Raw genomic sequence first — 114675 nt, forward strand, 5'->3', positions numbered from 1 at the left:
ATCCTTCATGGACACCTCCAACGTGGTTTCGGTGTCCACAGGATTACGCGATGGCTATTCGATTGTCAGAGAACTTTGTCTACGATGTGGTGGCACTTATTTGTGTCCACGATGTCGTGGCACTCAACAGCTACCGCCTAGCCCTGCTTCTGTCTTTGGTACTCCAAAATGATGGGGAGGTCGGCGTCGGCCCACTCCAGTTCCAGCATCCGCTCGGGGGGGAGCCAGGTCATGGCCGAGTGCTCGTGCAGGGTGATCTCTCCGGAGACGATGCTGCAGACGTACGGATACAGGGTCACGTCGAAGCTCGGATACCGGTGGGTGGTCGGCGTGAGCGGGCACCCGACGGCGATCTCCACCCCCATCTCCTCCACCAGTTCACGCTTCAGGCACTCCTCGCGCCCCTCTCCGGGCTCGATCTTCCCGCCGGGAAATTCCCACCTCAATGGCAGGTTCATGGACGCGCTGCGCCGGGCCGACAGCACCAGCCCGTCACGCTCAATAATGGCGCAGGCTACGTGGACGTGTTTTCGCTCTTGTTGTTCCATGACGCAGCACTATAGCATTTATGGCCGGCCGGCATAGAGCTAATTTGAGGTCGGCAACACGCCGTCGGGGTCCGGCAGCACCAGCGGGATCTGCAACTGGAACACGGAGCCGCCGTTGGGGGCGTTCTCGGCCCAGATGCTGCCGTCCATCAACTCGGTCATGCGCCGCGCCAGGGTGAGCCCGAGCCCGAGGCCGGGATAGGAACGGGTAATGGACCCGTCGGACTGCGTAAAATCGCTGAAGATGCGCTCGAGATCTGCCTCGTCGATCCCGACGCCGGTGTCCGAAATGGAGAACTGCAGCATCTGCTCGCCGGCGATTTCCTGCCGGCACACCTCCAGCCCGACCGCGCCGGCGGGGGTGAACTTGACCGCGTTGCCCAGGAGCATGGTGAGCACCTTGTGCAGCATTGCCTGGTCGGTGACCACCACTTCGGGCAGCGCTGCATCGAGGTGGACGTTGAAGGTAAGCCCCTTGGCATCGGCCATGGCCCGGGCCTCCATGACCACCATGTCCAGGAACGACTTCAGGTGGAATGGTGCGTTCTCCGGAGCTCCCCCTTCCCCTTCCAGGCGGCTGGTTTCGATGAGGTCTTCCACGATCCCGAGCAGCCTGGTGGCCGACTTCTGCACCATGCCCAGGTACTTGCGCTTGTTGTCATCCTCTTCCTGGGTGAGCACGAGGTCGGTCATGCCGATGATCGGGGTGAGCGGCGTGCGCAGTTCGTGGCTGACGCTGCGCAGGAACTCCTTCTTGGCGCGGTCGGCGGCGCTGGCCAGCGTCTCGAGCAGGTCGCGGTAACGCTTCAGCTCCAGGTGGTTCTTGACCCGGGCCCGGACGATGTGCGGGCTGATCGGCTTGGTAAGGTAATCTATGGCGCCCAGTTCGAGCCCCTTGATTTCCTGCTCCTCCTCGATCATGGCGGTCACGAATATGATGGGGATATCGCGGGTGGAAGGTTCGCCCTTCAGGATGCGGCACAGCTCGAACCCGTCCATACCCGGCATCATGATGTCCAGAAGGATCAGGTCCGGCTTGTCGGCGCGGATCAGTTCCAGCGCGTCAAAGCCGCTGGTGGCAAAGAACAGTTCGTAGTCGTCCCCCAGGCTCTCGCTCAGGATCTCGATGTTGGCGGGGGTGTCGTCGACTATCATCACCGTCTGGCGTTTCATGGCTACTCCCTCTCGGTATGGAAATCTTGCACTGCCGGGAAGATGGACAACAGCTGGCGTGCCTTCCTGAAATCGAGTTTTTCCAGGCAGGCCTGCAGCGCCTGCAGTTCCTTGACAAAGCTGCCGCGCGGCACCTCGCCGCAGAATTTCTCGAACTGGCGCTTGGCGTCCAGGCTGTTCCTGGCCAGCAGGCGCTCGAGCTTGGTCTTCTCGGCGGCGAACCGGTCCGGCGCGAAGGTGCCTTCGCTTGCCGCCCGCACCGGCCGCACAGCCGGGGCTGGGGCGGACACGGGCTCCGCCTGGTGTGCAGCGGCCCGGGCCAGGGCCCGGATCATGCCGTCCACCAGCAGCGAGGGGCGTACCGAAGTCGGATACACCGCGCTCACCCCCCACTCATCCCCCAACTGCCGCACCGCCTCCAACTGCTCCGGAGGCACCGTGGCCAGGACCGGCACCTCTTTGTGGTACCGGGTCGATATGCTGCGGGAGAGTTCTTCCAGCCCGTCTTCACCGGCGGTGTCGGCGTCGATCACCACCATGTCGAACGGCAACTGTCCCGCCGGTCCGTCCTTGAGCGCCTCGCTGGCCGCGGCAAAGCTCGGCACCGCTTCCAGGTCGATCGGCATCCCCTGCAACATCTCCGCGATCCCTTCGACGGATGCGGGGTTGCCGTCCAACACCAGGAGCCGCAGGTTGCGCAGTTCCTCCTTGCGGGGCTCCGGGATGGTCTTCCCCGCAACCGGTACGGCAAAGCCGACCGTGAAGGAAAAGCTGCTCCCCGCGTCAGCAACGCTCTGCACCTTCAGTTCGCCTCCCATCAGTTCGACCAGCTGCCGGCTGATGGAAAGCCCCAACCCGGTGCCGCCGTAGCGGCGCGTGGTGGAGCTGTCGGCCTGGGTGAAAGGGGTGAAGATTCTTTCCATCTGTTCGGGGGTAATGCCGATGCCGGTGTCCTGGACACAGAAGTTGACCCGCACCATCCCGTCTTCCTGCTCGACCGGCTTCACCGCCACCACGATTTCGCCCCGGTTGGTGAACTTGACCGCGTTGCCGATCAGGTTGTTCAGCACCTGGGTGAGGCGCAGCGGGTCGCCCAGAAGTTTCCTGGGGAGTTCCGGCGCGAGCCGCATCTTGAAATCGAGCCCCTTCTCCTGCGCCTTCAGGTGGTGCATGTCCGAGATGTTGCCCAGCACCTCCTGCAGGCTCAGTTCGGTCTTTTCCAGCTCCAGCTTGCCCGCCTCCATCTTGGAGAAGTCCAGGATGTCGTTGATGATGTTCAACAGCGTCCTGCTGGCGGAGCAGATCTTTTCGAGGTACTCGCGCTGCTTGGGCATGAGCTCGGTTTTCAGGGCGAGGCGGCTCAGCCCCATCACCGCGTTCATCGGGGTCCTGATCTCGTGCCCCATGTTGGCCAGGAATTCGGTCTTGGCTTGGCTGGCAGCCTGCACAAGGTCGCGCTCCCGGCGCAGTTCCTGGGCCTCGCGCTTGGCGGTGACGTCCTCGATGACCCCGATCAGGTATTTGGGCTCCCCCTTGGGGCCGCACACCAGGGACTTGGTGAGGTTCACCCACACTACCGACCCGTCTTTCCTGAGCTGGCGCACTTCGATGCTGTAGTTGTCGATCTCGCGGTTGATCAGCCGGGACAATTGCCCCTGTTCTGCGGCACGGTCATCGGGATGGATGGTCTGCTCCAGGGTCCACCCCAGCAGCTCCTCCTGGGTGTAGCCCAGGATGTTGCAGAAGCGCCGGTTGATACGGATCAGGATGTCGCTCAAAGCGATGTGGCAGATCCCGACCGCCGCCTGCTCGAAGGTGTTGCGGAAGCGCTCCTCGCTCTCCTTCAACTGCTCTTCGGCCTTCTTGCGGAAGGTGATGTCGGTCAGGACGCCGAGCAGGGCGTAGACCCGGGCATGATCGTCCTTGAGCGGGATCAGGGCCTTGCTGACCCAGTGGCCGTCCCGTTCGCGCTGCTCGTCCCGCTCGACGGCCGTCCCCGCCGCGATCACCCGCTGGTCCTCCTCCTGCCGTTTGCGGGCCAGGGGCGGTTCGAACAGGTCGTAGTCGTTCTTGCCGAAAACGTCCGCCGGCTCGAGTCCCAGTTCCCGCGCGAAGCTCGAGTTGCAGGAGAGATAGACCAGGTTGCAGTCCTTGAGGAAGATGCGCTGGGGCAGGTTCTCGATCAGCCCCCGGTAGCGCTTCTCGAAGAAGAGGGCGCTCTCCGCCTCCTTGCGCTCGGTGATGTCGTGCACCACGCAGACCACCCGGAGCACCGTCCCGGAATAGTCGCGGAACACCTCGCCCACTTCGGACAGGTAGCGCTCGCTGCCGTCGGGGCGGATGAGGGGAAACTCCACGGCAAAGGAATCATCGCCGGCAAGCGCCTTTTCCACCGCGGTCGCCAGCGCCTCCCGCGCCTCTGCCGGCAGCAGTGCCAGGAAGCCGGCATAGCTCTGCGGCGCCTCCTCGAAGTGGATCCCGAAGATGCGGCACAGCTCCTCGGAGCAGTCCAGGCGGCCGCTGACCACGTCCCAGTCCCAGCTCCCGATATGTGCGATGCGTTGCGAGATGCGCAACTGCTCCTCGCTGCGCCTGAGCTCGTCCTCCGACTGCCGGCGCCACTTCAGGCGCAGGGCGTGCAGCCCTCCCACGAAGACCATGGCGAGAGCTCCCACCGGCCCGGCCTGCGGACGGCAGAGCGCCGCGACCAGCACCAGCAGGAAGCAGGCGCAGATCGCCAGGGCCAGGGTGCTTCGGCTATGGATGGCTGCGGATCGGGAGATGAACAACGTGGGCTCCTTTGGCTACCGGAGGGGTGCCTGGTCCCGCTGCGGAACGTGGCACAGTCGCAGCGGTCGCCCGACGGTTTGCACGGGCATAGCCACATTATCGGCTCTCGGGGCCAAAACATTAATGAAATTGGCGAAAATGGGAGGGAATTATGAACCGTCCCTCTCCCCCCGGGAGAGGGTGCCCGAAGGGCGGGTGAGGGCTGTGCCGGCTGCAGTCATTTCGCCCTTGGCAAAGGCCCTCACCCTGGCCCTCTCCCGGAGGGAGAGGGGACATGGACACATGTGGCAGAAGATCATGCCTCACCGTGACGTTTTTGGAACGCTCTATGCTCTTTAACCGGGTAACCTGTCCGTCGGGGCAGTTCCAATCGTCGTAAGGGGGTGAAAATCATGGGAAAAGCGGTCCTGTACATTCGCGACGAGGAGCTCCTGGAGAGCCTAAAAAACAGGCTGAGGGAGCGGGGTTTTGCTGAAATAATAGCGTCCGGCAGTGCGAGCGAACTGTTGAGCGAGGCCCTGGCCAGCCATCCGGAGGTGGCGGTGGTCGAATTCAGCGCCGGCGACCAGGAGATGGTGGTCGCGGTGAAAAAGCTCTGGGACAAGCTGAGCCTCCCGATCGTGATGATCGCGGAGAGCTGCGACTTGGAAAATGTGCAGACCTGGGGCGAGTCGGCGGTTTCCACCGTCCTGGCCAAGCCGGTCCGGGAGGAGGAACTGGTGGCGGCGCTGGTCCTGTCCATCGCCGCGGCGCGACGGGTGGAGCGGCTCAAGGAAGAGGTCTCTTCCCTGAAGGAGAGCATCGAAAGCCGCAAGGTGATCGAGAAGGCCAAGGGCCGGCTCATGGAGCGCGACAAGCTTTCCGAGGCCGAGGCCTTCCGCAGGATGCAGCGGCTCGCCATGGACCGCAGGATCTCCATGCGCCAACTGGCCGACGCGATCCTGCTCACCGAGAGCATCGCCGGGTGAGACCGGCTTCCCCCGGCGTGGGGAGGGAAAAGAAACGGTTGACACTCAGACTTCCCTTACCTATATTTCATGATGGTAAAGGGGAGTAGCCAACGGTTGACACCGCAACCGACCCGTGTTCGTCAAGACGGCCGCCCAGGCCCGGACATGGGGCATGACATCCTGTCAGAGCAGGCAAGACCTTTATCCAGTGCAAGCGCGCCTGGGTAAAGGTCTTTTTATTTGACCACGCGACCCGGCAAGGAGGTACGTCATGAACAGATTCAAGACAGCGGTCCTGCTCACTACGCTCACGCTGATCATGGTGGCACTGGGAAGCGCCATCGGCGGCCGGGGCGGCATGTACTTCGCCTTCATCATGGCCTGCGCCATGAACCTCTTCTCCTACTGGTTCTCGGACAAGATCGTGCTGCGCATGTACGGGGCCCAGGAGATCACCGAGGCGGAGAACCCGGCCTTTTACGGCATGATCAGGAGGCTCGCCGTGCAGGGGGGGCTCCCCATGCCCCGGGTCTACATCATCCCCTCGGAGAGCCCCAACGCCTTCGCCACCGGCAGGAACCCGGACCACGCCGCGGTCGCCGCGACCGAGGGGATCCTGCGCATCCTCACCCCCGAAGAGATGGAAGGGGTGATGGCGCATGAACTGAGCCACGTCGCCAACCGCGACATCCTCATTTCCACCATCGCCGCCACCATCGCGGGCGCCATTTCCATGCTGGCCAACATGGTGCAGTGGGCGGCCATTTTCGGCAGCCGTAGCGACGACGAGGAAGGGGGTGGCTGGGGCGGCCTTGCGCTTGCCATCATCGCACCCATCGCCGCCATGCTGATCCAGCTCGCCGTCTCCAGGAGCCGCGAGTACCTGGCCGACGAAAGCGGCGCCAGGCTTTGCGGCAAGCCGCGCTCCCTCGCCAACGCGCTCAGGAAGCTGGACCAGGCGTCAAGGGTCCTGCCCATGGAAGAGGCACGGCCGGCGACCGCACACATGTTCATCGTCAACCCGCTCACCGCGGGGATGCTGATGAAACTTTTTTCCACGCACCCCCCCATGGAGGAGCGTATCGCCCGACTCGAGCAGATGGGGCATTAACCGGAGGGAGTTTTGACCAACAGAGAGATGATGTGGATCGCCTTCGCGGGGATCATTACCGTGATGTTCATCCTGGACCTCTTCGTCTTCAACAGGAAGAGTCACGAGATAGGGTTCCGCGAGGCGCTGGCCTGGACCGGGGTCTGGGTCGGCCTCGCCATGGCCTTCAACGTCGGCGTGTGGTACGTGCTGGGGTCGGCGAAGGCCTTGGAATTCCTCACCGGTTATATCATCGAAGAGTCCCTCTCCGTCGACAACCTCTTCGTCTTCATCATGATCTTCACGTATTTCAAGGTGGCGAAGGCGCACCAGCCCAAGATACTGAAGTGGGGGATCATCGGTGCGCTGGTGATGCGCGGCATCTTCATCGTGGTGGGCATACAGCTCATCGAGCGTTTCCACTGGATGATCTACGTGTTCGGGGCGGTGCTGATCTACACCGGTTTCAAGATGGCGTTCGGCGGCGACGAGGAGGTCCACCCGGAGCACAACCCGCTGGTAAAGCTGGTGCGGCGCTTCATCCCCATCACCAAGCGGGCGCGCGGCGACCACTTCTTCATCAGGAGGCGCGGCATCTGGGCCGCCACCCCGCTGTTCCTGACCCTGGTCGTGGTCGAGTCGACCGACGTCATCTTTGCCGTCGATTCCATTCCTGCGGTGCTCGCGGTGACCCACGATCCCTTCATCGTGTACAGCTCCAACGTCTTCGCCATCATGGGGCTGCGCTCGCTGTACTACCTGCTGGCCAACGTCATGGAGATGTTCGCCCACCTGAAACTCGGCGTCTCCGTGATCCTCGCTTTCGTCGGCTCCAAGATGCTCCTGTCGAACCTGGTCGAGGTCCCGCTGCAGCTCTCCCTGGGCGTGATCATCGGCGCCCTGACTATCTCCATCCTGACGTCCGTCGTGGCGGCGAAAAAAACACATCGAGGTTAAGACTAAGGCTGAGACTGAGATTAAGACTGAGATTAAGACTGAGGTCTCTTCTTAGTCTTAGTCTTTGTTTTAGTCTTTGTCTAAGACTGAGATTAAGACTGAGATTAAGACTGAGGTCTCTTCTTAGTCTTAGTCTTAGTCTTTGTCTTTATCTTAATCTGCCTTTTCCTTTTCCTGCCTCTTCACAATCCGCACCTGGGTGATGCCGGTGCGCGTCACTTCTTCGCAGGTCAACAGGTACTCACCTAACTCGACCTTCTCACCCTGCTCCGGGAAGCGCCCGATCCGGTCCAGGATCAGCCCCGCCAGCGTGTCGTAGGGAAGATCCTCGCCCAGGTCCACCTCCAGGAGGTCCTCGAGATCGGAAATGGATATCAGGGCGTCGACGAGGAAGCTGCCGTCCGCGAGTATTTGCACCCGGCTCGGCTCCCCGACGTCATGCTCGTCCTCGATCTCGCCCACCAACTCCTCGAGCAGATCCTCGGTGGTCACGATACCGCTGATGCTGCCGTACTCGTCCACCACAAAGGCCATGTGCACCCGCGTTTTCTGCATCTCCTTCAGCAGCTCGCTCACCTTCTTCCCCTCGGGGACGAAGACCGGCGGGCGGACGATGGAGCGGATGTCGAAGCCGGGCTCGCGCACCATGCGCCCCAAAAGGTCCTTGCCGTGGATGAAACCCACCGTCTCCTCGATACTGCCGAGATAAACGGGGTAGCGCGAATACATGTTGTCCAGCACCCCGTTCAGGATCTCCTCGTTGGAGAGGTTGAGGTCGAAGGCGACCACGCGGGTGCGCGGCACCATCACCTCGCGCACCGCGGTGTGGGTGAAGTCGAAGAGGTTGTCGATGAAGGTGTGCTCGGTCTCGCTGAAGATGCCGCTCTCGTGTCCCTCGGCCACGATGTGCTGCACCTCCTCGCGGGTCATGAACGCCTTTCCCTCCCCCTTCAGTCCGAACAGGGCCAGTGTCGCCTTGGTAGAAAAGCTCAGCACGGAAACGAGCACCGACGCTACCCGCGCCAGGAAGTTGATGGTGTTTACCACCCGCAGGGCGACCGGCTCGGCGTATTGCAGGCCGATGGTCTTGGGGACCAGTTCCCCCAGGATCAGTTGCAGATAGGAAATGGCGCTGACCACGATGCCGATGGCAAGCGGCTCGGCGGCGTTGCGGACCATGGTGATGGACGAGACCTGCAGCACGGGGCGGATGTAGTCCACGGCGATGACGCCGCCCACCGCCGAAGCGGTCGAACCGACCACGGTGACCCCGATCTGGACGATGGCCAGCAGGCGGTGCGGGTCCCTTTGCAGCGACTCCACCAGCGCGGCCCGCTGGTTACCCAGGGTGACCAGTTGCGCGACCCTGCTTTTGCGAATGGAGATGATGGCGAATTCGGCGCAGGCGAAAAACCCGTTCAGCAGGATGAGGACGGCGATGACCAGCAGTTCGACAAAGACGGTGTCCAATGACCCTCCAGGTTAGTTCATGGCCCGCCCGCGATTGTTCCACGGGCGTACCAAAATTCAACAGTTGCTCATTTTCAACGCTAACCGCCACCTTGTCAACCTTTTGATGGAGTAAACGGTACAAGCGCGCGGGCAGGAGGTCGACGGCAAGGTCTCCAAGAGCTTCGCCCCCTCCCTCGACGGGCCTGCGCGCCGTAGCGCTTCGTCCCGCGAAGGGGGGCGGGGGGAGGGGGGCGGGGGGTGGGTGAAGCCGCAAGACCTGGAAATGATGACAGCAGGGGTGAGGACCCTATCCTACCCAAAAAAACAGCGACCACTGTTGTGGCCGCTGCCGGTAGACACGCATGAAGAGAAACGCTACTTGCCGATCTTGAACGAGAGCAGGAAACGCTCCTCGCCGCAGACAAAGGGCATGACCAGCGATTCGGCACTGGAGATGCTCTCCAGGGCGTAGTCGTTGCCGTAGATCACGGTCGGTATGGAGAGGTTGATGTCGGCGCCCTTGGGGGAGAAGATGTGCTTCACGTCCCCCCCCACCATGTTGGCGATCTCGCCCATGGCATCGTTGACATCCTCGTCGACCTCGGTGACGTCCATCCCCAGCATATTGGAAGTGACCTGCAGGGCCAGCTTCTTGGGGCAGTGGATGGCCAGGATGCCGGAGTGGCTGCCGGCCAGGCCCACCATGCTGGTCACCGTCTCGTGAAAGGTCAAGACCGGTTCAGCCAGGGGAGGCTCGTCGACCACCTCCAGCATCACCATGGTGGAGAAGACCCCCTTGGTTATATCCGCAATCGTTTTCCTGACTTCGTCCTCGGTGGTGTTGGCCTCGCTGAGTACCGCTGCATCAAGCCCCATGTTCCATCCTCCTCACCGCATCGATTAGGTAGCGTAGTCCAGCACCTGACAAAAGAAGACCAGGTAGATAAAGATGCGTATAAATGCATTCGGCAGGAAAGCGCCCGTCTTTAGCGAATTTTTAACAGACCGGGAAATCACCGCGGGCCAGGGCTTGGCAGAACTCCGTGATGCCCGCTAGTTGGCGCTGCATGACCTCCCGCACCTCCCCCTCGACCTCGGTGACGCTGCGTCCGGGTTCCATGACCAGTTGGGCACTGGCCATCTGCGGGCGGTCCACCGGCTCGCCGATCCGGCTCAGCAGCATGATGTAGGCCCCTTGCACGCCGGCCACCGACTTGCAGATCTCACGGGCCATCCGGTGCGACAGCACGTTGTAGATCTTGCCGACGTGGCTCATGGGATTTTTACCCGCGGCGGCCTCGGTGCCGATGGCGCGCGCAATGGGGATCAGGCCGTTGACGCGGTTGCCCCGCCCGACCTGCCCGGAATCGGCGTCCTCGGCGGAGGTGCCCAAGAGCGAGAGGTAGACGCCGGCCAGGCCGCGCCCGGCCTGGTCCAGCGTGTTGTAGTGCACCCGGACCCGCCCGAAGCCGCGGCACCCTTGCTCCAGGAACTCCCGCATCGCAGTGTCGACGGCCTGCTTTCTTTCGAAGTACTCCCGCTCAGACCGGATCCGCTCGGCAAGAAGCGGCATGGCGACGGTGAGATCGAGTTCGTCCCCGTTTCGGAGCCCCATCACCTTGACATCCTCGCCGGTCTCGGGAAAGAGCGTCTTGAACCGCGCGCTGTTCAATTCACGCTCCAGGGTGAGCACGGCGTGCTCGGTCGGGCTCAGGGGGTAGTAGCCGACGGCGGCCGAGGTATCGTTGGCTCCCCTGACCTCTCCGGGACGCGCGAAGATGTCGGTCAACTCCAGCGAACCCGGGGCCAGCTTCAGGCGGTAGCGGACATGGCGCTCGGGGTCAACGTGCCGCAGGTTGCGGGAGATCCAGGTCTTCGCGGCTGCGACCGCGATGTCGTGCACCGGGATCTCCCTGCCTGCCATGCTGAAGGTGGCCCGGTCGCCGATGGTCAGTTCCATCGGCTCGATCACCTCGCCGCCGCCGAAGCGCATTTGCACGCGGCCGGCGGCCAGGAGCCCCTTGTCGATGTTGTGATGCAGGATGGTGCCGAACTCGGAGAGATAAGCCTGGGACAGCGCGACCGAGATGGAGTCCATGATGCAGTCGCAGATCTGGTCGGGGTGGCCGGTCCCCTTGCGCTCCACCATCTCGACCCGCTGCTGCGTCACCTGCGTGCCGTGAAATTCTTCCACCACCAGCATGGTCTTCCCCTTTCCTCCCGGCGGGCACGGGTTGCGGCCGCGCGGGCAACCCGAAAATAGTAGCCGAAAAAGGTGAGGGCGCAATTGGAGGCGGAAAGGCGGTGTTCACATCACGATCCCCTCTCCCCCCGGGAGAGGGGTAGGGGTGAGGGCGCAGCAACTGCCACCGGTCTCACTATGTGGCAGCGCCCTCACCCGCCCTGCGGGCACCCTCTCCCGGAGGGCGAGGGGGAGAACTTGGCAAAGGTTCTGTTTTCAGCGGGATTGGAGCGGGTGTTGGGGAAAGGGTCAGAAGTGGCGGCGCATCACGAAGCCGCCGCGGGAGATTTTGTTCTGCAGCCACAGGCCGAGCCATAGCTTGATCAAGCGCCTGGTGGCCGGGACGAGGAAGAAGATGCCGAGAAAATCGGTGAAGAAGCCGGGCGTGGTAAGGAGGACTCCCCCGATGAAGATGAGGGCGCCGTCGAGAAGCTGCGCGGCGGGGAGCCGCCCCTGGGAGAGCTCGTCGCGGATCTGCGTAAGCACCCTACCCCCCTGGTGCCGGATCAGCCAAGCGCCGGTCAGGCTCATGAGGAGCAGGATGGCGACCGTGGCCACGCCGCCGATCACCTGGCCCACCTTGATGATCAGGTAGATCTCGACCACCGGCACGATGAGGAGAATGAGGAACAGTCTGAAGAACATGGCGCCCCGCTACTTCTTCATGTCGATGCCGTAGCTCTTGATCTTACGGTGCAGGTTGCTCCGCTCCAGTTCGATCGCCTCGGCGGTCTTGGAGACGTTCCAGTCGTTCTCCTCGAGCTTTTGCATGATGAACTCGCGCTCGAACTCCTCGCGCGCCTCCCTGAGGCTGGAGAGCTCCAGCACGCTGTCCAGCTTCCCCCCCGCCTCTTCCCGGCCGCCGGGCGAGACGAAGTCGTCGGGGAGATGGTTCATGGTGATGGTGCCGCCGGGGGTCATGATCACCAGGCGCTCCACGATGTTCTTCAACTCGCGCACGTTGCCGGGCCAGTCGTAGCGCTTGAGCGACTCCATCGCCTCCGGGACGATCCGCTTGCGCTCGCGTCCCTCCTGGTCGCAGAAGGCGTCCAGGAAGTAGCCGGCCAGAAGCGGGATGTCCTCGCGGCGGTCGCGCAACGGCGGGACCTTGAAGGGGACCACGTTGAGCCGGTAGTAGAGGTCCTCGCGGAAGGTGCCGTTCTTGATCTCCTCCTCGAGGAGCTTGTTGGTGGCGGCGACGATGCGCACGTCCACCTCCAGGGTCCGGGTTCCCCCCACCCTTTCGAACTTCTTCTCCTGCAGGATGCGCAGCACCTTGGCCTGGGTCTTGAGCGACATGTCGCCGATCTCGTCCAGGAACAGGGTGCCGCCGTCGGCCAGGTCGAACTTCCCCTTCTTCTGCGCCACGGCGCCGGTGAAGGCCCCCCGCTCGTGGCCGAACAGTTCGCTCTCGATCAGCTCCTCCGGGATGGCGGCGCAGTTGATCTCGATGAAGGGCTTGTCGCGGCGCTGGCTGTGGTAGTGGACCGAGCGGGCCACCAGTTCCTTGCCGGTGCCGTTCTCGCCGGTGATGAGGACCGAGGCGTTGGTGGGGGCGACCAGCCGGATCTGCTCGGCCAGTTGCTGCATGGCGGCCGATTGGCCGATCATCTCGTGCCCCTGCTGCACCTGCCCCCTGAGGGCCGCGTTCTCCTCCTTCAGGCGGTTCATGGAGAGCGCGTTCTCCACGGTCACCACCACCTTCTCCAGGGAAAGCGGCTTCTCGATGAAGTCGTAGGCGCCCAGCTTGGTGGACTTGACCGCGGTCTCGATGGTGCCGTGCCCGCTCATCATGATCACGTTGAGGGTCGGGTGCTGCTCCTTCAGGCGCTTGAGCGTCTCGATGCCGTCCATCCGGGGCATCCAGATGTCCAGGAGCACGAGTCCGGGAAGCTCCTTCTGGCACAGGGCGAGCGCCTCGGTCCCGTCCGCCGCGCACACGGTGCGGTACCCCTCGTCCTCGAGGATGCCGGCCAGGGAGGAGCGGATCCCCTCCTCGTCATCGACTATCAGAATGGTCTCGGTCATGGTGGTCCCTTCTATCCCGGGAGGCCCGCCTCTTTGGCCAGCTCGCGCCAGGCGGGGATGCTGCGCTCGATCATCCCCTGGTCAACGCAGTAGGCGATGCGGAAGAAGCCGGGGGCTCCGAAACCGGCGCCGGGCACCAGCAGGATGCGGTGCTTCTGCGCCATCTTGACGAACTCGACGTCGTCGGCCAGCGGCGACTTCGGGAACAGGTAGAAGGCGCCGTCGGGCTTGACCATGGAGAAGCCCATGCCGGTGAGAGCGTTGTAGAGCAGGTCGCGCTTGACCCGGTAGGCCTCGATGTCTACCGAGACGTGCTGCAGCCCGGCCACCAGGCGCTGCATCAGGGCCGGCGCGTTCACAAAGCCGAGCACGCGGTTGGAGAACACCGCCCCTTCCATGAACTGGTCCACGTTGTTCATGTTCGGGCTGGCGGCCAGGTAGCCGATGCGCTCGCCGGGGAGCGCCAGGTCTTTCGAGTGCGAGGTGACGATGACCGAGTTCTGGACGTAGCGGAAGATGTTGGGAACGCTCTTGCCGTCGTAGGCGATGCGCGCGTAGGGCTCGTCGGAGATGACCAGGATCTGCCTCCCCAGTTCCGCTTCCTTGGCAGCCACCATCTCGCCCAAGGCCTTGAGGCTCTCGGCGGGGTAGATGACGCCGGTCGGGTTGTTCGGCGAGCAGATGATGATGGCGCGGGTCCTGTCGGTCACCGCCGCGGCGATGGCCGGGATGTCGAGCTGGAAGGTCTCGCGGTCGGTCCAGACTTCGACCGGCACGCCGCCGTGGTTGTCGATGTAGAAGCGGTACTCCACGAAGAACGGGGTCAAGAGGATCACCTCGTCGCCGGGGTTGAGGATGGTCTTCAGCACCACGTTGAGGGCGCCGCCGGCGCCGCAGGTCATCACCACCTGGCTCCCCTGCACCGGGAGATCGGAGGCGGCGGCGAGCATGCGCGCCACGGCGTTTCTCGTCTCCGGGTAGCCGGCGTTGTTCATGTAGCGGTGCATGCCCGGGACCGGCTGCTTGGCGAGCTTCAGGAACTCGTCCTGGAACGCCGCGGGGGGCTCGACGTCGGGGTTCCCCAGGGTGAAGTCGTAGACCTTGTCGGCGCCGTACTCCTTCCTGAGCTTCTCACCCTCCTCGAACATCTTCCTGATCCACGACGATTTCGCAATAAATCCGGCGATCTTATCAGCGACGGGCATGCATCCCCTCCTTGGTTTTGGTGTCCAGTTTTATTAACACATTACGGAAAACGGGGCAAGGCGTATTCCCCCCTCGGATCAGGCCACCAAAGCACCATTCTAATATTTCCCTGCAACGGCCGTGACAATCATGCTATAGTGCGGCCCTTGTCTTGCTATATGACTCACGAAGGAGGAACCATGAAGAAGAATTGGCGCATCGAGACCCAGGCGATCCAGGAGGGCTTCACCCCGAAGGACGGCGACCCGCGCATCCTGCCCATCTACCAGAGCACGACCTTCAAGTTTTCCAGCGCCGAGCACGTGGCCAAGCTGTTCGACCTCGAGGTGGGCGGGCATTTCTACACCCGGCTTTCCAACCCCACCGCCGAAGGATTCGAGACGAAGATCGCCGCCATGGAGGGGGGAGTCGCGGCCATGGCGACCTCCAGCGGCCAGGCGGCCTCTACCCTGGCGGTCATGAACATCTGCCAGGCGGGCCAGCACGTGGTCGCCGCCAGCACCCTGTACGGCGGCACCTACTCGCTCTTTGCCAACACCTTCCCGAAAATGGGGATCGAGGTCACCTTCGTCGATCCCGAGGCCGACGAGGCGACCATCGTTGCCGCATTCCGCCCCGAGACCCGCTGCCTGTTCGGTGAGACCATCGGCAACCCCGGCCTCAACATCCTCGACTTCGACAAGTTCTCCCGCATCGCGAAGAAGATGCAGGTGCCCCTCATCATCGACAACACCTTCCCGACCCCGTACCTGTGCCGGCCGCTCGAGCACGGCGCCGACATCGTGATCCACTCGGCCACCAAGTACATCGACGGGCACGCGACCAGCGTGGGCGGCGTCATCGTGGACAGCGGCAACTTCGACTGGGGCAACGGCAAGTACCCCGAAATGACCGAGCCGGATGAGAGCTACCACGGCCTGCAGTACCTGAAGACCTTCGGCAAGCTCGCCTACATCGTGAAGGCGCGCGTGCAGCTCATGCGCGACATCGGTCCCTGCCCGGCCCCGATGAACGCCTTCCTGTTCAACCTGGGGCTTGAGACGCTGCCGCTGCGCATGCAGCGCCACTCCGAGAACGCCCTCGCGCTCGCCAGGTTCCTGGAGAAGCACGAGGCGGTGTCCTGGGTGAGCTACCCGGGACTGGAGAGCCACAAGAGCTACGCCCGGGCGCAGAAGTACCTCCCCAAGGGGGCGAGCGGCGTGCTCACCTTCGGCATCAAGGGTGGCGCCGCGGCGGGCAAGAAGTTCATGGAGAGCTGCCAGCTGGTCGCACTCGTGGTGCACGTGGGCGATGCGAGGAGCTGCGTGCTGCACCCGGCCAGCACGACGCACCGCCAGCTTTCCGAAGAGCAGCAGATCGCTTCAGGGGTTACTCCCGACCTGATCCGGCTCTCGGTGGGGATCGAGCACATCGACGACCTGATCGAGGATGTGGACCAGGCGCTGGCGGCGAGCCAGAAGTAACCGGGAACGCAGAAGTAAGGGGCAGCGCGGCCGAGGGAAAAGCCCTCACCCGGCCTGCGGCCACCCTCTCCCGGAGGGCGAGGGGGTGGGATGCCTTCTCCCCCCGGGAGAAGGTGCCCCGAAGGGGCGGATGAGGGCGTCGGCAGCGCCGGCGTTAACGGCCTAACGGCAGACGCAAAATAGAAGGGGCGAGTGATTTCCACTCGCCCCTTTACTATTCCAGCCTCAGCAGTTCTTAGGGTCCAGCCTCAGCCTTTCGTCCGGCCTGAGCCGTCTCATCGCGGCTCGATTACTTGCCGCAGCACTTCTTGTACTTGATGCCGCTGCCGCAACTGCAGGGATCGTTGCGCCCGATCTTGGGCGAGGTCCTCACGATCGGCTGCGGGGTCACCGCCTTGCCGTCGGTGAAGAGCCACCCGCCCTTCTCCTTCTTGAACAGGGCGCGCTCGTGGTGCACCCGGTCCTGCCCCTGCTCTTTCCAGCGCGCGATGAACTCCACCTCGCCGGTGGTGTCATCCTTGCCGCCGTCCTTGGTGGAGATGATCTCCAGCCCCTGCCAGTCGGACTTCTCCGCCCACTCGCGGGTCCCCTCGGCATCATACCCCTCGCGGTGCTTGGGGTGGGTGCTCTCCAGTATGAAATCGGTCTCGACGTTGGCATACGCGGCGTAACGCGCACGCATCAGCGCCTCTGCCGTCTCAGCGCGGCGCTCCCCCTTGATAATGGGGCGACAGCACTCGGCGTAAGCTACGCCGCTGCCACAGGCACACAACTCCATCAGTTACTCCTCCTCATTGCTCTTTATGTCGTGCTCGGATCAGACTTCGTAATCGGCGGCAACCACCGAAGAGCAGACGCTCCTCATGTAGGCGGCCACTTCGTTGGCATGGTACGGATGCACCTGGTAGGCCTGCAGGTCTTCCAAGGAGTCGAACTTGGTGTACAGGGCGATGTCCGCGGAACGCTCGGAACGGATCAGGTCCACCCCTACCTCGAGGTGACGCAGCAACTCAACCTTGCCGTCCATGCTCAGAAGACGCTGCCGGGCAGCCTCGACGTTCTCAGCGGTGGCCTCTTTCAGCTTGAAAAGCACTATATGCACGATCATGTGTAGCCCCCAGAATCAGTAATGACGTTCTCCGGATACCTGTAATACATCGGCGCCCGCCCCGCTGTCAACGATGGCAGTCCCGTAGACACAAAAAAGTTGTTGCGTGGCCGAAACAATGCTGCTATAAGGACCAACAGGATCAAAAAGGTCTTTTTTAAATTTTGATGCAATGGAGGATTAAATGACTGGCGCTTTGAGATTCATGAGTATAATTGTACTGGCGTTCTTAATGATGACCGCTCCCGTCATGGCGGCCGACAGGGTCCTCTTCGACAACGGGCACGGCGAACGCTTCCAGGTGAAGGAGCAGGGACCGTTGCAGCTTTCCGGCCTGGCCGGGGTGATCCAAGGCGCGGGCATGGAGATCGCCACGGTGGACCAGCCACTCTCCGAGGCGACGCTTGCCGGCGCACGCGCCCTGGTCATCAGCGGCGCCTTCACGCCGCTGCACCCCAACGAGATCGAGGCGGTGGCAAAGTTCATCGAAAACGGCGGCCGCGTCGCCATCATGCTGCACATCGCGCCCCCCATGGCCCTCCTTTTGGACCGGCTGGAGGTACGCCACACCAACGGCGTCATCCAGGAGCGCGAGAACGTGATCGACGGCGACCTGCTCAATTTCCGGGTCGCCCGCCTGAAGGAGCACCCGCTGTTCCAAGGGGTCAATGATTTCACCGTGCACGGCGCCTGGGGGCTGATCAACCGGGCCGACACCGCGCAGGTCATCGCCGCCACCGGCTTCCAGGCCTGGATCGACCTCGACCTGGACCAGAAGCAGTCCAAGGAGGAAACCGCTTCCTTCGGCGTAGTGGTGGCCGGCACCATCGGCAAAGGCTCCTACCTTGTTTTCGGCGACGACGCCATCTTCCAGAACAAGTTCCTGGAAGGGAACAACAGGATTCTCGCGGCTAACCTTGCCGCTTGGCTCAAATAGCGGCACCAAATTCCAACCACGAACAGCGGCACAAATACCAACCAACAAAAACAGGAGGGATTCAATGGCTCAGGCTCTGGAAATCTACAAGTGTGAAATGTGCGGCAATATAGTCGAAGTGTTCCATGCCGGCGGCGGCCAACTGGTCTGCTGCGGCGAGGAGATGAAACTGCAGAAGGAAAACACGGTGGACGCTTCCAAGGAGAAGCACGTACCGGTCATCGAGCGCGGCGCTGGGACCGTCACCGTCAAGGTCGGCAGCGTACCGCACCCGATGGAAAGCGCCCACTACATCGAGTGGATCGAAGTGATCGCCGACGGCAAGGTCTACCGCGCGCAGCTGCAGCCGGGTCAGGCGCCGGAGGCGACCTTCCCGATCACTGCCGCCGACATCAAGGTGCGCGAGTACTGCAACCTGCACGGCCAGTGGTCCGCCTAGACACGCACGGCACGCTTTAGATGCAGAAAGGGGGGACGGCCAAAGCCGTCCCCCCTTTTTATGTCTATCCCCTCGTCAGGGGGACTGGCTCCGCCAGGTGCCTGTCCCCTTTAGTACACCTTTAGTGCTTGGCGAAGGTAGCTGCTGAGCTGAAGAATCGTTCCGCCAGAGGGACAGGCACCTCACGGAGCCAGTCCCTTCCGCTAAGCCAGCAGATGACTGGCGACGTCGATGTTCTTCAAAAGCGGGTCCACCGGTGCGACGATCGAGGCGTAGCGCGTCCCGCCCGCTCCGGCCAGCGTCACCAGCCTCGGCGTCTCCAGCGCCTGCCCCTGCGCGTCCATCAGGATCTTCACCGACGGCTCCGCACACTCCATCGGGTGCGGCTTGAGCACCAGCGCGATCTCGTTGGTGTCCAGACGCACCAGGCTCCCCACCGGGTATTCCCCCATCATCGCCTCGAACTGCTCCACCAGCTCGCCGTTGAGCGAGGAGCCGGCCAGCCGGTGCATGATCTCCATGGCCTCCTTGGGGAGGGTCGGCCGCTGGTAGGTGCGCAGCGTGGTGATGGCGTCGTAGCAGTCGGCCACGGAGACGATCTCGGTGTAAAGGCCGAAGTGCATGTCGCGCGCCCACTCGGGGTAGCCGGTGCGGTCGTGCCGGATGTGGTGACCGAGCACGGCCTCCGCCACGGCGGGGGGGATGTTCTTCATCTTCTTGACGATCTCGGACCCTTCCTCGGCGTGGCGCTTCATCTCCTTGAACTCGGTATCGGAGAGCTTGCCGGGGCTGTTCAGGATGGTCTTGTCGATCCTGGTCTTGCCGATGTCGTGCAGCAGCCCCGCCGTGTTGATCTCGTGCAGCGCCTCTTTTTCCAGCCCGAGAAAGGCAGCCAGGGTGAGGGCCAGGATGCCGACGTTGACGGAATGGCTGAAGGTGTAGTTGTCGTAGTCCTTGATCATGGCCAGGCCGAGCAGGGTGGTCGGCTCTTCCATGGTGACCGACACCATGTTCTCGACCACGCCGTTGATCCACTCGCCGCTGGGGATGCGGCCGTTGTCGATCTCGCGCATGGTGTCGCGCACGGCCTTGAGCGCGTCCCGGTAGATGGCAGCGGGGATGAGGGCTTCCCCCTTCCCCTCTTCCCCTTCGCCGGCGACCATCTCGTCGATGCCGAGCCGGACGTTGCTGATCCCCTTGCGCTCCAGTTCGACGGCGAAGGTCTCGGCGCTCACCTGCCGGTTCGCCAGAAGCGCCGCGAAGCCGAACAGGTCGTCGGGGGTGACTCCGGCGAAGATGGTGACGGCGTCGATCCCCTTCTGCAGCAGGCGCTCGACCAGTTCCGCGACGGCGGCATTGGGGGCGACCAGCAGGCACCCTTCGATGAAGAAGGTTCCCTCCACCACTCCCAGGTGCAGCTCATGCCGCTCCTCCATCATCTCGCCCATCAGCCCTACCAGTTCCTGCAGGGGCTGACGTACCGCCGGATGCGCCAGGGGATAGAGCAGCACCGACTTGATGGAGGCGGTGAAGAGCATCGCCGCGCGCTGCACGTCCTGCTTGGTGATCTCACTCATGTTCTGCGTCCCTTTGCGCCATGGCCTGCAGCGCCGCCGCAGCGGCTTCGGCCAGCTCCCCGCTGCCCGAGGCATACCCCTGCAGGAAGGCGCGCGCCTGATCCCCGCCCAGGGCGGCGATGGCGTCGACGGCGACCAGCTTCTGCTCCATGCGCCGGGTCGTGCCGATCAGACTGCGCCGGCGCACCAGTTTGAACAGCGCCCCCAGGACACGCCGGTCGCCGATGCGTCCGATGGCGCGCAGCGCCTCCAACTGGAGTGCGTGCAGCTTCCCCCTCAGATCGCGTTTCCCCGCCAGCCGAAGCAGCGGATCGAGCGCCGCCTGGTTCCGGCAGCTCCCCAGGCAGGAGATCGCCTGCAGCGCGGTTGCCTCGTCCCCCTCCTGCATCAGGGACAGGAGCACGCCGGTAGCCTCCATACCGCCGATACGCGCCAGCGCCCGGATGCTCTCCATGCGCACCCGGCCCTCCGGGTGATACGCGGTCAGCGTAAGTCCCTTCACGGCGTCGCGGTTGCCGATCTCGGCCAGGATGGCCACCGCCATCTGCACCACCTGCACCCTGGCGTCCTTGAGCAGCACCAGCAACTGCGGCTGTGCCTGCACGCCGATGCGGACCAGGGCGGTGCCCAGGGCCTTGCGCGCGGCCCTGCTGCCGGTGGCGGTCAGGCGCCGGACCACGGCGTCCACCACCTCCGGGCCCGACAACCGCAGGATGCGGCAGATGGCCTCCTTGGCCGGGAAGTCGACGTCCTCCAGGTGATTCAGCAGGTGTTCGGCCATCTCCCCCAGGATAAGCTGCTGCAGTACCGTGTGCGCCGCGTCGCGGCAGACCGTGCTCTTGTCCGGGTCCGCCTGCTGGTCCACCAGGCGCGTCAGCACCACGTAGAGCCGGTCGTAGTTCCCGTCCAGCTTCAGCGGCAGGGCCTTTTTCAGCAGCAGGCGCGCCAGCTGCCGGTAGCGCTCCTCGTCGGTCTCGGCCACCAGCGCGGCCAGGATCTCGTCGATACCCGGCTCGGACGCCTGCGCGGGCGCGCTCCCCTGTGCCGGCGCGGCCTCGGGTGTGCGCTCCTCGACGACCTCGGCACCCCCCTCGCCGGACTCTTCCTCGGCCTGCCCCACGTTTTTCTTGGTGTAGACGGCGGTGACGTCGATCTGGTTCACCATGACGGCGGAGACGCCGTTGCGGGCCAGCATGCCGGCCACGCCCCCTTCTTCGGCAATCTTCTGCGGCGACACCGCCAGCGCGGTAAGAAGGGCGGAGAGGTCCGCCTGGGACAGTTCGGGGAGGAAGGTGAGTCGTTGCAGTTCGCGGGCGAAGAGTTCCTGCGCCAGCGCCTTGGTCATCGGGTTGCTTTCGATGGTTTCCTGGCGACCGGCGATGGCGAAGCCGCCGCGCTGCACGATCAGGGTGATCGGCGCATGCCGCACCAGGTTGGTAATAGCCTCATAGGCGGAAGAAAGTATTTGCGAACGCAGGGGATGGTTGTCGGGATAGAAGGAAACGGCCTTCAATGCCTTGGAGGTTTCGGCGAGTGCTTTCTGGCAGGCCGCGCCGAGATCTTCGCTGTCTTCGAGTAGATTTCTTTGGTCTTCCGGCATTTTCCATTCCCGTTGATAGGACGCCAGATATTAGCCGAGATAATGATAATTATCAAACAATTTTGCAGCGGCCGCCGTGACCGCCCCGGCTATACTACTTCATCGTTGCTTTTACCATGCTCGCAGGTCCGCTGCCAACTCATTTCGCAGCAGTGACGGCTGCGCATCTTTTTCAAAGCATGCAGTTGCTCTTGATGCTATCGCAGATAGAATTAGGTGACATTTTCGCACAACACCGACCGCCGAGGTAACATTGCCCAAAAACAGCAGCAGCAACCTTGACTCGAGGACCGTCCAGTCCGCCCTGGAGGCCCTGTCGCGCGAAACGAAGCAATCAAGACTCGCCCGCGTCTTCCCCTTCCTCGGCCCCGCCTTCATCGCCAGCGTCGCCTACGTCGATCCCGGCAACTTCGCCACCAACATCCAGGGAGGCGCCCAGTTCGGCTACCTGCTCCTTTGGGTGATCATCACCAGCAACCTGATCGCCATGCTGATCCAGACCCTGTCGGCCAAGCTTGGGCTCGCCACCGGCCAGAACCTGGCCGAGCACTGCCGCAACCAGTTCCCAAGGCCGGTGTCGCTCGCCATGTGGGTCATCATGGAGGCGGTGGCCATAGCCACCGACCTGGCGGAATTCATGGGCGCGGCCCTCGGATTCCAGCTCCTGTTCGGCATCCCGCTTCTGGCCGGCGCCCTCCTCACCGCCGTGGCCACCATCGGCATCCTCGGTATGGAGCGCTTCGGGTTCAGGCCGCTGGAGGCGGTCATCTCCGCCATGGTCGCCGTCATCGCACTGTGCTACGTGGCGGAGATCTTCATCGCGAGCCCCGACTGGGGCCAGATCGCCGCGCACGTGGTGCGCCCGAGGTTCGCGGGGAGCGAAAGCGTCCTCTTGGCAACGGGCATCATCGGCGCCACGGTCATGCCGCACGCCATCTTCCTGCACTCCTCGCTCATGCAGGGGAGGATCGTGGTCAAGGACAGGAAAAAGCTGCGCACCCTGTTCCGCTACGAGATCATGGACGTGGTGATCGCCATGGGGATTGCGAGCTTCGTGAACATGTCCATGCTCATCATGGCGGCCGCCACCTTCTACGCCACCGGCAAGACATCGGTAGCCACCATCGAGGAGGCGTACCGGACCCTGGAGCCGCTTCTGGGATCGGCGGCGAAGTTCATCTTCGGCGTCTCCCTGCTCTTCTCCGGCCTCTCCTCCAGCAGCGTCGGCACCAGCGCCGGGCAGGTGATCATGCAGGGCTTCATCCAGCGCCACATCCCACTCTGGATCCGGCGCCTGGTCACCATGGCGCCGTCGCTGTTCGTCATCGCCATGGGGTATGACCCGACCCGCACCCTGGTCATCAGCCAGGTGGTGCTTTCCTTCGGGCTCCCCTTCGCCATCATCCCGCTGGTGCTCTTCACCCGCCGCAGTGACCTGATGGGGGACCTGGTCAACAAATCGGCGACCACGGCCTTTGCCGCAGTGGCGGCGGGGCTCATCGTCGCCCTCAACATCTACCTGCTCTACGCAACCTTTTTCCTAGGATGATCACCATGTTCAAGCACATCCTCGTCCCGATGGACGGATCCAAACTCGCCGAGGCCGCCCTCCCCGCCGCCCGGTTCATGGCCGAAAAGCTGCAGGCCCAGGTGACCCTTTTCCACGTGGTGGAGAAGGACGCCCCGAGCCAGGTGCACGGCCAGAAGCACCTGACCGGCCCCGAAGAGGCACAGGCGTACCTGCAGGAGGTCGCGCACACGTGGTTCCAAGGCATCCCCAAGGTCGAATGCCACGTGCACGAGACCGAGACGGAACTGGTCTCCGACAGCATCGTCGCCCACGCCGCCGAACTCGGCCACGACCTGGTGGTGATGTGCTCGCATGGGCGCGGCAAGGCCTTTCACCTCCTCTTTGGCTCCATCGCCCAGAAGGTGATCGCCGGAGGCACCCTGCCGGTCCTGATCACCCATCCCGACGAGCACGGCGAGCCGCCGCCGTTTTGCTGCTGCCAGATACTTTTGCCGCTCGATACCGACCCGGAGCACGAGAAGGGGCTGCCGGTGGTGAAGTCGGTGGCGCGCATCTGCAACGCCGACCTGCACATCACCACCGTGATCCCCACCTACGAATCGCTCCCCCCCGACGAGAAAGTGTCCGCACGCACCCTGCCGGCGACCGCCGCGCGCATGCTGGACCTGGAGGCGCGCGACGCCTCCGAGCACCTGGACGGGGTGGTGCGGGATCTGGTCGCAGAGGGGATCCACGCCTCCGCGCACGTGTTGAGGGGGGCTCCGGCGGAGACCATCGCCCGGGCCGCGGAGGAGGCGAAGATCGACCTCATGGTGCTTCCCACCCACGGCAAGACCGGCATGGCCGCCTTCTGGACCGGCAGCGTAGCCCACGGCATCTGCAGCCGCAGCAAGTGCCCGTTGTTGCTGGTGCCGATTTCCGACCCCACCGTCTCGTAAGCGGCGGAGGGGACTGGCTCCGCCAGGTGCCTGTCCCCTTACTACAGGGGAAGCTGGCTGAACTGAAAGAGCGCTCCCGGCGTCGTCCCTCCGCCGACTGAACCCGTCGTCCCGCCGTTATTCCCCATCCCCTTGCGGGCTTCACCCACCCCCCGCCCCCCTCCCGTCAAGGGAGGGGGAGACATCAAGCGGCGGTCTCCCCGGGATCTCCAATGAACCATGAAAGAGGGGGAGGCCGTAACCGGCCTCCCCCTCTTTCATTGCCCGTCACGCCGGGCGTCCAACCTGCTGTCTATTTTTGCTGCGCTTTTCTATTTCCTTCCCGACCCTTTGCACATGGTGCAGGGCACTTCCTCGACGTCGTATCCGGACTGCCGGGAAGCCATCAGGATTTTTCCTCTGCCGTTGCATTTAGGGCATCTCGATCCAAGCATGGCTTACCTCCTCTGACAGTAGCTATCTCCTTCTGTGACAACAATTTTATCAAAAAAGCGTAGAATAGAGTAGTGACATCTCTACCGAGACAGTGCTGCCCATCGGGCAACGCGGCTATGACATAGCTGACAAGGAGGTGATCATCATGGCATGCAACAAAGAGGGGCACAGCGAGCACATCTGCGCCCTGACCGCTAAGGGTGAGATAGACAAGGTTCACCAGCTCACGCTGCACCCCACCGTCGAATGCGGCAACTGCGGCGCCAAGGCCAAGGAGATCGACGCGGTCTGCGATCCGATACAGCTCCCAGAGGCGGGGTGGCTGGGGGATTGAAGCTGGCAGTGGCGTGCGGGATTGTCGACTTCACTGCACGAGGAGGGGACTGGCTCCGCCAGGTGCCTGTCCCCTTTGGGGTTGGGGCTTGGGTAAGGTGGCTGGGCGGAAGGGAGCGTTCCGCTAGAGGGACAGGCACCGAAACGGAGCCAGTCCCTTCTGCTATCGCCCGCTAATAGAGCAACATAAAAGGGGAAAGTCGTTAGACTTTCCCCCTTTTCTTTTTCCGCTGCAGCCTACCTGCCGCTGCGCCGGGCGGCGTGGTTGCCGGGACGCTGCGCACCGGCGCGCTGCCCTTCACCCGCGCCCTGGCCGGCCGGGCGGTTGCCGCCCTGGCGCTGCCCGGCTTGGTGACGGTTGCCGCCGGGGCCGCGGGATGCGCCGGGACCACGGCTGTTGCCGGGCTGGGAAGGCCTGAGGGAGAGGGGTCAGCCCTTGACACGAGACAACTTCGCCTCTAATTCCTCGATCTCCTCGCGCAGTCTTGAGTTTGTAATGACATCTCTGACAAAACGTTGATACGCCTTGGCGACTGCCACGCCGCTCATCCCGACAATCTCGCCTATCTCATGGTTTGTTGCAGACGTACGTCTTTTCAAGATGTATAGAATCTTCTTTTTGAATTCATTTTGCCCCTTCTCTTTTAGCGCATCCGGTGACATCTGAAACATCAAGCCTACGGCTGATAAAACATCACTTGCGAGTTCCGATGCGGATAAGGCCTTGCGATAAGAAGTCTCTTCTCTCTCTAGCCGATGAACTTCAATTCTCGACAGCGCGTCCTTTATAAAGTTGGTCCTGCCAAGTATGATGCCACCGTAGAGGTTCGTTAGCGGACTCGCCTGCTCTACTTCCGTCACTGAGTCAACAAAAGTTCCATACTTCTTACGTGCCTCCCTTGGTACAGAAGAAAGCATCCCAAGAATAGTGGAGGTAGTAACGAACGTGGCCTTCTCAGAACCTATGTAAGTCCTATAACTGCTATGAGCGTAATCAGATGGTTTCGCCACCAAATGTGCACGCACCGGATTCAAGTGCACGTACCGACTCAGCTCAAGCAGGTACGTGTCAGTATCCACAACTATTGACTTAAACCGTCCTTGAAAAAGATGTCCGCAACGCTTTCTCTTGATGTTTGTGTACGTGCTGTAAGAGCTGTTCAGGTAGTGCATTATCTTGCTCAGATTCGACTCCGGCGTCTCAACGATCAAGTGGTAATGATTCGTCATCAGAGCGAAGGCATGCAGGTTGAAACCAAACTTGTCGACTGCCTCAGACAAGTACTCCTTGAACTTGAAGTAGTCCCTTTGGTCGAAAAAGATATTGTGGCGCTCATTTCCTCTGGACGTCACATGGTAGAATGCTCCTTCGTATTCCAGCCGTAGTGGTCGGGCCATCAGTCACCTCCCCTTTGAACTGGGAAGAGCATACCCCTTACCGCCGATTTGTCCCGTGTCCAGGGCTGACCCCCCTGCCGGATACAGCTCCCAGAGGCGGGGTGGCTGGGGGACTGAGGCTGACAGCGGCAATTAAAAAGGTCCTATGAGCCATCCGTGTTCATTCTCCACCCAGCCTTCACCGAAGGAGGGGACTGGCTCCGCAAGGTGCCTGTCCCCTTAGGCTTGGGTAAGGTGGCTGGGCGGAAGAGAGCGTTCCGCTAGAGGGACAGGCACCGAAACGGAGCCAGTCCCTTCTGCTATCACCCCCCTAATAGAGCAATAAAAAAAGGGGAAAGTCGCGAGACTTTCCCCTTTTCTATTTTGCTGCGATGACCGCTGCAGCCTACCTGCCGCTGCGGCGGGCGGCGTGGTTGCCGGGACGCTGCGCACCGGCGCGCTGCCCTTCACCGGCGCCCTGGCCGGCGGGACGGTTGCCGCCCTGGCGCTGCCCGGCTTGGTGACGGTTGCCGCCGGGGCCGCGGGATGCGCCGGGACCACGGCTGTTGCCGGGCTGGGAAGGCCTTCCCCCGGCGGGAGCGCTCTTGGCCTCGGCGGGCTTGCCCGCAGCCGGAGCGGCCTGCTTCCTTCTCTGCGGCTCGCGGGGCGGACGGGCGAACTCCTCGTCCTTCTTGGGCGCCGGCACGGTGTAGTCGAATCCTTCCACGCGGCGCCGCTCGATCTTCGCGCCCAGCACGCGCTCGATGCTGCGCACCATCTGCTCGTCTTCGCCGGTCACCATGGTGAAGGCGTCGCCGGTCTTGGCGGCGCGGCCGGTGCGGCCGATCCGGTGCGTGTACGCCTCGGGGGTGTCGGGGATGTCGTAGTTGATGACGTGCGAGATCAGCGAGACGTCGATGCCGCGGGCGGCGATATCGGTGGCCACCATGATCTGGTAGGTGCCGTCCCTAAAGCCGTCCAGGGCCGCCTGCCTGCGGTTTTGCGACAGGTTCCCCTGCAGGCTGGTCGCCTTGTAGCCGCTCTTCTCCAACTGCTCGCCGAGCCTCTTGGCGCGGTACTTGGTCTTGGTGAAGATGAGCACGCTCTCGGTGTCGGTGTGCTTCAAGAGCTCGAAGAGAAGCGGGGTCTTCAGGTGCTGCCCCACCGGGTAGAGCGCGTGGGAGACGGTGGCGGCAGGGGCGGTGCGGCTCACCTGCACCGTCACCGGGCGGCACAGGATCTCGTGCGCCAGCCGGCGGATGTCGTCGGGCATGGTGGCGGAGAACATGAGGTTCTGCCGCTTGCCGGGAAGCGCGCGCAGGATCTTCCTCACGTCGGGGAGAAAGCCCATGTCGAACATCTGGTCCGCCTCGTCCAGCACCAGCACCTCGACGCCGGAGAGATCCACGGTCCCCTGGGAGATGTGATCGAGAAGGCGCCCCGGGCAGGCGACCACGATGTCGGTCCCTTCCTTGAGCTTCTTGATCTGGGTGTTGATGTTGACGCCGCCGTAGACGGTGATGCTTTTCAGGCGGGTCTGCTGCGCCAGCGCGTTGAGCGATTCGTTGATCTGCTCGGCGAGCTCGCGGGTGGGGGCGAGCACGAGGCCGCGCACCTTGCCGCGGTGTCCCTCCACCAGTCGGTGCAGCATGGGAAGCCCGAAGGCGGCGGTCTTGCCGGTGCCGGTCTGGGCCAGCCCGAGCACGTCCTGACCGGCGATCACCGCCGGAATGGCCTGCAACTGGATGGGGGTGGGGGTCTGGTACCCCACGGCCTCTACGCCTGCCTGGACCTTGGGGTGCAAGTTAAACTGTTTGAATTCCACTGATACTCCTGTTTCTTGGTGTGACGCCACAAAAAACCCCAGAAGCCTGAAAGGCCCATGGGGTCCGTGACTCATTAGAAATGGGACTATACCACGAAACGGGAGAAAAGAGGGCTCAAATTTATCTAATACTGCGCTTTTCCGTCAGAAAGGCTTCCCCCCCCGCCCTGCCCCCCCGGGAGAAGGAGGAGAGCCCGGAGTCGGCAGGTGCGGGAGGAGGTTGCCAACCATGGGATCAGTGGCGATCCCGGTAGTCGCGACGGTCGTCCCTATGGTCATCGCGGCGGTCGTCGCGGCGATCATCCCGGTGCCCGTCACGATATCCGTTGCGGTAGCCGTCGCGGTAGTAATCCTTGCGCTCGCCCCAGCGCCCGTCGCGGCGCTCGGCCACCGGACGGTACCAGTTACCGCGGTAGCGCTCGCGGTCGCTCAGGTAGGTGCGGTACTCGTGGTCGCGGTAGTAACGGATCTGCTCGTGGCGGTGCCGGTGCAGCCCGTAGGGGAGGTAGCGCGGCGCCACGTAGGTCCACGGTCCGCGGTAGCTGCCGGCCGTGTACCAGTAACCACCCCGGTACTGGTAGTAGCTGTTGTCCATGTAGACCACGTCGTAGGGAAGCCCCACCGAGACGTAGAAGCCCAGGGCCGGCGAGTAGATGAAGCTGGGGGGCTCGGCATAGGCCACCGGGCCCGCAGGGGGCGGGTAGGCGACCGGTGCGGGGTACACCACCGGTGCCGGCGGAGCGACGGCGACCGGAAGACCTATGTTGACGCTGAAATCCACCCTTGCCTGGGCCGTGGCGGCTCCGGCAAGTACGATGACGAATGCAAGTGCGATGAGCTTTTTCATGATCTTCTCCTTGCGGCCTCAGGCCGTCTTCCTTTCAGATGATCCTTGGCGTACTTCGTTTGCGGCCGCCATGACTTGGCGACCGGGTCCATTCATTCTTTGATTATCAAGCTAACAGCACAATAAGGAACAATTGTGGAGCAAATGTGGAATTTGTATCTGACTCAAAGATGCCATTGGCACATTCACGGCAACTATGTTAATAACTAAGCTGTACGCACACTTAAACGGTGGATCACATGAAGTTAAGGATCAAATACAGGCTTTTGTTCACCATGCTGGCGGCAACCGGGGTTGTTGTCGTGTGCATGTTCCTCATCATGCAGTGGAGCGTCGGACACGGCTTTCTCGCCTACGTGAACACCATGGAGAAGGATCGGCTGCAACGCCTGGCCCATGTGCTGGAGCAGTCCTACGGCCGTAGCGGCAACTGGGGCTTCCTGCAGCAGGAGCCCTCCACCTGGTTTGACGTCGTTGCCGCCACCCGGGAGGGGCGCGAAGGTGGCGACAGCGACAACGCCCAGCGCAGGATGGGGCGGCGCGGCTTTGCCAACCTGAGCGGCCAGGGGCAGCACAATCCGCAGCGCTTCGCCTACCGCTTCGAAGGGCGCGTGGTGCTGCTCGATCGGGACAAGCACCTCATCCAGGGGACCCAAGGCAGCCTCGATACCGCGCAGGTCAAGAAGCTCACCAGCGACGGCGAGGTGATCGGGTACCTGGCGCTGCGCCCGCGACAGCGGCTCACCGACACCTACCAGCTCCTCTTCGTGAAGCAGCAAAAGCTGACCATGGGGCTTGTCGCGATCGTGATGCTGCTCGTGTCGGCGGCGCTCTCGCTCCCCTTGGCGCACCGCCTGGTCGAACCGATCAAGAGGCTTGCCGCCTCCATGCACCGGCTCGCCTCCGGCGAGTACGACACCAGGGTGCCGGTGGCATCGAGCGACGAACTGGGGCAGTTGGCGCGCGACTTCAACACCCTGGCCCTCTCCCTGGAGAACAACGAACGGGCGCGGCGGCGCTACCTGGCCGACATCTCGCACGAACTGCGCACGCCGCTCTCCATCCTGCGCGGTGAAATCGAGGCGCTGCAGGACGGGGTGCGGCCCCTGGGGCCGGATTCCATGCGCTCCCTGCACGCCGAGGTGATGCATCTCAGCCGGCTGGTGGAAGACCTGTACCAGATCTCCATGTCCGACATAGGTGCGCTCAACTACCGCAAGGAACTGGTCGACCTGACCGAGCTCCTGGAAGACGCACTGGAACCGTTTTCCGCCAAGTTCCGCGGGAAGAACATCGCCCTGCGGCAGCAGCTTCCCGACGACGACCTGATCGTCTTCGCGGACGGGGTGCGCCTGAACCAGCTTTTCAGCAACCTTTTGGACAATTCGCTCAAGTACACCGACCAGGGGGGCGAGCTCTCGGTACGGCTCAGGCGTGACGGCGGCCGGGCCGTGGTGGAGTTCGCCGATTCGGCACCGGGTGTGCAGCCCGAGGAACTGCCCCGGCTCTTCGACCGGCTGTTCCGGGTGGAGAACTCGCGCAACCGGGCCCTGGGCGGCGCGGGGCTCGGGCTCGCCATCTGCAAGAACATCGTCGAGGCGCACGAGGGGACCATCGCGGCGCTCCCCTCCCCCAGGGGGGGGGTGCTGATCAGGATCGAACTGCCGCTTACCGGGAGCAGGACATGACACAGACCATCATGATCGTGGAAGACGAGGAAAAACTGGCCAGCCTGTTGGGTGACTATCTCAAGCAATCCGGCTTCGACACCGTCTGGATCGCCAACGGCACCGAGGTGGTGCCGCGGGTGCGCGAGCGGCAGCCCGACCTCGTGCTGCTCGACCTGATGCTCCCCGGGCGCGACGGGCTGGATATCTGCAAGGAGATACGCACCTTCTCGCAACTCCCCATCATCATGATCACGGCGCGGGTCGAGGAGATCGACCGGCTGCTCGGCCTGGAGCTTGGCGCCGACGACTACATCTGCAAACCCTTCAGCCCCCGCGAGGTGGTGGCGCGGGTGAAAACCGTGCTGCGCCGCAGCGTCGAGCAGCCGACGCCCTCCGCCGGGGGGCTCACGCTGGACCCGGACCGCTACTCGGCCCAGTGGCAGGGGCACGACCTCGACCTGACCGTGGTCGAGTTCAAACTGCTGCACTTTCTCTACCTGAACCCGGGGCGCATCTACTCCCGCACTCAGCTGATGGACCGCATCTATTCGGACCAGCGCATCGTGAGCGACCGGACCATCGACAGCCACATCAAGAAGCTGCGCAAGAAGATCTCCGCCGTCGCTCCGGACCAGGAGCTGATTCATTCCATCTACGGCGCCGGCTACAAGTACGAACCGCCGGGGGGCTAGCTAGCTCCCGCTCCGCCCCCGCATCACGCCTCCGCCCGCTCCGAAATTGCCCACCAGCCGGTCACCACCCACGTTTAAATCTCTATCAGGTCCTCCGTCACTGCCTGTGTCGAGCCATCCCCTCATTGGCACCACGGTTTGCGCCAAGCAATGCGACGAACCAAACACAGGCAGTGAGACAAAACGAACTCCTACCTTCCAAAAGTACCATTCATTAAAAGATGAGACAGTCGATACCTTCACTATGGCAAACAACGGCCTTTAGGAGGGCAAAATGCTTAAGAACATGAAGATCGGAACAAGATTGATGCTAAGCTTCGGCGCCATCCTGCTTCTGCTGATAGCTGTAGCAGTCACAGGCTACTGGGGGATAAAGGCGAACGAGAAGGTGGTGGACGGCTTGTTTGCCACCGAGGGAAAGCTAGCGGAGCATGCTTCCAGGGCGAGGGCGAACATCGTTGGCATGAGACGGTTCGAGAAGGACATCTTGCTGAACATCGCGGAGCAGGCCAAGGTCGCGGAATACAGCGCGAAATGGACGGAAGAGGCTAACAAAGCGACAGATCGTATCGCGGATCTGGAAAAAGCTGCCGTTGACGCAGACGACAAGGAAGACATAAAGACGATTAAAGACAATTTCGCCGGTTACAAAGCTGGCTTCGGCAAGGTCATCGGCGCCATTCAAAGCGGAAAGATCAAGACGGCAGTCGAAGGGAATAACGCCCTTGCTGAATTCAAAGGCGAGACCTATAAGATGGAGGAAACCGCCGTCAAGCTGGCGCAGGCGGCAACGAAGTCCCTGGCCGCGGCTTCCGAGATTATCGACAAGGCTGTCATGAAGGTCGAGAAAATGCTGGTCGGCGCCACCCTGCTGGCCGTGTTGCTCTGTATCCTGCTGAGTGTCTTGGTTACTCGCAGCATCAAGGTTCCTCTTCAAAAAGGAGTCGAGACCGCTGACAGGCTCGCCGCAGGGGACCTGACCTTCGAGATCGGCGCTACCACCAAGGACGAGACGGGCCAGCTTCTCGCGGCGATGGGCACGATGCTGAACAAGTTAAAGGATGTGGTGACGGAGGTGAAGGCCGCCACCGACTACGTGGCCCAGGGGAGCCAGGAGCTCTCCTCCAGTTCGGAAGAGATGTCACAGGGTGCGAGCGAGCAGGCGGCCGCAGCGGAGGAAGCGTCCTCAAGCATGGAGCAGATGACCTCCAACATCCGCCAGAACGCGGACAACGCGATCCAGACCGAAAAGATCGCGGTCAAGTCGGCGGAAGACGCCAAAGACGGCGGCAAGGCGGTGCAGGAAACCGTCTACGCCATGAAGGAGATCGCCAGCAAGATCAACATCATCGAGGAGATCGCGCGCCAGACCAACCTGCTGGCCCTGAATGCCGCCATCGAGGCGGCCCGTGCCGGCGAGCACGGCAAAGGTTTCGCGGTGGTGGCCAGCGAGGTGAGGAAACTCGCGGAGCGCAGCCAAAAAGCTGCCGGTGAAATTTCCGAGCTTTCCGCCAACAGCGTGAACATAGCGGAAAGGGCCGGCGAACTGCTGGCCAAGATGGTCCCGGACATTCAGAAGACCGCCGAACTGGTCCAGGAGATCAGCGCCGCCAGCCGCGAACAGGACACCGGCGCGGAGCAGATCAACAAGGCGATTCAGCAGCTCGACACGGTTATCCAGCAAAACGCCAGCGCCTCCGAGGAGATGTCCTCCACCGCCGAGGAGCTCGCCTCGCAGGCCGAGCAGCTGCAGAGCACCATCGCCTTCTTCAAGATCGGGGACGACGGCAGGGGCAGGACCAGGGCCGTGAAGACGCCGAAGGCAACCGGGAAGCCGGTCACCAAGCAGATGACCACGGCCAAAGCGGCTGTCCATACCGGCACGGCACAAAGTGGCGCGGGCCAAATGGGCAAGGCCGTCGGGGCCGACCTGGAGATGGACGAGGAGTTCGAACGCTTCTAGCTTCCATTGCCGTTTGACAAAAAAGCCGGGTGCCCGGTGACCGTCTTGGTCGCCTGCGGCACCCGGCTTTTTCGTTGTCCGTGAGTGCTCTCTACAGCAGTTCCACCTTGCTCGCCCTGACGATGAGCAGCGCCTGGCGGAAGTCGGCCGTCAACTGCTGCCGGTACTTCCTCCACCAGGCGCGGTCCAGTTCCGGGGTCATCACCTCGTAGATGACGATGTCATCCTGTACCGTGGTCTCCTTGGTCTCCTTCCACAGCCCCCGCGCCGGAGAGCGCATGTAGGTGGTGATGCCTCCGAAGCGCTCGGAGAGCCCGTCGCGCACCTTGAGGAACTCATCCTGGGTGAACTGGTTCCCCTCGTTGTCGTAGAGTGGCAGCAGGATCTGGATCAGGTGCATGGCGCCCCCGGGGTTACGAAGTCTCGCGCACGTCCATGATCTCGCGCACGTGCGGCCGGATCGCCTCGACCAGCTTTTCCTTGGGCACCCCCTGCACCTTGAAGGTGTTCACCCAGGTGTCGGCCTGGTTGCCGTCGACCTCGCTGAAGCCCAGCCCCACGATGTTGCCGCCGGCCTCGTAGATGGTCTTGGTGACGTCGGCGAGGGTCCCCTTGGCGCCGGTGGTGGCGACGGTGAGGCGCACCCCTTTCCGGCGCCCGCCCAAAAGTTCGAGCAGGATGTTGAACAGGTCGGACTCGGTGATGATGCCGACCAGTTTGCCCGCGTTCACTACCGGCAGTCCGCCGATCCTGCGATCGACCATGATGCGAGCCGCTTCCTCGAGCGGCGTGTCCTCGGAGACGGTGATGACGTCCTTCGCCATGCACTTCTCCACGGTGAGCTTGGCCAGGAGGTCGTGGATCTCCCAGACGGCCAGCGAGGTCGCCGGCGACGGAGATGCCTGGAACAGGTCACGGTCGGAGACGATACCCACCAACTGCCCGGAGCGGTCTACGACGGGGAGGCGCCGGATCTTCTTCTCTCCCATCAAACGCAGCGCCTCGGTCACCGAGATGTCGGGAATGATGGTAATCGGGTTTTGAGTCATCCTGTCTCGTACAAGCATTGTGGCACCCTCCTAGGTTTGTTGTGCTGCAACCGGCGTCACTGCCGGTTCATTGATTCAGAAGCTGGCGTCGGTATCGCCCGGGGCTCACCGGGGGCTCCGGCGGCCGGGTCGGGGAGTTCGCGGTTGGAGGATTTCTTCATCATGGTAACCGCGCGCTCCTTGATCTTCATGCTGCTCTCGACCATGTAGTCGACGTAGGTCTTGTAGAGAAAGACCATGACGCCGACAAAGAAGGAGATGTAGATCACCCTGGAGAGCATGGGCGAAGTGAGCATGGAGGCGACCTTGCAGACCGCGACGAAGAGGGCGACGATGGCGGCAACCACCAGCAGCGGCTTGAGCCAGGCATGGCGCGCGGCCAGCTGTGCGAAGCCTCCCGGCTGGGGCGCCGGCGCCTCCTGCTGCACCGCTTGGGTTCCCGGCGCCTGCCCGGTCGCCTCCTGCGCCTGGGCGGCAGGCTGCTTCTTCGGCTCTTCGCGGGTCACCTTCATGGTGGCGCGGTACTTGGCCGGGACCGCCTGCAACTTGTTGGTCATGTGGACGACGCCGCGGTTGTCGGTGTAGTTGTAATAGTCGGCAAGGAGCCGGGAGGGAAGCGCGCCGGCGATGAGCGCGAGGAACAGCAGGAAAAGCAGTGATTTGTTCACCATGCCCCCTTGCAGGGCGGGAATCCGCCGCCCCTTTCAACGTAATTGCATAGCAGGTCCTACGGCAGCAGCCCTTGCACCAGGTCGAGCACCGCCTGGTCCCGGTTCAACGTGTAGATGTGGACTCCGGGAACGCCGGCTGCCAAAAGCTCCTTGGCCTGCCTGCGCGCGTGGGCCACCCCGACCTCCTGCACGGCGGCCGCGCCCCCTTTGCGGTCTGCCTCCTCCAGCTCGGCCAGGTAGCCCGCCGGGAGGGTTGCCCCGCACAGGGAGATGATGCGCTGTATCACCTTGAGGCTCACCACGGGGATGATACCGGGAATGATAGGCTTGTCAATGCCGATGGAACGGGCCTTCGCGACGAAATCGAAGTAGAGCGCGTTGTCGAAAAAGAGTTGGGTGATGGCGAAGTCGCCCCCTTGGTCCAGCTTCAGCTTCAGGTAGCGGAGGTCGTGTTCGGCGTCGACCGCCTCGGGGTGCACCTCGGGATACCCCGCCACGCCGATCCCCATGCCGGGGTGCGACTCCCTGATGAACGCGGCGAGGTCGGAGGCGTGCAGGAGCGTGCGGCAGGCGGAGAATTCGGGGGGCACGTCCTTGGGAAGGTCGCCGCGCAGGGCCAGGACATCGTTCACCCCGGCCTCGGCCAGACTGTCCAGGAACAGCTGCAGATCGCCGCGGTAGGCGCCGATGCAGGTCAGGTGCGCCATGGCGTCCAGGCCATGCTCATTTTTCAGCCGGTTCACGATTTCGAGGGTGTCCCCCCTGGTGCTGCCGCCGGCGCCATAGGTGACCGAGGCGAAGAGCGGCTTGAGCTGGGCCAGGCGGTCGACCACCTGGAAAAACCCGGGCCACTCGTTCTTGTCTTTGGGCGGAAAGAACTCCAGAGAGATGAACTGCCCGTTGCGGTTCATCTTGTCGATTATCTTCATGCATGCTCCATGGGCTGCACGGTCTCCAGGCGCCGCTTTGACAACGGCCGGAGTACCGGGACAGGCATCTTTGTCTCCTCGACAGCGGTGGGCGTGACTTTAGCATTTTTTTATAAGAAAAGCGACAGCGCCGTGCTGCACCGGCGACACCGTTAAAATCGTGTCAGAACAGAAAAAAGACGTTGCTCAGCCAGTTGCAGGAATGGTATAAGTACGAGATTCACGACCACAGGCTATCCTGTGGTCTTTTCATTTTGCACAGAAGGAGCAAGCATGATCAGCGCATCAAACGTCACCCTTTCCTACGGCAAGAGGGTGCTGTTCAAGGACGTAAACATAAAGTTCACCCCCGGCAACTGCTACGGCCTCATCGGCGCCAACGGCGCCGGCAAGTCCACCTTCCTGAAGATCCTCTCCGGAGAGATCGATGCCGACAAGGGGGATATCTCGGTCGGCAAGGGGAGGATCGCCGTCCTCAAGCAGGACCAGTTCGCCTACGACGAGCACACCGTCTTCAACACGGTGATCATGGGGCACAAGAAGCTGTACGAGGTGATGGCGGAGCGTGAGGCCATCTACTCCAAGGCGGAGTTCACCGAGGAGGACGGCATCCGTTCCGCCGAGCTCGAGGGTGACTTCGCCGAGATGAACGGCTACGAGGCGGAGAGCGAGGCGGCGGTGCTCTTGAACGGACTGGGCATCCCCGAGGAGCTGCGCGGCAAGCTGATGAAGGAACTGGAAGCAGGCGAGAAGGTGCGCGTGCTCCTGGCGCAGGCGCTCTTCGGCAACCCGGACGTGCTCCTTCTGGACGAGCCGACCAACCACCTGGACCTGAAGTCGATCGCATGGCTCGAGGACTTCCTGTACCGCTTCAACAACACCGTGATCGTGGTTTCCCACGACCGTCACTTCCTGAACCAGGTCTGCACCCACATAGCCGACATCGATTTCGGGCGCATCCAGGTCTACGTCGGCAACTACGACTTCTGGTACCAGGCCAGCCAGCTGAACCTGAAGCAGCGCCAGGACGAGGCCCGCAAGGTCCAGGACAAGGCCGCCGAGCTGAAGGAGTTCATCCAGCGCTTCTCCTCCAACGCCTCCAAGGCCAAGCAGGCGACCTCCAGGAAGAAGCTCCTCGAGAAGCTGACCATCGAGGACATGCCCATCTCTTCGCGCAAGTACCCGTGGGTCGTGTTCAAGCCGGAGCGCCCCTGCGGCGACATCATCCTCGAGGTGAAAGGGCTCTCCAAGACCGTGGACGGCGTGCAGCTCTTCAAGGACCTGGACCTCATCGTGAGGAAGGGTGACAAGATCGCCTTCGTCGGGAGCAACTCCCTGGCCAAGACCACCCTGTTCCAGATCCTGGCAGGCGAGCTGGAGCCGGACGAGGGGACCTTCCGCTGGGGCGTCACCATCACCAACGCCTACTTCCCGAAGGAGAACGGCGACTACTTCAAGGGCGATATGAACCTGATCGAGTGGCTGCTGCAGTACTCCCCGCCGACGGAAGGGGAAAGCTTCGCGCGCGGCTTCCTGGGCAGGATGCTCTTCTCCGGCGACGAGGCGACCAAGAAGACCAGCGTCCTCTCCGGCGGCGAGCGGGTGCGCTGCATGCTCTCCAGGATGATGCTGACCGGCGCCAACGCGCTCATCCTGGACGAGCCGACCAACCACCTGGACCTGGAGTCGATCACCGCCCTCAACAACGGGCTCATCTCCTACACCGAGGTGGTGCTGTTCGCCTCCCACGACCACGAGTTCGTCTCCACCGTGGCCAACAGGATCATCGAGATCACCCCGGCCGGCATCATCGACCGCGACATGAACTTCGACGACTACCTGGAGGACGCCGACGTCATTGCCGAGCGCGAGAGGCTCTGCAACGGGCACGCGGAGTTGAGCCTGTAACAGGGATGAAGGGATAAAGAGATGAAGGAAAAGGGGGCTCCGGTAAACGGGCCCCCTTTTTACGTGGTGAAAATGGCTGGGTTCACATCCCCTCGCCCTCCGGGAGAGGGGCAGGGGTGAGGGCGTTGCAGTATGCGTGATCTCCCTTCGTGGCATCGCCCTCACCCGCCCTGCGGGCACCCTCCCCCGGAGGGGGAGGGCCAGGGAGGGGGAAGCAGCAGACGCTACGCGCCGAGGGTGCTCAGTGCACCCCCGCCACGTCCCGCAGCCGTGCTATGGTGGCTATCAGGTCGGCCCGGGGAGAGAGGGCATACGCGGTTTCAAATTCTGCCAGCGCCTCGGCATGCCTGCGCTCCCGAAGGTGAAGCAGCGCCAGGAAAAGGTGCGCGTACTGGGCGGATGGTTCGAGGGCGATGGCTTCCTGGTACTTACGGCGCGCGCCCGCCAGATCCCCCTGTGCCTCCAGGACCTGCCCCATGAACGCGTGGGGACGGCCGTCGTTGGGTTCCAGGCGGGCGGCGGTGGTAAGCGCGTCGGCCGCCTCCCGGTACCTTTTCTGAACCAGGAGCGCTCCCCCCAGGAAGGTGTGGGCAGCCCCCGACTGTGGGTCGAGCTTGATGGCGGTCTGGAACTCGCGCACCACCTCACCAAGCACCTCGTTTTGCCTGGCGTCCATGGGCTGCAGCATGACATTGACGTCGTCGGTGTGCCAGGGGGGCAGGGTATCGGCCAGGGCCACTCCCAGCGAGAAGTGGGGGCGGTGCTTGGCCGGACTCTTGCTCACCGCATCGCGCCAGAGGGAAACCGGCGTCTCCCACACCGTGTTCCTCGCGTAGGCGGCCGCCGCACTTGCCGTGACCAACAGGGCCAGGATGGCGACGGCTGGTCGCGAGGTCGCCACCGGCGCACCGGCACGCCGCGGCAAAAGGAAGAAAACGCCGGTGACCGCGGCCACCAAGAAACCGACCGACGGGAGGTAGGCCCGGTGCTCGAAAATCAGGTCGTCGATCGGCACCACGCTCGATTCGACGCTCAGGGTGATGAAGAACCACCAGATACCGAAACCGACCAGGGCGAGCGGGGCGCACCGGGGATCGCGGCGCGACCGGAACAAAAGCCACCCCCCCAACCCTGCCAGAGCGAGGAGAAGGGCCAGCGGGAGCAGGACCGCCGGGGCGAGAAACACCTTCTGCAGCGGGTAGTCGTAGTCGAAGTTCTGTCCCACCGGCAGCAGCAGAAGCCTCAGATAGGTGGCGACGACGCCGAACTGGGTCATCAGGTACTCCCAGGAGGAGACCTGCTTGAAGTTGACCAGGTTGACCGCGCCCGCAACCTTACCCCCCTGGGCCGTGGCGGCCATCGAGGAGAGCTGCATCAGCTTGACCGGGATGATGGCCATGGTCAGCGCGAAGGGAACCAGCCTGAGCAGGCGGGCGGCGGTGAACGCGCCGCGGAAAAAGACCCATTCGTAGAGCAGTATCAGCACCGGCAGGGTGAAGGCGTTCTCCTTGGTCTTCATGGCCAGCACGCTGGCGAGCAGGGATGCCAGGTACAAACCGTTGCGGGATGCCTTGCCCGCCGCGAGCCGCCCGGCGACATAAAGGACCAGCGCACCGATGTAAAACAGGGCGACCAGAGGAACGAAGCGCTGGATCACGTAGGTGACCGCCTGGGTCTGCAGCGGGTGACAGACGAACAGCAGCGTGCCGGCAAGGGGGAGATAGTAGAAACGCTCCGCAGGCTGGTCGGCCTCCTCACCCCCTTCCATCCGGAGCAGCGGCGTCCGCAGGGTGAGCCATACGAGCAGGTACACGAGCAGAGCGTTGACCAGGTGCAACAACAGGTTGACCACGTGATACCCCCCGACATTGAGGCCGTGCAGGGCGTAGTTGAGGGCAAAGGTGAAATAGGCGACCGGGCGCAGCATGAAATTGTTCTTGAGGTCGGGGTTGACCGGGAGCGCTAACACCCGTTGCGGGTCCGTGAAGAAGCCGAAATCCTTGATCAGCGGGTTGCCGGCCAGAAACGGCTGGTCGTCGAACACGAAAGGGGCCCAGATGATGTTGGAGTAGACGGCGAAACCTACCGCCAGAACCAGCAGGATATGAACCAGCGGGTCGCGCCGCAGGTTCAGCTCCTCTGCCTGCTCCGGAGCCGCCGGACCGTGGGGCGCCTCCCCTATTATTGTTTTTTTTCGCTTCTTCATAGTGTCTCCTGTACCGCCTCACCCTTTCGGGCGATAGCAAAAAGCGATGAACCGATGGGGAGCTTCACCCTGCGCAGCACGGCGTTCTCCGCGCGCATGACCCGCACGAGGAGCGCGTTCACGCAAGGCGAAGGAAGCGCCACGTCCGACTCGCCCCCCTTGCGGCGCCCCCACCACCCCCGCAGCAGCCGGTACGACGCGATCAAGGGAAACAACAGGCCGACACGGAAGGTGAGGAGTTCGACGGTGAAGCCCGCGGCGGCGAGCCTCGTGCGCAGAGTCCGCTCGTCATAGCGTTCGCGGGTGTGGACCGCGACGTCGTGGGAGCTGCGCAGCCATTCCAGGGCGACCAGGTTGAGCACCAGCATCCCCCCCGGCCGCAGCGCCGTGCAAAAAGCCTTCATGACCTCCACGTCGCTGCGCACCCCCGCGTGGTAGAGGACGTCGATGCAGGTGATCACGTCGTACGACGCCGGCTCCAGTTCCAGGGCGTTCAGGTCGCCCAGTTGCGCCGCGACGCCGCGACGGCGGCTGTAGCGGATCGCCTCCGGCGACGCATCCACCCCCTGCGCCTGCCCCACGGCCGCCAGAAGCTGGCACAGCCTGCCGGTGCCGCAGCCGGCATCGAGGATGCGCAAAGGCCGCCCCAGGCGCTCCGCTTCCCGCGTCACGTGGGCAAGGACCAGTTCATGCAGTCCCACGTACCACCAGTGCGTATCCTCCGCCTCGAACATGACCCGGTACTCGGAAGGGTTCATCGCCCCCCCGAAAAGAAGCGCCGCACCGCCTCGACCACCCTTTCGGCGTGGCGCCTGGGGAGTTCCGGGTAGATGGGAAGGGAGAGGATGGTTCGGGCCAGGCGCTCGGTGACCGGCAGGTCGCCGTCCCGGTACCCCAGCGTGCGGTATCCCCGCATCAGGTGCACCGGGTGCGGGTAGTTGATCTTGGTCTCGATCCCCTCTTTGGCGAGGAACTCCATCAGCCGATCCCGGCGCCGGGTGCGCACCGTGTACAGGTAGTACTGGTGCCGACAGTCGCGGCCGACGACGGGAAGGCCCACGTCTCCCACTCCGGCCAGCCCCTCATCGTATATGCGGGCGATGTCGCGCCGCGCCGACGCGGCCGCCTCGATCCCGGGAAGCTTCAGGTTCAGGATCGCCGCCTGCACCTCGTCCAGCCGCGAGTTGAAACCCTCCTCCTCGGCGTGGTACCCCAGCTCTATGCCGTAAAAGCGCAGCCGCCTGAGCCGCGCGGCGAGCTCCGGGTCGGAGGTGGTCACGGCGCCCGCGTCGCCGAACGCCCCCAGGATCTTGGTGGGATAGAACGAGAAGGCGCCCGCGTCACCGATACTGCCGGCCCGCTCCTCGCCGTAGGCGGCGCCACAGGCCTGGGCGCAGTCCTCGACCAGCCGCACTCCCCGGCGCCTCGCGATCTCCTGCAGCGGCGCCATGTCCACCATCTGCCCGCACAGGTGCACCGGCAGCAGGCAACGGGTGCGCGTGGTGACGGCGGCCTCGACGAGGGAGACATCCATGAGGTAGGTGTCCTCCTCGACGTCGACGAAGACCGGGGTCGCACCGCTGGCGCGGATCGCGGCCACGGTCGGAACGGCGGTATTGGAGACGGTGATCACCTCGTCCCCCGCCCCTACTCCCAAAGCCTTCAAGGCCAGGACAATGGCATCGGTCCCGGAATTGACCCCGACGGCGAAGGCGGCCCCACTGTAGGCCGCCAGCCCCTTTTCAAACTCCGCCACCTCCTGCCCCAGCACCAGCCGGCCGGAGGAAAAGACGCGGTCCACCGCGCCCAGGTACTCCTCGCGGCGCGGCGTGTACTCTCCAAGATAGTCCCAGTAGCGGACGGTATCATTCATGCCCGGCATCGCGTCTCCCCTCCCCCGCCATCTCACGCTCCGGCACCGGTTCGCTCTTCACAAAAGGCACGAGATGATGCTCCGCGCGCAGGAATTGACCTGCTCACCCAGGTGCACCAGCACCAGCACCTGCTGCATGGTCAGCCAGCGGTAGTCGGGGGGGAGCGCCAGTTCGGTCTTCTCGGGAAGCATCAGGATGCGGTGCAGGTTGTATTCCCGGTAAAAACGCGCCCCTTCCTCGGCCTGACGGCTCTCGTGAACCAGCGGGAAGGGGCCGGGCGCGGCGAACTCCTCGAACAGGAACGGCTTTTCCAGCTTCGCGTTCCCTTCGTAGTTGCCCTGGGTGAACTGCGCCGTGGGGCCGAGCTGGACCGTGGAGCGGTTGCCTGCCTCGGCCTTGGCCTGCATCAGCAGCTCCGGCCCGTCGGGTCCCTCGCGAAGCAGCAGCCCGATGATCCCTGGGGCGGGGTTCTCGATGATCGGCTGTCCCCATGCCCCCACCTCCCTGGTTTGCGAGGAGACCTTCAGTCCCACGATGCGGAAGAAAGAGCTGGAAACATGGGAGAAGTAGCCCTTCTCGTCCAGGCGCCATTCCCGGAGATCGTTCAACCCGATGCGCCTGGTCAGCATGTGCGTCATGGCCCGGCGGTCGTCCAGCCACTGCAGCGCGTCGCGCAGCCCCTCCCGGCCGGCTGCGGCGTCCCGTTGCCCCGTGTTCCCGGCGCCGACGAGGCAGGCCAGGATGCTGCGCGTGCAGGCGTTGACCAGGTTGTCCCGGCGGATGAGGGAGGCGATCTGGCGCAGTGTCAGCCAGATGAACCCCTCAGGGAGCTCCACCGGCACCTCATCCCCGGCCAGGATGATCATGTTGCGGTTGGACTTGTACAGGAACCGGCCGCCATCCTCGGTCTGCAGGCGTGCAAACAGGCGCCGGGCCGGGTCCGGCTCGATGAACAGTTCGATGAAGAGGGGTTTGGCTCCGCCGTGGGCCCTGGTGTAGTTGCTGTAGGTGGCCTGGACCGTCGGGGAAAGCTGGACACCTCCCACGTTGCCCGGTTCCTCCTTGGCCTGCAGGCAGAAGTGGAGCGTGCCTTCGATGTACTTGGCCAGAATGCCCAGGATCCCCACCTCCGGCTGCTCGATGATGGGCTGGTCCCATTCCAGCTGGTGATGCCCCACCCGGTGCCGGACGTGCACCCCCATCACGCTGAAGAAGCGACCGCTATCGTGGTGGATGTTACCGGTGGCAGCTTCCCTATGCCACCCCTGCACCGCCTCCAGCGGCACCTGCATGTTGCTGAGGGAGCACTTCTCCCGCGCCGCGGTGATCCACCGGTCGACGAAGCCGTCGCTGTGCAGTGCGAAGGCGCTGCTTCGGGAGGCGGCCACCCCTGCGGCGTGATCGTCGGGTACGCTGCCCCCTGCCGCGAGCATCGCGGCGCTCATGTTAGCGGCCATTGTGCTCCCTCCCCGCGGCCCAGGTTTCCCTGACGATGAATTGCGGCTCCTGGTTCAGCTTGAGGTAGATGCGCCCCACGTACTCGCCGACGACCCCGGTGGCCAGCAACTGGACGCCGCGGAAGAACATGGTGATGGAGTTCACCGATTCGATATCGCTTGGGTCGCTCAGCATGGGAAGCCAGCCCCGGATCAGCATGGCGCAGACGGAGTAGATTCCGGAAAGGGTCAGCACCGCTCCCCCCACCGCCAGCAGGCGCAGCGGTATCAGCGAATAGCTAACGAACACGTTGCCCCACAAGTCGATCAGTTTCTTGAGCGTGTAACCGGACCTCCCTTCGCGGCGCGGGTCATGACGCACCTGGACGGTGCCGATGTTGCGCGTGCTGCGCAGGATGAGAGCATCGAGGTAGACGTTGGGGCTCTTGTGCGCGACGAGTTGGTCCACCAGGAAGCGGTTCATCACCTTGAAGCTGGAAAGGTAGAGGCTGGCCGGCTTGTCGAGGGTGACGCGGGCGAGAGTGCCGTTCAGATAGCTCCCCACGTTGCGGAACCAGTGGTCGCTTTTTTCCGGATACTGACAGTAGACGACGTCGTACCCCTTGGCGATCGCGGCCAGCAGCTTGGGCACCTCCGCGGGCGGGTTCTGGAAGTCGTCATCCATGATGACGACGTAATCACCGCGGGCCTGGTTCAGCCCGGCCATCACCGCGTTGTGTTCGCCGAAATTGCGCGACAGGGAGAGGTAGGTCACCGTCTCCGGGTACTCCTCGTGGAGCCGCCGGCAGACGACAGCGGAGCCGTCGCGGCTGTAGTCGTTCACGAGGACGATCTCGAGCCGGTATTGGTCCTTTAGTTGAGAGACCAGGGCCTTACACAGTGGGGCTATGGTCTTCTCGGCATTGTATACAGGTATGACGATGGATATGAGAGGCATGGCACTCTTCCGCGCTGGTGTCCCCAGGGGGACGTGTCAAGGCTGCCGGCCGCGCGACAAGGCACGATGGCTCCACTGCAGCTCAAGCAGGCGGGCACGACGCACCGTGGCACAGGTATGACGCGACCCGGCCTTGTCGCGGATGCGACAGGCAAAGGTGCGGCTACACCGGCCGGTTCGAAGCAAGTCAGGGGATCAGCTGGAGGGTGGGGAACGCCCGGGAAGGGTTGGCGGGTAGGGGGGGACGGTATCAGCAGCCGCGAGCCGGTTGAAAGTGACGAGGTGACCGGCTGGCAGGTTGAGGCAGTGGTGCTGGAACTCGCCGTCGATGGCGTGGACGGGGCAGGCATTGCTGCAGTCGGCTTTGGAGGCGGAGGCTTCTTTCTGGACGCACTGGTTGAGGACGGCACGCGGCTTGGGCTTAGGCCCCGGGGAACGGTCGAGGAGCGCAATCCTCATACCTGCGAAGACCAGGAAGAAGATCACGGCGAACGCCGCCGCAACTTGTACCTTTCTGCTGTTCACCATTGTTCTCGGCCCGGCTCCAGGGAAGATCACGCCGCACCCGAATTGGCTGACAGTCAGACTGCAGAACAGGTGAGGCAACGTGAAACATAGCGTGAAACTGGTCGACAAGTCAACCCATTAGACTGAACACATCCAGGAAGATAGAAACTACTGCGTTTAAACCTTGTCTGATCAGGCATGATCTTCCGCCAAATGCGTCCACATCCCCTCTCCCTCCGGGAGAGGGCCAGGGTGAGGGCGTTGCCCAAGGCAAATTATCGCAGCAGGCAGAGGCCCTCACCCGCCCGTTGGGCACCCTCTCCCAGAGGGAGAGGGACTACGATTGGTCCTCCGTGTCCTCTGTGGCAATGCTTGTAGGGTTTTAAGCGCCGATCTTCAGGAAGTTCCTGACGCCGGTGAAGACGATCTGGGCGGCGAGCGCGGCGACGAAGAGACCGGTCAGCTTGCTCAGGATGGTGATCCCCTTCTTGCCGACGATATGCTCGATGAAGGAGGCGCAGACCAGGAGGATGCCGACGCAGAGCACGGCCATGGCGAGGGCGGCAAGCCCCACGAAGACCTGCCAGTTGTGCTGCACCTCGGCGCCCATGACCAGGAGGGCGCCGGTGGTCCCGGGGCCGACCGTGACCGGTATCGCCAGGGGGACGACGGAGATGGCGCCGCGCTTTTCGCTCGCGGGCGCGCTGTCGTCGCCGTGCACCATGTGCACCGCCGAGAGGAAGAGGAGGCTCCCCGCGCCGATCCTGAAGGAATCGAGCGTGATCCCGAACAGGGAGAACAGGGTGTTGCCGAAGGAGTACAGGACGAAGCAGGCGACCAGGACGGCGAGGGTCACCCGCAGCGCTGTGGCGCGCCGCTCACCGGCGGTGAGCTCGGGAGTCATGGCCAGGAAGGTGGAGAGTACGAAGAAGGGGGTGAGCAGGAAGAAGAACCTGATCCACACGGTGAAGAAAAAATCCGAATAAGCTTCCATCCTGTAACAAACTCTCCTTTATTCGGACCTCCACCGCGGCAGCCGGGGTAACCGGCACGGTCAAAGTTGTAGGGGCGAATAATTATTCGCCCCTACAGACACCCGCACGCTTACCCCCACCAAGGGGAAGGTCCAGCTATTGTGCAATCTTGAGTACGATCTTGCCGAAGTGCTTGTCTTCTTCCATCATCCGGTGCGCCTCGACCACCTGGTCGATGGGGAACACCTTCTCGATGATGGGGACGATGGTGCGGTCGGCGAACTTGGGCATGGCGCGACGCACGAACTCGGCGGCGATCTCACCCTTCTCGGAAACCGGGCGGGAGCGGAGCACGCTGCCGATGATCTGCTGACGCTTCACCATCATGAGCGCCAGGTTGAGCTCGGCCTTGATGCCGGAGATGACGCCGATGATGACCAGCCTTCCCTTGTAACCCAGGGAGTTCATGTTGGGGGCCAAGTACTTGGCGCCGACGTGGTCCAGGATCACGTCCACACCTTTCTTGTTGGTGAACTCCTTCACGGCCTCGCTGAAGTCCGGGGTCTCGCGGAAGTTGATCACCAGGTCCGCGCCCAGCTCCTTGACCCGCTCGAGCTTCTCGGGGGACGCGGTGACGATCAGCTTGGCGTTGGGCACCAGGGCCTTGCAGAGCTGGATGGCCGCGGTATTGACGCCCCCGCCGCCGCCATGCAGGATCGCGGTCTGGCCGTCCTCGAGCCCGCCGATCATGAACACGTTGAGGAACGCGGTGATGTAGGACTCGCAGATGCAGGCGGCCTCCTCGAAGCTGACGCTTTCCGGGATCGGCATCAGGTGGTTGGCGTAGGCCACGGCGTACTCGGCGTAACCGCCGCCGCCCACCAGCGACACCACGCGGTCACCCACCTTCCACCCGGTAACGCCTGCGCCCAGTTCCTCGACGACGCCGGCCACCTCCAGTCCCAGGATCTCGGAATCGCCGGGCGGGGGGGGATATTTCCCCTCGCGCTGCACCAGGTCGGGGCGGTTGATCGAGGTGGCGTACACCTTGATCAGTACCTCGTTTTCCTTGGGGGTGGGCTTGTCCACCTCGCCCACCTTGAGCACCTCGACGCCGCCGAAACCTTCCATCAGTACCGCTTTCATGGCCTTCCTCCTGTATCGATTGAATTCATGGCAGCCGAGTGACCCGGCCACGATAGTGTATACGCGCGACACTATCTCAAAAATGTGCGCCCTTTATCAACGGAATTCTCTCAGGAGGAGGAAAAAGTCAGCGGAATTTTATGGCAGTCCCGCGCGCGGTAATCTCGCTCTTGGGGAAGAAGATGTAGGTGTCCATCTCCACTTTGACTTCGGGGAGGATCACGGCGTCGGCTCCGATCTTGGCCGCCTCGGCGCGCAGGGCGTCGTTGGCCCAGCTGTAATCGGCAGGGGTGAGGTCTTCCTTGTCGCCGTAGCGCACGCGGTGCACCTCGATGGTCCCCACCTTCTTATAGGGACGCAGCACTTCGTCCTGTGCCAGTACCGGCGGGGCATCCCTTCTCAGGACCACCTTGGTGCAGCCGACGGCGGACAGCATGAGGCACAGCAGCAAAAGCAGAGGCGGGAAGTGTTTCAGTGTCCGGTAGAACTGTTCCATGATCTCTCCCAGGCGGAGTCGAATCCCCGCTCGATGCGGGTGCAGCCACATAGTTTAACTGCCATTTTCCCACTTTACAACACTCTTTTGGGCGTGCTAGTATTTCGCGTTTCATTCACAAACTGATCGGAAAGGAAGCGGATCATGTCAGGCCATAATAAATGGAGTACCATCAAGCACAAGAAAGGCGCCGCGGATGCCAAGCGCGGCAAGATATTCACCAAGCTGATCAAGGAAATCACCGTTGCCGCTAAGCTCGGCGGTGGCGACCCGGATGGGAACCCGCGCCTGAGGACTGCTATCGATAAGGCAAAGGGCGAGAACATGCCCAAGGACAACGTCGAGCGCGCCATCAAGAAGGGCGTGGGCGGGATGGAAGGCGTGAACTACGAGGAGACCACCTACGAAGGGTACGGTCCGGGCGGCACCGCGGTGCTGGTGGAGGTCATGACCGACAACCGCAACCGCACCGTTTCCGACGTCAGGAGCACCTTCTCCAAGTGCAACGGCAACATGGGCGAGACCGGCTGCGTCTCCTGGCTCTTCGACAAGAAGGGGCTCCTGGTGTACCCGAAGAGCACCGATTTCGACAAGCTCTTCGAAGCCGCCATCGAGGCCGGTGCCGACGACGTCGCCGATGAAGACGAGCAGTACGAGGTACTGACCGACCCGACCGCGTTCCACCAGGTGAAGACCGCGCTCGAGGCGGCAGGCTTCAAACCGGAGTCCGCCGAGATCACCATGATCCCGCAGACCATGGTCAAGCTGGAAGGCAAGAACGCCGAGAACATGCTGAAGCTGATGGACCGTCTCGAGGACAACGACGACGTCCAGAACGTCTACGCCAACTTCGACATCTCCGCCGAGGACATGGAAAAGATGATGTAGCAAAAGCGTGTTGTTTTGTGGTACTAAGAGCGCGGGCATTCCCCGCGCTTTTTTATTTGAAGCAAAGACAAACCTTTCACAAGGAGAACATCTGAGGAAATCTGAGAAAGGCAAAGGCTTTGAGAAATACTGAAGTCGGGTTTTCTCAGAGTTTTTTCTCAGATGTCCTCAGATTTCCTCCTTGTTAACGGTTTTCAGGATTTCTCATGGTTATTCTCGGCATCGACCCCGGCTCCCGCAAGACGGGCTACGGCCTCATCTCCAAACAGGGCAACCGCCTGGTCCACATCGACAACGGCGCCATCTTCACCCAGAGCGCCAAGGACTTCCCGCAGCGCCTGGAGAAGATCTTCACCGGCCTCTCCGCGATCATCGCCGAGTACCAGCCGGAAGTGGTCGCGGTGGAAAACGTGTTCCTGGCCAAGAACGCCATGAGCGCTTTGAAGCTGGGGCAGGCACGCGGCGCCGCAATCGTCGCCGCGGTCAACGTGGGACTGCCGGTGCACGAGTACACCGCCATGCAGGTGAAGCAGGCGGTGGTCGGCACCGGCCGCGCCGAGAAGACCCAGGTGCAGCAGATGATCAAGGCCCTTTTGAACCTCCCCGAGGTGGCCCAGGAGGACGCCTCCGACGCCCTCGCCGTCGCCATCTGCCACGCCCACTCCGCCGGCATCAGCACCTTGCTGAAAAGCATCAGGTAGCGAGCCAAATTTCAGTATCGTCCCTACTGGCCATGTTCTTCCGCTAGTCCCCTCTCCCCCCGGGAGAGGGTGCCCGAAGGGCGGGTGAGGGAGGACTCGCTCGCTCCCCCCCTCACCCCGGCCCTCTCCCAAAGGGAGAGGGGATGCTATCAATTGTCCATCGAGGTTTAAATGATCGCCCTTCTCACCGGCAAGATCGCGCACAAGGCCCCCGACTACGTCATCCTGGACGTGAACGGCGTGGGCTACCAGGTCTTCATCCCCTTCTCCACCTACTACGCGCTCCCCGCCGAAGGGGGCACGACCACGCTGCAGGTGCACACCTCCGTCAAGGAGGACGCCATCAACCTGTACGGCTTCCGCACCCAGCAGGAAAAGGAACTGTTCCAACTGCTGATCGGGGTCTCCGGTGTGGGACCCAAACTCGCCAACAGCATCCTCTCCAACAGCGAGCCGTCCGAGCTCTCCGAGTCGCTGGTCAGCGGCAACATCGCCAGGCTTTCCGCCATACCGGGCATCGGCAAAAAAACCGCCGAGCGGCTGGTGCTGGAACTCAAGGAAAAGATGAAGAAGCTGGGCATGACGGCCGCGGCGCCGGGGACGGCAGCCGCACCGCCCAAGGCAGAGATCCGCGATGACGTCCTGTCTGCGTTGATCAACCTGGGCTACAAGGAGAACGTAGTACAAAAGGCATTGGCTGAACTGAAATTTCCCGAAGATGCCACAGTGGAGTCACTTCTTAAGCAGGCACTGAAGAAACTGATGAAATAAGGACAATCTGTCATAAACGCTACAGTGCCACCTTCCTTCCATCGGCCCGTTTCTTACAGTAATATTGAACCTGATACATAACGGGATATACTCTCTGAGGCTACAGCCAATACTTTGCATGACCTGATCCTGAAAGGGGAAACACTATGCGCACAACATTCATGTCGGCGATGGTTTTCTTGATGGCTCTCACGGTCCCTGTAATTGCAATGTGTGCCTCACCCAAAGAGAGAAAAGGCTCGGTCACTTTTGCCATAACCCTCAACTCCCCCCAGCAGGTGCAGGACGTCAAGATGTGGTTCCCCTACCCCACCTCGGACCTGAACCAGAAGATCGAGAACCTCCATTTCGACGGCAACTACTCAACCTTTACCCTCTCCCGCGAGCCGCAAAGCGGTGCGCTCTACCTGTACACCGAATGGCACGGACCGCAGAAGGAGCGCCACCTGACCGTGACCTTCGACGCCACGGCGCAGGAGCGCAAGGTAGCCAAACTGGTGGAGCAGCCAGCCCCTTTCCCGCCTGAAGTCGTGAAATACGTAAAAGCGGAGTTCTGGATCCCGTCGGACGAAAAGAAGGTTAAGGCGCTGGCGCACCAGATCACCGCGGGCAAGAAAGGGACGCTCGGGAAGGCGCGCGCGGTCTACGACTGGGTGGTCGACAACACCAAGCGGGACCCCAACGTGCCGGGATGCGGCGTCGGCAACGTACAGGCCACCCTGGCGGCCCGCAGCGGCAAATGCGCCGACATCAGCACGCTCTACGTGGCGCTGGCCCGCGCCGCCGGCGTCCCGGCCCGCGAGGTCTTCGGCCTGAGGCTTGGGCGCCCCGGCCAGACCGACATATCAAACGGGCACCACTGCTGGGCCGAGTTCTACCTCCCCGGTACCGGCTGGGTGCCGGTGGACCCGGCCGACGTCACCAAGGCGGTGTACGAGAAGAAGCTCACGCGCGCGGCCGCCAAGCCCTACCGCGAGTACTACTTCGGCGCCGTCGACGAATTCCGGATCGTGCTGCAAAAGGGGGGACGCGGCATCGTGTTCACCGAGGGAAACAAGGAGAAGGTCAACTACTTCATGTACCCGTACGCCGAGGCCGACGGCAAGAGCCTCGATTACTGCCGCCCCGAGACCTTCGCCTACACCGTCAAGTTCCGGGAGCGCTGAGCCGCCGTGCCGGGTACCTGCTCGCGCCCAAGCTACCGGGTCCCCCCCACCCCTCCCGCAAGAGGGCACCAGGAGTCCTCATGCGCCTGAGTCTCAACATCTCCATCAACCTGATCCTCCTGGTGGTCATCGTCGCCACGGCCAGCAGCGTCGGCTCCTTTTTCCTCACCCAGCAAAGGGCGACGCTGCGCCGCGACCTGGAGCATCGGGTGGAGATGATCGGGAACCAGGTGACCAGCGAGGTCTACTCGCCGCTGGTGAACGGGGAACTGGGCCATGTCGCCCGTGTGCTGGAAGCCGCCACCATGGACCGGGAAGTCGCCTTCGTGATGGTGAAATCCCTGGACGGCGAGGTGCTGGCTGCTCGCTGGATGAAGGAGGTCACCGGGGGCGTGAAGGAATACGACTTCCCGGTGCGCGCACAATCCAAGGAGAGCATGGCCCGCAGCGAGATGGCGTTCGGCACCATAACCTCCCTCCCCGCCGGGGGGGAGATCGCCGTGGTCGCCGTGGGTATCGACCTGGAACCTTTGACCACGACGGAGCGGGCGCTGGTGATGCGAACCGCGCTCGTCGTCGTCCTGGGATCGCTGATCGCCCTGTTCCTGGGCCTCGCCATCGTGCGCAGGCTGCTCAACCGCTCCATCACTCCGCTTCTCGACGGCATCCGCAAGATCACCTCGGGTGATTTCTCCAGCAGGGTGCAGCCCGACCCGCACCGGGAGATCGCGGAGATAGGCGCCGCCTTCAACGAGATGGCGGAACGCTTCTCCACCACGCTCATCTTCAAGCACGAACTGGAGGAGACCGTCACCAGGCGCACCGCCCAGTTGCAGCAGGCCCTGGAGGACCAAATCAGGGTACGCGAGGCACTGGCCGAACGGGAAGAACACATCCGGCTGCTCTTCAACTCCACCGCGGAGGCGATCTTCGCCATCGACCGCGACGGGACCTGCACCTTCTGCAACCCCGCCTGTGCCACGGTGCTGGGCTACGGCACCCCCGAGGAAGTGATCGGCAACGGGATGCACAGCTTCCTCGGGCACACCGCCCCGGACGGCACCGTCCTGCGGGAAAGCGAATGCCCCATCTGCCAGACGCTCTCCGCCGGCCACGGCAGCCACAACGTCAACGACACCTTCCGCAAGAAGGACGGCACCGCGATTCCCGTGGAGTACTGGTCCCACCCGATCCTGCGTGACGATGAAGTGGTCGGCTGCGTGGTCACCTTCCTCGATATCTCGCAGCGCAACATGCTGGAGAGGCAACTGCTCCAGGCCCAGAAGCTGGAGGGGATCGGCGTCCTGGCGGGAGGGATCGCGCACGACTTCAACAACCTGCTCACCGCCATCATCGGCGGGGCCGAAATTGCGCTCTACGACATCCCCCCCGACACCAAGGGGGCCAAGGCGATCCACGGCGTCCTCGACGCGGCCACCCGGGCCGCCGACCTCACCCGCCAGATCCTCGCCTTCAGCCGCAAACAGGTCATGACCATGAAGGAACTGAACCTGAACGACGAGGTGCTGTCGCAATCGAAGATGCTGCGCCGCCTGATCAGCGAGGACATCAAGTTCCAGGTGAACCTGGCTCCGGAGGAACTGTGCATCAGGGCCGACGCGGCGCAGTTGCAGCAGGTCCTTTTGAATCTCGCGGTCAACGCGCGCGATGCCATGGCGCCGGGAGGATCCATCACCATCGAGACCGCCGCGGTGGTGCTGCAGCGGTCGGACCGCTGGCTGGAGGAGGGGATGGCGCCAGGGCGGTATGCCGTGATCTCGGTAAGCGACACCGGGGCCGGAATGGACGAGCAGACCAGGTCCCGCATCTTCGAGCCCTTCTTCACCACCAAGGGGCCCGGCGAGGGGACCGGCCTCGGCCTCTCCACCGTCCACGGCGTAGTCAAGCAGCACCAGGGGAGCATCTCGGTGTACAGCGAGCCGGGCAAGGGCACCACCTTCCGCATCTATCTCCCCCGCATAGAGAGGACGGCGGCGCCCGACTCTCTGCCCGAAGCGGCGCCCGTTCCGCGCGGAACAGGAAAAGTCCTGGTGGTGGAGGACGAAAAGGCGGTGCGCGATTTCCTGGAAAGCGCCCTGCAGGACAACGGCTTCAGCGTGACCAGCGTGGGGAGCGCCCCCGAGGCGATGGAGGCGTGTGCAGTAACGACCTACGACCTGATGGTCTCCGACGTGGTCATGCCGGGGATGAGCGGTCCGGAGCTGTACCAGGCGATCAGGGAGAGTCAGCCCCAGCTCAAGGTCATGTTCATCTCGGGTTACCCGGCGAAGTCGGTCTCGTTGCAGGACATACTCCAGTGGGATGCCCCCTTCCTGGCCAAACCCTTCTCCGCCAAGGTGTTTCTCGCCAAGACCCACGAGCTGATGCAGTCCTCCCCGCCGGCCGGGCATGCCCCTTGACCTTTACCTTCAACTGTTATAATTTGGCTCCCTGCATTCAGGCGGCACCAGCCGCCGGCAAGGAGAGGTATGACCCGCTTTATCAGCGCCGAAAGATCCGAAGACGACCTCCTTGAAGCATCGCTGCGCCCCCGGGCGCTGGCGGACTACGTGGGACAGGAAAAGGCCAAGGGGAACCTCGGCCTCTTTATCGACGCCGCGCGCGGCAGGGGCGAGGCGCTCGACCACGTGCTGCTGTACGGCCCCCCCGGCCTGGGCAAGACCACCCTGGCCAACATCATCGCCTGCGAGATGGGAGTGAACATCAAGTCCACCTCCGGCCCGGTGATCGAGCGCCCGGGCGACCTGGCCGCCATCCTCACCAACCTCGAGCCGCACGACGTCCTCTTCATCGACGAGATCCACCGTCTCTCCCACGTGGTCGAGGAGATCCTCTACCCCGCCATGGAGGACTTCCAGCTCGACATCATCATCGGGCAGGGGCCGAGTGCGCGCACCATCAAGCTCGACCTCCCCAAGTTCACCCTGGTCGGCGCCACCACCCGCGCCGGCCTGCTCTCTTCGCCGCTTCGGGACCGCTTCGGCGTCATCTCGCGCCTCGAGTTCTACACCCACGACGAGCTCGCCTTCATCATCACCCGCTCCGCGCGCATCTTCGGTATGGAAATAGCGCCCGACGGCGCCCTGGAACTGGCGCGCAGAAGCCGCGGCACACCGAGGATCGCCAACCGCCTGCTGCGCCGCGTGCGCGACTTCGCCCAGGTACGCGCCGACGGCGTGATCACCCGGGAGGTGGCGGACCAGGCGCTGGCGCTTTTGGAGATCGACGACATGGGTTTCGACACCATGGACCGCGCCATCCTGCTGACCATCATCGACAAGTTCGGGGGGGGACCGGTGGGGCTGGACACCATCGCGGCTGCCATCAGCGAGGAGAGCGACACCATCGAGGACGTCTACGAGCCCTTCCTGATCCAGAACGGTTTCCTGAACCGCACCCCCCGGGGGCGCGTCGCCACCGCCGCCGCCTACAGCCATTTCGGCAGGATCGCGCCGGAGCCGCCGCAGGGAAGGTTGTTCTAGATGCAGATGATCTTCGACTTCCCGGTGGTGCCCCGCTTCTGCTTCGAGAACTTCGTGGTCTGCGGCGGCAACAAGACCGCCTACCAGTTCGCGCAGCGGCTTGCCAGCGGCAGCGACGCCGAAAACCTCCTCTACATCTACGGCCCCGAAGGGTCCGGCAAGACCCACCTCTTGACCGCCCTCTCCAGCGCCATCGACGGCAGATACTTTTCCTTCCGCGATGCCGACGCCCTCTACGGTAAAAGCTACTCCAGCGAAGGTCCCTCGCGTCTGGCCGAGCACTTCGCCGGGGCCAAGGCCCTGATCCTCGACGACCTGAACCTTTTGCCGGACAACCAGGAGGTCCGCGTGGAGTTGTGGGAGCTCTTCAACGCCTTCTACAGCGCGGGCAGGAAGATCGCCATCTCGGGGCTCATGCCGCCCAAGGAGTTGCCCCACCTGGACGGCCACCTCACCAGCCGGCTGCTGTGGGGGCTGGTGGCGCGCATGGACGTCTCCGACGACGAGTCCCGGCGCATGATCCTGAAGAAGCTGGCCGAAGACCGGCAGATGCTTCTTCCCTACGAGGTGATCGACGAGATGCTCCTCAAGGTGCGGCGCGACATCCCCTCGCTGGTCTATGCGCTGGAGACCATCAACCGCACCGCCATCGCCACCAAGAGGAAGGTGAGCCTCAGGCTGGCCAAGGAGATATTCAAAGGCAATTAGGGGACTGGCTCCGCCAGGTGCCTGTCCCCCTTGCCTTTCAGGGCGAGGGAATTGCTGAAGGCAACATTCCGGCAGACGGCCAGAGCCCTCACCCGCCCTTCGGGCACCCTCTCCCGGAGGGAGAGGGGAACTACGGAAGAAAGTGCATTTCACCATAGCAAAAGGCTTCTGCAGGGGCGTGCCCGCAGAAGCCTTTTTTGATGCAAAAACCGGCAGATTGTCAGCTTTCCACTGTCAATTCCCCTTCTTCGTCTCCAACTCCTCCCACCGCCCGTACGCCGCGGCCAACTCCGCCTCGAGCCTGCCGTAGTCGGCGGTGATGGCGGCGATGCCGCCTTGCACCGTGTCGTAGCGGGAAGGGTCCCCCAGAAGTTCCTGCACCGTGGCGAACTCCTGCTCCAGCGCCTCGATGCTCCCCTCCAGCTTTTCCAGCTCGATCCGTTCCGCGTAGGTGAGCCCCTTTTTGGGCTTCTCCGCCTTGGCCGCCTGGGCCTCCTTCTTCTCGACCCGCTGCGCGGCTGCCGCCACGCGGGCCGCCTCCTTGCGCTCGCGGTAGTTGGTGTAGTTCCCCTCGTAGAAGACCACGCCGCCGTCACCTTCGAAGGCCAATACGCCGGTGGCCACCTTGTCCAGGAAGAAGCGGTCGTGGGTCACCATGAGCACGCAGCCGGGAAAGGCGGAGATCGAGGCATCCAAAAGCTGCAGGGTCGGGATGTCCAGGTCGTTGGTCGGCTCGTCCAACACCAGCAGGTTGGAATCCTGCAGCATGAGCCTGGCCAGGATCAGCCGGCTCTTTTCGCCGCCGGAGAGGCTCCCCACTGGCCGCCTGCGGTCCTCGCCCGAGAACAGGAAGTCCTCCAGGTAGCCGATCTTGTGCCGCTTTTCGCCGGTGGCGGTGGTGACGTAGTCCCCCTCGCCGAAGAAGTCGTAGATGGTCTGGTTGGGATCGAGCACCTCGCGCAGCTGGTCGAAGTAGGAGATCTTGGTCTTCTTGCCCACCACGACCTTCCCCTGGTCGGGCTCCTCCTCCCCCATGATCATCCGGATCAGGGTGGTCTTGCCGCAGCCGTTGGGGCCGATGACGCCGATGCGGTCGCCGCGTTTCATGCCGAAGCTGAGCCGGTTGATGAGCCTTCTCTCGCCGTACCCCTTGCTGACGCCGTCCATCTCCAGGATGGTCCCGCCCAGCCCCTCTTCGGTATTGAAGCCGATCTTGAGGTCACGGCGCGCCGGGCCGGAAAGGCTCTCCTCCAGGGCATGGTAGCGGTCGATCCTGGCCTTCTGCTTGGTGGAGCGCGCCGGCGGTCCGCGCCGGATCCAGTCGGTCTCGATGCGCAGCAGGTTCAAAAGGCGCGAGCGGCGGCTCGCCTCGCCCATGAGCCGTTCTTCGCGCAGGGTGAGGTAGGTGGAGTATCCCCCCTGGTAGGAGATGAGGGCGCCGCGCTCGAGCTCCAGCATCCGGGTCACCACCTGGTCCAGGAAATAGCGATCGTGGGTGATCAGCATGACCGCGCCCGGGTACGCCTTCAGGTGCTCCTGGAGCCACTGGGTGGTGTCCGCGTCCAGATGGTTGGTCGGCTCGTCCAGAAGCAGCAGTTCGGGCGCCTGCAGCAGGAGCTTCGCCAGCGCCACGCGGCGCTTGGTGCCGCCGGAAAGGGTGCCGATGACCTGGTGCGGGTCGGGAAGCTGCAGGTGGGTCATCATCTCCAGCACGCGGTGGTCGGTGTTCCAGCCGCCGTGGTGCTCGATCCAGACCGAGAGCTCCCCCTGTCGGGCGAGCAGCCGGTCCATGTCGGGCGGGTTGCCCGCCATCTTCTCCGAGAGCTCGTTGAAGCTCGCCATGGCGGCCCGGATGGCGGTGAGGCCGCTCTCGATCTCGGCGGCGACGGTGGCGCTCTCGTCGAGCACCGGCTCCTGGCTCAGGTAGCCGACCGAGGCGCCCCGTTTCATGGCGATGGAGCCGCCATCACGGTCCTCCGCCCCGGCGAGGATGGTAAGGAGGGTCGACTTGCCGGCGCCGTTGGCGCCGATCAGCCCCACCCGCTCGTCCTCCCCCACGGCGAAGGTGACGCCGTCCATGAGGACACGCGGGCCGAAGCTCTTGGAAAGCCCCGTGATATCAACAACGTTCATAGAATCTCCATTGGCCTACACAAACCCCTATCCCTTCGGGAGAGGGTCGGGTGAGGGGATCGACTCGCCCCCCCTCCCTCACCCGCCCTTCGGGCACCCTCTCCCACAGGGAGAGGGGACGAGCGGAAGAATGGTCTACTTAGAATTTGAGGAAGTCGGCGATCTTGCCGAAGATGGCGGCCGGGCGGTACTTCTTTGGGATGGCGTAGGTGCCGCTCTTCTTCACCGGAACGGTCATCTGTCCCACCGGGGTCTCCAGGTCCAGTCCCGCCGCCACCTGGTACGGGATCTTGTCCGGGTCCGGCTTGCGCTTGAGGATCTCCAGCAGATCGGCATAGGTGATGCGGATCGGGATGCGGACATCGGTCTCCTCGTGGGCGGGGAAATTGATCTCTTCCCGCGCGCCCCCCTTGGCCAGCGGCAGCGTCATGATCTTGATGTCATAGCTGTACCCCTGCAGCTTGACGTCGAAGCTGTTGGTGTTCTGCACCCGCAGGTAGAGCTCCATCCCGGCGCCGGTCGGATCGACGGAAACCACGTTCAGGTCCTGAACGGTAACCTGCGGCGCGTTGACCAGCCTGTTGCACCCGGCAAGAAGAACGACCACCAACAAAATGCCAACAATTTTTCTCACAACCAGACTCCTGGATAGGCGGTAGCCCGAAAACAAAGAGGGCGGGTCCCCGAAAGAACCCGCCCACTATAGCACAACCAAACCTCAAACAGCAAAAGGACTATCCGTTGACTGCCACCTGCTGCATCAGCATGCCCCTTTGCATCTCCCGCAGTATCTCCGTCCTGAAGCGCTTGCGGATCTTGTCGTAGGCCCTCGCCGCCGGCCCGGTGCCGCAGTAGAGCCGCTTGGCGCGGGCCATGTTCCCCTTGGCCATGTCCAGCTTCTCGTACAGCTCCTTCACGGCCGCTTCCGCGCACTTCTCGTCGTCCCACATGTCCTGGGGGGTGTAGCCGTGGCTTTCCGCCCGCTCCGGCATCAACTGCCAGACCCCCAGGGCGCCCTTGGGGGATACCGCTCTCGATGAGAGCTTGTGTCCGCCTGTTTCCGCCAGGGCTATCTCAGCCAGGTCCAGCGGTGTGAATTTCGTCCCCTCCGTCTTCTCGTAGCAGATTTCGGCAAGCCACTTGGCCCGGGCCGGAGTGGTCCGGCGGGCGAACGTGGCGTAGATGGCGGGAACCAGTTTCTTCCTCCCGTCGAGTTCTGCCGCCTTGGGCAGATCCATCTGCACGGCCGGGGCCGAGGCGGGGGATTTCTCACCCTGCTTCTCGCTCCCCTCCGCCCAGGTGAGCAGCGCCCGGTCCGACTCCGACACCGAGGGAGTCACCGGGACCTGCGCCTGCTGCAGGTGGGACTGGTCGCACGATGCCGTCATCATGAGCACCGCGACCAGCAATACAATTTTTCGTTTCATAAATCGCTGTTGAATGGCTTTTGCCGGCTTTAGGTAGAGATACTAAATGTCGGTAGTGAAGCCCGCGCCAATCATCTCCTTTCATTGGAATCACATTGGCTCGTCGCCAATCTGAGGTTATTAGTGTAATCAAATCCGACGCACATTGCAAGCCGCACATTAGATTTGTGCAATCTTGTCGAATAAAAAGGGAGCCCCGCTCAGCGGACCTCCCCCACTAAAGCCTCGATTTTTCTATATTAAAGCTGCACCCCCATAACATCGGCTACGGTGTGGATGTCCTTATCGCCCCTGCCCGACAGACAGACGACGATGCTCTCATTGGTGGAAAGTGTCGGAGCCAGACGCAGTGCATGGGCGACTGCGTGGGAAGACTCCAGTGCGGGAATGATTCCCTCCTCGCGGGTCAGCACCTGGAACGCGTCCAGCGCCTCGTCATCGGTGACGGAAACGTAGCTGGCCCGTCCGATCTCCTTGAGGTACGAGTGCTCCGGCCCGACGCCCGGGTAGTCCAGTCCGGCCGAAATGGAATGGGCATGGGCGATCTGACCGAACTCGTCCTGCAGGAGGTACGTTTTGTTGCCGTGCAGCACCCCGACACTGCCGGCGGAAAGCGGTGCGGCGTGCTTGCCGCTGTCTATGCCGTAACCGGCGGCCTCGACGCCGATCATCTGCACCGACCCGTCGTTGACGAAGGGGTGGAACAGCCCGATGGCGTTGCTCCCCCCGCCTACGGCGGCGATCAGGTAGTCGGGCAGCCTCCCCTCGGCTTCCAGGTGCTGCGCCCTCGCCTCCTGGCCGATGATGGCCTGGAAGTCGCGCACCATGACCGGGTAGGGGTGGGGGCCGGCGACGGTGCCGATGATGTAGAAGGTGTCCTCAACATTGGTCACCCACTGGCGCATCGCCTCGTTCATGGCGTCCTTCAGGGTCGCGGTGCCGGAACTGACCGGGTTGACCTTGGCGCCCAGAAGCTTCATGCGGAACACGTTCAGGGACTGGCGCCGGATGTCCTCCTCGCCCATGAACACCTCACACTCCATGCCGAACAGCGCCGCGACGGTCGCGGTCGCCACGCCGTGCTGGCCCGCGCCGGTCTCGGCGATCACCTTGTTCTTGCCCATCCGCTTGGCAAGCAGCGCCTGGCCGATGGTGTTGTTCACCTTGTGAGCGCCGGTGTGGTTCAGGTCCTCGCGCTTCAGATAGATCTTCGCGCCCCCCATTTTCCGGCTCAGTTTCTCGGCGAAATAGAGCGGGTTGGGGCGGCCGACGTACTGGCGCAGGTAGTAGGCGAACTCCTCCTGGAACCCCTTTTCGTTGCGAAAATGGTTGTACGCTTGCTCGAGTTCGAGCAGCGCCGGCATGAGCGTTTCCGAGACGTATCTGCCGCCGAAACGGCCGAAGTGACCACTGTTGTCAGGCGTATCCAAAGTTGCCTCCGGTAGGTGTGTGAGGGGGGCATCATAGACTATCTGTCGATAAATTGCAAGCTTACAGAGCCTACCCCCCAGACAACCCCCCGCCGTTACAGGCTTTTAGCCGTTTATCTTTGCCTTATTTTTTGCTTTGAGCTACAAATATCACCCGTGTGGGAAGCTCATTTTCGGGGTCAAAATTCCACTCATCCTGTGGAACTTTTTTCTATGACTGAGCCCTTTTTTGCTTCCACAAAAGCACCCTTTTCGAGGTCACCGATGTCATCGCAACAACCATTTCACATAGTCCTGGTGGAGCCGGAGATTCCGCCCAACACGGGCAACATTGCCAGGCTGTGCGGCGCCACCGGCACCATCCTGCACCTGGTCGGCAAGCTCGGCTTCTCCACCGATGACCGCTACCTCAAGCGGGCTGGGCTCGACTACTGGAGCGAAGTCGACATCCGTTACTGGGACGACCTCGACACGCTCAAGCGCTCCTTCCCGGACGGGCGTTTCATTTACACCAGCAAGAAGGCCCCGCAAAGTTATCTGCAATTCTCGTTTCGCCCCGGCGACTTCATCGTTTTCGGCAAGGAGACCAAGGGGCTCCCCGAGGAACTGATCGAGGCGAACCTCCAGACCGCGGTGCGCATCCCGATCACCGGCAAGGTGCGCAGCCTGAACCTCTCCACCTCGGCGGGCATCGTGCTCTACGAGGCGCTGCGCCAGACCGGCGCGCTGGACGGCGAGTGAGCGGAATGTGGCGGCGGAGCCCCCCTCCCGCAAGGGGCGGGGGAACCGAAAGCAAAGGAGAAAAAGATGTTCGAGAAGAGAAGCGACGCGGGCTATCAGGAGGTACTGCCGGGTATCCGCCAAAAGACACTGGTCCACGGGGCTAAGACACTGATGGTGGAGTTTCTGCTGGAAAAGGGTGCGCAGCTCCCGGTACACAGCCACCCGCACGAACAGACGGGCTACCTGGTAAGCGGCCGGATCAGGCTCAGCATCGATGGGAGTCAGCAGGAGGTGCTTCCGGGGGACAGCTGGTGCATCGCAGGTGGCGCGCAGCACAAGGCCGAGATTCTTGAGGATGCCGTGGCCATCGAGGTGTTCTCCCCGGTGCGCGAGGAGTACATCCGTTAGGGCGCCGATCTAGCTGAACTGGTAGATCACCAGCCCGAAACTTACCGCGGTCACCGCGAAGGCGATCAGCGCGAGCAGACCGTCGCGTGAGATCAGGGCCAGCCCGAAAGCCGAAAGGGCCACCCCTGCTCCATGCGCGGAGAAGGGGACCAGTTCCATCATCGGCATCACGATCGCTATGGACCCACAGATGAAGGAGATCAGGTAGATGCTCCCCCCCCTGATCAGTGCCGGCAGACGTGGGCGCAGCCACCGGTCGATGAATCGCGCCAAGGGACGAAGCCACCTGATCGCCTTGGTCACCTTGTCTTGCGCCAACGAGCGCCGCAATAGCCATTTCGGCAGCCAGAAGTGATCCCGGCGGAAGAAGAGCTGCCCCGCAATCAGCAGGATCAGCACACCGGTTGCGGTCGGGACCCCTGGCATACCGCTCAGGGGGGAAGCGGCGATGATGCCCACCATGAGCAGCAGCGGCCCGAAGGATCGGTTCCCCACCGATTCCACGATTTTCCCCAACGAGACGCGCCCCGCGTCGTCTGCGGAATCCCCGATCCTGTCGAGCATCTCCTGAAGAGTGGTGATCTCTCGCGCCATGCAGACCTCTCTGGTGCCGCCGCAAGTACTACCGACACTCTCACCCAAAACACCTCACGAAGATTACATTGACACATCTTAATGTCAAGAAGGCCGTCACCCCGCCGTCCTGCCTCCAGAAAACGTATACATATCAGATAAATATAATGTACACGGCGCCTTGACTGAAACAGATGCCCCGCTATATTCAAGCAGCATATTTTTACACAATCAGGAGGAAGAGATGTCGACAAAGGATAACCTTGCCGAGGCATTTGCTGGAGAGAGTCAAGCCAACCGTAAGTACCTTGCTTTTGCCAAGAAGGCCGAAGCGGAGGGGCTGCCGCAGGTAGCCAAGCTGTTCCGCGCCGCGGCCCACGCCGAAACGGTGCATGCCCATGCGCACCTGCGCGCCATGGACGGAATCAAGAACACCGTCGACAACCTGAAAGAGGCCATCGAGGGAGAAGGTTTCGAATTCCAGAAGATGTACCCGCCGTTTCTCGAGCAGGCCAGGCAGGAGGGGCACCGCGCGGCGGAGAACTCCTTCAAGTTCGCCCTGGCGGTAGAAGAGGTGCATCACGACCTGTACCAGCAGGCCCTGGCGGCGGTACAAAACGGTGTCGACCTCGCCGACCGTCCCATCTACGTCTGTGAAGTCTGCGGCAACACCGTCTACGACGAGGCGCCCGACAAGTGCACCGTCTGCCTGGTCCCCAAGGACAAGTTCACCAGGATCGCCTGACGCGAAAAAGGCACTGCCGAAACCGGCCGCGCCTTTTTTCAACCCCTTTGAACTCAACGCAATAACGCAAAGCCGCAAAGAACGGTAAAGAGCCTGCCCCCTGATTGGCCTCTCTTTGCGCCTTTGCGGCTTTGCGTTAGATAAATGGTTTCACGGGTTCCTGATGCTCACCCGCCCCGGCGCCGACCAGTCGTTGTGGCCGCCTTCGATCTCACGGAACACGGTTCCCGGCCTGCTCTCAGCAAGGCTCTTGGCGAACTTTTCCGGAATCACCTTATCCTCCCTGGCGCCGAAGATCTCCACCCTCCCCTGATACCCCTTGAGTGCCTTGATGTTGTCCCAGTTGTCGGGGAGGAGCAGGCGCACCGGCAGAAACCAGTAGTGGTACTGCGCCACCCGGTGCAGCTTGTCGAACGGCGCCACCAGCACGATCTTGTCCGGCGCAGGCTGAACTGCGGCCAGGGAGCAGGCGGGACCGCTCCCTAGCGACTCCCCCACCACGCAGACCGGCGTGTCCGGGTACTCGCGCCGCAGCAATAGGTATCCCTGCTTGGCTGCCTGGTTCAGTGCCTCCTTGGAAGGAGAACCGGGGCGCTGGCCGTAGCCCGGGTATTCCAGGATATAGACGGTGTCTTCGTCGGCAAACGAAGGAAGGGCGTAGGCGCGGTCACTGGCCTGCCCGCCGTTGCCGTGCAGCATGAGCCAGACGTTCTTTGGACTGGGGACGGTCCGGGCGAAACCGATCACCTCCCCCTGGTCGCGCCACGGCGCCAGCCCGTTGCTGCCATCGTGATGGGTCGGGAAGTACAGCAACTGCCGCTGCCAGGTGGCGGCAGTCAGCACAAGGGCCACCAGGCAAACAAGCAGCAACCGGCAACAACGTCCCATGCCAAATCCCCCTATCCCCGCGGCAGGGTGAAGTACACGGTGGCACCCTGGTCCACCACCCCGTGCGCCCAGACCGATCCGCCGTGCCGCTCCACGATCCGTTTCACCGTAGCCAGGCCGATGCCGGTCCCCTCGAACTCGGCGCCGTGCAGCCGCTGGAACGCCCCGAACAGCTTGTCCTGGTACGCCATGTCGAACCCGACACCATTGTCCTTGATGAAAAAGGCCTCGCCCTCCTCGTGCAGCGAAGAGCCGAGCTCGATCCGGGCCCGCTCCCGGACGCTGGAGTACTTCCATGCGTTGCCGACCAGACTTTCCAGCATCAACTCCAGCAGCAGCCGGTCTCCCTCGACGTGCAGACCAGGCTGGATCAGGAAATCGACTCGCCGCGACGGCTCGGAATCCTGCAGTTTGCAGCCGATGCCGAAGGCGAGTTCGCTCAGGCTCACCGTGTCCCGGTTCAACTCGGAGCGCCCGATGCGGGATAGTTCCAGCAGGCCGTCGATCAGGTCCCCCATCCTCTTGCTGGAGGTGCGGATCCGCTCCAGGTATCCTCGCGCCTCGGGCGCGAGATCCGGGCCGAATTCTTCGAGCAGTATCGAACCGTAGCTGTTGATGTGCCGCAGCGGGCCGCGCAGGTCGTGGGAGACCGAGTAGCTGAAGGCTTCCTGTTCCCGCATGGCCACTTCCAGCCGCTCCGTGCGCTCTACTACCCGTCGCTCCAGTTCTTCGTTCAACTGCCTCAGTTCCTCTGCCATGCGCCGGCTCTGGGTGACGTCGCGGGAGATCCCGAAGAGGCCGACCACCTGTCCCTGCTTGTTGTGCAGCGGCCCCTTGATCACCTCGACCACATACCGTCCGCCGCCGCCAACTAACTCCCGCTCCCCCACCTGCGTCCGGTTGGCCGTCAGCACCTGCTGGTCCATCGCCATAACGGAACACGCCACCTCGGAGGGAAAAACCTCCATGTCATCCTTGCCCAGTACTTGCTCCTGCGTCTTGCCAGTCATCTGGCAGGAGGCCTTATTGAAGAGGAGATAGCGCCCGTTGATGTCTTTGACGAAGATGGCGTCCGTAGTCCCGTTGATCACCGAATTCAGCAGCTCCTGGTTTTGCAGCAGCGCCCCCTCCACCTCGGCACGCTCCACGATTACCCGCTGCAGTTCCTCGTTCACCGCGACCAACCGGTTTTGCTCCTTCTCGTAGTTTCTCAGCAGCGTCCAGAGCATGACGGCGCAGAATACGGTGGTAACGGCGAAACCGACGATGTTATCTGCGAGGCGATCCTGTTCGGAGCGAAACGGCGTGACCCACTCGGGAAACCGCAACTCCAGGGCCATGAGCACCATAGCGTCAATGAAGGTAACGGCCAGCGGAAGCCATCGCGCTCGCCCCCTGAAGAAGATGGGGAGGTACATAAGCAGGCAGAAAAAGTACAGGGGCAGGCTTCCCTCCGAAGCGGCGTTGGGGAACCAGATCAGGTTCAGCAGGACCAGAAACAGGAAGAAGAGCGCCGCCGTGTGGTAGCGCCCCCGGCTCGCCTCACACAGAAGCAGCAGCGCCAGCACTCCGAAAACGGCGACGCAAACGTTGATGTAGACAGGAAGGTGCTGCAGGTAATTAGTGGGAATGACGACAAAGAACGAGGCGACGGCCGCCGTGATGCACAGCAGCACAAAGAGGTGATGCTCCATGGTGGAGCCTCCCCTTTTCCATATGCAGGTCTTGAACCTCGCTATGGGAGATCGCATCTCGCTCATGTGTTACCTCGTGCGCTGCCAAAAGCGACAGCGGAACAGCAGAGGGACAAAAATAACACATTAGCGAAGGCTGATAAACCATTTTTTCGCTTCGAGGGCAATTAGGGTCATGGCTGCAACGGGATACCCACTCCATCTATCCTGAATGAAGACAGTGACAGGGCCTGCAATGACAGTACGTGCGAGCTTGTCCCCTCAGCGCCGCGCATCGGCCTTCAGGCGCCCCTGCCAAGAGATGAAGGGTACGAGGAGCACGCCGTCAGCGCCCCCCGGGCCCGGCCATCCTGCGGAAGATGACCAGCTGTGCGGTGATGTCCACGGCCAGCACGGCAGTGGTGCAGAACAAAAGCCACGCGATACCGTCGAAATAGGCCAGGCAGTTGAAGAACATGTACAGGGCCACCACCGCGGAGAGCAGCCGTCGGATGCCCCGGACCGACGCCTCGGCTCCCTCGGCATCGGTCCCCACCAGTGCCGCCAGGGCCGGAGCCGCGTAATACCCGACGGTAGCGTCGATGAAGGTCAAAAAGATGTTGGCCACGAAGGCATAGGTAAGTTGCATATCACTCCCAACGGCTGAAGCCGGCTGCGCCAGAAAGTAAGGCAAATCGGGGCCGGAATCAAGTACTAAGAAGGGACTGGCTCCGTAGATGCCTGTCCCTCTAGCGGAACGCTCCATTGCGCCCTGCCCGCCTTACGCCAAGGGGACAGGCACCTACGGAGCCAGTCCCCCTCCTTCGGTGCAGGGCGACAAGGAGGAGAACCAACGAGGATCGCGAATATAGCCATAAAAAAAGGGCGGAAGGTTTCCCTTCCGCCCCGGGTTCTTCTTTGATACGAGCCGCCTACTTGAACAGCGCCTTCTGGTACTCGCGGTTCAGCTTGGCGATGAACTTGACGTTGATCCCTTTCGGGCATGCCGCCATGCACTCGTAGTGGTTGGAGCAGTTGCCGAAGCCGGCTTCCTGCATCGCCTCGGTCATGGCGCAGACGCGCTCGGCGGCCTCCGCCTGGCCCTGCGGCAGGGCTGCCAGTTGGGCAACCTTGGCCGAGGTGTAGAGCATCGCCGAGCCGTTGGGGCAGGCGGCGACGCAGGCGCCGCAGCCGATGCACTCGGCGGCGTCCATGGCGTAATCGGCGTCCTGCTTGGGCACCAGGATGGCGTTGCCGTCGGCAACACCGCCGGTGTGGCAGGAGGTGTAACCACCGGCCTGCATGATCTTCTCAAGGGCGTTTCTGTCCACGATCAGGTCCTTCTGGATCGGGAAGGCGAGCGCACGCCACGGCTCGATGTAGATGGTGTCGCCGTCGTTGAAGCGCCTCATGTGCAGCTGGCAGACGGTGGTGCGCTCCTGGCCGCCGTGCGGCACGCCGTTGATGACCTGGGAGCACATCCCGCAGATCCCTTCGCGGCAGTCGTGGTCGAATGCGATCGGGTCTTTGCCTTCTTTGATCAGGTGCTCGTTCACTTCGTCGAGCATCTCCAGGAAGGACTGGTCGGGGCTTACGTTTTTGGCCTCGTACTGCTCGAGCTTGCCCGGAGCTTTGGGGCCACTTTGGCGCCATACGTGTAGTGTGAGGTTCATTATTTATAACTCCTTACCGCCAGATGAACGTTTTCGAACGTCAACGGCTCCTTGTGCAGTTCGGGCTCCTTGTCGACACCTTTGAACTCCCAGGCTCCAACGTAGCAGTAGTTCTCGTCGTCGCGCTTGGCCTCGCCGTCCGGCATCTGGTGCTCGACGCGGAAGTGGCCGCCGCAGGACTCGTTCCTGTGCAGGGCGTCCTTCGCCATCAGCTCGCCGAACTCGAGGAAGTCCGCCACGCGGCCGGCGTTCTCGAGCTGCTGGTTGAGCTCCTCGCCCTTGCCGGTGACCTTGACGTTCTGCCAGAACTCCTCGCGCAGGACCGGGATACGCTTGATGGCGTCCTTGAGGCTCTCTTCGCTCCTCGCCATGCCGACGTTTTCCCACATGATCTTGCCCAGTTCGCGGTGGAACTCGGACACGGTCTTCTTGCCGTTGATGTTCAGGAGGCGGTTGTTGTAGGCCTTGACGTCCTCGACCGACTTCTTGCACTCGGGGTGATCAGCCGACACCAGGCCCGGCTTGGTCTTGGCCAGGTAGTTGGCGATGGTGTAGGGGATGACGAAGTAGCCGTCGGCCAGACCCTGCATCAGCGCGGAGGCGCCGAGACGGTTCGCGCCGTGCACCGAGAAGTTCGCCTCGCCCAGGACGAAGAGGCCCGGGACGTTGCTCTCGCAGTTGTAGTCGACCCAGAGGCCGCCCATGGAGTAGTGCGGTGCCGGGTACATGCGCATCGGCTGCTTGTACGCATTCTCGTCGGTGATCTTCTCGTACATCTCGAAGAGGTTGCCGTAGCGCTCGCGGATGGTGTGCTCGCCAACGCGCTTGATGGCAGCGGAGAAGTCGAGGTTTACGCCGCGGCCGCCGGGGCCGACGCCGCGCCCGTCGTCGCACTGCTCTTTCGCTGCGCGGGAGGCGATGTCACGGGGAGCGAGGTTACCGAAGGAGGGGTACTTACGCTCCAAGTAGTAGTCGCGCTCCTCTTCGGGGATGTCGTTGGGGTGACGGTTGTCGCCCTTCTTCTTCGGTGCCCAGCAGCGGCCGTCGTTCCTGAGGGACTCGGACATGAGGGTCAGCTTGGACTGGTGATCGCCGGACTGCGGGATGCAGGTCGGGTGGATCTGGGTGTAGCAGGGGTTGGCGAAGAAGGCGCCTTTTTTGTGGGCACGCCAGTTCGCGGTGACCGAGCAGCCCATCGCGTTGGTGGAGAGGTAGAACACGTTGACGTAACCGCCGGTTGCGAGAACGACCGCGTCACCCACGTGGGTGCGGATCTCGCCGGTGATAAGGTCGCGTACGGTGATACCTTTGGCCTCGCCGTCGACCACCACGAGGTCCAGCATCTCGGTGCGGGCGAAGAGCTTAACGCTGCCGGCCTTCACCTGGCGGGACAGGGCCGAGTAAGCGCCCAGGAGGAGCTGCTGACCGGTTTGACCGCGGGCGTAGAAGGTACGGGAAACCTGGGCGCCGCCGAAGGAGCGGTTGTCCAGGTAGCCGGCGTAGTCGCGGGCAAACGGAACGCCCTGGGCCACGCACTGGTCGATGATGTTGTTGGAGACCTGGGCCAGACGCCAAACGTCCGCCTCGCGGGCACGGAAGTCGCCGCCCTTGATGGTGTCGTAGAACAGACGGTAGATGCTGTCGCCGTCGTTAGGGTAGTTTTTCGCTGCGTTGATGCCGCCCTGTGCTGCGATGGAGTGGGCGCGGCGTGCGCTGTCCTGGTAGCAGAAAGCTTCGACGTTGTAGCCGAGCTCACCCAGGGAGGCTGCGGCTGCGCCACCGGCCAGGCCGGTGCCGACAACGAGAACCTTGTACTTACGCTTGTTGGCGGGGTTAACCAGCTTCAGATCGAAGCGGTGCCTGTCCCACGAGGTCTGAATCGGTCCTTTCGGACATTTTCCGTCGAGTATCACTTGAACCCCCTAAAGTTTCAATAAGCCGGCCAGGATGACCGCAGGAATCGAGATGTAAGCAAGCATGAGGATGGCGGAGATGACCTTGCCGCCGGTACCGAAGGCCGGGATGGTCTTCTCGTTGTTCCAGCCCATGGTCTGCAGGAAGCTCGGGATGCCGTGGGAGAGGTGCAGGAACAGCATCAGCATGGCGAACATGTAGGCCAGGGAGATCAGCGCGTTGCCGAAGCTGGTCACCACCATCCTGAACACGTCCGGACGGTTGGCGGAGTCGAGGCCGACTACGACGTCGGGGGTGCCGTGAATGGTGAACTGCAGCAGGTGGTAGCCGATGAAGCACAGCACCAGCAGGCCGGTCCAGATCATGTTCTCGGAGGCGAAGCTCGCCTTCAGGTTCCTTTTCACCGCGTAAGCGCCGGGGTTGGCTGCCTTGTTCTCCAGGGTCAGCGTGACGCCGTAAGCGATGTGAACGGCGATGGCTGCCAGCATGAACAGGCGGAAGGCCCAGACCAGCGGCGGCAGGCTATGCAGATGCTCAGCATAGGCGTTGATGCCGTTGGGGCCGAAGAAGATGGTGGAGTTTCCGATCAGGTGTATCAGGATGAAGATGATCAGGAGCTGACCCGTGATGGACATCAGGATCTTTCTTCCCACAGAGCTAGATAAGATTCGCATGTTTTTTGTCCCTTTGCCTTTTTTCGATAATCAGTTGAGTTGGATTGCGTGCGTACACCGGAGGAGTACAAGTCCCGAAAACCCGGTCACGGGGCGGACTCGCGGCTTCCGCTTGGGGGGGATGGGGGACCGCGCCACGGGCTCAGTGTCTGCATTCGATCTCTCCTTTATTGAACTCACATTAGCAACAGTGGATGGTATCTATAACATAAAAATCGGCGGGTTGATAGACGCGCATATTAAATGCCGTTATACGAAAATGCAACAGTTTTTTGTATACAGCATACAATTAATGGTTCAGACACCTTAGCCCCTTCTAAAGTGAAGTAACCCTGTTTTGAAATATCGCTTACGCCGCCGTAATGTTGCATTTTTTACCCCGCTCTGCTAATTAGGATAGGCACCCTCAGTAAAACATTAAAGCCAGGAAGGTTCATGATTTATAAACTGCTCAAGAAGGACCCCAAGTCCGGAGCGCGCCGCGGCGTGGTGACCACCGCCCACGGCCAGATCCAGACCCCGATATTCATGCCGGTTGCCACCCACGCCGCCATGAAGGCGATGACGCCGGCACAGGTGAAGGAGACCGGTGCCCAGATCATCCTCTCCAACACCTACCACCTGCACCTGCACCCGGGCGAGGCCCTGGTGCAGAAGGCGGGCGGGCTGCACAAGTTCATGTGCTGGGACGGCCCCATCCTCACCGACTCCGGCGGGTTCCAGGTCTTCTCGCTCCCGAAAAAGCGCATCACCGAAGAAGGGGTCTTCTTCCGCCACGAGGACACCGGCGAGGAGATCTTCCTCGACCCGGCCAAGGCCATCGCCATCCAGGAGGCCCTGGGCGCCGACATCATCATGAACTTCGACGAGTGCATCCCCTACCCCTGCGACAAGGCGTACGCGGAGCGCTCCACCGAGAAGACCATCCGCTGGGCCAAGCAGTGCATCGAGGCGCACTCGCGCGAGAACCAGTACCTGTTCGGCATCGTGCAGGGGAGCGTGTTCGAGGACCTGAGGAAGCGCTGCGCCAAGGCCCTGGTGAAGATGGACTTCCCCGGCTACGCCATCGGCGGGGTTTCCGTGGGCGAGGGGCTGGAACTTCTGAAGCAGGTGGTCGGCTACACCGCGCCGCACCTCCCCGAGGACAAGCCGCGCTACCTGATGGGTGTCGGCCTCCCCGAGGACATCCTGGAGAGCGTCGAGCGCGGCATCGACATGTTCGACTGCGTCATCCCGACCCGCTACGCCAGAAGCGCCACCCTCTTCACCAACCGCGGCCGTATCCGCCTCACCAACAAGAACTACCGGCGCGACTTCTACCCGGTCGAGCCCAACTGCACCTGCTACACCTGCCGCAACTTCACCAGGGCCTACCTGCACCACCTGTTCACCTCGAACGAGGTGCTCTCGGCGATCCTGGCCAGCATCCACAACGTGCACTTCTACCTGAACATGATGGCCGAGATCAGGACCTCCATCGAGGAGGGGCGTTTCCTGGAGTACAAGCAGAACTTCCTCGGCACCTACTTGAAGGGGAAATAGTGAAGTTAACTATGCGCACTTATATTCTTGCGACGCTGGCGCTGGCGCTTGCGGCCGGCTGCTCCAAGGGGGAACCGCAGCAGCCTGCCGAGACCAGGCGTCCTCCGGCCCAGTTGGAGCTCACCGACGAGGCGCTTTTCAACGAGCGCTGCCGCGACTGCCACATCGTCAAGGGCAAGGGCGGCGTGGTCGGCCCCGAACTGTCCCACGTCGGGAGCAAGCGGGATTCGCGTTTCCTGGAGCAGGTGATCCGCGAGCCGGCCAAGGTCTACCCCGGCACCGCCATGCCCCCCTACGACACCTTCTCGAAGAAACAGGTCGACTCCCTGGTCGACTACCTGAGCGGGCTCAAGTGATCCTGATCCTTTAGCTCGTTCACCACGTTCCTTGTTCCACTTGCCCGTCCACCCCCTCTCCCGCCGGGAGAGGGGGCCCGGAAGGCGGGTGAGGGATTTGCCCCGCAGCGGCTGGTGCACGTAGCAACGCCCTCACCCCGGCCCTCTCCCAGAGGGAGAGGGGGCAGTGGACCACATCACGACATTAATTCCTTCCGGAGATCCAACCATGTCCACCGAAACCACCCAAGACCGCTTCGACCGCCTTATGGAGATCATGCGCAGACTGCGCGCCCCCGGCGGCTGCCCCTGGGACGCGGAACAGACCCACGAATCGCTGAAGCGCTACCTCTTGGAGGAGTCCTACGAGGTGATCGAGGCCATCGACGCCAACAACGACGAACTCCTCAAGGAAGAACTGGGGGACCTCATCCTGCAGCCGGTGTTTCACGCGGCGGTCGCCGAGGAACGCGGCGCATTCACCATGGACCAGGTGCTGGACGCCATCAACGACAAGCTGGTGCGCCGCCATCCCCACGTCTTCGGGGACCAGGTCATCGAGAACAGCGCGGCACAGGTGGAGAACTGGGAGAAGATCAAGAAGAGCGAAAAGGGGGACGAGCGGAAGTCGGCGCTGTCGGGGATCCCGCCGCACCTGCCCGCCCTTATGAAAGCGCAGAAGATCACCGAGAAGGCTGCGCGGGTCGGCTTCGACTGGGAGCACACCGACCAGGTCTTCGCCAAGGTGATGGAGGAGTTGCACGAGTTCCAGGAGGCGATGGCCGCCGGGGACCAGCAGGAGATGGAGTCCGAACTGGGCGACCTCATCTTCGCCATCGTGAACCTGGGGCGCTTCCTGTCGCTCGACCCGGAGGAGGCGCTCAGGAAGACGATTCAGCGTTTCACCCGGCGCTTCAACCACATCGAAGAGACGCTGCACGGCGGGGGGCGGAGGCTGCAGGATGCCACCCTTGAAGAGATGGACCTACTCTGGGAAGAGGCCAAGAAATTAGAGAAATGTTGAATCTAATTAATATTTTTGAGAGACCAGAGGCTTATCCACATTTTGTGTGGATAAGGTGTGGAAAACGATGTTGACAAACTGAGAAACCTACGGCTTTTAAGCACTTTCCGCGTTCTGCATAAATATTGGCCACGCCGATATTCGAACGAAAAATCAACTACTTATGCCGGATTGTATACAAACGTGGTCTATCGACCACACACTGTATTAGCTGAACCTAATTAGGTGGCGACCCCGGTGGAAATCCTGTGCATAACTACCCGATTTCCGCCCACCTCGCGCCCCCGTGGCCTTCCCAAAGCGCCCCTTCTATTTTTTAAACAGCTTCCTCTTCACCAGGCCGATCACGTCACCGGCCTCTTCGCAGCGCAGCAGGTGCGCCGACACCAGGAAGATGGCCATACCGGCCAGCACCCCGCCTCCCAACACGCCCCCTTTGAGCAGCCTTTTCCCTGCCGGCGACCAGTCGATGAGACGCATGATCCAATACACCGCCAGCGCCATCGGAATGGAGGCGATCACCCCTTTCACCCCGGCAACGGCAATGGCCCGACCGCCGAAGGGGCCGATCTTCTTTCTCAGGAACCAGAGCAGGAGCATCATGTTCCCCAGCGCGGAAAGCGACGAGGCCAGCGCGAGCCCGCCGTGCTTCATCGGCCCCATCAGCAGCAGGCTGAACAGCAGGTTGAGCAGGAAGGCGACGAAGGCGATCACGACCGGCGTCTTGGTGTCCTTGAGCGCGTAGAAGGCGGGGACCAGCACGCGCACCAGCGCCACGAAAGTCAGCCCCACCGAGTAGTAAAGAAGCGCGGTGCCGCAGTTGACTGCCTTGGCGTAGTCGAAGGCCCCGCCCATGAACAGCAGGGAGAAGATCGGCGTGGCGCAGAACATGAGCCCGACCATGGCGGGTATGGTGATGAGCAGGGTGAGCCGGACGCCGTAGGAGAGCGATTCCTTGAGCGCGTCCATGTCGCCTGTGGCTGCCTGCCGGCTCATGGAAGGAAGCACCGCCTGGGCCACCGACACGGTGAAGATCCCCTGGGGAAACTCGAACAGCCGCTGCGCGTAGTAGAGGTAGGAAACGCTCCCCTCCGGAAGCAGCGATGCCAGGATGGACCCGACCGCTATGTTGAGGTAGTAGACCCCGACGCCGAAAACCGACGGCCCCATGAGCAGCGTGATCCTCTTCAGGGCCGGGTGGTTCAGGTCAAAGTTGGGCTTGAGCGGAAAGCCCATCCGGTACAGGACCGGCAACTGCAGGACCAGCTGCAGCACCCCGCCGATCAGCACGCCGACGGCCAGGGCGACGATGGGGACCTGGAAGCGGTCGTGCAGCAGCAGGGCGCACAGGATCATGGAGATGTTCAGGAACACCGTCGAGATGGCCGGGGTGAAGAAATGGCGCAGCGTGTTCAGTATCCCCATGCACAGGGCGACCAGGCTCACGAAGAAGATGTACGGGAACATGAGCCGGTTCAGCAGGATGGTCACCGAGAGCTTCTCCGGGTTGGAGGAGAAGCCGGGGAACATGACGTGCACGATCTGGGGCGAGAAGATGATGCCGAGGATGGTGATCCCCGCCATGACTATGGTGAGCGCGGTGAAGCAGACGTTGGCCAGCGCCCGGGTCTCCTCCTCCCCCCTGTTGGTGTGCCATTCCGAGAAGGTGGGGACGAAGGCGGAGGTGAGTGCTCCCTCGGCGAAGAAGCGGCGCAGCATGTTGGGGATCTGGAATGCGGCGAAGAAGGCGTCGGTGTAGAGGCCGGCGCCGAACATGCGGGAAACGACCATGTCCCGGATCATGCCCATGATGCGGGAGAGCATGGTGGCTGCGCCCAACACGCCGGCGGCGCGGGCTATGTTCTTCTTTTCAGACAAACAACCTCCTAAATCCGAAAACCAAAATTAACGCAAAGCCGCAAGGCCGCAAAGAAACCAACCCGAACCCTTTTAAAAGAGGTTGTGGCTTCCTTTGCGCCTTTGCGGCTTTGCGTTAAATTTTAAGCCTTTGTGATATCAAGCTGCCGGAAGTACTCCTCACGGCAGAAATTCTCCACGTCGACCATGGCCCTGAAGGTCTCGCCGAAGCCTGCGCGTCCCAGCGTGAAGACGCCGTGGCCGTAGACGATGGCGGAACCGCTGGCGCCGATGACCGGCGGGACCCGCTTCGCCAGCCCGCCGGCCCCTATCTCGCCGGCGACGACCGGCGTCCCCCCCAGGTCGCGCACGTGGGGGCAGTCCTTCCAGCAATCCTTGATGGCGCAGTCCTTCTTCTTGTCGCAGAGCATGCTCATCACCACGGAAAACTTGGGATGCCCGTGCAGGATGACGCGGGCGCCGGTCTGCTCGTAGATCTTTCGGTGCGCCAAGAGCTCGCTGGAGGCGGTGATCCCGGTGGTGGAGGAGTTGTCGGCCGGAACGGGGTCGATACACCCCTTCAGTTCGTCGAGACTCGCCGCGGTCTGCGAGATGTAGATCCGCTCGCCGGCCACCGCCGAGATGTTGCCGAAGAAGGAATCCACCAGCCCCCGCTCCACGGTGTAGCGCCCCACCCGCTCGATCTCGGCAAGGATCGCTTCCTTCTCCAGGGAAAGCGCCTCGACGAAGTCGAGCCCGGAGGCGGAGAGCGGCCTCAGCCACTCCCTGCGGAAGGAGTCGAAGGCCTCCTCCTCGCCCGGAAGGCGGAACCCCTCGACGAGCACGTCCTGCAGGTACTTGACGAAGGTGGAATGGAACACGGAGGAGTAGTTGATGAAGGCCTGCTCCACGGTGATGGCGCCGACGGCGACGATGCCGACTCCCTCGACGATGACCCCTTTGCGGTTGCCGAGCAGCCGCGCCAGGACGGGGGCGGCGTCCCCCGAGAGATCCTTGCGGCGCAGGAAGGGTATGTCGTGCAGGAAGGTCCGGGTCTCGGTATCCTGCGGCACGATGCACTCCTCCCCCTGCCCCGCCCGCGCGACCAGGAAGTCGGCGAAGGGAAGCGTCGGGCGCGCGGCCACGAGCGCCAGGGAGTTCAGGCGCGACAGCGTGGCTCCCGCCAGTGCGGCCAGTTCGGGGGCGCCAGCCGTGATCAGCGCGTCGTCCTGGGCCGCGAAGGCGATGCCGTCGGCACAGGCCGAGCGGTCGGCAAGGAGCTTGCCGGTGTATTTACTGATCTGGTCTCGCATATCTCACAGCTTCATGTTGGTTGTGGTGGCGTACATCAGGGCAACTCATCGAGAAGGTTTCGGTCGCCGAAACGGCCGTCCTCGTCCAGGCCGCGGATGCGGTAGTACTTCTGCAACTCCTCGTCGAAACGGGCGCGGTCGATCGGGTGCACGTCGATCCCCTCGCCCGCGCTCCCCGCCTCCTCGAAGAACCGGCGCGGCAGCGTGTCGTGACTGCGGTCGAAACCGTTGCCGCAGTTGTAGAAGCGCTCGGTAAGGTAGATGCGCTCGCCGATGCCCTTGAGCGACTCCGGCCCGTACTCCACGCCGGTCACCGCGGAGAGGAGCTCGCCGTATTCCTCCAGGGTAGCGCCGAAGAAGGCGAACTTGCAGGCGACCAGGGAATCGACCGCCGCGTTGACGTCTTCGGCGATCTTGATGATGCGGGCCTTGCCGGAGAAGGAGAAGCGGTCGGTGGGGACCGGCTTTCTCAGGATCTCGTGCGAGATCGGGTAGGCGCGCAGGTGGCAGCCGCCGCGGTTGGAGGTGACGTAGGCGAGCGCCATGCCGTAGGCGCCGCGCGGGTCGTACGCCGGCAGCTCCAGGGATTTCACGCTCATGGAAAGCTCGGGCTTGCCCAGGACCTCCGCCATGCGCCGCGAGCCGAGGCTTAAAAGTTCGCCCTGGTCGTGCCGGTAGGCGATATCGGCCAAAAGGGTCGCCACCTCGGCGGCATCCGGGAAGCGTCCGCGCGCCTCGCCGAAGGCGGAGAGGGTCGCCGCGGCGGAGATGGTGTCAAGCCCCAGTTCGTTGCACAGGGAGTTGGCCTTGACGATGGCATGCAGGTCGGAGATGCCGTTCAGGGCGCCGAAGTGGTTCACGGTTTCGTACTCCGGCAGCGGCTCGCCGGCGGCGCTCGCCTTCTTGCACTGGATGGGGCAGCCGTAGCACCCTTCCTTCCTGGCGCCGCACTCCTTGCGGATGGCCGGTCCCGAGTAGTTGCCGGAATCGGCGAAAAAGGTGGAGCGGAAGTTCTCGGTGGGCGCCATGCGCCGCTGCGCCATCAGGTCGACCAGCGCCGGGGTGCCGTACTCGGCGATGCCCAGTTCCCCGAAGATGACCGGCGAGGCGCGGAACAGACGCATGACATCGCCGCGGGCGGCATCGAAGCGCTCCTTATCGGCGACGCCGGTCACGCCGTCCCCCTGCGCGGTGATCGCCTTCAGCCCCTTGGCCCCCATGACGGCGCCCAGCCCGCCGCGGCCGATCGAGTTCCCCTCGCCCATCATGATGTTGGCGAAGAGGACGCCGTTTTCCCCGGCGGGGCCGATGGTGGTGACCGAGCCATACTGGCCGAGCGCCGCCACGGTCTCCTTCACCCCCTTGCCCCACAGCGACTGGGCCGGATGCAGATGGTCCCCTGCCGGGTCGATGGAGAGGAAGACCGGCGCAGGGCTCTTGCCGGTGATGAAGAGGGCATCCAGGCCGGCCGCCTTGAGCCGCCAGGCGAAACGCCCCCCGGCCGAGCAGTCGTAGATGGTGCCGGTGAGCGGCGAGCGCGAGACGCAGGAGAGGCGCGCCGCGGTGGGTGAGCTGGTGCCGCACAGGGGGCCGACGGCGAAGATGAGCGGCAGGTCCGGCTCGAAGGGGCCGAGGCGGAAGTAGTCGCGCATGAGCCGGACGCCCAGCCCGCGCCCGCCCAGGTAGGCGTGCAGAATTTCAGTGGGGATCTCCCTGCGCTCGCAGGTGCCGCGGGTGAGATCGACATGCAGCAACTTTCCGGTCCAGCCAAACATAACTAACCCCAGAAATCCGTTCTACGTTCTATGTTCTACGTTCTACGTTGTAAGCCCCCGCCTTCGACTCAGCACCTGGCGTGGTGGTTAGAGCAGTTAACGTAGAACCTAGAACGTAGAACGTAGAACTGTTTTTAAAGCAGTTCCAGCTTCCCCTGCCGCTCCAGTTCTTCGACCACTTTCTTCACGTCCTGGGCGGCACCCTTGGAGCAGACCAGGAGGGCGTCGGGGGTGTCCACCACGATCAGGTCGCTGACCCCGACAAAAGCTACCACTTTACCGTTGCCATAGGCAAGACACTCCTTGGCTCCGACGGAAACGGCGCCGCTTGAGTTGATCACCACGTGCCCCGCCGCGTCCGCCTCCATCACCTCGGGAAGGGCGCTCCAACTCCCCACGTCGCTCCAGCCGAAGGAGGCCGGGATGACCTGCACGTCCTTGGCCTTCTCCATCACGCCGAAGTCGATCGACTCCCCCTTGATGCCGCCGTAGATGTCGGCGATCTGGGGCTTCAAGTCGGAGAGCTCCCAGACGTCGGACTCGAAGCAGAGCTTGGCCAGGGCCCGGGAGAGCTCGGGCATGTGCTGACCGATCTGGTCCAGTATGGCGCAGGCACCCCAGACGAACATGCCGCTGTTCCAGTAAAAACGCCCGGAGGCCAAGAACTCGACGGCGCGCTCCAGGTTCGGCTTCTCCACGAAGCGCTTCACCGGCGCCGCCCCCGAATCGGCCGGCTCAGCCGCCTCGATGTAGCCGTAGCCGGTCTCGGGCCGGGTGGGGGTGATGCCCAGGGTCACCAGCGCTCCGCTCACGGCTACCGAACGGGCCGCCGCCAGGGTGGCACGGAAGGTCTCTTCGTCGACGATGTAGTGGTCGGCGGGGAGCACGACCATGATCCCGTCGGGATCGAAACGGGCGATGATGGATGCGGCCAGGCCGATGGCAGGCGCGGTGTTGCGCCCCACCGGCTCCTCGATCACGTCCACCGGGACCCCTTCGATGCAGGACAACTGGGCCCTGGTCTCGGCCGCCTGCAGGGCGTTGGTGATCACCAATACCCGTTTGGGATCCAGCGGCAGGACGCGTTCCACGGTCCTTTGCAGCATGGACTTGCCGCCGAAGACGGACATGAGCTGCTTCGGGGTGCTCTTGCGGGAAAGCGGCCAGAACCTGGTGCCGGAGCCGCCGGCGAGGATGACGATGTACATGGTTTCCTCCAGTTCTGCGATGATCCCCGCCCAAGGGGGGAAGAACTACGAAGCTACGCGCCTGTCTGCCTGGCGCGGCGCATTTTCATCACCAGCGCAGCGGGCACGAAGGCGAACAGGCTCAGCATGGCGCCCATCTTGGCGGCCGAGCCCGCTTCGGAATCCGGAAATGCCTCTCCGGCAACGAACAGTGCCACGGTGAAGCCGATCCCGGCGATCAGGCCGGTGGCGAACAGTTCCCTCAGCCCCACCCCGATGGGAAGCGGGAAACCGAGCTTACTTCCCAGCAGCCCGAACCCGACGATGCCGATCATCTTGCCGCAGATCAGCGAGGCCAGCACCAGCCAGGTGGCGGTGCCGACGGAACCGAAAGCGACGCCGGCGTTGACCAGCCCGAACACGAACAGCCCCAGGTCGACGAACAGCTTCCAGTCATGCTCGAAGCGTGACAGCGGCGTCAGGTCGTCCGGGTCGATGTCGAACATGTGGCGTTTCTCCACCGGCGGGTGCGGCAGGAACGGGACCACCAGGGTCAGCGCCAACGCGGGGTGCAGGTGGGCCTCATGGAGCCCCAACCAGCTCAGCGTCCCCCCGAATATGAGGTAGGGCCAGTAACTGATGACCCTGAAGCGGCGCAGCAGCCAGCAAAGGAGCAGGGCGCCGGCGCACAGCAGCAGCCATTGGGGCTGCACCGGGGCGAGCGGGTCGCCGTAGAAAAGGGCTATGATGACCAACCCCACCGCATCGTCGGCTATGGCCAAAAGGAGCAGGAACGAGATGGCCGGATGCCCCTTGCCGAAGATGAACCGCGCCGCCAGCCAGGCGAGCGCGATGTCCGTTGCCGTCGGGATGCCCCATCCCCGGTACAGGGCGGGATCGCCGAAGGCCCTGTTCAGCAGCAGGTAGAGCACGACCGGCCCCAGGATGCCTCCCACGGTCGCCAGGAGCGGGTTGACCGCGCGCCGCAAGGGGTGCAGGTCGCCCCCCGGCAGACAGCTCTGGGTGATCTCGACGGCGGCGATGCCGAAGAAGAACGCCATGAACAGGTCGTTGGTGACGAAGTGAACAGAAAGACCCGCGAAAAGCGGGTCGTGCAGGAGGTGGTGGTACTGCTCCGGGGCCAGGTTCGCCCACAGGAGCGCGGCCACGACGCCGGCCGCCAGGGGGGCCGAGAACTCCCTGAGCAGGCTCAGTTGTCTCTTCATTTATGCGACAGGCTCCCCGGCCGCCTCGACGGTGCTCTCCGCAGCGGTGGTCTCGACGCGGTGGTAGTCATCCTGGAAGCGGACGATGTCGTCCTCGCCCAGGTACTCGCCGCTTTGCACCTCGATGATGACCAGCGGGATCACGCCCGGGTTCTCCAGGCGGTGCGTCGACCCGATCGGGATGAAGGTGGACTCGTTGATATTGACGATCTTGACGTCCTCTCCGCAGGTGACCTTGGCGGTGCCGGACACCACGATCCAGTGCTCGCTGCGGTGATGGTGCATCTGCAGCGAAAGCCTCTGGCCGGGCATCACCTCGATGCGCTTGATCTTGTAGCCGTTGTGCTCGTCCAGGACGGTGTATGTTCCCCAGGGACGCTCTCCGCGCTCCATGATGGCCTCCGTGTTGTTGTAGGGGCGAATAATCATTCGCCCTGCCCTTGTCATTTTACCGAACCGGCCTCAACTCCATGTACCGCGCCAGCGCGTCCTGCCAGGGCTGGGGCACGAAGCCGGTGTCCTGCTGCAGCTTGCCGCAGTCCAGGGTGGAATAAAGCGGCCGCGGTGCGGGACGGTTCAGTTGCTCCGTGGTCATCGGCAGGACGGTGACGTCCAGTCCGGCCAGCCGGAAGATCTCCTTGGCGAACCCGTTCCAGGAGACGAACCCGGAGTTCGCCGCGTGGTAGGTCCCCTGGCACCCCTTGTCCAAGAGCGCCTTGATGGCCAGTGCGAGATCGCGAGTCCAGGTGGGGGAGCCGATCTGGTCGTCCACCACGGTCAGTTCCTTCTTCTCCGCGCCCAGTTTCAGCATGGTCTCCACGAAGTTCCTGCCGCCGTGGCCGTAGAGCCACTGCGTGCGCACGATCAGGTGGCTGGGGTTGAACCAGGTGTTCATCTCGCCGCCCAGCTTGGACTCGCCGTAGACGCTCAGCGGGCCAGCCAGGTCGTCCTCCACGTAGGGGGAGCCTTTTTGGCCGTCGAAGATGTAGTCCGTGCTCACCTGGACCAGCTTGGCGCCGATCTCCTTGCTGATCATGGCCAGAAAGCCCACCCCTTCGCTGTTGACCATCATGGCCTGTTCCGTGTTGGACTGGCAGCCGTCCACATCGGTGTAGGCGGCAGCGTTGATCACCACCGAGGGCTTCAGGGTGAGCAGCACCCGCTGCACCGACTCGAGGTCGGTGATGTCGATCTCGTCGACGTCGACCCCGCGCGCCGCATCGCCGTACAGCGCCATCAACTCCTGCCCCAGCATCCCTTTGCTGCCGACTACCAGAATCATCTAACCTCCAAAAACCCGTTCAAGGTTCAACGTTCAACGTTCGCCGGGAGTGCCGCTTCGGCCACCGGCAACGTGACCGACTCCCAAACGCGGAACAAGAAAAGATAATAGCCGACATCGATGAAATATGAACCTGCGGATGTGCCTAACGTCGAACGTTGAACGTTGAACGGCCGTTTATGCCGCTCCGTACTGCATCTCGTAGTATTCCCGGTAGGCGCCACTGACGACTTCTTCGACCCACCCCTGGTTGGCCAGGTACCAGTCGATGGTCTCGGCGATGCCGCGCTCGAAGGTGTAGCTCGGCTCCCAGGAGAGCTCGCGCTTCAACTTGGAGGCGTCGATGGCGTAGCGCCGGTCGTGCCCCTTACGGTCCTTGACGAAGGTGATCAGCTCGCGGCTCTCCCCCGCGGCGCGCCCAAGACGCTCGTCCATCAGGTCGCAGACCAGCTTCACGATATCGATGTTCTTCCACTCGTTGTTGCCGCCCACGTTGAAGATCTCGCCGGGCTGGCCCTGCTTGAGCACGCGCTCGATGGCGGCGGAGTGGTCCTTCACGTGCAGCCAGTCGCGCACGTTGAGGCCGTCGCCGTACACCGGCAGGGAGCGCTTCTTGAGGATGTTGTGGATCATGAGCGGAATCAGCTTCTCGGGGAAGTGATAGGGCCCGTAATTGTTGGAGCAGCGGGTATTGAGGGTGGGGAGACCGAAGGTCTCGAAGTAGGCGCGCACCAAAAGGTCGGCGCCGGCCTTGCTCGCGGAGTACGGGGAGTTGGGCGCCAGCGGCGTCTCCTCCGTGAAGTACCCCTCGGGGCCGAGGCTGCCGTACACCTCGTCGGTGGAGACCTGCAGGAAACGGAACTCGTCAAGCTTCTCGGCGTGCTGCCGGCTCGCCTCCAGGAGGGTCTGGGTCCCCAGCACGTTGGTTCTCACGAAGATGTCGGGGCCGGTGATGGAGCGGTCCACGTGCGATTCGGCCGCGAAGTGCGCCACGGCATCGACCTTCTCCTCGGCCAAAAGGCGCGCCACCAGCTCGGCGTCGCAGATGTCACCCTTGACGAAGCGGTAGTTGGCACTCCCTTCCACAGCGGTCAGGTTCTTCAGGTTCCCGGCGTAGGTCAGCAGGTCCAGGTTGATCACCCGGCACTGCGGGTTACCGGCCATGAAATGGTTGATGAAATTGGACCCGATGAAACCGGCCCCACCGGTAACCAGTAACGAGGTGGGTGTGAACACGTCCTGCATAACGCCTCCGCTCGGCTCTGCCTCGGCGCCTTGGTGCAGCGGCGCCCTTTTTTAAGCCGACTATTGTAGATACACCGGGGAAAGCAAAAGTGTCAACTGCTTCCCCTTCCGGCAGCAGGACACCCCGGTTAGAAGGTCTGGATCGGCCCCAGCGACCCCAGTCCGGCCAGCGAGAAGTTGATGGTGAACTGTTTTTCGCCGCTGACCTGGTGGCTGCTGACCCGGTCCGAGTAGGCGAGGATGACGCTCCAGCACTGCTGCCGGTACTCCAGCGCGTAGCGGGACTCGAGAAAGCCCCCCTTGTCGAAGGAGTAGCGCCCCAAGAGGTCGGCGGTGATCTGACTGGTGAGCGGGAAGGTGACCCCGGCGCCAAGGTAGTTCAACTCGTCGCGGCTGTGCCGATAGGTGAGGCTGGCCTGGTTGCGTCCTTCCCCCTTGACCTGCAGTCCGAGGTTGGCGGTGGAAAGGACGTTGTCGGTCATGTTGTAGCGCCCGTCGACCAAGAGGGAAAGGTCCTTCACCGGGGTGATGACGCTCTCCAGCATCAGGTCGGTGAGGTGGTTCCCCTCGTCCACCAGGGTGAGCAGGTCGCGGCGTTGCCCGGAAAACTGGTACCCCTGGGAAAGCTTCAGGTAGAGGATGTCACGGTACTCGTCAGGCATCCCTTCCCGCACGTACTTCCTGGTGAAGGTATTGGCGACGGACCAGTAGGCGATGCTCTGCCCGAGCACGCGGTCGCCGTAGTCAAAGAAGGGGAGATCCTCGTCGCTGCGCCGCTGCACGTAGTTGTATTGCAGCGAGGGGACCAGCAGGTGCCGTAGCGTCCCGTTGTCGTAGATCCGCTCCAGCGGCAGCGACAGCGCTCCGCCGCCGTCGGCCTGGCCGATCTGGCGCCAGCCGGTCTCCGGGGTGTCGCCGTGGGCGTTGTACAGGCGCTGCTGGAAGGCGCCGAAGAGCGAGAAGTCGATGATCCCGGCGGGCTTGGCGTAGTAGCTGACCCGGGGGTGCAGCACCAGGCGCTGCCCGGTCGGCCCCACCGCGTGCTCGAAGTTGGTCAGGCTGGAATCCATGGACAGGAAGACCGGGCCGACCTTCTCACCCGCGGCGATGAAACCGAAGGTGGGGAGGCGCTGCAGCGTGGCGCGGTTGTTGGGTGCTTCCAGGTCCTGGTCGTAGGTCAGCGCGCCGAACAGGCCGTAGCGCTGCCAGCGGCGGTCGAAGGAGACCGACGACTCCAGGAGCTGGCGGTTGTATTCGCCGGAGAACTCGCCGTAGTCCAGGTAGTACTTGCGGTCCGAGACCAGGTGCACGGTGGAGGCAAGGGTGAGCTCGGGCGTGGGCAATTCCAGGTGCTTTTGCTGCAGCTCCCCGCGGAACTTGGACGCGTTGGTATCGTAGATGCCGAAGGCGCGCAGGCGCCCCTGGCTGTCGTTGGGCCGCAGGTACCGGTAGTCCACGCCGGCGCCGACGCCGCGCGAGCTCTCCAGGTCGAGGTCGAACGTAGCTTCCTGGCTGGGGTCGATGGCCCAGTAGTAGGGCTGGTCCAGGTAAAAGCCCTTCTTCGAGGAGAAGCCGAGCTTGGGGATCATGAGGCCGGACTGCCGTTCGGTGTTGGCCGGGAAGATGAGGTACGGGGTGTAGAAGATCGGAACGTCGTCGACGTAGAAGACGGCGTTTCTGGCGGTGGCGTACTCGTCCAGCGTGACATCCACCTTCTTGGCCTCGAAGCGCCAGCTCGGGTGGTCCCCGTCGCAGGTGGTGAAGATGCCGTGCTCGACGCGGTAGTCCTCGTCGCCGGTCTTCAAAAGGCGCGGGGCGCGCAGCCGGAAGTTGGATTTCTTGATGAAGAGCTCGCCGTTTACCAGTTCCCCTTTTTGCGTGAGCAGGTTCAGGGAGAGCTGCTCTCCCTTCATGGTGTCGCCGCCGCGCTCCAGCAGCACGTCACCTTCGGCCAGGGCGTCCCCGGTCAGGCGACGGTAGATGACGCTGTCTGCCAGCAGGGAAGCGCCGCCTTGCAGGATCTGTACGTTGCCTTCGGCGTTGTAGCTGTCGTTGGGCGTGTCCACGTAGAGGGAATCCGCTTTGAGCGTCACCTCCTTGCCGGGCAGGACCGCCTTTTCGGGGGTGCCCCCATTGTCAGCAGGGGCCGCCTTCTGGGCAGGGGGCGCCTTGCTGAAAGACATGGCGTTGTCCTTGCCGTGAGCAAGGGGCGCCGACAACAGCAGGTATGTAACAAGCCACAAGGCTTTTGCAGGTTTCATTGGACTCCAACCAAATAGTAAGTTTCATCGCTCGGCAGTCGGACCAGTCGGACCATTCGGACCAGTCGGACCAGTCAGACCAGTCAGACCAGTCAGACCAGTCGGACCAGTCGGACCAGTCAGAGTCGGACAGCCGGCCGCAACGCCTTCACCCTCTGAACGGCTCGAAGTTGCGTGACTTGAGGTGGCTGCGGGCCTCGCCGACGGTGAACAGGGAACCGCAAACGAGGATCAGGTCGTCGTCCTGGGCCAGGTTCCGCGCCAACTCGATCCCCTGCGCCACGCTCCCCGCGTCCATCGCCTCGACCCCCGCGCCGAAACAGTAGGTAGCCAGCTCCCCCGCCGGGAGAGCCCGCTCCAGGGCGGGAGCGACGGCAAAAACGCGGTCGGCCAGCGGCAACAGCGGCGCCAGTATCCCGGAGAGTTCCTTGTCGGCCATGACGCCGGCCACCAGGAACAGTTGCCCGCGCGGGATGTCCGCGAGCGCCTCGGCCAGCGCGGCCGCCCCAGCCGGGTTGTGGGCGCCGTCGAGCAAAAGGCGCGGCGGCCCGGGGAAGAATTCCATCCTGCCCGGCCAGCGCGCGTTGGCCACGCCGGCAATCATCGCCTGCGGCGTCACCGGGAAACCCACCGCCCGCAGCAGTTCCGCCGAAGCAAGGGCGAGCGCCGCGTTGCCGCTTTGATAGCGACCGTACAGGCCGCAGGAAAGCGCGTCCAGCGTGACGCCGATGCCGCGGTAGTTGAGCAGGCCGTCCAGCCAGAAGGCGTCGAAGGATTCCCCCTGGCGGTAAAGCGGTGCGTCGAGCTGGGCCGCCTGGTGCTCGATGATGAACTGCGCGTCGCGGTCCTGCCGCGCCGAGAGTATCGGGGCGCCGGGCTTGCAGATCCCCGCCTTCTCCGCCGCGATATCCTCGATAGTTTTACCAAGATAATCGGTGTGTTCCAGGGAGATGGGCGCGATGGCGCAGAGCACCCCCTGCAAGATGTTGGTTGCGTCGAGCCGCCCCCCCATCCCCGCCTCGAAGACGGCAATCTCCACGCCCGCTTCAGCGAAATAGAGGATGGCGAGCGCCGTGACGATCTCGAAGAAGGTGGTTTCCTCGGGCGCGGCAGCCATGACCGCCTCGGCCAGACGCACCACGTCCGCCTCCTCGATTTCGGTCCCGTTGACCTGAATGCGCTCGGTGAAGGAGATCAGGTGCGGGGAGGTGAACAGCCCCACCCGGTACCCGCCGGCTTTGAGGATGGAACAGAGGAAGGAGGCCGTCGACCCCTTGCCGTTGGTGCCGACTACGTGGACTGCCTGGAAGGCGTCCTGCGGGTTGCCCAGCGCGGCAAGCAGGGCCGTGATCCTGTCCAGCCCGGGCTTGATGCCGAAGCGACCCAGGGCGTAGATGTGCGCAAGTGTTTCGGCGTAGGTCATGACAGGCCGGGATTATAGGTAAAGAAGGTGAAAAAGTCCATATTAATCCCGGCCGCGGGAGCTAGCGCTCCGGCCAGGCCAGGCGCAGTCCCAGGGCGATCAGGATGCACCCTGCCCCCTGCCCGATCCGGCTCCCGGCGCCGGTGCTGCGGTTGAGCCAGCGCCCGATTTCGCCGGACAGCAGCGCGACCACGCCGAAGCCGAGCAGGGTCAGTACGACGAAGGTGGTCCCCAGGATCAGCATCTGCATCGGGACGCCGCCGCGGCCCCGGTCCACGAACTGCGGGAAGAAGGCGAGGAAGAAGAGCGCCACCTTGGGGTTCATGATGTTGGCCAGGATGCTCTGCCGGAAGATGACCCGGCTCTGCAGTTGCCCCGCCGCGCCGTCCGGGACCAGCGCTGCGCGGCTTTTCAGCATCTTGTAGCCGATGTACATGAGATAGGCGGCGCCGGCGTAACGGACGCAGGCGAACGCGGTCGCCGAGGAGGTGATCAGGGCGGAGAGGCCGACGATGGCGAAGAAGGTGTGGGCGAAGTTCCCCAGTGCGAAACCGGCCGCGGCGGCCAGCGCCGCCTTCCTCCCCTGGGCCACGCCCCGGGTCATCACGTAGATGATGTCGGGTCCCGGGGTGAAAATGAGCACGGTGGAGGTGACTGCAAACAGGGCCAACTGGGAAAGGGAAACCATGGGAGCTCCGGAGCAGAGTGAGATTAAGATTAAGATAAAGATTAAGACTAAGACAAATATTTAGATTCGACGTCGGCCACAGTGTGACAAAGGTGAAGTCGTACCCCTAAAAAGAAAGGTTAAGACAGCAAGGGAATCCTCTCCGCTGTCTTAACCTTTCAAATACCAGAGCTAAGTCTTAATCTTAGTCTTAGTCTAAGTCTTAAGCTGCTTTGTAAAGCATCTTGAGGATGCTGGAGAGCTGCGACTTCATCTTGGCGCGCTCCACGATGACATCCACCATGCCGTGGTCGAGCAGGTACTCGGAGCGCTGGAAGCCCTGGGGGAGCTTCTGGCGGATGGTCTGTTCGATGACGCGGGGACCGGCAAAGCCGATCAGCGCCTTGGGCTCGGCCATGTTGACGTCGCCCAGCATCGCGAAGCTGGCGGTGACGCCACCGGTGGTCGGGTCGGTCAGGATGGAGACGAAGGGGAGCCCGGCCTCGCGCAGTTTGGCCAGCGCGGCCGAGGTCTTGGCCATCTGCATGAGCGACAGGATGCTCTCCTGCATCCTGGCGCCGCCGGAGGCGGATACGATGATGCACGGGGTGCCCTGCTCCAGGGCGCGCTCGATGCCGCGGGTGATCTTCTCGCCCACCACGCTGCCCATGGAACCGCCCATGAAGGCGAAGTCGAAGACGCAGATCTGCACCGGGGTGCCTTCGATCTTGCCGGAACCGCACACGATGGCGTCCTTGCTGCCGCCCTTGGCCACGGCCTGGTCGATGCGGTCCTGGTAGCTCTTGCTGTCCTTGAATTCGAGGAAGTCGACGGAGACCATGCCGGCGTCGAACTCGGTGAAGGTCCCCTCGTCGATGAGCAGCTCGATCCTCTTCTTGGTGGAGATGCGGTAGTGATGACCGCACTTCGGGCAGACGTTCAGATTGCTCTCGATATCCTTCGTGTAGATGGTCTCGCTGCAGCTGACGCACTTCGTCCAGAGCCCTTCCGGAACCTTTACCTTGTGCTCACCAGCCTTCGCCATCGGCGGATTATCCCTTTTGAACCAAGCCATATGTGCCCTCTTTTGGGGAAAGCCCCAAGCTGTTTTATTAAGACGTAAATCAGCGCTGTTTCTTAGCAGATCGAACCTGCTATGTCAAACAAAACGGTGCGGCCTGTCCGCTAAACTTTTGAAAGTAAGGGGATTATTTCTACGCCCCCTGCAACACCCCTTGTTTTAAAGCGGAGACGAAGGCAGAGACTTCCTTCAGCAGTTCCTCGCCCTGGTACTTCTCGAAATACTTTACCAGGGCGCTTCCCACCACCACGCCGTCGGCGACCCGCGCCACCTGGCCGGCCTGCTCTGGGGTGGAGATGCCGAAGCCCACCACGAGGGGGAGATCCAGCGCATTGCGCACTTCGGTAACGCGATCGGCAAGCGTATCGGCAACCGCCGTCCTTGCGCCGGTGACGCCGGTAACGGAGACATAGTAGATGAAGCCGGAGCCCTGGCGGGCTACGGAATCGACGCGCGAGGCGTCGGAGGTGGGGGTCAGCAGGAAGATCAGGTCCAACCCGCAGCGGTCGGTATGCTCTTTGAGCTCGGCCGCCTCCTCGGGGGGAAGATCGACCACCAGCAGGGCGTCCACGCCGGCCTTGGCGGCATCGCAGGCGAAGCGCTCGGCGCCGTAGGCGAAGATCGGGTTGAAGTACCCCATGAGGACGATGGGGATCTGGGTGCGGCTCCTGAGCCGGGTCACCAGTTCCAGGATGCCGGGCAGGGTAGTACCCGCCGCCAGTGCGCGATCGGAGGAGAGCTGGATGGTCGGTCCGTCGGCCATGGGATCGGAGAAGGGGACCCCCAGCTCGATCAGGTCGGCGCCCGCCTTTTCCAGTGCCAGGACGACCTGCTCGGTGCTGGCGAGGTCGGGGTCGCCGGCGGTGACGAAGGTAACCAGCGCCTTTTCCCCGCGGGCTTTCAATGCTGCGAATCTATCGGCAATCCTGCTCATGGTGACTCCTTAACAACCGTTCTACGTTCTACGTTCTACGTTCTACGTTCTACGTTCTACGTAAAACGTAAAACGTAAAACACGTAAAACGTTGCTATTACGTCCCCCCCTTCGCGAAGGGGGGACAGGGGGGATTTAGCCGGGGAAGCCACAGCATCCCGGAAGGAGGGGACTGGCTCCGCCAGGTGCCTGTCCCCTTATTGCCTCGCCAGGTGCCCTGTCCCCTTACTGCTTGGGGAAGTAGGCTGAGCGGAAAGAAGCGTCCCGCTAGAGGGACAGGCACCTGACGGAGCCTGTCCCTTCCGCCAAGCCCGGCCTCCCCTTATAACAAAAAAAGTCCCCCTCGGGGAGAGGGGGATTTGGTCGGTACTGCAAAAAAAGTTCGCTGTGCGCGTGCTAGATCTTGAACGCGTCCATTTCCTGCTTCAGCAACTCGGTCTGGCGGAAGAGCTTGTACACCGCTTCGTCCATGACACGGGTCGCCTCGAGGTTGGCGTCGGTGGCCTCCTGGATGTCCTCGACCGACATGACGATCTGCTCGGAGCCGCGGGTCTGCTCGTCGCAGGCGCGCTTGATGTGGCGGATCATCTCGGTGATGCTCTCCGTGGACTGGGCGATCAGGTTGCCCACCTTGTTCTGCTCGCGGGTGGAGGAAAGCACCTGGGAGGTCAGGCTCTTCATGTTCTCGACCGCGGCCATGATCAGCTCGCTCCCCTGCCCCTGCTCCCGGGTCGCCTTGGCGATCTGGGCCACCATCTCGGAGACCTGCTCCATGGCCTCGCGGATCATCTGGCTCCCCTTGGCCTGCTCGACCGTGGTGCGAGCGATCTCGCTCACCTGGGCGGTCGCCTCGGTGACGCCGACCACGATCTTGGTCAGCGCCTCGCCCGATTTCTGCGACAGCAGTTCGCCGTCGGCGATGGAGCGTTCCGCCTGGTCGATCGCCTCGACGGCGCGCTGGGTTTCTTCCTGCACGCCGCGGATCACCTGGGATATCTCGCGGGTGGAACTGGAGGTACGCTCTGCCAGTTCCTTGATCTCGTCGGCCACCACGGCGAAGCCCTTGCCGTGTTCGCCGGCCTGGGCCGCAATGATGGCGGCATTCAGCGCCAAGAGGTTGGTCTGCTCGGCCACCTCGTCGATGACCGAGAGGATGTCGCCGATGTCGGCGGCCCGCTCGGAGAGGGTGGCGACGACCTCGCTGGTGATCTGGGAGGCGCGCTTGATCTCCTGCATGCCGTTGATGACGGCGTCGACCGCCTCGCGCCCGGTCTCGGCGTCGATACGGACCGCCTTGGAGATGGCGGCGGTCTCGTTGGCGTTTCTTTCCACCTGCTTGATGGAGCTGTCCATCTCCATCACGGAAGAGGCGGTGGCGGTGGATACTTCCATGAGGCTCACCACGCCGTTGCCGACCTGCTTGATGGATGCCCCCATCTCGACGATGGAGGAGCTGACCTCGTTCACCGACAGGGCCAGGTTCTCCATGTTCTGCACCACCTCTTCGACGCTGGAGGCCATCTCCAGGATGGAAGAGGAGCTCTCGGAGGCGGAAATGGAGAGGGAATCAACCCCCTGGGCCACCCCCTTCACCGAGGTGTTGATCTGTACGATGGCAGCCGAGGTCTTGGAGACGCTCTCGGCCTGGGTCTTGGCGGAGGCGACCACGGAGTGGGAGGCCTTGGCCATGGTATCGGAGATGCCGGCCAGCTCGTTGGAGGAGCGGGAAACCTTGCCGATCATCCCGGAGAGCTTGCCGACCATCTCGTTGAAGTCGCTCCCCAGCTTGCCGATCTCGTCGTGGTTCGCCATCTCGACCCGTGCGGTGAGATCGCCCTCCGAGCCCCTGTCGACGGCCTCGGCCATCACCGAGAGGCGGGAAACGATGTTGCGCGTGATGAGCAGGCCCAGCAGGACCGCCAGGGCCACCGCCACCAGGATGACAGCTGCGAAGGTAATCCCGGCCGACTGCTGGATGTCGCTGACCTGCTTGTTCGCCGCCGTCATCCGGTTGCCGACCTCGACCAGGATATCGTCCAGGGCCTCCTTGGCCTTGTCGTTGGCGGTGGCGATGTCCTCGTTGGCAAGCTGGTTCAGGCGCTGGTCGGCCAGGGCATCCTTGGCCGCCTGGCTCATCACCCCGGGGGGAACCCCCTTCATGAGCGTCTGCTTGCGCGCGACCAGTTCGTCGGCAACCTTCTCGAACTCGGACCAGCTCGCCAGGAACTGACGGGTCCTCTGCTCGACCACGCTCCCCTTGGCCACCGGGAGCACGCCCAGCTTCTTGTTCCCTTCCAGGATGATCTGCGCCTGGCTGAGCAGGGTGTCCCGCTTCATCTGGTAGTCGTCGATGTACTCCTGGAGCTTCTCCGGGTCGTTGGGGACCAGGGCCGCCTGCATCAGGCTCACGTGGCAGTACTTCTGGGTCACTCCCATGAGGAGCACCAGCTTTTGCTGCTTGGCGAGCTGCTCGAGGATGTTCTGGATCTGGCCGCCGACCCTCTTGATGTTGAGGGCGCCGAAACCGCCGGTGAAAGCGACCAACAAGGCCATGATCAGGAACGACCCGATCAGGCGGGTACGCAAGGTCAGGTCTTTCATTATGATTACTTCTCCGCTTCAGAGAGGAGGTAGTTCATCAGGTCCACGGACGCCTTGACTTCGGCCTTGCTCATGTTGGAGTCCGGCTTCCTGAGCATCTTGATGCCGTAGGCCTTGGTGGCGTTGCGGTCGAAGGGCTGCCCGGAGATGGGCGCGACACCGGTCTGGATGGCGACGATGGTGCGCTCCATGGTGTGACATTTTACACACTTCACACGCATGATCTCGTAGTTGGCTTTCATGGCCGGCGGGAAGTTGCTGGAATCGAGACGCATGGCGTCGCCTTTGCCGACAACCTTGAGACCGGCATGGGCGGTGGCAGCGGTTGCTGCGACAAGGAGCATGGTAACCAGGAGCTTCTTCATAGTACGTCCTCCAAATTTTGTCGGCGGCGGCCGCCGCCGTTTGGGCATGTCCGGGCCGTCAGCTACATGCTGAAGGCGATGGAAGCAAAGGCGATGTTGCCCGTTCCTTCCGGGGCAATGCTGTGTGTGTATTCAACCGACATCCGCACGTTTTGCAGCGGAGCGTAGGCGATGGCCGGGGTCAGGCGTTTGATGGTGCCGTCGCCGGCGTTCAGGTATTCGTAGCGGAAGAGCGGGACGAGGTTCACCGGCGCCCCCAGGTAGTACTCGGCCTCGAGGGTGTAGGCCTTGCTGTCGACGGGCGCCTTGAAGAATCCGAATACCGGGTTGGAATCGCGACCGAAGCTGCCGCTTCCCTTGAGGTGCAGGCGCTGGTAAAGGATGTCGGCCTCCGCACCGATCCTCCTGAAGTTGTTCAGGTTCTGCGCCACGCCGTTGGCGTCGAACTCGCCGTTTTGCCCCCAATAGCCAAAGGCGCCCAGGGTAACGCTCAGGTAATCCCACAGGCTATCCTTCTCCAGATCGACTTCCGGCTCCTGTCCCTTGAAGTCGGTCCCGCCGATCTTCAGGGAGATGTGCCCGTAGCCGTCTTCCCGGTCCTGGCCGTTGCGATCCACGACACCCCCGGCAACGAAGACGCGGTTGCCCAGCAGGGCGTTCAGCTCCACTCCATCCTCGGTGGCATCGCTGCTGAAAGGAGAGGCGCCGACGCGATAGGTGGTGGACGCATAGGACGGGACCGGCAGGATGCGGTTACTCTTCTTCCACAGCGAAAGTTTCGGCTCGAAGCGCCCCACCTTCGCGTTGACCGGGGAGCCCAGGGCCTGGCGCCAGACCAGGAACAGCTCGTCCAGGTCGGGGTCGTTGCTGGGAGGAACGTTGGTGTTGTTGGCGGGATTGGCGAGCGCGGAGGCGCGCTGCATCCCCTGGGAGTAAAGATTGTAGGTGGCGAAGAAACCGAACATGTCCCGGAAGGAGCCGCCGGCCTGCAGCGTTACCGACCTGGTGGACAGGTCGAGCTTGTTGCCGTCCGCGGCATCCTCGTCATAGGCGAGGTCGGCGCTCGCGGTAAGCGACAGCGGTATCTGCTGGGGCAGGCCGGAGATGATGGACCACTCGTTGCCAGGCTCGGCAGCTTTAGCCCCCGCCCCATCCTTCTTGTGCGGGTAAACGTAACCGTTTTTCAGGAAGGCGTCGCCGAACTCGTTGAGCTCGGGGTAGATGGTGTGACAGGTGGAACATTCGGTCTTGTGCTGCCGGCTGAAAGCCGGGATTGCGCTTGCCGTGCCCGGGGCCAGCAGAGGCGCACAGGTGATACCGAGAAGGAACATGACCGCTACAGTATTCTTTTTGAGAAACATTTTTGTCCTCCTGCACTGCAATCAGCGATAAAATTAGATTTAATTAATACTATTAGCAGGCCTCAATCCCTCGCCAAATGCGTACTTGACGCAATTGGACTGATGATTAATACAATATTGCAGAAGTGAAGTCAACTTAACAAAAAGCGCATCGCGGCCGCTGTGAGCTAACACTCATTTTTCTCTACTTTTTTGCTCTAGAAAATGCTATAAGGTAGCGTCTCAAATCTCAGGGAGGGCCTGCTATGCTGCTAAAAAGCCTTGTTTTCCTCATTCTCACAACGCTCCTCGTAGCGGGGTGCGGAGGCGGTTCCACCAACAACGCCACTGGTGTCTCGAAGCTGGCCCAGTCCCAGAAGTGCATGGATGCAAGCTGTCACGCAGGCTCCGTTTCGCCGGGAACCGGCGCATTGATCGTGCAGGAGTGGAAAAATTCCACGCACAACCTCAACAACGGTGCTGGATGCGCCGACTGTCACGAGCCCCACCCCGGCCACCCGGAATCCTGTGCCAAATGTCACGGGGGAGGAAGCGGCGTGGCGACGCAGAATCCGGATGCCGCCCACAAGTGCAACAAGTGCCACGGTCTCTCCCATCCCGACGACATCCAGGTCAGGCTCGCACCGCAGCACTTTGGCAACATGACGGCAAGCATCAACAACAGCACCTACCGCGCCTCGTACCTGAGCTCCAACTACGTCGGCAACTGCCGCAAGTGCCATAACCCGCACGACCCGACCTCGGCGATGGCGGCCAATGCTGAGTGGGCCGAGTCCGGGCACGGCGACGTCATCGCCGGCGCGAGAACCCGCTACGAATTCAAGACCCGCGGCAGCTACGAACCGGTCAACAAGACCTTCCAGTACTACTGCGTTCGTTGCCACACCTCCACCGGCTATATCAACTTCGTCACCAGCGGCTTCTCCGACATCAGACCTTTTGCGGGTCCGGGATACGCGGTGGTGCAGAACTACCCGGTCAAGGTGGCAGCCGGCGCCGCGCAGCCTGCGGATGCCCCCTCCCCGGACAAGACCAAAGAGGTCACCGCCTGCAACGTCTGCCACGACAACGGCGCCGGGCGGGCCTACAACTGGGCCACCCGTGCGGTACCTGCCTACCGTGGCTATTACAACTTCTCGTCGGCCAACAGCTCACCCACGGTGAAGCTCAACGACAAGGTCACCGTCTATCCCAATCTCAACGACTCCAACGTCTGCATCCCCTGCCATTCCGGCCGCGGCGTAGGCACCATGATCAATGACGCGCAGGCTGCCGGGATGGACTTCAGCAACACCACCGCACCGGGAGCACACGACCGCGCCGCAGCAACACTTATCTTCGAGACCGGTGGCTACGAGTTCCCCGGCAGGAACTATGTCCCGACCAGGTTCCTCCACGGCAGCATCGGCTTGGCGAACACGCGCGGAACCGGCTACGCTGGCCCCTGCGCCACCTGCCACATGAAAACACCGACTCCGCACGGCTTCTTGCCCGTGACCAAAGACAGCACCGGCAAGATAGCTTCCATCGTCAGCACCGCGTGTGCCCACTGCCACACCGGCGACCCGGTGCAGTTGACTGCCACGACCCTGCAGACCGAGAAGGACGGCTACGCCGCGGCCATCGCCATGCTGAACGTGCTGAAGACGGATTCCACGCTGCCGGTTAACCCCCTCAACCCCACGCGCTCCAAGGTGCGTCCTTTGGCGAACAGGAACTCCGACTACAACGCGGCCTTCCCCGGCGGCGGCGCGAACACCATGGGGGCGTTCTTCAACTCGAGCCTGTTGCAAAACGATCCCGGCGCTTTCGCGCACAACCACCAGTACGTGAAGCGGCTCATCTACGACTCCATGGACTGGCTGAACAACGGGGTGCTCGACAACGACGTCGAAGCAGCCATCAACAACGCGACCCTGGCGGTGAACAGCAACACCGGCAAGGTTTCGCTCAGCAACCCCATCATGGGCGGGTCGTACATTACGGCCCAGGTGCCCGGCGTCGCATACGCGGCGGCCTTCGCCCAGGTGAAGGCGGATGCCATCACCTGGCTGTTGGGCGGCCCCGGCGGGGGGCGCCCGTAAGGGAAGAGCATGAAGATCCTGCTGCACATCTGCTGCGCGCCCTGTGCCATCTACCCGGTGAAGGAGTTGAGATCCGCCGGGCTGGATGTCACGGGGCTCTTCTTCAACCACAACATCCACCCGTACACCGAGTACAAGCTGCGCATGGAGGCGCTGAAGACCTACGCCAAGCTGGTGGAGTTGGAGGTGCACTACCGGGAGGAGTACCTCCTGGAGGAATTTCTGACCAACGTGGCCGGCGAGCCCCAGGGGCGCTGCGCCTACTGCTACCGCTCCCGCCTGGAGGAGACCGCACGCACCGCGGCAGAAATGGGTTTCAAGAGGTTCACCTCCACCCTGCTCTACAGCCGCTATCAAAACCAGCAGTTGATCCGCGAGTTCGGTGTTAAACTTGGCGAGCGCTACGGCGTGGAATTCCATTACGAGGATTTCCGTACCGGTTGGCAGGAGGGGATCAACCTCTCCAAGGAGATGGGGCTGTACCGCCAGAAGTACTGCGGCTGCATCTACAGCGAGAAAGAGCGCTACGTCAGGAAGTAACTGAGCCAGGCGAAATGAAAAAGGGGGACTGGCTCCGCAAGGTGCCTGTCCCCTTTTTGCATTTCGCCCCGACAATGCTGCACGAGACGGTCTGTAGGGGCAAATAATCATTTGCCCAGCCGCTCGTGCCCCTCTTGAGCTGTGGCACAATAGACGCTGCGGCACCGGAGGTGTTACCCTCGCCCTCCGGGAGAGGGTGCCCGCAGGGCGGGTGAGGGCAATGCCACGAAGATGGAAAGGTGCCCAAGCTATGCCCTCACCACGCCCCTCTCCCAATGGTAGACGGAGGGTGAACCACAAACCTGACGACACGCACGAGGACTACAATGCCATCCTTCGGCAAATCTCTCATCATCCTGGGTCTGATCATCGCCGCCGTCGGCGTCCTCTTCACCCTCGCCGGCCGCATCCCGTGGCTGGGGCGTCTACCCGGCGACATCTACGTGAAGAAGGAAAACTTCACCTTCTACTTCCCGCTCGCCACCAGCATCATCATCTCCCTGGTGCTCTCCCTCATCCTCTGGCTGTTCCGCAGATAAGCAGAAGAGCTTTTAAAAGCCGTTACGCAAAGAACGCCGAGTATCCGCGAAGAACGCAAAGAAGGCTTTGGGGTTAAACCAGAAACAACGGCACCCCCCCAAAAACACCAAAGTCGACCCCAAAGGGGAACCTCGCCCTAGCGCCCCACATAGCGTTCTTCGCGCATACTTTCTGTCGGTACTTTGCGTAACTGCTTTTCCGGCTTTCCTTCATCTGCCCATCTCCACAATCTTCCCCCCCTTCTCCAAGAGGAACAGGTCCCCGCGCCAGCGCACCCGGTTGCCGATGAGCGACAGCCCCCAGACCCCGAAGGAAAGCGCGTCCCGCAAGGGGAGAAGCCAGAGCCAGCGCGGCAGGAGCCGATCCTTGACCAGCAGCTGGCTGTAGGTGGTGCAGACAGTCGACCGCACCAGGTAGAGCAGCGCCGCGGCGCCCCATCCCGCCGCAGAGAATCCCGAGATGAGCAGCGCGAGGAGCGCCCCCGGAAACGGCAGCGTGATCCCCGAAGCGAGATACCCGCCCGGGCGGGAGACGCGCATGGTGCGCCCCCAGCGCAGTTGCCGTGACAACAGTTCCGAGAGCTTCTCGTCCCCGCGCATCATGCTCTCAACGAAGTACGGCGAGAGCTCCAGCCGGTAGCCGGCCCTGTGGATCATGTTGCCCAACTGGTAGTCGTCGGCGAGGTAATCGACCAGCGCCTCGAATCCCCCGATTCCCTCCAGTGCCTCCCGGCGCACCGCCATCGATGCCCCGAGGGCGAAGGAAAGCCCCTCCAGTTTCAGCGCCGCCATCACGTTGGGTATCATCTCGCAGCAAAAACCCAGCGCCTCGACGGCGCAGCCGGTGCCCTGCACCTCAGAGCTGCGGTACAGCGAGGTGACCAGCCCCACCTCGGGATCGGCAAAGGGGGCACAGACCTGGCGCAGATACTGCTCCCCCACCCTGATATCGCTGTCGCAGACCACCAGGAGCGGGTGCTTCGCCCTGGCGTAGGCATGCATCAGGTTGCAGACCTTGTAGTTGGCACCGTGAATGGCGGGATCGACCACCAGCTCGATATCCGTCTCCGGATAACGCCGCATCAGCTCCCTGATGATGGGGAGCACGGGATCCTCGTGCGAGGCGACGGCGAAGACGATCTGGTAACAGGGGTAGTCCTGGCGGCAGAACGAGGCGAAGTTCTCGAAGCTGTCGCCGTCCACGCCCCGCACCGGCTTCAGGATGGAAACCGGCGGCGCGTGGTCGGCAAGGGGTGCAGGCGCGGCGAAGAAACTGCGGCCGCAGTAGAGCGTGATGGCGGCGTAGGCCAGGGCAGGTGTGACGGCAAGGAACGGGAGGGCTTCGCGCAGCATCAGCGGATCCTTTCGATGAGCACCAGGTACGGTGCCGTGTCGGGGCGGTTCAGTTGCCGGTGGCGCCAGACGTTGAACCTTCCCGGGTGCAGCGCGGCGGCCCAGCCCTCGACGGCGGCCGCCTCCTCCGGGCCGCCGGCATGGCCGGTGTAGAGGGCGATGGTGACGATGCCGCCCGGCGCGAGCAGTTGCGCCGCCTGTCCCAACGCGGAGACGGTATTGGCCGGGTCGGTGATGAGGGAGGTGTCGCCTCCGGGAAGGTAGCCCAAGTTGAACGCAGCCGCCGTGATTCCCTGCGGCACGAACTCCGCCACCCGCTCGTGTCCCGCCTCGACGAGCCGCACCTGCGCCAGACTCCCTTCCCGCTCAAGGAGATTGCGCGTGGCGGCGATGGCGCGCGGCTGGACGTCGAAGGCCCAGACCGTCCCCCCCTCCCCGACCAGTTGCGCGAGCAGGAGGGTGTCGAGACCGTTGCCGCAGGTCGCGTCCAGCGCCAGGTCTCCCGGGCGTACCCGCTCCCTCAGGAAGTAGTGCGACAGCGGCACCGCCCCGCGCAAAGATTCAGCCTTGTTGCCAGCCTTGCCCAATTGCCCCCCAAACGACATAATCCCCCTCGCCCTCCGGGAGAGGGGTTAATAGAAAAGAACTTCTCAGATTTCCTCAGATTCTCTCCGTGGCCAATGGTTCTGGCTTTATTTCTTCGCAGCCAGGTTCAGCACCGCCGGCAGCGTGACCATGAAGGCGATCTGGCAGGCGACCATCCCCAGCGACATCACCGCGCCGATGCTGAACACCCCCTGGTGCCGCGCCACCATGAGCGCCCCGAAGCTGGCCATGATGGTGAGCGTGTTCAACAACACACCGACGCCGGTGGAACTGAGGATCACACCCGCAGCGCTCCCCTCCTCGCGCCGGTACCGGTTGATGATGTAGATCCCGGAGTCGACGGCGATACCCAACACCAGCGGCAGCACGATGATGTTGGCTGAGTTGAAGCTGATGCCGAAGAGCCACATGCCGCTCACCATGAAGAGCAGTCCCACCAGCAGCGGCACCAGCCCGATCAGCGCGAACTTGAAACTCCGGAACGCGAACAGGAGAATGCCGACGATGGCGACGAAGGCGTAGATGAAGGCGAGGCGATAGGAGTCGCGCATGATGGTCATGGACTCGTAGACCATCACCGGTTCCCCGGTGGCGTGCGGGTCGACGCTTCGCACCTCGTCGATGAAGGCCTTGAGCGGCTCGCGGTTGAAGATCTCCCCCTTGGGGGCAACCTGCAGCATCAGCTTGCCGGTCTTGCCAACGAACCGGGAACGAAGTTCCCTGGGGACGTCCGCCTCGGTTACCGGCCTGGCCGCGAGACTCTGCTTGAGGAGCTCGATCTTGGCCGGGAGTTCCTTGAACATCCCGCCCTGGAAATCCTGGAGCATCCCCACCGCGTTCTTGTCCCGCTCCTTTTCCAGCCCGGCGAAGAACTTGTCCAGGGTCGCCACGAAGGAGGCCGCCTGTTTCGCCTCCGGGCGCCGCTCCTTCTCCAGCCGCTCCTTGAGCGCGACCGCGGCGTTTCTGAACGCCTCGAACACCTTGGGCAGCTCCATGAGCGAGAGGCTTTCCTCGTAGGGGACGGGCTTCACGTCGGCGAGCTCGCGCTGCAGCGCGGCCAGTTCGGCCAGCTTCTCCTGCTGGTGGTCCGGCACGAGGGTGTTCAGGCTCACCACGTGGTCCACGCTCGGCAGCCGCTCCAGCCTGGCCGTCTTCGCCTGGGCATCCGCTGCGTTATCGGCCATTACCACCGCGAAGTAGCCGCTGTTCTCCTTGCTTCTCATCAGCTTGTAGGCATAGGTGACCGACTCCAGTCCTTTGGCCTGCAGGTTCATCAGGTTGTAGTCGAAGGAGACCCGTGACAGGGGATAGAGCGAGGCGACGCACAGCACCAGGGTCAGGGCGATGACCAGCTTGGGACGGCCGAAGAGCAGCCGGGACAGCACCCCGTGCTCGCTCAGGCGCGCCTCCGTGGCGCGGGTCCGGGTCTTGCGGTAACGGGCGAGCAGCACCAGCAAAGCGGGGAGCACGGTGAAGGTGACCAGGACGCAGATGACGACCCCGCCGGCGGCGATGATGCCCAACTCGGCGATGCCGCGGAAGTCGGTGAAGACGAAGGTGAGGAAAGCGGCGGCGACGGTGGCCGCGGCCATGACGATGGCCCAGACGTTCCTGGTCAACCCCGTTTCCAGGGCGATCATCTCCCCCGCCCCCAGGCGCAGTTCCTCCTGGTAGCGCAGCACCACCTGGATGCCGTACTCGATGCCGATGCCGATCAGCATGACGGCAAACACCATGGAAAGTATGTTCAGGTGCCCTACGGCGACGGTGGCGAAACCGAACGAGAGGGAGATGGCAACCAGGAGCGAAACCATGGCGGCAAAGACGTTGAGCACTCCGCGGAAGGCGAAGAGAAGCAGGACCACCGTCAGCACCAGGGAGACCACGGTCGCCAGCGTGATGTCCTTCTCGCTGGTGGTCATCTCCTCGTGTTCGAGGACCGGGGTCCCGGTGAGCCCCACGCTGATCCCCTTGTACTCGGGCAGCGCCTTCAGGCGGGCCACCTCGCCGCGGACCACGGCTATCGCCGCCTTGGCGGGGACGAATCCCGCCATGTCCCGCACCGGGAGCGCGGTCAGTATCTGCTGACGGCCGGCGCGGGCGAAGGCGGAATCGGGATTCATGAAGACGCTTTCCATCGAGGGGACGCTCCCCTTCCCGGTACCGAAGCTGGTGAAGCCGGCGCCCAGCTTGTCCAGCATGAACATGATACCCGGCAGCTCCCTCTCGTCGCCGGCCAGGTAGCGATCGATGCTCCCGGTCATGTACGTGAAAAGGGTCTGCACCGAGGGGGAGGCCGACAGCGCCCGCAGGGCGGGGGCCGCCAGGGTGAGGTTGCGGCGCAGTTCCTTGATCTCGTCCAGGGACATGAACAACAGGCCGTTGTCCCGGAAAAACGGGAGCGCGAAGGGATAGAAGACGTCGGAGAAGTGCCCCTTGTCCTTGGCGAGCGCATCGTGCAGCCGGCTGCCGAACTCTCCCACCTTGTCGGCATCCTGCCCCTCGATCACCACCACGATGTCCTCCATGCTGCCGAACTCGGCACGGAAGGCGCGGTAGTCGCGGTTGAAGGAGGTGTTCTGCGGCATCAGGTCGTCCCGCCCGGTGAGAAACTCCATGCGCTGCGCAGTGAGCCAGATGGAGAGGACGGAGAACAGCAGCGCGAGGGCCAGCACCAGCCAGGGGCGGCGCGCCGCGAGGGTGAACAGGATGCTCGTTTTGGGGGCTTCATTCATAGGATCATTGACCTTTTCCGCACAGAAAATTAAGCCTCTGCAACCTAGCACACACCGTCGCCACAATCAACTGCACCGAGCAAAATCCTTGTTTTCATTAAGAAAAAAAACGAACATCAGGAAAAAACAGTGTACCTTTTGTCAAATCCATGGTAGATTTCGAGCCTTGTAACTATGAGCAAAGCAGCTACACTGAGTTAATGCGCACCAATCCGGCAGAAAGGAGTATGTGGTGACTTCCCCCTTCAAACACCCCATATCACATGCACTCACCTCATTCAACGGCACCGTTAGTGAGCCGGAGTTGAACGTCGAACACAAGGCAGGGGCAACGGTCCATCAGTTTCCTCCCGCTCTTTGGAAGAGTAAGCCGGGCAAGGTAAAGAGCCCTCTCGATCTCGCCATTGAAGGAAGCCGCGACTTCTTCTTCCGCGAGCAGCTCCCCAAAGGTTATTGGTGGGCCGAGCTCGAATCCAATGTCACCATAACTGCAGAATATATAATGCTGCTCCACTTCCTTGGGCTGGTTGATCACGAGCGCCAGCGCAAGATGAGCAATTACCTCCTCTCCAAGCAGACCGAGGAGGGGTTCTGGACCATCTACTACGGCGGCCCCGGCGACCTTTCCACCACCATCGAGGCCTACTTCGCCCTCAAGCTCGCCGGCTACCCTGCCGACCACCCCGCGCTGGAAAAGGCGCGCGCCTTCATCCTCTCCAAGGGGGGGGTGATCAAATCCCGCGTCTTCACCAAGATCTTCCTGGCGCTCTTCGGGGAGTTCGACTGGCTGGGCGTGCCCAGCATGCCGGTGGAGCTGAACCTGCTCCCCAACTGGGCCTACATCAACATCTACGAGTTCTCCAGCTGGGCCAGGGCCACCATCATCCCGCTCTCCATCGTTATGTTCAAGCGGCCGGTGCACAAGCTCCCCCCCGCGCAGCGGGTGCAGGAACTGTTTGTGCGGCCGCCGCGCGCCATCGACTACACCTTCACCAAGGAAGAAGGGATCTTCACCTGGAAGAACTTCTTCATCGGCCTGGACCACATGCTCAAGCTCTACGAGCGCAGCCCCATCCGTCCTTTCCGCAAGCGGGCCATGACCAGGGCCGAAGAGTGGGTGCTGGAGCACCAGGAGGAGTCCGGGGACTGGGGCGGCATCCAGCCGGCCATGCTGAACGCGGTGCTGGCGCTGAGCGTGTTGGGCTACGACAACGACCACCCGGCGGTAGCCCAGGGGCTGAAGGCGCTGGAGCACTTCTGCATCGAGACCGACGAACAGCTCGTGCTGCAGTCGTGCGTGTCGCCGGTGTGGGACACCGCGCTCGCGCTCAAGGCGCTGGTCGATGCCGCCGTACCGCCCGACCATCCCTCGCTGGTGAAGGGTGCACAGTGGCTCTTGGAGCGAGAGGTGAGGCGCCCCGGCGACTGGAAGATCAAGTCCCCCGACCTGGAGCCGGGCGGCTGGGCCTTCGAGTTCCTGAACGACTGGTACCCGGACGTCGACGACTCCGGCTTCGTCATGATCGCCCTGAAGGGGATCGAGGTGAAGGACCGCAAGGCGATGAACGCCGCCGTCAAGAGGGGCATCGACTGGTGCCTGGGGATGCAGAGCAAAAACGGCGGCTGGGGCGCCTTCGACAAGGACAACACCAGGCACATCCTGAACAAGATCCCCTTCGCCGACCTGGAGGCGCTCATCGACCCGCCCACCGCCGACCTCACCGGCCGGATGCTGGAGCTGATGGGGACCTTCGGTTATCCCAAGACCTACCCGGCGGCGCAGCGCGCCCTGGAGTTCCTGAAGAAGAACCAGGAGCCTGAAGGTCCGTGGTGGGGGCGCTGGGGGGTCAACTACCTGTACGGCACCTGGAGCGTGCTCTGCGGCCTCGCCGCCATCGGCGAGGACATGGAGCAGCCCTACGTCAAGAAGGCGGTCAACTGGATCAAGTCGCGCCAGAACATCGATGGCGGCTGGGGCGAGACCTGCGAGTCCTATCATGACCCCGCCCTGGCCGGGATGGGAGAGAGCACGGCATCGCAGACCGGGTGGGCGCTTCTGGGCCTGATGGCGGCCGGCGAGGCGCATTCTTCCACCGTGGTGCGCGGCATCCAGTACCTGATCTCGACCCAGAAGCAGGACGGCACCTGGGACGAGACGCAGTACACCGGGACCGGGTTCCCCAAGTACTTCATGATCAAGTACCACATCTACCGCAACTGCTTCCCGCTCATGGCGCTGGGGACCTACCGCACCCTTACCTGCGGGGCGGAGTAGCGGCCGGGTATGAAAGCCTTCGTCACCGGGGCCACCGGTTTCATCGGCGCGAGCATCGTGCGCGAGCTCCTCAAGGAAGGGGCGCAGGTACGCGTGCTGGTGCGCCCCGGGTCGGACCGGCGCAACCTGGCCGGGCTCGACCTGGAGTTGCACGAGGGCGATCTCTCCGAGCGCCAGTCGCTGGTCAGGGCGCTGTCCGGATGTGACCTCCTCTTCCACGCCGCCGCCGACTACCGGTTGTGGACGCGGACGCCGCAGGCGATGTACGACGCCAACGTGCTGGGCACGCGCAACATCCTCTCCGCGGCGCTGGCCGCAGGCGTCGGCAGGGTGGTCTACACCAGCAGCGTGGGGACCCTGGGCAACCCCGGCGACGGCACCCCCGGCACCGAGGAGACCCCGGTCGACTTCGCGGACATGGTCGGGGATTACAAGAAGAGCAAGTTCCTGGCGGAGCGTGCCGCCGAGTCCTACCTGGAGAAGGGGCTGCCGCTGGTGATCGTGAACCCGTCCACCCCGGTGGGGCCGATGGACGTGAAGCCGACCCCGACGGGGAAGATCATCGTCGATTTTTTAAACGGCAAGATGCCCGCCTACCTCGACACCGGATTGAACCTGATCGACGTCGAGGCATGTGCGCGGGGGCACCTGCTGGCGGCCCGGAAAGGCCGGATCGGGCAGAAGTACATCCTCGGGAACCGCAACCTGACCATGGCGCAGATCTTCGAGATGCTCTCTGCGCTCACCGGGCTCAAGGCGCCGTGGGTGAAGCTTCCCTACTACCCGGTCCTCGTGGCGGCCTACGCCAACCATGCGCTCGCCGCCGTCACCGGGCGCGAGCCGCTCATCCCGCTGGCCGGAGTGCAGATGGCGAGGAAGTACATGTATTTCGACTCCGGCAAGGCCCAGGCCGAACTGGGGTTGCCGCAGGCTCCCGTGGAAGACGCCCTGGAGCGCGCGGTGAAGTGGTTTAAAGACAACGGCTACATCCAAAACCGCTAACAAGGAGAACATCTGAGAAAATCTGAGACGGCACCCCCGGAGGAAGGCAAAGACTTGGGGAGGTAACTCTCAAAAGCTTTTCTCAGATGTCCTCAGATTTCCTCCTTGTGAATGGTTTTAAGGTTTCTCTGATGTTCTCATGCTTCTAATCGTTACGGGTTCTCAAGGAGATCCATGTACACATTGCTCAGCAAGATAAACGGTCCCGACGACCTGAAGAAGCTGGATGCCGAGGAGCTGGTGCTGCTCGCAGACGAGGTGCGCGGCTTCCTCATGGATACGGTGGCGAAGACCGGCGGACACCTGGCCTCCAACCTGGGTGTGGTCGAGCTCAGCATCGCGCTGCATTACTGTTTCGACTCCCCCAAGGACAACATCGTCTGGGACGTCGGCCACCAGGCCTACACCCACAAGATCCTCACCGGGCGCCGCGACAGCTTCCACACCCAGCGCTGCTACAAGGGGATCAGCGGCTTTCCCAAACGCTCCGAGTCCCCCCACGACGCCTTCGGCGCCGGGCACTCCTCCACCTCGATCTCCGCGGGGCTCGGCCTCGCCGTGGCCCACACGTTGAAGGGGGACGACGCCCGGGTCATCTCGGTGATCGGCGACGGCTCGCTGACCGGCGGCATGGCCCTGGAGGCGCTGAACCAGGCCGGGCACCTGAAGAAAAACATGATCGTGGTCCTAAACGACAACGAGATGTCCATCTCCAAGAACGTGGGTGCCCTCTCATCCTTCATCTCCAGAAAGATGACCGGCTCCTACTACCGCGGCCTCAAGAAGGAGATGGAGGGGCTCCTGGCGGGGATCCCGGCCATCGGCGGCAACATCCTCCACTTCGCCAAGAAAGCGGAGAACTCGCTCAAGGGCTTCCTCACCCCGGGGACGCTCTTCGAGGCGCTCGGCTTCGAGTACGTCGGCCCCATCCCCGGACACGACATCCCCACCCTGCTGGGCGTACTGGAGAACGTGAAGCGGCTGGAAGGCCCGATCCTGCTGCACGTCATGACCAAGAAAGGGAAAGGCCACGGACCGGCCGAGGACATGCCGGACAAATACCACGGCGTGGCCCCCACCAAGCCCGCCAGTGCCACCCCGAGCAAGCAGGCTCCCCCCTCCTACACCAGCGTCTTCGGCAACACACTGGTCAAGCTGGGAGAAAAGGACGAGAAGATCCTGGCCATCACCGCGGCCATGCCCGACGGCACCGGACTGACTCCGTTCGCGGAACGGTTCCCGGAGCGGTTCTTCGATGTCGGCATCGCCGAGCAGCACGCCCTGACCTTCGCGGCGGGGCTCGCCGTGGAAGGGTTCCGCCCGGTCGCCGCCATCTACTCGACCTTCACCCAGCGCGCCTATGACCAGGTCTTCCACGACATCTGCCTGCAGAAGCTCCCGGTGACCATGGCACTGGACCGCGCCGGCCTGGTAGGCGACGACGGCCCGACCCACCACGGCGCCTTCGACATCTCGTACCTGCGTCACCTCCCCGAGCTCACCGTGATGGCGCCCAAGGACGAGAACGAGCTGCAGCACATGCTGAAGACCGCCATCTACCTCGGCCGCCCCGTCTCGCTGCGTTACCCGCGCGGCGCCGGGTTCGGCGTGGCGATGGACAAGGAGTTGAAGTCGCTCGAAATCGGCAAAGGGGAGCTGCTGATCGAGGGGACCGACCTGACCCTGGTCGCCGTCGGCTCCACCGTCTATCCCGCACTGGAGGCCGCCGCCCTGCTGAAGCAGAAGGGTATCTTCGCCTCCGTGATCAACGCCCGTTTCGTCAAGCCTTTGGACCGCGACTTGATCCTCGCCGAAGCCGGCCGCACCGGCTGCCTGGTGACGGTCGAGGAGAACGCCCTGTTGGGCGGGTTCGGCAGTGCCGTGCTCGAAGCGGTAGCAGATTCCGGCCTAACCGGGGTGCGGGTGAAACGGATCGGCATCCCCGACAGCTTCATCGAGCAGGGAAGCCAGGCCCAGTTGCGCGCCGACCTGGGGCTCGACGGTGCCGGCATCGCCGCCACCTGCCAGGCCTTCCTCAAGGGAGCCGGCAGCGTTCACCCGCAACTGACCGTAGTAAAGTAGCAGCGTTTTACTTGCACTCAGGCAGCTAACGCGGGACAGGCTGAAAGCTTCATCTCCTCGGCCTGTCCCGCAGCCGTCTTTATCAGTCGTCAACCAAAGAACAGCCGGAAGGATACTCTACAATGCGTTTTCCGATGCGATTGAATTACGATCTCACCCGTTACATCATGGGCAACAAGATGAAGAAGCAGGAGAAGTATCCCCTGGTCCTCATGCTGGAGCCGACCCACCTGTGCAACCTCGCCTGTTCCGGCTGCGGCCGCATCAGGGAGTACGCCGACACCATCCAGGAGATGATGAGCCTGCAGGAGTGCCTGGACTCCGTGGACCAGTGCCCGGCGCCGGTCGTCACCATCACCGGCGGCGAGCCGTTTCTGTATCCCCACATCTTCGAACTGATCGACGCGGTGCTCAAAAGAGGGAAGCACATCTATCTCTGCACCAACGCTCTGCTCCTGGAGAAGGCGCTGGACACGCTGAAGCCGCACCCCAACTTCGTGCTCAACGTCCACCTGGACGGCATGGAAGAGACCCACGACCGCATCCTGGAGCGCCCCGGCACCTTCAAGATCGCCATGTCCGCCATCAAGAAGGCCAAGCAGCTTGGTTTTAGGCTCTGCACCAACACCACCATCTTCAAGGAAACCGACCTGATCGAGATCGAGATGCTCTTCTCGCACCTGAGGGACCTGGGCGTCGACGGCTTCCTGGTGGCCCCCGGCTTCGGCTACGAAGCGGTCGGCGAGAAGCTGTTCCTGGAGCGGCGCGAGATCCAGAAGAAGTTCGAGGCCGTGTACGAGATGAGCAAGCGCTTCCGCTTCTTCTCCACGCCGATGTATCTGAGGTTCCTGAAGGGCGAAAAGGAGCTCGAGTGCACCCCGTGGGGCAACCCGACCCGGAACCCGCGCGGCTGGAAGGCCCCCTGCTATCTGATCACCGACGAGCACTACGGCAGTTTTGCCGAGATGATGGCGAAGACCCAGTGGGACAAGTACGGCGTCGGCAAGGACCCGCGCTGCGCGCAGTGCATGATGCACTGCGGCTTCGAGCCCACCGTCGTCGAGGAGATCGGCAAGAGCTGGAAAGAGATGTGGGAAATGTTCCTCTGGAACCTCACCTGAGAAACGGTCTTGCAAAAGGTTTGAAAACAGGAAGGGGCAGCCTCACGGCTGCCCCTTCTTATTCATCAGGCCTCTATCGTGGACTGGTGTGCGGTTGTCATTACTTTGCTTTTATATCGGTTCCAGCCCGAGCAGTTCCCGAAACTCTTTATCAGTAGCGAAGCATTCCAGATCATTCTCCTCCGCGTTTTTCGGTTTTCCTGAACTTGAAACATAATCTTTCAACATCAGCATCCTGAAGGTATCCAACCAGTTTTTGTCGGTGTCGAGCGCCTTTTTCATTGCATTGAGCGCTTTCATTCTGACATCCTCCAGATCTACCTCACTTTTCTTACGTTCCTCGGGAGGGAAGTTGGAATAGTACGCGAACTTCTGCCCATACGCGCTCGCCAAGTTAACCCAAATTGAACCGGCAACGGAGCCACTCGCACGAGTGACATATTCTTCTCCGTACTTGATGGCGTCGCTAAACCCCTTTGGTGGGTCCAGATATAGCGAAACGTAGGAGAGAGCGTTGTAAACACTCAGCACCTGGTAGGGTTCTGTACGTGCGTTGATTTTCTTGTACGCCGTCAACAGTTTTGTACGCACATCCTCAATCGGTCTGCCCGCCGCTTCCAGTGTTTCGGCAAATTCAAGAAGTAGCCCTATATCATCCGGGAACTGAGAGACGGCCAGGGCATACCCCTTGATGGCATCCTCGTAGTTCTTCTTGATCAATTGTGCTTTGGCCCATGCCGCGTAATCTTCAGGCTTGCCACCCAGTTGATTCAAGGAATACTTGGCTAGGTTAGTGGCTGCTTTTTCGACCGGCTTTGCCAGTTCGGCATGACCATCACCCGCGTTGAATTTCCCCAGTGACGCCACCTCGGTCTTTTTCAGTAATTGGAGATCGCTGCGAGAAGCCAGCTGAGCATCGGCGTACTTGAAGGCACCTGCGAGAAAGATGCGCGTCAGTATATACCCCGAGAGAAAGCCGAGGGTTATGAAGTACACCACCGTAGCCGCCGCCAACGGCTGCGCCTGCTGCGGCCCGTTAAGGCCTATGCCGCCTGCAATGAAAACGGTTGCCCGTTGGAAATACTCGTATATCGTACGCAGTTCCACCAACCCGACGCCTACAATGATCTTTGTGAGCCAATCGGATATCTGCTCCAAGTTCGTGTTCTGTTCCAGATTGGATTCCTGCAAAGTCCGGTCTCCATCCGGTGGGGCGTTTCCGCTCGCATTTTTCTTGCCGGTTTGGTCGACCCGGGGAATGCCAAACAGAAAGCCAAGGAGGACCCCCCCGCTAAACAACGCCAGAGCGCACATCAGGACAACGTGTGTGGAACTGCACAACCAGATGAGATATAGCCCCAAAGCTCCGAAGAGAAGCGTTAGCATCGCCACGAGTGAGGCATTTTTCAGCGTTTCTGTTTTGCAGACCGCGCTTTCTTCCATCACGGGCACCTCCCATATCTTTGATATGCAGGCTTATAAGGGCGTCCCCAGCAAACGCCAGCATATCCGTTCAGGACTGACAGACATAGGACAACTGCAAAAACCGCGAACATGTCTAGCTCCTCAATAATGCTCGCGCGCTTCGAGCAGGTTATTGAAACAAGTCATTCCCGATGTAGCGGCAGAATTATCGACCGGGTATCACGTGGCTGCACTTATCTCTGGGACAAACCAGGTTAGGGGTCTGCTGGTACTTGAGCTCCTTCAGTCGCTGGGAGACAGCTTTGATCAGTGCCTCAAAGGTGACCGGCTTCGCGCCGCCCCGCAGCTTACGCATGACGTTCGCCAGACAGTAGGTGAAGGCTCCATAGGAGGTGACTCCGTGCCGGTATTCGTAGGAATACTCCTCCTCGCTGCAGGCCTCGAGAAGAATAGGGATGAAAGGGCCTTGATGCCGGTAGGCTTTGGTGGCCTTGCGGAATCCGGTCGCGGAGGTCCAAAGCGGTACGGCCCGCCCCAGAAGGCGCTCTGCTCCGCTGTCCCCTAGGAAATTGGCTTTATCTCCCTTGTCGATCATTTTCGCAGTGGCCAGCTTCAATTCCCGGGGGATCCACATGCAGCGTTTTGCATCCCACTTAAGCGAGCGGTGGCGGATGTCGTCCGGCGGATCGAGGCCGCGCACCCTGACCGAACCGTTGCGGGTCATGCCTCCCGAATGGCAGCAGTCCAGTATCGCGGTGAAGTTCGTGTCGTATGGGAGTTGGCTGTAGAGTTGGCAGAACCAGTCGTCGGTAATGGCCTTTTCCTTGGACCAGTCGAAGTCGTACGGGACCAGACACTCGTCCACATGATCCACTTCTTCCTTGCCGCCGTAGCCAGGGATCTGCGCTCCATGCCCGCTGTAGAAGAAGACGCGCTGGTCGCCCTTGGCGGCCCCGTCCATGAGCCACTCCAACCGTTGCCGGATGCCGTCCGCAGTGGCTCGTTCGTTGAAGACCACCCGAATATCCTCGGGAGGGAACCCCTGCTCTTGGAGAATCTCGCTCATCAAAAAGACGTCGTTGATGCACCCCTCCAGGCGGTCACCGGGGTTGGGGTAGTCGTTGATACCGACCAGGAGCGCACGGAACTGCGGCTTGGCGGTCGTCTTCTTGACCGCCGTATAGGCGCGACTGAGGGACCTGGGTGTTTTGCCGAACACAGGGGTCCATACGTTGGTGATGGCATTGGGGTGAGAGAGATAGTGCGCCGGATCATGATCCGCGATTCCGGGGATGTCGAAATAGGTGGTGACCTGTTCGAAGTTGTCCGCCCTGATGTCAATCTCCGCGGTGAGGACACTATCGTTTTTGTTGTAGAGGTGGTACCAGAAGGACGTCTGTTCCAGGGGCACCAGTCGCCCCCCGAAGATGGAGCGCACGAACGGGTTGCCGATCTGGGAACCCAGGCTCACGAAGGTTCTGCCCGCCACTATCTCGGGTTGGCGTGCGAAGGTATCATAAGCGATCAGGGAACCCAAGCTGTGGGCGCAGATCACGTCGGGTTTGAATGCGCTGATCTTTTGCGCCAGTGCGGCGTTGCAGGCAGCCCTAAGTTTCTCATCGGCGGCCCACTGCGCTACCATACCGGCAGTCCAGCGAATGTCGTCGCCGAAGCCCCGGGATGTGAAGATATCGCCGATGCCATGCCATACGCCGCTAGCCAGCAACCGTGCTAACGCCTCTGCGACGATTGCGGCATCAAGCTTGGCGTTGGCGAAGATGCTGTCATAAGGAAGCCCGTCATACTCTAACTCTATATCGGCGGCGATACTGGCCGTGGCTTTAGCAATGGCCGCCTTCCAGTCAGCATCCCACATCCCACTTATTTCTTTGTGCCCCACGCCGTGAATCAGAAGGACTTTCATCGAGTACCCCCCTTGATCAGCGATATGTACGTGTGTAGGTGGTGTAAGAGGGGGACGTTGTCTCTCAAAAAAACAAGGACGTCCCCTGTCTTCCCCCTGTCTCGCATGCAGTGGCAGAGGACAGGTTATGGGAGGTTTTCACAATAAGTAATCGCCGCAAACCCATTGCTGGACCGCAGGATGGATGCGACACCAGCCGTTTCGGTCCTCGTAGACCTGGACAAGGACCCCTTTCTGGAGTTTCATCACTATCGGCGCGTCGATGCGCCCCTCGACGCGTACGTTCAAGAGGGAGGCGTTCACCATCGCTGAGCGAAGGGCGGAAGTCACTAGTGGCGCCGGTATCGCCGCACTCAGGGCCGTGAGCACTTCCGGTATGAATCCGGTCTGAGCCGCGTCTACCGAGTTGCCACCGAAAAAAGCGGTCCCCGGACAGCTCTTGGTGTTTCCCGTCCCGCCGGTCCTTCGGCCTGTGTCGAGGTCGTACCAGTGGTGATAGACGATGGTTTCCGTTGTCGGCGTCAGTCGGAACTCACGGCAGAGCAGGGCGTTTACCTCGATTATCGCTTGTCTGTGCGCCTGAGTCATGGTGTCCCGTCCCGAATCGAAATCGCCGAGATTCTCGATGCAGATCCCGGCCTGGTTGGCGCCCTTAATGCCTGCGGGGATCTTTTCGAGCGGCCTGCAAAGAGCTACCGTTCCATCCGGAAAGGTCGTCAGGTTCTGGGCGATCTCGGAAAAGCCTCGCTCCACGACATGATAGTGCTCCATGCCACAGAGAAGATCGAAATGGTTCGATCCGGTGAACGAACGGTAGGAAGGCTCCTTGGTATGGTGGTTCTGGATGACTTGAACCTTCCTGTTGAAACAGGTCTCCCGGAGCCACTGGTCGAATTCAGATATGGTGAGAAGGTTGAATTTGCCGTTACTGGTCATGGTAGTCCCTCCTGTTGCTTCGACAAAAATTATCCAACCGATCCGTCGTCAGTCATCATCCGGGTCGCCATGGCGGGAGCTGCGGCTGGAACAGTTGCCGTTGCAGGAGTCGCTGTCACTGTTGCGGTTGCTGTCCCCCCTGGCGCCACCCCTCCCGATTCGCCCGGAGCCGCAGAGCCTCCTGTGTCCTCCGCCTGTCTTGCAGCCGAAACATCCTTCATGGCCTGGATGCCTTTACCCAATACATAGGAGCCGCCGCTGATACCGAGAAGGGACAAAATACCGGCTGGTATCTCCACCGGAAATCCAGGTCCATCCTTCTTGCTTATGATCACGATAAAAAGGCTCATGGAGATGACGAACGTGAAAATGAGCAACTGGAACCGCGCCATGCTCGCATTGCCGTTGTCTTCGCTGATGAGCATTCTCAGGTCGATCTTCCCTTTCACTATCAGGTAGAGAATAATGAGCTCCAGACAGAAGAAGAAAATTGCTGTCATCCATTGAGTTGCGACAATAGGCTCCATGCTACCCTCCATTGTGACAAGTCACCTTGAAAGGAACTTGCCTGCTAAATACAAAAGATTGCTGCCTCCCAGGATATAGAAAAGTTCAGGTGGGACTGCTGGAAGCTGTGAGGGGTTTTCAATGAGGCGGAAAGTAAAGTAACCAGAAGTGAGGACCGTGACACCGAGAAGTTGAAACCTTGTGACGTTGTTCCTTCTCCGGGTTGAGATGACCCCCCCCCGGATGCCGCTCTTTCCTTTGGTGACCTGAAAGATGGCTGCTACATAAAGGGCTACCACGAGTACCACAACTTGAACCTTCAAGATGGCGACGAGATGTTCCATAGCCGCTACTCCCCTTTTTTTGTCGCCACCACTACTGGAACCAGGATACGGCCTTCTTGAACTTGCTCAGGTCGCTTGCGCTCAGGCCGAACATGAAGCTGCTGCCATCTGGCTTGTAGAGTCCCCACAGCCCGAGAGCGTTGAGTTGGGTGCCGGCGCCAAGCAGCAGCTTGGCGCGCTCGTCGAGGTTGCCCACGCCGATGCCCAGGCGGAAGCCGCTTTTCCGCACCCAGTTGGACAGAAAATTCTCTTTGAACACGAAAGGCATGGTGTTTTGATCTATCTCAGGGAAAAAGGTGTAACTAAGACCGGCCGTGCCCATGATCGCGACCTGCGCTCCGTGCTCGAACGCCAGTGTTGGTTCGAATCGGAAGATCGCCTCCCACGGTGAGATGCCCAGGTTCGGCCGATGTAAAGCCTCGCCGGTGTGGTCGGCCCGTGTCAGCGACCAGTTGCTGTTGACGTATCCTTCGAGGAAATTGGCGTTTTTCGCGGTTTCGGTCTTGAAGTACTTCCTCTCGAGCAACTGGTCCTGCAAGGATACGAGGTTGATGTAGTGAGACTTTAGATACGGTTGCAGGTTCATGTTGTAGGCGTCCACTTCCGCGGATACCCCGGAGGAATTCGACGTATCGGGTGTCAGCCCGCCGATCGCCTTTATCCTCGCGTTTTTAGCCGTCTTCAGGGCATCGGGAACACGCGGATCGCCCACCTCCAATCCATCGAGCGCAGATGCCCCGGTGAGGCAGGCCTCCAGATATGTCTGCACAATCACGTTGGTCTCGTTGGCACGCGCCAGTTGAACCTTCATCTTGTACTGTTCCACTGAGGACGATAGTTGACCTGCCAGTGCGACCGTCGTCTGGACCAAAAAAACAACCCCGACGAGAAATCCGCTCACGTATTTGCTCATTTCATGCTCCCTTTCCCAGCATAGCTGACAATGCCGAGCTGAACTGGGGCTGCTTCAAATAGGTGAGGACGTCATGGTTTTCCGCTATCTTGCCGGGGTCGCGCGTACCGAAGGAGATGAACTCAACGCATCCCGGGTGCTCCGTATTCAGGACCTTGATCTCGGCCGGGGTGAACCCCTGCCGCAGTGGAATCAAATCCACCAGCTTTCCTGGGGCAACCTGAAACTTGACGTCGCTGCACACAATGTCGTTTTCATTGCAGATGAACCTGAGCTTGTCCTTTCCCAGCATGTTCCACATGCGGGCGAACATTGACAGGGTTGTCAGGCGGTCCCAGTCAAAGTACTCTCCCATCCTCTGAAGGAAATCCTTGCAGACGTTGCGGATCGGGGATTCGAACCCCAGCGGTGAAGCCAATAGGATCATGCCGCGGTAGGGAACGGTCCCGGTCTCGGCGAACTCACGCCACACCAGGTGAGGCAGCATCGCCGCGCCAAGGGAATGCCCCACCAGGATGGTGTCCGCCTCCTTGAACACTTCCTTCCCGTTGGCATCCCGGCGCAGAGCCTCAAGCTTGAGAGCACACTCGTCCTGGATCATGAGCCACATGTCCGGCAGGCCCACGTAGACCAGGACGTCCATCATGTAGTCCCTGAAGACTTTCCAGCTGTCATTGCCCACCCACTTCTGCAGGTCGGTGAAGCCGCACATCCCGACGACATCGGCCATGGCTCCGCTTACCACATCGTACTTGTCCTCGACCTTTTGCAAGACTTCTTCCCAGAAAAGCCCCTTGACCGTGACGTTGGTGAGATCGGTGTTTTGCCTGATCGCCGATTCCCAGGACTGACAGAAATCTTCTGCGGCATTGCCGATCCCATGTGCGACAACAATGAGTGTGTTTTGCATGACTCCTCCTTGTTTGATGGCGCGTACAGTGAACCGAGTCAGCTTAAAGTGTATGAAGCTGCTGCAAACGAGTTTTATGGAGCCTGGATTTGTGCTCTGAAAAGGGTGGGGGGATGACTGCCATTGACCGCAAAAGTCATACCGCGGATGGCGCCGAAGGAAAGTATACAAAAACAAGCACTTCGAGGAATTTGTGCTGACAAAACCGGTTGCTGTGTGTGAACATTTTTACAGTACCCTCATCATGAAACAAAAAAAACATGTTAAATCGCATGTTAATAGACGTTGTAAAATAATTCACACTGTGATTTTTTTTACAACGTTGTGAGATTCAACGAGAAGGGGCAGCCTTACGGCTGCCCCTTCTTTTTGTCCACATCATTCGAGGTCGGCACACAATTCTTCTCGCCCCCCCGGATCCCCTCCGCCGGAGCACTGCCCCCACCTGCTCGACCCCAGTCACCTTCATTTCCACTTTCTCCAGGGACACTTTTCCCTTCAGGTCGAAGAAAAGGGGACGGGCTACTTTTCCATTTCCAGCAGCCGGACTTTAAAAAGTAGCCTGTCCCCTTTTTTC

102 protein-coding genes are annotated in these 114675 nt (G+C 62.5%); 34 read left to right on the plus strand and 68 right to left on the minus strand.

Annotated elements, in window-relative coordinates; all coding sequences use genetic code 11:
* Positions 1-137: 137 nt before the first annotated feature.
* From H7687_RS16455 to H7687_RS16465, 3 genes are read right to left on the minus strand one after another with little or no spacing between them, the layout of a single operon-like run.
* A complete protein-coding gene (locus H7687_RS16455; RefSeq protein ID WP_183349386.1) occupies positions 138-548 on the minus strand; it encodes a (deoxy)nucleoside triphosphate pyrophosphohydrolase in 411 nt (136 codons plus the stop codon).
* Between the two features lie 39 nt (positions 549-587).
* Positions 588-1721: a hybrid sensor histidine kinase/response regulator gene (locus tag H7687_RS16460; protein ID WP_183349388.1), complete on the minus strand. Its 1134-nt coding sequence runs from the start codon at positions 1719-1721 to the stop codon at positions 588-590.
* 2 nt (positions 1722-1723) lie between these two features.
* Entirely contained in the window at positions 1724-4510 is a 2787-nt protein-coding gene (locus tag H7687_RS16465) for a PAS domain-containing hybrid sensor histidine kinase/response regulator (protein WP_281376728.1), read from the minus strand.
* Between the two features lie 393 nt (positions 4511-4903).
* Here H7687_RS16465 and H7687_RS16470 point away from each other — a divergent pair, with 393 nt between their 5' ends.
* From H7687_RS16470 to H7687_RS16480, 3 genes are all read left to right on the plus strand, one after another.
* A complete protein-coding gene (locus H7687_RS16470; protein WP_183349390.1) occupies positions 4904-5479 on the plus strand; it encodes an ANTAR domain-containing response regulator in 576 nt (191 codons plus the stop codon).
* 253 nt (positions 5480-5732) lie between these two features.
* Complete coding sequence (gene htpX / locus H7687_RS16475) at positions 5733-6572, plus strand: zinc metalloprotease HtpX (RefSeq protein WP_183349392.1); 840 nt, start codon at positions 5733-5735, stop codon at positions 6570-6572.
* Positions 6573-6584: 12 nt separating this feature from the next.
* Entirely contained in the window at positions 6585-7508 is a 924-nt protein-coding gene (locus H7687_RS16480; RefSeq protein ID WP_183349394.1) for a TerC family protein, read from the plus strand.
* 153 nt (positions 7509-7661) lie between these two features.
* Here H7687_RS16480 and H7687_RS16485 read toward each other — a convergent pair whose 3' ends face one another.
* The 6 genes from H7687_RS16485 to H7687_RS16510 all read right to left on the minus strand — a co-directional run bounded on the left by H7687_RS16485 (position 7662) and on the right by H7687_RS16510 (position 14435).
* On the minus strand, positions 7662-8978 hold the full coding sequence (locus H7687_RS16485; RefSeq protein ID WP_183349396.1) for a hemolysin family protein: 1317 nt from the start codon (positions 8976-8978) through the stop codon (positions 7662-7664).
* Positions 8979-9335: 357 nt separating this feature from the next.
* Complete coding sequence (locus tag H7687_RS16490; RefSeq protein WP_183349398.1) at positions 9336-9836, minus strand: chemotaxis protein CheX; 501 nt, start codon at positions 9834-9836, stop codon at positions 9336-9338.
* Between the two features lie 121 nt (positions 9837-9957).
* The gene (locus tag H7687_RS16495; RefSeq protein ID WP_183349400.1) at positions 9958-11163 is read right to left on the minus strand and encodes a methionine adenosyltransferase; all 1206 of its coding nucleotides are present in this window, start codon (positions 11161-11163) and stop codon (positions 9958-9960) included.
* 288 nt (positions 11164-11451) lie between these two features.
* The gene (locus tag H7687_RS16500; protein ID WP_183349402.1) at positions 11452-11847 is read right to left on the minus strand and encodes an FxsA family protein; all 396 of its coding nucleotides are present in this window, start codon (positions 11845-11847) and stop codon (positions 11452-11454) included.
* Positions 11848-11856: 9 nt separating this feature from the next.
* Complete coding sequence (locus tag H7687_RS16505; RefSeq protein WP_183349404.1) at positions 11857-13230, minus strand: sigma-54-dependent transcriptional regulator; 1374 nt, start codon at positions 13228-13230, stop codon at positions 11857-11859.
* 11 nt (positions 13231-13241) lie between these two features.
* A complete protein-coding gene (locus H7687_RS16510) occupies positions 13242-14435 on the minus strand; it encodes a pyridoxal phosphate-dependent aminotransferase (RefSeq protein WP_183349406.1) in 1194 nt (397 codons plus the stop codon).
* A gap of 180 nt (positions 14436-14615) precedes the next feature.
* On the opposite strand from H7687_RS16510, the gene H7687_RS16515 reads away from it, so the two are divergent.
* The gene (locus H7687_RS16515) at positions 14616-15899 is read left to right on the plus strand and encodes an O-acetylhomoserine aminocarboxypropyltransferase/cysteine synthase family protein (protein WP_183349408.1); all 1284 of its coding nucleotides are present in this window, start codon (positions 14616-14618) and stop codon (positions 15897-15899) included.
* Positions 15900-16188: 289 nt separating this feature from the next.
* Here the strand turns inward: H7687_RS16515 and H7687_RS16520 are convergent, their stop codons facing one another.
* Both H7687_RS16520 and H7687_RS16525 read right to left on the minus strand, forming a co-directional pair.
* Positions 16189-16680 carry a YchJ family protein gene (locus H7687_RS16520; RefSeq protein WP_183349642.1) on the minus strand — a complete coding sequence of 164 codons (492 nt, stop codon included), beginning with the start codon at positions 16678-16680 and terminating at the stop codon, positions 16189-16191.
* A 36-nt stretch (positions 16681-16716) separates the two neighbouring features.
* Positions 16717-17007 carry a Dabb family protein gene (locus H7687_RS16525; protein WP_183349410.1) on the minus strand — a complete coding sequence of 97 codons (291 nt, stop codon included), beginning with the start codon at positions 17005-17007 and terminating at the stop codon, positions 16717-16719.
* A gap of 205 nt (positions 17008-17212) precedes the next feature.
* On the opposite strand from H7687_RS16525, the gene H7687_RS16530 reads away from it, so the two are divergent.
* Positions 17213-17944 (plus strand): DUF4350 domain-containing protein, encoded by a 732-nt coding sequence (locus H7687_RS16530; protein ID WP_246404966.1) that lies wholly within the window; start codon positions 17213-17215, stop codon positions 17942-17944.
* A 64-nt stretch (positions 17945-18008) separates the two neighbouring features.
* The gene (locus tag H7687_RS16535) at positions 18009-18383 is read left to right on the plus strand and encodes a desulfoferrodoxin (protein ID WP_183349414.1); all 375 of its coding nucleotides are present in this window, start codon (positions 18009-18011) and stop codon (positions 18381-18383) included.
* Between the two features lie 203 nt (positions 18384-18586).
* On the opposite strand, the gene H7687_RS16540 is transcribed toward H7687_RS16535, so the two are convergent.
* Positions 18587-19960: an HD-GYP domain-containing protein gene (locus H7687_RS16540; RefSeq protein ID WP_183349416.1), complete on the minus strand. Its 1374-nt coding sequence runs from the start codon at positions 19958-19960 to the stop codon at positions 18587-18589.
* A complete protein-coding gene (locus H7687_RS16545; protein WP_183349418.1) occupies positions 19953-21560 on the minus strand; it encodes a HEAT repeat domain-containing protein in 1608 nt (535 codons plus the stop codon). Before H7687_RS16545 ends, H7687_RS16540 begins: the two co-directional genes overlap by 8 nt.
* A 253-nt stretch (positions 21561-21813) precedes the next feature.
* Between H7687_RS16545 and H7687_RS16550 the strand changes: the two genes are divergently transcribed.
* The 3 genes from H7687_RS16550 to H7687_RS16560 all read left to right on the plus strand — a co-directional run bounded on the left by H7687_RS16550 (position 21814) and on the right by H7687_RS16560 (position 24798).
* Entirely contained in the window at positions 21814-23109 is a 1296-nt protein-coding gene (locus tag H7687_RS16550; protein WP_183349420.1) for an Nramp family divalent metal transporter, read from the plus strand.
* A 5-nt stretch (positions 23110-23114) separates the two neighbouring features.
* Complete coding sequence (locus H7687_RS16555) at positions 23115-24029, plus strand: universal stress protein (protein WP_183349422.1); 915 nt, start codon at positions 23115-23117, stop codon at positions 24027-24029.
* Positions 24030-24609: 580 nt separating this feature from the next.
* Positions 24610-24798: a hypothetical protein gene (locus H7687_RS16560; RefSeq protein WP_183349424.1), complete on the plus strand. Its 189-nt coding sequence runs from the start codon at positions 24610-24612 to the stop codon at positions 24796-24798.
* A 202-nt stretch (positions 24799-25000) separates the two neighbouring features.
* On the opposite strand, the gene H7687_RS16565 is transcribed toward H7687_RS16560, so the two are convergent.
* The 4 genes from H7687_RS16565 to H7687_RS16580 form a co-directional block, all read right to left on the minus strand.
* The gene (locus tag H7687_RS16565) at positions 25001-25240 is read right to left on the minus strand and encodes a hypothetical protein (RefSeq protein WP_183349426.1); all 240 of its coding nucleotides are present in this window, start codon (positions 25238-25240) and stop codon (positions 25001-25003) included.
* Entirely contained in the window at positions 25227-26195 is a 969-nt protein-coding gene (locus H7687_RS16570; protein ID WP_183349428.1) for a transposase, read from the minus strand. Before H7687_RS16570 ends, H7687_RS16565 begins: the two co-directional genes overlap by 14 nt.
* Before the next feature lie 385 nt (positions 26196-26580).
* A complete protein-coding gene (locus H7687_RS16575) occupies positions 26581-27999 on the minus strand; it encodes a DEAD/DEAH box helicase (RefSeq protein ID WP_183349430.1) in 1419 nt (472 codons plus the stop codon).
* A gap of 235 nt (positions 28000-28234) precedes the next feature.
* On the minus strand, positions 28235-28846 hold the full coding sequence (locus H7687_RS16580; protein WP_183349432.1) for a hypothetical protein: 612 nt from the start codon (positions 28844-28846) through the stop codon (positions 28235-28237).
* Between the two features lie 239 nt (positions 28847-29085).
* Between H7687_RS16580 and H7687_RS16585 the strand changes: the two genes are divergently transcribed.
* The 3 genes from H7687_RS16585 to H7687_RS16595 all read left to right on the plus strand — a co-directional run bounded on the left by H7687_RS16585 (position 29086) and on the right by H7687_RS16595 (position 33171).
* The gene (locus H7687_RS16585; RefSeq protein WP_183349434.1) at positions 29086-30534 is read left to right on the plus strand and encodes an ATP-binding protein; all 1449 of its coding nucleotides are present in this window, start codon (positions 29086-29088) and stop codon (positions 30532-30534) included.
* Positions 30531-31208, plus strand: coding sequence for a response regulator (locus H7687_RS16590; protein WP_183349436.1), 678 nt, complete (start codon positions 30531-30533; stop codon positions 31206-31208). Before H7687_RS16585 ends, H7687_RS16590 begins: the two co-directional genes overlap by 4 nt.
* Before the next feature lie 274 nt (positions 31209-31482).
* Positions 31483-33171: a methyl-accepting chemotaxis protein gene (locus H7687_RS16595; protein ID WP_183349438.1), complete on the plus strand. Its 1689-nt coding sequence runs from the start codon at positions 31483-31485 to the stop codon at positions 33169-33171.
* Positions 33172-33262: 91 nt separating this feature from the next.
* On the opposite strand, the gene H7687_RS16600 is transcribed toward H7687_RS16595, so the two are convergent.
* Genes H7687_RS16600 through H7687_RS16615 form a run of 4 tightly spaced genes read right to left on the minus strand, consistent with a single transcriptional unit; the run spans position 33263 to position 35820 of the window.
* The gene (locus tag H7687_RS16600) at positions 33263-33571 is read right to left on the minus strand and encodes a hypothetical protein (RefSeq protein WP_183349440.1); all 309 of its coding nucleotides are present in this window, start codon (positions 33569-33571) and stop codon (positions 33263-33265) included.
* A gap of 13 nt (positions 33572-33584) precedes the next feature.
* Positions 33585-34238, minus strand: coding sequence for a CBS and ACT domain-containing protein (locus H7687_RS16605; protein ID WP_183349445.1), 654 nt, complete (start codon positions 34236-34238; stop codon positions 33585-33587).
* 38 nt (positions 34239-34276) lie between these two features.
* The gene (locus H7687_RS16610; protein WP_183349446.1) at positions 34277-34888 is read right to left on the minus strand and encodes a DUF4124 domain-containing protein; all 612 of its coding nucleotides are present in this window, start codon (positions 34886-34888) and stop codon (positions 34277-34279) included.
* Between the two features lie 59 nt (positions 34889-34947).
* The gene (locus tag H7687_RS16615) at positions 34948-35820 is read right to left on the minus strand and encodes a methylenetetrahydrofolate reductase (protein ID WP_183349447.1); all 873 of its coding nucleotides are present in this window, start codon (positions 35818-35820) and stop codon (positions 34948-34950) included.
* A 273-nt stretch (positions 35821-36093) separates the two neighbouring features.
* On the opposite strand from H7687_RS16615, the gene H7687_RS16620 reads away from it, so the two are divergent.
* On the plus strand, positions 36094-37728 hold the full coding sequence (locus H7687_RS16620; RefSeq protein WP_183349454.1) for an ABC-F family ATP-binding cassette domain-containing protein: 1635 nt from the start codon (positions 36094-36096) through the stop codon (positions 37726-37728).
* Between the two features lie 241 nt (positions 37729-37969).
* Here the strand turns inward: H7687_RS16620 and H7687_RS16625 are convergent, their stop codons facing one another.
* From H7687_RS16625 to H7687_RS16665, 9 genes are all read right to left on the minus strand, one after another.
* Positions 37970-39934, minus strand: a complete 1965-nt coding sequence (locus H7687_RS16625; protein ID WP_183349456.1) for a tetratricopeptide repeat protein — start codon at positions 39932-39934, stop codon at positions 37970-37972.
* Positions 39931-40692: a class I SAM-dependent methyltransferase gene (locus H7687_RS16630; RefSeq protein ID WP_183349458.1), complete on the minus strand. Its 762-nt coding sequence runs from the start codon at positions 40690-40692 to the stop codon at positions 39931-39933. Before H7687_RS16630 ends, H7687_RS16625 begins: the two co-directional genes overlap by 4 nt.
* On the minus strand, positions 40689-41807 hold the full coding sequence (locus H7687_RS16635; RefSeq protein WP_183349460.1) for a DegT/DnrJ/EryC1/StrS family aminotransferase: 1119 nt from the start codon (positions 41805-41807) through the stop codon (positions 40689-40691). The genes H7687_RS16630 and H7687_RS16635 overlap by 4 nt, the downstream gene beginning before the upstream one ends.
* A gap of 57 nt (positions 41808-41864) precedes the next feature.
* Positions 41865-43265: an NDP-hexose 2,3-dehydratase family protein gene (locus H7687_RS16640; protein WP_183349462.1), complete on the minus strand. Its 1401-nt coding sequence runs from the start codon at positions 43263-43265 to the stop codon at positions 41865-41867.
* Positions 43255-44202 carry a glycosyltransferase family 2 protein gene (locus H7687_RS16645; protein WP_183349464.1) on the minus strand — a complete coding sequence of 316 codons (948 nt, stop codon included), beginning with the start codon at positions 44200-44202 and terminating at the stop codon, positions 43255-43257. The genes H7687_RS16640 and H7687_RS16645 overlap by 11 nt, the downstream gene beginning before the upstream one ends.
* A 195-nt stretch (positions 44203-44397) precedes the next feature.
* Positions 44398-44730, minus strand: a complete 333-nt coding sequence (locus H7687_RS16650; RefSeq protein ID WP_183349466.1) for a hypothetical protein — start codon at positions 44728-44730, stop codon at positions 44398-44400.
* 361 nt (positions 44731-45091) lie between these two features.
* Positions 45092-45703: a MarC family protein gene (locus tag H7687_RS16655; RefSeq protein WP_183349468.1), complete on the minus strand. Its 612-nt coding sequence runs from the start codon at positions 45701-45703 to the stop codon at positions 45092-45094.
* A gap of 136 nt (positions 45704-45839) precedes the next feature.
* Positions 45840-46829, minus strand: coding sequence for an NAD(P)H-quinone oxidoreductase (locus tag H7687_RS16660; protein ID WP_183349470.1), 990 nt, complete (start codon positions 46827-46829; stop codon positions 45840-45842).
* Between the two features lie 127 nt (positions 46830-46956).
* The gene (locus H7687_RS16665) at positions 46957-47325 is read right to left on the minus strand and encodes a hypothetical protein (protein ID WP_183349472.1); all 369 of its coding nucleotides are present in this window, start codon (positions 47323-47325) and stop codon (positions 46957-46959) included.
* Positions 47326-47469: 144 nt separating this feature from the next.
* Here H7687_RS16665 and H7687_RS16670 point away from each other — a divergent pair, with 144 nt between their 5' ends.
* The 3 genes from H7687_RS16670 to ruvA all read left to right on the plus strand — a co-directional run bounded on the left by H7687_RS16670 (position 47470) and on the right by ruvA (position 49685).
* On the plus strand, positions 47470-48213 hold the full coding sequence (locus H7687_RS16670; RefSeq protein WP_183349474.1) for a YebC/PmpR family DNA-binding transcriptional regulator: 744 nt from the start codon (positions 47470-47472) through the stop codon (positions 48211-48213).
* A 206-nt stretch (positions 48214-48419) separates the two neighbouring features.
* Positions 48420-48914 (plus strand): crossover junction endodeoxyribonuclease RuvC, encoded by a 495-nt coding sequence (gene ruvC, locus H7687_RS16675; protein WP_183349476.1) that lies wholly within the window; start codon positions 48420-48422, stop codon positions 48912-48914.
* A 171-nt stretch (positions 48915-49085) separates the two neighbouring features.
* Positions 49086-49685 carry a Holliday junction branch migration protein RuvA gene (gene ruvA / locus H7687_RS16680; protein ID WP_183349478.1) on the plus strand — a complete coding sequence of 200 codons (600 nt, stop codon included), beginning with the start codon at positions 49086-49088 and terminating at the stop codon, positions 49683-49685.
* A gap of 100 nt (positions 49686-49785) precedes the next feature.
* Here the strand turns inward: ruvA and H7687_RS16685 are convergent, their stop codons facing one another.
* Positions 49786-49941 carry a hypothetical protein gene (locus H7687_RS16685; RefSeq protein ID WP_183349481.1) on the minus strand — a complete coding sequence of 52 codons (156 nt, stop codon included), beginning with the start codon at positions 49939-49941 and terminating at the stop codon, positions 49786-49788.
* 37 nt (positions 49942-49978) lie between these two features.
* On the opposite strand from H7687_RS16685, the gene H7687_RS16690 reads away from it, so the two are divergent.
* From H7687_RS16690 to H7687_RS16705, 4 genes are all read left to right on the plus strand, one after another.
* Positions 49979-50851, plus strand: a complete 873-nt coding sequence (locus H7687_RS16690) for a transglutaminase-like domain-containing protein (RefSeq protein ID WP_183349483.1) — start codon at positions 49979-49981, stop codon at positions 50849-50851.
* Between the two features lie 80 nt (positions 50852-50931).
* Positions 50932-53271: a hybrid sensor histidine kinase/response regulator gene (locus H7687_RS16695; protein WP_183349484.1), complete on the plus strand. Its 2340-nt coding sequence runs from the start codon at positions 50932-50934 to the stop codon at positions 53269-53271.
* Between the two features lie 69 nt (positions 53272-53340).
* On the plus strand, positions 53341-54354 hold the full coding sequence (gene ruvB / locus H7687_RS16700; protein WP_183349486.1) for a Holliday junction branch migration DNA helicase RuvB: 1014 nt from the start codon (positions 53341-53343) through the stop codon (positions 54352-54354).
* The gene (locus tag H7687_RS16705; RefSeq protein WP_183349488.1) at positions 54355-55062 is read left to right on the plus strand and encodes a DnaA/Hda family protein; all 708 of its coding nucleotides are present in this window, start codon (positions 54355-54357) and stop codon (positions 55060-55062) included.
* A gap of 234 nt (positions 55063-55296) precedes the next feature.
* Here the strand turns inward: H7687_RS16705 and H7687_RS16710 are convergent, their stop codons facing one another.
* The 4 genes from H7687_RS16710 to trpB all read right to left on the minus strand — a co-directional run bounded on the left by H7687_RS16710 (position 55297) and on the right by trpB (position 60052).
* Complete coding sequence (locus tag H7687_RS16710; protein ID WP_183349496.1) at positions 55297-57195, minus strand: ABC-F family ATP-binding cassette domain-containing protein; 1899 nt, start codon at positions 57193-57195, stop codon at positions 55297-55299.
* A 139-nt stretch (positions 57196-57334) separates the two neighbouring features.
* Positions 57335-57829 (minus strand): LEA/WHy family protein, encoded by a 495-nt coding sequence (locus H7687_RS16715; protein ID WP_183349498.1) that lies wholly within the window; start codon positions 57827-57829, stop codon positions 57335-57337.
* 100 nt (positions 57830-57929) lie between these two features.
* A complete protein-coding gene (locus tag H7687_RS16720) occupies positions 57930-58622 on the minus strand; it encodes a transglycosylase SLT domain-containing protein (protein ID WP_183349499.1) in 693 nt (230 codons plus the stop codon).
* 239 nt (positions 58623-58861) lie between these two features.
* The gene (trpB, locus tag H7687_RS16725; RefSeq protein ID WP_183349501.1) at positions 58862-60052 is read right to left on the minus strand and encodes a tryptophan synthase subunit beta; all 1191 of its coding nucleotides are present in this window, start codon (positions 60050-60052) and stop codon (positions 58862-58864) included.
* A 264-nt stretch (positions 60053-60316) separates the two neighbouring features.
* Here trpB and H7687_RS16730 point away from each other — a divergent pair, with 264 nt between their 5' ends.
* On the plus strand, positions 60317-60793 hold the full coding sequence (locus H7687_RS16730) for a tRNA (cytidine(34)-2'-O)-methyltransferase (protein ID WP_183349503.1): 477 nt from the start codon (positions 60317-60319) through the stop codon (positions 60791-60793).
* A gap of 66 nt (positions 60794-60859) precedes the next feature.
* Entirely contained in the window at positions 60860-61183 is a 324-nt protein-coding gene (locus tag H7687_RS16735) for a cupin domain-containing protein (RefSeq protein ID WP_183349505.1), read from the plus strand.
* Positions 61184-61192: 9 nt separating this feature from the next.
* Here H7687_RS16735 and H7687_RS16740 read toward each other — a convergent pair whose 3' ends face one another.
* Positions 61193-61777 (minus strand): exopolysaccharide biosynthesis protein, encoded by a 585-nt coding sequence (locus H7687_RS16740; RefSeq protein WP_183349507.1) that lies wholly within the window; start codon positions 61775-61777, stop codon positions 61193-61195.
* Between the two features lie 223 nt (positions 61778-62000).
* On the opposite strand from H7687_RS16740, the gene H7687_RS16745 reads away from it, so the two are divergent.
* The gene (locus tag H7687_RS16745) at positions 62001-62501 is read left to right on the plus strand and encodes a rubrerythrin family protein (RefSeq protein WP_183349509.1); all 501 of its coding nucleotides are present in this window, start codon (positions 62001-62003) and stop codon (positions 62499-62501) included.
* A gap of 150 nt (positions 62502-62651) precedes the next feature.
* On the opposite strand, the gene H7687_RS16750 is transcribed toward H7687_RS16745, so the two are convergent.
* From H7687_RS16750 to H7687_RS16775, 6 genes are all read right to left on the minus strand, one after another.
* Positions 62652-63389, minus strand: a complete 738-nt coding sequence (locus H7687_RS16750; protein WP_183349511.1) for an alpha/beta hydrolase — start codon at positions 63387-63389, stop codon at positions 62652-62654.
* 11 nt (positions 63390-63400) lie between these two features.
* Positions 63401-65149 (minus strand): sensor histidine kinase, encoded by a 1749-nt coding sequence (locus tag H7687_RS16755; protein WP_246404967.1) that lies wholly within the window; start codon positions 65147-65149, stop codon positions 63401-63403.
* Positions 65150-65408: 259 nt separating this feature from the next.
* Positions 65409-65711: a hypothetical protein gene (locus H7687_RS16760; RefSeq protein ID WP_183349513.1), complete on the minus strand. Its 303-nt coding sequence runs from the start codon at positions 65709-65711 to the stop codon at positions 65409-65411.
* Between the two features lie 283 nt (positions 65712-65994).
* Positions 65995-66735: a succinate dehydrogenase/fumarate reductase iron-sulfur subunit gene (locus H7687_RS16765; RefSeq protein ID WP_183349514.1), complete on the minus strand. Its 741-nt coding sequence runs from the start codon at positions 66733-66735 to the stop codon at positions 65995-65997.
* The gene (locus H7687_RS16770; protein ID WP_183349516.1) at positions 66735-68648 is read right to left on the minus strand and encodes a fumarate reductase/succinate dehydrogenase flavoprotein subunit; all 1914 of its coding nucleotides are present in this window, start codon (positions 68646-68648) and stop codon (positions 66735-66737) included. Before H7687_RS16770 ends, H7687_RS16765 begins: the two co-directional genes overlap by 1 nt.
* A 9-nt stretch (positions 68649-68657) precedes the next feature.
* Positions 68658-69323 carry a succinate dehydrogenase cytochrome b subunit gene (locus tag H7687_RS16775; protein WP_183349518.1) on the minus strand — a complete coding sequence of 222 codons (666 nt, stop codon included), beginning with the start codon at positions 69321-69323 and terminating at the stop codon, positions 68658-68660.
* Between H7687_RS16775 and H7687_RS16780 the strand changes: the two genes are divergently transcribed.
* The 4 genes from H7687_RS16780 (at position 69277) to mazG (ending at position 72224) form a co-directional block, all read left to right on the plus strand.
* Positions 69277-69633 (plus strand): hypothetical protein, encoded by a 357-nt coding sequence (locus H7687_RS16780; protein WP_183349649.1) that lies wholly within the window; start codon positions 69277-69279, stop codon positions 69631-69633. The genes H7687_RS16775 and H7687_RS16780 overlap by 47 nt on opposite strands.
* A 125-nt stretch (positions 69634-69758) precedes the next feature.
* Complete coding sequence (gene tgt, locus H7687_RS16785) at positions 69759-70865, plus strand: tRNA guanosine(34) transglycosylase Tgt (protein ID WP_183349520.1); 1107 nt, start codon at positions 69759-69761, stop codon at positions 70863-70865.
* Between the two features lie 11 nt (positions 70866-70876).
* Complete coding sequence (locus H7687_RS16790) at positions 70877-71221, plus strand: c-type cytochrome (protein WP_183349522.1); 345 nt, start codon at positions 70877-70879, stop codon at positions 71219-71221.
* Between the two features lie 208 nt (positions 71222-71429).
* Complete coding sequence (mazG, locus tag H7687_RS16795; RefSeq protein ID WP_183349524.1) at positions 71430-72224, plus strand: nucleoside triphosphate pyrophosphohydrolase; 795 nt, start codon at positions 71430-71432, stop codon at positions 72222-72224.
* 309 nt (positions 72225-72533) lie between these two features.
* Here mazG and murJ read toward each other — a convergent pair whose 3' ends face one another.
* From murJ to H7687_RS16875, 16 genes are all read right to left on the minus strand, one after another.
* Positions 72534-74102, minus strand: a complete 1569-nt coding sequence (gene murJ / locus H7687_RS16800; RefSeq protein WP_183349525.1) for a murein biosynthesis integral membrane protein MurJ — start codon at positions 74100-74102, stop codon at positions 72534-72536.
* A gap of 122 nt (positions 74103-74224) precedes the next feature.
* Positions 74225-75394, minus strand: coding sequence for a class II aldolase/adducin family protein (locus tag H7687_RS16805; RefSeq protein WP_183349527.1), 1170 nt, complete (start codon positions 75392-75394; stop codon positions 74225-74227).
* Between the two features lie 35 nt (positions 75395-75429).
* Positions 75430-77169 (minus strand): aldehyde ferredoxin oxidoreductase family protein, encoded by a 1740-nt coding sequence (locus H7687_RS16810; RefSeq protein ID WP_183349529.1) that lies wholly within the window; start codon positions 77167-77169, stop codon positions 75430-75432.
* A 134-nt stretch (positions 77170-77303) separates the two neighbouring features.
* A complete protein-coding gene (locus H7687_RS16815) occupies positions 77304-78377 on the minus strand; it encodes a mannose-1-phosphate guanylyltransferase (protein WP_183349531.1) in 1074 nt (357 codons plus the stop codon).
* A gap of 53 nt (positions 78378-78430) precedes the next feature.
* Entirely contained in the window at positions 78431-79582 is a 1152-nt protein-coding gene (locus tag H7687_RS16820; RefSeq protein ID WP_183349533.1) for a Na+/H+ antiporter NhaA, read from the minus strand.
* Positions 79583-79975: a cupin domain-containing protein gene (locus H7687_RS16825; protein WP_183349645.1), complete on the minus strand. Its 393-nt coding sequence runs from the start codon at positions 79973-79975 to the stop codon at positions 79583-79585.
* A 55-nt stretch (positions 79976-80030) separates the two neighbouring features.
* The gene (rfbD, locus tag H7687_RS16830) at positions 80031-80864 is read right to left on the minus strand and encodes a dTDP-4-dehydrorhamnose reductase (RefSeq protein ID WP_183349535.1); all 834 of its coding nucleotides are present in this window, start codon (positions 80862-80864) and stop codon (positions 80031-80033) included.
* 177 nt (positions 80865-81041) lie between these two features.
* Positions 81042-82109 (minus strand): dTDP-glucose 4,6-dehydratase, encoded by a 1068-nt coding sequence (gene rfbB / locus H7687_RS16835; RefSeq protein ID WP_183349537.1) that lies wholly within the window; start codon positions 82107-82109, stop codon positions 81042-81044.
* A 128-nt stretch (positions 82110-82237) separates the two neighbouring features.
* Positions 82238-84370 carry an LPS-assembly protein LptD gene (locus H7687_RS16840; protein WP_183349538.1) on the minus strand — a complete coding sequence of 711 codons (2133 nt, stop codon included), beginning with the start codon at positions 84368-84370 and terminating at the stop codon, positions 82238-82240.
* A gap of 148 nt (positions 84371-84518) precedes the next feature.
* Positions 84519-85793, minus strand: a complete 1275-nt coding sequence (locus H7687_RS16845; RefSeq protein WP_183349541.1) for a bifunctional folylpolyglutamate synthase/dihydrofolate synthase — start codon at positions 85791-85793, stop codon at positions 84519-84521.
* Positions 85794-85854: 61 nt separating this feature from the next.
* Positions 85855-86481, minus strand: a complete 627-nt coding sequence (locus H7687_RS16850; protein ID WP_183349543.1) for a LysE family translocator — start codon at positions 86479-86481, stop codon at positions 85855-85857.
* A 202-nt stretch (positions 86482-86683) separates the two neighbouring features.
* Positions 86684-87535 (minus strand): acetyl-CoA carboxylase, carboxyltransferase subunit beta, encoded by an 852-nt coding sequence (gene accD / locus H7687_RS16855; RefSeq protein WP_183349545.1) that lies wholly within the window; start codon positions 87533-87535, stop codon positions 86684-86686.
* 139 nt (positions 87536-87674) lie between these two features.
* The gene (gene trpA / locus H7687_RS16860) at positions 87675-88475 is read right to left on the minus strand and encodes a tryptophan synthase subunit alpha (protein WP_183349547.1); all 801 of its coding nucleotides are present in this window, start codon (positions 88473-88475) and stop codon (positions 87675-87677) included.
* 396 nt (positions 88476-88871) lie between these two features.
* Positions 88872-91076: a methyl-accepting chemotaxis protein gene (locus H7687_RS16865; RefSeq protein WP_183349549.1), complete on the minus strand. Its 2205-nt coding sequence runs from the start codon at positions 91074-91076 to the stop codon at positions 88872-88874.
* Positions 91077-91081: 5 nt separating this feature from the next.
* Positions 91082-91441: a cytochrome C gene (locus H7687_RS16870; protein WP_183349551.1), complete on the minus strand. Its 360-nt coding sequence runs from the start codon at positions 91439-91441 to the stop codon at positions 91082-91084.
* 62 nt (positions 91442-91503) lie between these two features.
* Positions 91504-92802, minus strand: a complete 1299-nt coding sequence (locus H7687_RS16875; protein WP_183349553.1) for a cytochrome C — start codon at positions 92800-92802, stop codon at positions 91504-91506.
* A 245-nt stretch (positions 92803-93047) separates the two neighbouring features.
* On the opposite strand from H7687_RS16875, the gene H7687_RS16880 reads away from it, so the two are divergent.
* From H7687_RS16880 to H7687_RS16890, 3 genes are all read left to right on the plus strand, one after another.
* Complete coding sequence (locus H7687_RS16880) at positions 93048-94886, plus strand: cytochrome C (protein ID WP_183349555.1); 1839 nt, start codon at positions 93048-93050, stop codon at positions 94884-94886.
* A gap of 9 nt (positions 94887-94895) precedes the next feature.
* Positions 94896-95426: an epoxyqueuosine reductase QueH gene (locus H7687_RS16885; protein ID WP_183349557.1), complete on the plus strand. Its 531-nt coding sequence runs from the start codon at positions 94896-94898 to the stop codon at positions 95424-95426.
* A gap of 326 nt (positions 95427-95752) precedes the next feature.
* Positions 95753-95965, plus strand: a complete 213-nt coding sequence (locus tag H7687_RS16890) for a DUF2905 domain-containing protein (RefSeq protein ID WP_183349559.1) — start codon at positions 95753-95755, stop codon at positions 95963-95965.
* 210 nt (positions 95966-96175) lie between these two features.
* Here H7687_RS16890 and hpnI read toward each other — a convergent pair whose 3' ends face one another.
* From hpnI to H7687_RS16905, 3 genes are all read right to left on the minus strand, one after another.
* Entirely contained in the window at positions 96176-97318 is a 1143-nt protein-coding gene (hpnI, locus tag H7687_RS16895; RefSeq protein ID WP_183349566.1) for a bacteriohopanetetrol glucosamine biosynthesis glycosyltransferase HpnI, read from the minus strand.
* Positions 97318-97923 (minus strand): tRNA 5-(aminomethyl)-2-thiouridylate-methyltransferase MnmM, encoded by a 606-nt coding sequence (gene mnmM / locus H7687_RS16900; RefSeq protein WP_183349568.1) that lies wholly within the window; start codon positions 97921-97923, stop codon positions 97318-97320. The genes hpnI and mnmM overlap by 1 nt, the downstream gene beginning before the upstream one ends.
* An 87-nt stretch (positions 97924-98010) precedes the next feature.
* A complete protein-coding gene (locus tag H7687_RS16905; protein ID WP_183349570.1) occupies positions 98011-100659 on the minus strand; it encodes an MMPL family transporter in 2649 nt (882 codons plus the stop codon).
* Between the two features lie 232 nt (positions 100660-100891).
* On the opposite strand from H7687_RS16905, the gene shc reads away from it, so the two are divergent.
* From shc to hpnH, 4 genes are all read left to right on the plus strand, one after another.
* Positions 100892-102934, plus strand: coding sequence for a squalene--hopene cyclase (gene shc, locus H7687_RS16910; protein ID WP_183349572.1), 2043 nt, complete (start codon positions 100892-100894; stop codon positions 102932-102934).
* A 9-nt stretch (positions 102935-102943) separates the two neighbouring features.
* On the plus strand, positions 102944-103936 hold the full coding sequence (gene hpnA, locus H7687_RS16915; protein WP_183349574.1) for a hopanoid-associated sugar epimerase: 993 nt from the start codon (positions 102944-102946) through the stop codon (positions 103934-103936).
* 174 nt (positions 103937-104110) lie between these two features.
* The gene (gene dxs, locus H7687_RS16920) at positions 104111-106018 is read left to right on the plus strand and encodes a 1-deoxy-D-xylulose-5-phosphate synthase (RefSeq protein WP_183349576.1); all 1908 of its coding nucleotides are present in this window, start codon (positions 104111-104113) and stop codon (positions 106016-106018) included.
* Positions 106019-106140: 122 nt separating this feature from the next.
* Positions 106141-107139, plus strand: a complete 999-nt coding sequence (hpnH, locus tag H7687_RS16925) for an adenosyl-hopene transferase HpnH (protein WP_183349578.1) — start codon at positions 106141-106143, stop codon at positions 107137-107139.
* A 111-nt stretch (positions 107140-107250) separates the two neighbouring features.
* On the opposite strand, the gene H7687_RS16930 is transcribed toward hpnH, so the two are convergent.
* The 7 genes from H7687_RS16930 to H7687_RS16960 all read right to left on the minus strand — a co-directional run bounded on the left by H7687_RS16930 (position 107251) and on the right by H7687_RS16960 (position 114098).
* Positions 107251-108585: a tetratricopeptide repeat protein gene (locus H7687_RS16930; RefSeq protein WP_183349580.1), complete on the minus strand. Its 1335-nt coding sequence runs from the start codon at positions 108583-108585 to the stop codon at positions 107251-107253.
* A 184-nt stretch (positions 108586-108769) separates the two neighbouring features.
* Complete coding sequence (locus tag H7687_RS16935; protein ID WP_183349582.1) at positions 108770-110488, minus strand: caspase family protein; 1719 nt, start codon at positions 110486-110488, stop codon at positions 108770-108772.
* A 138-nt stretch (positions 110489-110626) separates the two neighbouring features.
* Entirely contained in the window at positions 110627-111424 is a 798-nt protein-coding gene (locus tag H7687_RS16940; protein ID WP_183349584.1) for an N-acetylmuramoyl-L-alanine amidase, read from the minus strand.
* A 29-nt stretch (positions 111425-111453) separates the two neighbouring features.
* On the minus strand, positions 111454-111951 hold the full coding sequence (locus tag H7687_RS16945) for a hypothetical protein (RefSeq protein ID WP_183349586.1): 498 nt from the start codon (positions 111949-111951) through the stop codon (positions 111454-111456).
* Between the two features lie 21 nt (positions 111952-111972).
* On the minus strand, positions 111973-112275 hold the full coding sequence (locus H7687_RS16950) for a hypothetical protein (protein WP_183349588.1): 303 nt from the start codon (positions 112273-112275) through the stop codon (positions 111973-111975).
* 31 nt (positions 112276-112306) lie between these two features.
* On the minus strand, positions 112307-113188 hold the full coding sequence (locus H7687_RS16955) for a hypothetical protein (protein WP_183349590.1): 882 nt from the start codon (positions 113186-113188) through the stop codon (positions 112307-112309).
* Position 113189: 1 nt separating this feature from the next.
* Positions 113190-114098, minus strand: a complete 909-nt coding sequence (locus H7687_RS16960; RefSeq protein WP_183349592.1) for a hypothetical protein — start codon at positions 114096-114098, stop codon at positions 113190-113192.
* Positions 114099-114675 lie beyond the last annotated feature (577 nt).

The organism is Geomonas paludis (assembly GCF_014193585.1).
GTDB lineage: Bacteria > Desulfobacterota > Desulfuromonadia > Geobacterales > Geobacteraceae > Geomonas > Geomonas paludis.

Excerpts from the sequence above, each read along its gene's own strand:
- H7687_RS16455 (WP_183349386.1), bottom strand. The coding sequence starts at position 548 with ATGGAACAACAAGAGCGAAAACACGTCCACGTAGCCTGCGCCATTATT.
- H7687_RS16460 (WP_183349388.1), bottom strand. The coding sequence starts at position 1,721 with ATGAAACGCCAGACGGTGATGATAGTCGACGACACCCCCGCCAACATC.
- H7687_RS16470 (WP_183349390.1), top strand. The coding sequence starts at position 4,904 with ATGGGAAAAGCGGTCCTGTACATTCGCGACGAGGAGCTCCTGGAGAGC.
- htpX (WP_183349392.1), top strand. The coding sequence starts at position 5,733 with ATGAACAGATTCAAGACAGCGGTCCTGCTCACTACGCTCACGCTGATC.
- H7687_RS16490 (WP_183349398.1), bottom strand. The coding sequence starts at position 9,836 with ATGGGGCTTGATGCAGCGGTACTCAGCGAGGCCAACACCACCGAGGAC.
- H7687_RS16495 (WP_183349400.1), bottom strand. The coding sequence starts at position 11,163 with ATGCTGGTGGTGGAAGAATTTCACGGCACGCAGGTGACGCAGCAGCGG.
- H7687_RS16500 (WP_183349402.1), bottom strand. The coding sequence starts at position 11,847 with ATGTTCTTCAGACTGTTCCTCATTCTCCTCATCGTGCCGGTGGTCGAG.
- H7687_RS16505 (WP_183349404.1), bottom strand. The coding sequence starts at position 13,230 with ATGACCGAGACCATTCTGATAGTCGATGACGAGGAGGGGATCCGCTCC.
- H7687_RS16510 (WP_183349406.1), bottom strand. The coding sequence starts at position 14,435 with ATGCCCGTCGCTGATAAGATCGCCGGATTTATTGCGAAATCGTCGTGG.
- H7687_RS16515 (WP_183349408.1), top strand. The coding sequence starts at position 14,616 with ATGAAGAAGAATTGGCGCATCGAGACCCAGGCGATCCAGGAGGGCTTC.
- H7687_RS16525 (WP_183349410.1), bottom strand. The coding sequence starts at position 17,007 with ATGATCGTGCATATAGTGCTTTTCAAGCTGAAAGAGGCCACCGCTGAG.
- H7687_RS16530 (WP_246404966.1), top strand. The coding sequence starts at position 17,213 with ATGAGTATAATTGTACTGGCGTTCTTAATGATGACCGCTCCCGTCATG.
- H7687_RS16535 (WP_183349414.1), top strand. The coding sequence starts at position 18,009 with ATGGCTCAGGCTCTGGAAATCTACAAGTGTGAAATGTGCGGCAATATA.
- H7687_RS16540 (WP_183349416.1), bottom strand. The coding sequence starts at position 19,960 with ATGAGTGAGATCACCAAGCAGGACGTGCAGCGCGCGGCGATGCTCTTC.
- H7687_RS16545 (WP_183349418.1), bottom strand. The coding sequence starts at position 21,560 with ATGCCGGAAGACCAAAGAAATCTACTCGAAGACAGCGAAGATCTCGGC.
- H7687_RS16555 (WP_183349422.1), top strand. The coding sequence starts at position 23,115 with ATGTTCAAGCACATCCTCGTCCCGATGGACGGATCCAAACTCGCCGAG.
- H7687_RS16560 (WP_183349424.1), top strand. The coding sequence starts at position 24,610 with ATGGCATGCAACAAAGAGGGGCACAGCGAGCACATCTGCGCCCTGACC.
- H7687_RS16570 (WP_183349428.1), bottom strand. The coding sequence starts at position 26,195 with ATGGCCCGACCACTACGGCTGGAATACGAAGGAGCATTCTACCATGTG.
- H7687_RS16580 (WP_183349432.1), bottom strand. The coding sequence starts at position 28,846 with ATGAAAAAGCTCATCGCACTTGCATTCGTCATCGTACTTGCCGGAGCC.
- H7687_RS16585 (WP_183349434.1), top strand. The coding sequence starts at position 29,086 with ATGAAGTTAAGGATCAAATACAGGCTTTTGTTCACCATGCTGGCGGCA.
- H7687_RS16590 (WP_183349436.1), top strand. The coding sequence starts at position 30,531 with ATGACACAGACCATCATGATCGTGGAAGACGAGGAAAAACTGGCCAGC.
- H7687_RS16595 (WP_183349438.1), top strand. The coding sequence starts at position 31,483 with ATGCTTAAGAACATGAAGATCGGAACAAGATTGATGCTAAGCTTCGGC.
- H7687_RS16600 (WP_183349440.1), bottom strand. The coding sequence starts at position 33,571 with ATGCACCTGATCCAGATCCTGCTGCCACTCTACGACAACGAGGGGAAC.
- H7687_RS16605 (WP_183349445.1), bottom strand. The coding sequence starts at position 34,238 with ATGCTTGTACGAGACAGGATGACTCAAAACCCGATTACCATCATTCCC.
- H7687_RS16615 (WP_183349447.1), bottom strand. The coding sequence starts at position 35,820 with ATGAAGATAATCGACAAGATGAACCGCAACGGGCAGTTCATCTCTCTG.
- H7687_RS16620 (WP_183349454.1), top strand. The coding sequence starts at position 36,094 with ATGATCAGCGCATCAAACGTCACCCTTTCCTACGGCAAGAGGGTGCTG.
- H7687_RS16625 (WP_183349456.1), bottom strand. The coding sequence starts at position 39,934 with ATGAAGAAGCGAAAAAAAACAATAATAGGGGAGGCGCCCCACGGTCCG.
- H7687_RS16630 (WP_183349458.1), bottom strand. The coding sequence starts at position 40,692 with ATGAACCCTTCCGAGTACCGGGTCATGTTCGAGGCGGAGGATACGCAC.
- H7687_RS16635 (WP_183349460.1), bottom strand. The coding sequence starts at position 41,807 with ATGAATGATACCGTCCGCTACTGGGACTATCTTGGAGAGTACACGCCG.
- H7687_RS16640 (WP_183349462.1), bottom strand. The coding sequence starts at position 43,265 with ATGGCCGCTAACATGAGCGCCGCGATGCTCGCGGCAGGGGGCAGCGTA.
- H7687_RS16645 (WP_183349464.1), bottom strand. The coding sequence starts at position 44,202 with ATGCCTCTCATATCCATCGTCATACCTGTATACAATGCCGAGAAGACC.
- H7687_RS16650 (WP_183349466.1), bottom strand. The coding sequence starts at position 44,730 with ATGGTGAACAGCAGAAAGGTACAAGTTGCGGCGGCGTTCGCCGTGATC.
- H7687_RS16655 (WP_183349468.1), bottom strand. The coding sequence starts at position 45,703 with ATGGAAGCTTATTCGGATTTTTTCTTCACCGTGTGGATCAGGTTCTTC.
- H7687_RS16660 (WP_183349470.1), bottom strand. The coding sequence starts at position 46,829 with ATGAAAGCGGTACTGATGGAAGGTTTCGGCGGCGTCGAGGTGCTCAAG.
- H7687_RS16665 (WP_183349472.1), bottom strand. The coding sequence starts at position 47,325 with ATGGAACAGTTCTACCGGACACTGAAACACTTCCCGCCTCTGCTTTTG.
- H7687_RS16670 (WP_183349474.1), top strand. The coding sequence starts at position 47,470 with ATGTCAGGCCATAATAAATGGAGTACCATCAAGCACAAGAAAGGCGCC.
- ruvC (WP_183349476.1), top strand. The coding sequence starts at position 48,420 with ATGGTTATTCTCGGCATCGACCCCGGCTCCCGCAAGACGGGCTACGGC.
- ruvA (WP_183349478.1), top strand. The coding sequence starts at position 49,086 with ATGATCGCCCTTCTCACCGGCAAGATCGCGCACAAGGCCCCCGACTAC.
- H7687_RS16685 (WP_183349481.1), bottom strand. The coding sequence starts at position 49,941 with ATGGCAAAAGTGACCGAGCCTTTTCTCTCTTTGGGTGAGGCACACATT.
- H7687_RS16690 (WP_183349483.1), top strand. The coding sequence starts at position 49,979 with ATGTGGTTCCCCTACCCCACCTCGGACCTGAACCAGAAGATCGAGAAC.
- H7687_RS16695 (WP_183349484.1), top strand. The coding sequence starts at position 50,932 with ATGCGCCTGAGTCTCAACATCTCCATCAACCTGATCCTCCTGGTGGTC.
- ruvB (WP_183349486.1), top strand. The coding sequence starts at position 53,341 with ATGACCCGCTTTATCAGCGCCGAAAGATCCGAAGACGACCTCCTTGAA.
- H7687_RS16705 (WP_183349488.1), top strand. The coding sequence starts at position 54,355 with ATGCAGATGATCTTCGACTTCCCGGTGGTGCCCCGCTTCTGCTTCGAG.
- H7687_RS16710 (WP_183349496.1), bottom strand. The coding sequence starts at position 57,195 with ATGAACGTTGTTGATATCACGGGGCTTTCCAAGAGCTTCGGCCCGCGT.
- H7687_RS16720 (WP_183349499.1), bottom strand. The coding sequence starts at position 58,622 with ATGAAACGAAAAATTGTATTGCTGGTCGCGGTGCTCATGATGACGGCA.
- H7687_RS16730 (WP_183349503.1), top strand. The coding sequence starts at position 60,317 with ATGTCATCGCAACAACCATTTCACATAGTCCTGGTGGAGCCGGAGATT.
- H7687_RS16735 (WP_183349505.1), top strand. The coding sequence starts at position 60,860 with ATGTTCGAGAAGAGAAGCGACGCGGGCTATCAGGAGGTACTGCCGGGT.
- H7687_RS16740 (WP_183349507.1), bottom strand. The coding sequence starts at position 61,777 with ATGGCGCGAGAGATCACCACTCTTCAGGAGATGCTCGACAGGATCGGG.
- H7687_RS16745 (WP_183349509.1), top strand. The coding sequence starts at position 62,001 with ATGTCGACAAAGGATAACCTTGCCGAGGCATTTGCTGGAGAGAGTCAA.
- H7687_RS16750 (WP_183349511.1), bottom strand. The coding sequence starts at position 63,389 with ATGGGACGTTGTTGCCGGTTGCTGCTTGTTTGCCTGGTGGCCCTTGTG.
- H7687_RS16755 (WP_246404967.1), bottom strand. The coding sequence starts at position 65,149 with ATGAGCGAGATGCGATCTCCCATAGCGAGGTTCAAGACCTGCATATGG.
- H7687_RS16760 (WP_183349513.1), bottom strand. The coding sequence starts at position 65,711 with ATGCAACTTACCTATGCCTTCGTGGCCAACATCTTTTTGACCTTCATC.
- H7687_RS16765 (WP_183349514.1), bottom strand. The coding sequence starts at position 66,735 with ATGAACCTCACACTACACGTATGGCGCCAAAGTGGCCCCAAAGCTCCG.
- H7687_RS16780 (WP_183349649.1), top strand. The coding sequence starts at position 69,277 with ATGGACATCAGGATCTTTCTTCCCACAGAGCTAGATAAGATTCGCATG.
- H7687_RS16775 (WP_183349518.1), bottom strand. The coding sequence starts at position 69,323 with ATGCGAATCTTATCTAGCTCTGTGGGAAGAAAGATCCTGATGTCCATC.
- tgt (WP_183349520.1), top strand. The coding sequence starts at position 69,759 with ATGATTTATAAACTGCTCAAGAAGGACCCCAAGTCCGGAGCGCGCCGC.
- H7687_RS16790 (WP_183349522.1), top strand. The coding sequence starts at position 70,877 with ATGCGCACTTATATTCTTGCGACGCTGGCGCTGGCGCTTGCGGCCGGC.
- mazG (WP_183349524.1), top strand. The coding sequence starts at position 71,430 with ATGTCCACCGAAACCACCCAAGACCGCTTCGACCGCCTTATGGAGATC.
- H7687_RS16805 (WP_183349527.1), bottom strand. The coding sequence starts at position 75,394 with ATGCGAGACCAGATCAGTAAATACACCGGCAAGCTCCTTGCCGACCGC.
- H7687_RS16810 (WP_183349529.1), bottom strand. The coding sequence starts at position 77,169 with ATGTTTGGCTGGACCGGAAAGTTGCTGCATGTCGATCTCACCCGCGGC.
- H7687_RS16815 (WP_183349531.1), bottom strand. The coding sequence starts at position 78,377 with ATGTACATCGTCATCCTCGCCGGCGGCTCCGGCACCAGGTTCTGGCCG.
- H7687_RS16820 (WP_183349533.1), bottom strand. The coding sequence starts at position 79,582 with ATGAAGAGACAACTGAGCCTGCTCAGGGAGTTCTCGGCCCCCCTGGCG.
- H7687_RS16825 (WP_183349645.1), bottom strand. The coding sequence starts at position 79,975 with ATGGAGCGCGGAGAGCGTCCCTGGGGAACATACACCGTCCTGGACGAG.
- rfbD (WP_183349535.1), bottom strand. The coding sequence starts at position 80,864 with ATGATTCTGGTAGTCGGCAGCAAAGGGATGCTGGGGCAGGAGTTGATG.
- rfbB (WP_183349537.1), bottom strand. The coding sequence starts at position 82,109 with ATGCAGGACGTGTTCACACCCACCTCGTTACTGGTTACCGGTGGGGCC.
- H7687_RS16840 (WP_183349538.1), bottom strand. The coding sequence starts at position 84,370 with ATGAAACCTGCAAAAGCCTTGTGGCTTGTTACATACCTGCTGTTGTCG.
- H7687_RS16845 (WP_183349541.1), bottom strand. The coding sequence starts at position 85,793 with ATGACCTACGCCGAAACACTTGCGCACATCTACGCCCTGGGTCGCTTC.
- H7687_RS16850 (WP_183349543.1), bottom strand. The coding sequence starts at position 86,481 with ATGGTTTCCCTTTCCCAGTTGGCCCTGTTTGCAGTCACCTCCACCGTG.
- accD (WP_183349545.1), bottom strand. The coding sequence starts at position 87,535 with ATGGCTTGGTTCAAAAGGGATAATCCGCCGATGGCGAAGGCTGGTGAG.
- trpA (WP_183349547.1), bottom strand. The coding sequence starts at position 88,475 with ATGAGCAGGATTGCCGATAGATTCGCAGCATTGAAAGCCCGCGGGGAA.
- H7687_RS16865 (WP_183349549.1), bottom strand. The coding sequence starts at position 91,076 with ATGAAAGACCTGACCTTGCGTACCCGCCTGATCGGGTCGTTCCTGATC.
- H7687_RS16870 (WP_183349551.1), bottom strand. The coding sequence starts at position 91,441 with ATGAAGAAGCTCCTGGTTACCATGCTCCTTGTCGCAGCAACCGCTGCC.
- H7687_RS16875 (WP_183349553.1), bottom strand. The coding sequence starts at position 92,802 with ATGTTTCTCAAAAAGAATACTGTAGCGGTCATGTTCCTTCTCGGTATC.
- H7687_RS16880 (WP_183349555.1), top strand. The coding sequence starts at position 93,048 with ATGCTGCTAAAAAGCCTTGTTTTCCTCATTCTCACAACGCTCCTCGTA.
- H7687_RS16885 (WP_183349557.1), top strand. The coding sequence starts at position 94,896 with ATGAAGATCCTGCTGCACATCTGCTGCGCGCCCTGTGCCATCTACCCG.
- H7687_RS16890 (WP_183349559.1), top strand. The coding sequence starts at position 95,753 with ATGCCATCCTTCGGCAAATCTCTCATCATCCTGGGTCTGATCATCGCC.
- hpnI (WP_183349566.1), bottom strand. The coding sequence starts at position 97,318 with ATGCTGCGCGAAGCCCTCCCGTTCCTTGCCGTCACACCTGCCCTGGCC.
- mnmM (WP_183349568.1), bottom strand. The coding sequence starts at position 97,923 with ATGTCGTTTGGGGGGCAATTGGGCAAGGCTGGCAACAAGGCTGAATCT.
- H7687_RS16905 (WP_183349570.1), bottom strand. The coding sequence starts at position 100,659 with ATGAATGAAGCCCCCAAAACGAGCATCCTGTTCACCCTCGCGGCGCGC.
- hpnA (WP_183349574.1), top strand. The coding sequence starts at position 102,944 with ATGAAAGCCTTCGTCACCGGGGCCACCGGTTTCATCGGCGCGAGCATC.
- dxs (WP_183349576.1), top strand. The coding sequence starts at position 104,111 with ATGTACACATTGCTCAGCAAGATAAACGGTCCCGACGACCTGAAGAAG.
- hpnH (WP_183349578.1), top strand. The coding sequence starts at position 106,141 with ATGCGTTTTCCGATGCGATTGAATTACGATCTCACCCGTTACATCATG.
- H7687_RS16935 (WP_183349582.1), bottom strand. The coding sequence starts at position 110,488 with ATGAAAGTCCTTCTGATTCACGGCGTGGGGCACAAAGAAATAAGTGGG.
- H7687_RS16940 (WP_183349584.1), bottom strand. The coding sequence starts at position 111,424 with ATGACCAGTAACGGCAAATTCAACCTTCTCACCATATCTGAATTCGAC.
- H7687_RS16945 (WP_183349586.1), bottom strand. The coding sequence starts at position 111,951 with ATGGAGCCTATTGTCGCAACTCAATGGATGACAGCAATTTTCTTCTTC.
- H7687_RS16950 (WP_183349588.1), bottom strand. The coding sequence starts at position 112,275 with ATGGAACATCTCGTCGCCATCTTGAAGGTTCAAGTTGTGGTACTCGTG.
- H7687_RS16955 (WP_183349590.1), bottom strand. The coding sequence starts at position 113,188 with ATGAGCAAATACGTGAGCGGATTTCTCGTCGGGGTTGTTTTTTTGGTC.
- H7687_RS16960 (WP_183349592.1), bottom strand. The coding sequence starts at position 114,098 with ATGCAAAACACACTCATTGTTGTCGCACATGGGATCGGCAATGCCGCA.